The following is an 84,488-nucleotide window of genomic DNA, read 5'->3' on the forward strand; positions in this document are numbered from 1 at the left end:
AACAGCGATTAACAATGAAGTTACAGAACTTAAAGCAGAAATTGATGCAATCAGTACAAGATCTGAGTTCAATACTCAAAAACTATTGGACGGTAACTTCACTGGTAAGAGAATTCATATAGGTGCTAATATAGGTCAAGGTATAACAGTTGGAATATCTGCGATGAATACAACTGGCTTAGGAATTAATGGTACAACTGTAGCAACACAAACTAATGCTAACACTGCTATATCTACAGTTAATGCGGCATTAGAGAAGGTATCAGCTCAAAGATCTAAGCTTGGAGCTATCCAAAACAGACTAGAACATACAATTAAAAACTTAGATAACTCAGCAGAGAACTTGCAAGCAGCAGAATCAAGAATCAGAGATACTGATATGGCTAAGGAAATGAGTTCATTTACTAAGAGTAATATTCTTGCTCAAGCATCTCAAGCTATGTTAGCTCAAGCAAATCAATTACCACAACAAGTATTACAGTTATTAAGATAATTTAAAACTATAAAGAAAATCGGCAGAAATGCCGATTTTTTTATTATAGATTTAAAAAGTCTCAATAGATTAAAAGCAAATAATTCTTGCCGGGTAGTGAGATATTTTTACTATAAATAAAAAAATAATAAGCAGGTGGTATAATGTCGTATAAATTAAGCATTTGCATGATGGTTAAGAATGAAGAAATCCATATAGAAAGATGCCTTGAATCTATAAAGCCTATTGTTGATAGGACTGATGTAGAACTCATAATAGTAGATACGGGTTCGACAGATAAAACTGTAAGTATTTGCAAGAAATATACAGATGAAGTATATTTTAAAGAATGGTTTGATGATTTTTCAGGGATGAGAAATATTACCATATCATATGCTACAGGAGAATGGATATTTATACTTGACGCAGATGAAACTATGGAAAAATATGATGAATTGGAAAAGTTCTTAGATTCTGAACCTAATGAAACTTTAAAAAATAAAACGTATTCAATTACAGGCAAAAACTATACTAATTTAAACAATCATGATTCATATTCGATATTCCCTACTATGAGGTTATTTAGAAATGACGGAAACTTTAGATATGAAGGGACTGTTCATAATCAACCAAGATTTTCACCACCTGTTGGAAAACTAGATATAATTATAGGACATTACGGTTATGTTGTAAATGATAAAGAGATTATGGATAGAAAGTTTAATAGAACTGTAGCCTTGCTTGAAAAAGAATTAAAAAGTGATCCTAATAATTTATACTATCTATATCAATTAGCAGTATCTTATAATATGCATGGCGAAGTAAGAAAATCGTATGAAATTTCCAGTAAAATATATAACCAATTTAAGAAATTAGATAGAGATAGACAATTAATGGGTTTTAGTGTAATAACAAATCATCTATCAAATTGCATGACATTAAATAGATATAATGAATTAATAGAAGCTTCTAAGCTTGCCATTAATATAAGAAAAGACTATATAGACGGATTTTATTCATTAGGCCGAGGATATGAGAGATTAGGAAATTATTCATATGCAGAAAAATATTATGAAAAATACTTGGAATTATGCAAGAATTATGAAAAACTTGCTATTTCGAAGGATCATTCTATAGCTTTGTATAGGAATAATATCACGGACAATATGAATGTGAAATTATTCCTAGTTACATTATATTTAGATACTGAGAAATACGATAAAGCTTTATTATATCTAGAAACTTTAAAATATAATATTAGTACAATTAAACTATACATTAGTATTTTTATAAAATTAAAAAATTATAGTGAAATATTTAATTTATACGAAAAAATAAAAGATAGTGACACAGAAATAATATCATACTTTATAACATACTTAGAAAATGAGATTTTGGATTTAGATTTTAATGAAAAGAAAAGTATCTACAATTATTTTTTAAACAATGATGATGAATATTCTATTTACTCTAATTTTATGATTACAGATGACCTAGAAGTAGAAAAAAAATGTAATTTGGCGAAAAGAATTATAGATGTAAAAGATAGAAATAATAATGATATTTTGGTTGTTCCTCTAAGCTATTTGATGTTAATTAAAGGCTTTGATTTGAAGTTGTTTTCAAATATGAATAAGAGAGTAGTTTTTTCGTGTGTTAATTATTTTAAGGAGAATAACTACACAGAGCTTTATTTGAGATTAGATGAATGGCTAATGAATATAGATATAAGAAAGCTTAGGATTAAGGAAGTTAGTGCGCTTAAGAATTTATTTGAATCTAAGTTAATTCTTTTGCTGAATGAATATAAAGGAACTGGCATAAAAAGCTTTATTAAAGATAATATTAATATGTTTGACAGGTATTTGGAAGTAGGAATGATTTTTATAAATGAAATATATAACCTAAATGCTATAACTATGAAGTATGAGTTAATAAATGATTCTGAGTCAAAATTCTTATTTTTGATGAACATTTATAGAACTAATAAATCTAAAGGAAATACAAGTGTAGCATTTATGTACTATAAGTTAGCGGCCCAGGCATATCCAGACATGGCAGATTTTCTTAAAGAATATATTGATATTGAAGTTTAAAATGCAAACTATATAGAAAGATAGATTGTTTTATTTGTAATAAGAACGTTATTTTAGGAGGCATATTATGGTTGATGTATCTTTTAAAGTAAAGAAAAAAATAGAAGAGTTAATAGGTATAGGTGAAATTGATACTGCAAAAAAATTACTTCAAGAATATTATAAAATAGGAAAAGATGACTTTGAATATTATTCTTATAGTGGGGTTATTAAGCTTATAGAAAATGATTTTGAATCCGCAATGTATGATTTTAAAACAGGGTTATTATATAATGACTTAGACTTTGACTTAAACTATAATCTAGCCTTTGCATATGAAAATATTGGCGAATATAGCAAAGCGCACTGGCATTATAAAAGATGTACAAATCTTAGGAGCATGGGCAAAACAGAAGTAGAATTAGTAAATAAAATTAATGATTTAGAGAAAAATAATATAATTCAATACCATAACTATAATAAAAAAATTGTATTTTTTGTCAAACATGGTATGGATTCGTTCTTAGGAGAAGTGGTAGATAATATTTCTAAGGAGTATAATGTTTTAAAAATTATAGTAAACGATTATAGCCAAATTGATTTAGGTATGAGTTGGGCTGATATTTGCTGGTTCGAGTGGTGCGACGAACTTATGATTTATGGAAGTAATCTTGGTGTTGCTAAAGATAAAACTATAATATGTAGACTTCATAGTTATGAAGCATTTACAGAGTATGTATATAAAGTAAAATGGAGCGTAGTGGATAAGGTCATATTCATTTCTGAATCTATACGAGATTATGTTATTGAATCTGTGAAAGAAATAGATAAGGGAATAACGTCTGTAATACCTAATGGAATCAATTTAGATAAATGGACTTATAGTAAACGTAAACAGGGATTTAATATAGCATATGTAGGATACATTAATTACAAAAAAGGCCCTATGCTTCTTCTCCACGCATTTAAGGCCATTTATGATACTGACAATAGATTTATGTTATATATTGCTGGAAAATTTCAAGATGATAGAGATGTTTTATATTTTGAACAAATGATAAAAGAGTTTGGATTAGAGAATAATATCATTTTTGAAGGATGGCAGGATAATCTGGATGATTGGCTGGAAAATAAAAACTATATTATTTGTACAAGTATACTAGAATCACAAAATATGAGTGTAATGCAAGCCATGGCTAAAGGGATAAAACCATTAATTCATAATTTTGTAGGAGCTAAATACATATATAATAATGATATCATTTGGAACTCAATTTATGAAATTATAGAGATGTTAAATTCTGAATATGATTCAGAATCTTACAGAGAGTTCATTAATAAAGGATATTCTCTTGATAAACAAATTTTTAAAATAAAAGAACTTATTATTTCTTCTAAAAAAAGTTGTAACTTACTACAAATGCCTTTAGTAACAGTTGGCATTGCAAATTACAATTATGGGCGCTTTTTGAAAGACTGTATAGATTCTATATTAAACCAAGAATATAGTAATTATGAAATTATTATTGTTGATGATTGCTCAACAGATAATTCCCAAAAAATAATTAGAGATTACGTAATGAGCTATACTAATATTAAATCTATAATACATAAAGATAATATGGGTACAGCTGTGTTTGCTTTTCAAGAAATAATAAATAGTGCTAAAGGAGAATATTTTATTTTATTATCAAGTGACGATTATTTAGCAAATAGCACTGTAATATGTGATTTAATTAATAATTTTATTCTTAATCCAGATGTAGATTATATATATGGAAACCTCAATTTAGTTGATGAAGATAGAAATATAAATACAATTTGGAAGTATTCAGATTATGACGGATATATGGTGATAAAGCATACTTTTGAAAATTTTGGTTCGGGACTATTGCCAATGACTGTAGGGATTCACAAAACGGATTATTATAGAAAAAATAACAAGACATGGTACCATGATTCAAATAATATAGTTTCAAGTGATGTTCTTAATACATTGGTAAATATTAGAGACGGATGGAATTTTAAACATGTGGATATTACTGTTATAAACTACAGAAAACATCACAATAATACCACTTTAAATTTTAAAGAGAGGTTAAAATCGATTGTTAGTGTTACAGAATTTATTATAAATAATTTTATTCTAGGCAAAAATAGATTATTATTAGAAGACATTCAATCTCAAGATGATTTGCTTTTTTATATAATAAACCACTATTATGAAATGTTATTATACTATTATAATAATAATTGGAGTCCTTTTGGACAAACAAATAATAAAAATGCTGTTTTACATAGTGAGTATTTTATTCCTATTATTAGAATGATAGATTGGTATATTTCAAAGCTGATAAAACCAGATAGTTATAAAGATAAGATAGCTGATATGGTTCAAGAATTAGAACAAATAAAAGGAGAAATAAATGATAAATAATAAAAAAATTTTATTGACTGGTGGAGCAGGATTTATAGGAAGCAAACTTTGTAGCATTTTATGTGAGAAGAATGAAATTTTAATTTATGACAATTTAAATAGAAATTCAATAAAAAATACAGATTTATTATTTCGTGATAATGTTACGCTAGTTCAAGGAGATATACTAGACTTTGAAAAAATAAAGAATACAGTTGAAGAATTTCAGCCAAATATTGTAATTCACTTGGCAGCAATAGCGGGGATTGACACAGTTATAAAAAGCCCAGTTAGCACTATGAAAGTTAATATGATAGGAACATATAATATTTTAGAAGCGTTAAAAATTAATATGAATAATTTAGAAAAAGTCGTAGATTTTTCAACATCTGAAGTTTTTGGATCATATGCTTATAAGGTTAATGAAATGAACACTACGAATTTGGCTCCTGTTGGAGAAGCCAGATGGACATATTCGGTATCTAAGCTAGCAGCAGAGCACTTATCTCATAGCTTTTATAAAGAATATAAAATGCCTGTAATTACGGTAAGACCTTTTAATATTTATGGACCGGGACAAGTTGGAGAAGGTGCGATTCATCAGTTTGTAGCAAGAGCAATTTCAAATGAACAAATACAAATACATGGAGATGGAGATCAAATCCGTTCTTGGTGCTATATTGAAGATTTTATACAAGGTATCATGCTTTGCCTAGAAAAAAAAGAAGCAATAGGTCAGTCGTTTAATATAGGTAATCCAAGAGCAACAATTACAATCGCAATGCTAGCAGAAACTATAAAGAGAGTTGCTGCTTCTAGTTCTGAAATAATATATGTAAGTAAGAATTATGTTGATGTTGAACTAAGAATACCGAGTATAGAAAAAGCAAAAAAATTGTTAGGATTTAATCCGAAGTTTGGTTTAAATGAAGGGCTAAGAAATACAATTGATTGGTATAGAGGGAGAATATAATGATTAAATTAGCTCAACCACATTTTGATAATAATGAGTATAATGCTGTAAAAAAAGTACTGGATTCTGGGAATCTAGTTCAAGGAAAGTTTGTAAATGAATTTGAAAAAAAACTATCAGAATATATTGGAATAAATCACACAATAGTTGTTTCAAATGGAACAGCGGCATTACATTTAGCATTATTGGCTCTTGATATAAAACCAGAGGAAGAAATAATTGTTCCAGCATATACATTTCCGGCTACAGCAAATGTGGTGGAGCTTATAGGAGCAAAGCCTGTATTTGTTGATGTAGATTTGAATTCACTATGCATAGATACTAATTTAATTGAAAGTAAAATAACTAAAAAAACACGGGGAATTATTCCAGTTCATGAATTTGGGCATCCAGCAGATATGGATAAGTTAAAAAAGATATGTGACAAATTTAACATCCATTTAATTGAGGATGCGGCGTGTGCATTAGGAAGTAAATACAAAAATAAAAAAATTGGCTTGTTTGGAGATTTATCGTGTTTTAGTTTCCATCCAAGAAAATCAATAACTACAGGTGAAGGGGGAGCAATCTGTACTAATAATTCGTTTTATGCTGATAAACTTAGAATTATGAGGAATCATGGAATTAGTTATATAGATAATAGAATTGAATTTGTAGCTCCAGGGTTTAACTATAGGATGACAGATATACAAGGAGCTTTAGGCGTAGAACAATTATGTAAAATAGACAAATTAAATAATACTAGAATTAATTTGGCAAAATATTACAATAAGCTATTAAAAGGTTTAAAACAAGTGACTTTTCCACAAGAAAATTGTGATTTGTATAATACATATCAAACATATCATATTTTAATTAATGAAGAGTATAACAGAGATGATTTAATTATTTTTTTGAAAAAAAGTGGGATTGAATGCAATTATGGAGCATATGACTTGATTTCTCAGCCTTTTTATAAAAATAAATATAATAATAGTAGCAACAACTATAAAAATTCAAATTATGCATTTAAGCAAGGACTTGCGTTACCTTTGCATAGCAATTTAAATTACAGAGATATTGATTATATAGTAGGTCAATTAAAACAATATTTTACAAAATAGGGGGGGTTTATGAAAACTGTAATAATTAGATATCCAGATGATGAAATAAAATATAGACGTTTTTATCAAAATATGACTATTCCATTAGCTCAACATTCTTGGGAATGGCAGTGTGTTATAGCAAATTGGCCTACAATAGAGTGGAGCGCATTAGCTTTATTAGACTGTGTTGGAGAAATAGAAGCATGCATTCCGTTTGGATGTATAAGTAATTCAATCGGAAAAATAATCATGTCTTCACCTCTTCCGGCTAGTTATGGAGGAGTACTACTCTCTAAAAAAGCAAATCCAGAACATTGCTATAAAAGATTATTAACAGAGTTAATTGAATATGCAAAAAAAAATGGAATTGATTTAATTTCAATTTTTACTTCACCATTTAGAGAAGACTATCATATGTACAAAGAGTATTTTATGCATGATTATGAATTGTTAAAAACATATCAATATATTGATATTAATAAAAATGAAGTTGAAAATCTCATGAATCGTAATATTAAGAGAAACTTAAAAAAATCATTACAGAATAATTTGATTTTTTTTCAAACTCAAAATCCTTCTAAAGATTTAATTGATGAATGGTATAACAAAGTTGTACTACCAAGATTTTATAACAAAGGTGCTAATATTCCAGACATAAAATTATTTTATTTAATTGCTAGTTACCTAAAAGATTCTGGAATGTTTAAATTTTCTTATATTCGCAAGAATAAAGAAATGGTTTCTGGTGGGGTTAATTTATATGGTTGGAGTGAAGATATTTATTTAAGAGTTAGTAACCAGAATGGACTTGAACTCGGAGCAGGGGTTTTGTTTGATTATTTAAGTATAAAAGATGGCGAATATAGTAATATTTCTTATATAAACTTTCAATCATCACCAACTAGAGATTCGACTTCGTTTAAATATAAACAGCAATGGGGATGCCAAGAAAATCCATGTTACTATTTGGTGAAGGTTATTACGGATGTTAGGAAATTTACGAAAATCAATATTGATATGATTTTAAAGCAGTTTCCTTATTTTTTTGTTTTGCCATACGATGTATGGAATAATAGTAATTCTATTTGATAAAAAGGAGGATTTTATTTTATGAATGACTATAAAGTGAAAAACTTTCCGGATATTACACATGTTGAGACCACAAATGTTTGCAATCTAAAGTGTATACATTGTCCGCAAAGTGATTTAAGCTCGATTCCTAATTATGAGCCTATATATATGGAATTGGATATTTTTAAAAGAATAGCTATGGAAATTGGCAAGCATAATGGAATATTAAGATTAACTCCAGACGGGGAGCCCCTGATACACAGAGATTGGATTAAACAAGTGGAGTTAGCATTAAGTTCAGGTGTAGATATTTTTTGTTTTAATACAAATGGAATTTTACTTTCAGATGAAAATATGGAGATTTTATTTAAGACAACTGAAACTAAAGTCGTTATAGAAATAAGTATTGATGCATTATATCCAGATACATATAAAAAAATACGTGGTGGGGATTATTCAAAATTAATGAAAAATATTTTTACATTACTAAATGAAAAAAATAAAAGGAGTGTTAATAATATTAAAGTAATGGTTTCGTGTGTAATTCAACCAGAACTAGAAAATCAAGAATATCAACAATTTGTTAAATTTTGGGAACCATTGGTAGACAAAGTAATAACTAGACATTATGTAGATACTAAAGGATTAACACCTCAAAAACCTGAAGTACAATTCATACCTAAGAAGAGGTGGCCTTGTCCAGTGGTTTTTACAAGATTAGTTATAGGAATGGATGGTAAAATTAGATTTTGTCCAGATGATTGGCTTAAAAAAAGTGTAGTTGGAGATATTAATAAAGATACAATAGAAGAAATATGGAAATCAAAATACATGAATAATCTTAGAGCGTCTCACATGAATGAAATTTTTGATAATGCTTTATGCAATTCATGTACTGATTGGTCAGTGATAAGGTTTGGGAATGACTATGTTAAAGCTTTAAAAGATTTATTTTAGTACAATAAAACATAAGGTTAGCATATTATCTGGATCTATGGGTATTGCTTTGTATTTATAAAAGAATAGTACTATGTTTTATTTCAATAAAACTATGGAGGCATTAGTTGAAAAGTATAATTCTCTCAAAAATTAAGAGTAAAAGAATTATAGTCGGTGTTGTTGGTTTAGGATATGTTGGACTTCCTCTTGCTGTCGAAAAAGCCAAGGCTGGATTTAAGACTATAGGATTTGATATACAAAGAGAAAAAGTAGACATGGTAAATGCAGGGAAAAACTATATTGGAGACGTTGTTAATGAAGATTTACAGAGTATAGTTCAATCTAAATACCTGTCTGCAACATCAGATTTTTCTTTTATTAACGATGTAGATTTTATTGCAATATGTGTTCCAACACCGTTAGACTCTCATCAGCAGCCAGACATCAGTTATGTTGAGTCATCAACTAAAGAAATTGCAAAATATCTAAAAAAAGGTAGTATTGTGGTGCTTGAATCTACTACATATCCGGGTACGACAGAAGAAATCCTCAAACCTATATTAGAAAGTGGTTCTGGACTCAAATGTGGAGAGGACTTTTATTTGGGTTTTTCTCCTGAACGTGTTGATCCAGGGAATTTAATATACAAAACTAAAAATACACCTAAAGTAGTGGGGGCTATAGGCAAAGATGCGGCTGAGGTTATTTCAGCTATGTATAGATCAGTTTTAGAGAGTGAAGTTCATGTAGTATCCTCACCAGCAGTAGCTGAGATGGAAAAAATTCTAGAAAACACATATAGAAATGTTAATATAGGGCTTGTGAATGAGCTAGCTATGCTTTGCCATAAAATGAATATCAATTTTTGGGAAGTAATTGATGCAGCAAAATCTAAACCATATGGATTTCAAGCTTTTTATCCTGGTCCAGGGCTTGGTGGTCACTGCATACCACTTGACCCTTACTATTTATCATGGAAAGCTAGAGAATATGGATTTCATACTTCTATGATTGAAGCTTCTATGATGGTAAATGATAGGATGCCAGAATACTGCGCAGAAAGAGCAAGTAAAATTTTAAATAGATTTAAAAAGGCTATGAATGGTTCTAAGATTCTAATCTTGGGGGTAGCATACAAGCAAGATATAGATGATTACAGAGAAAGCCCAGCAATTAGAGTAATAGAAGAACTCGAAAAAGAAGGAGCTACAGTTTCTTTTTACGATCCTTTTGTTTTAGAATACAAGGAGCATGGGGTAGTGAAAAAAGGAGAGACTAGCCTCACGGCTGAATTAATAGAAAGCTCGGATTTAGTTATTGTTACAACCGCTCATACTAATGTAGACTACAGCTTTGTTCAAAATCATGCGAAAGCAATCTTTGATACTAAAAATGCTATGAAGATGATAAACAAGCGAGATAACATAGAACTTTTGTAAGGAGGGCTTAGTATGAGATATGCGATTATTGGCTGCGGGAGAATTTCTCCAAATCATATAGCAGCAGCACTTGAAAATGGTTTAGAGGTTGTAGCTTTATGTGATATTGAAGAAGCGAAAATGGATGAAACAATTGAAAAGTTTAATCTTTCTAACAAAACAAAGAAATATTTAGATTATAAACTGATGCTCGAAAAGGAAAAACCTGAGCTTGTGGCAATTTGCACAGAAAGTGGAAAGCACGGAAAGATAGCATTAGACTGCGTTGAGGCTAACGCCAACCTTATTATTGAAAAACCAATTGCACTTTCTCTTGAAGAAGCAGATTTGATAATAGAAAAAGCCAATAAGAAAAATATTAAGGTAAGTGCATGCCATCAAAATAGATTTAACAAGTCTGTTCAAAAGATTAGAGAGGCTGTTGAAGCTAATCGCTTTGGAAAGCTAATGCATGCTACTGCTCATATCAGATGGAATAGAGGAGAAGACTATTACAAACAGGCACCTTGGAGAGGAACCTGGGAACAAGACGGCGGAGCCTTGATGAATCAGTGTATCCATAACATAGACTTACTTAGATGGATGATGGGCGATGAAATTACTGAAGTTGTAGGGATGACTGACAATTTAATTCATGGATATATAGCTGCCGAGGATATTGGAATGGCTCTTGTAAAGTTTTCAAATGGAAGCTACGGAATAATTGAAGGAACCACTAATATTTATCCTAAGAACCTAGAAGAAACTTTATATATTTTTGGAGAAAAAGGAACAGTCAAAGCTGGAGGAAAGTCTGTAAATCTAATTGAAGAATGGCAGTTTGCAGATAATCTTGATAATGCAGATGAGGTTAAACAAAATTATTTTGAAAATCCTCCAAATGTTTATGGATTTGGACACAAACCTTTATACAAAGATGTCATTGAAGCTATTGAAAATGATAGGCAGCCCTATGTTACAGCAGTTGATGGTAGAAATGCACTTGAATTAGTTCTTGCAATTTACAAATCGGCAGATGAAGGAAAAAGCATAAAGCTACCGCTTGATAAATGCAGTACTATAGATTTCAAAGGAAGGTTTAATAGATGAGTTATTTCGTACATGAAAGTAGCTACATAGATGAAAATGTAACTATAGGAAATGGTACTAAAATTTGGCATTTTTGCCATGTACATAAAGGTGCAATTATTGGTGATAACTGCTCTTTAGGTCAAAATGTTAACATATCTAACAACGTAAAAGTTGGAAATGGTGTTAAAATTCAAAACAATGTATCTGTTTACGAAGGTGTTGAGCTTGAAGACTATGTGTTTTGTGGTCCATCTATGGTTTTTACAAATGATTTAACACCTAGAAGCAAATATCCAAAAGGATCCGAAGGATATAAAAGGACTTTAGTTAAATACGGAGCATCCATTGGAGCAAATGCGACTGTTGTATGTGGAAATACTATTGGAAGCTGGGCTATGATAGCATCTGGCGCTGTAGTTACAAAAGATGTACCAAGCTACGCACTTATGGCTGGAGTTCCAGCTAAACAAATTGGATGGGTATGCGAATGTGGATATCCTTTAAAAGATACTTATACATGCAAAGAATGTAGCAGAGAGTATTTATTAGAAGGTGGACTACTTAAAGAAAACAAATAAGGAAGTGCTTTATATGGAATTTAGAGATTTAAAAGCTCAATACAATAAATATAAAACTCAGATTGATTTAGCAATACTAGAGGTTATACAAGGTGCTAATTTTATTGGTGGAAAGCAAGTAACTACTTTAGAACAGCGATTAGCTGAATATGTAGGAGTTAAACACTGCGTATCTTGTGCCAATGGAACAGAGGCCATGACCCTTCTTATGATGGCATGGGATATAAAAGAGGGAGATGCAGTTTTTGTTCCAGATTTTACGTTTTTTTCAACAGGAGAAGTAGTTTCTTTTAGAGGAGCAACTCCAATTTTTGTAGATGTTGATAGGGATACTTTTAATATTGATATTATAAAGCTTGAAAAGACTATACAAAAAGTGATAGCTGAAGGGAAACTCACTCCAACGCTTATAATTCCAGTAGATTTATTTGGACTTCCGGCAAATCACATTGAGATAGAAAAAATAGCCGAAATATATGATTTAAAAGTTCTAGAAGATGCAGCTCAGGGATTTGGAGGAAGCATTCATGGAAAAAAAGCGTGTAGCTTTGGAAATGCAGCAACAACTTCATTTTTCCCTGCAAAGCCGCTAGGCTGTTATGGTGATGGGGGAGCTATTTTTACAAATGATGATGAGTTAGCAAAGCTTTTAAATTCTCTTAAAGTTCATGGTAAAGGCGAAGATAAATATGATAACGTTAGAATAGGAGTAAACTCTAGGCTAGATTCTATACAAGCAGCTGTTTTAAATGTCAAGCTTACAGCTTTTATAGATCATGAGCTTGAAGATGTTAATAGGATTTACAAGCTTTACAATGAAAAGCTTAAAAGCATAGTAGAAACTCCATTTATACCACAAGGATATGTATCAAGCTTTGCACAGTATACAATAAGGCTAAAAAATAAAGAGCAAAGAGATAATCTTCAATCTTATCTAAAAGATAAAGATATTCCTAGTATGATTTATTATGTGAAGCCAATGCATAAACAAAGAGCTTTCGCAGACTATATATATCATGAGGAGGACTTTAAAATTACAAATGAACTTTGCGACACGGTGTTATCTCTTCCTATGCATCCGTATCTGAGTGAGAATGATATTAATAAAATAATGGAGCATATACTAGATTTTATAGAAAAAAATTAATTATAGTAACAAAGTTCATAACTATCATAAGCCTTTAAATTAAGGATTATTTTTATAGGTATAATGATATTTTGTTATGTTGCCGATATATTTCGTAGAAAATTGAATATGATAGGAGGTATATTTGTGAGTATAGAGCAAATAGGCAGTGCAGGGATGCAGTACAGTGGTGAGACTGGAGTTAGAGTACAAAGTGCTCCTGAAAAAGCTCCGGTTGTAAAGAGAGACTCAGCTTCTAATCAACAGCAACAATATAACGGAGATAGGCCATCAGAAAAACAAATTCAAGAAGCAGTAGATACCACAAACAAAGAATTAATTAAACTGGAAACTAATTTAAGGTTTAGCATTCACAAGAAAACAAAGCAAATAATGGTAAAAATAATAGATACAAACACTCAAGAAGTAATAAAAGAGGTCCCACCAGAAAAGATATTAGATATGGTGGCATCAATGATGGAGAGAGCAGGGCTTATTGTAGATAGAAGAGGTTAAGGAGGTATTAAAATGGTAAGCGCAATTAGATTTGGAGGATTAGCATCTGGTATGGACACTGAAAACATAGTGAAACAATTGATGCAGTCGGAGAGACTAAAAGTAGATAAATATACTCAACAGAAAATATGGAAACAATGGCAGCAAACAGAATATAACTCAATGAATAAATTAATGGCTAATTTTATTTTAGATTCTAGAAAAAAATTAGAACTTACAAAAACTACATCTTCTGGGGCTTTAGTCTCTGGGGGTATAGATTCTGTTACTTGGGCTAAAAGCGCAGTATCTTCTAACTCATCTGCTTTTGATGTTACAGCTAGCGCGAATGCTCCAGCGGGAGTATCAACATTAGAAGTTGTACAATTAGCAACTGGAGCAAGTGTATCAAGTCAAACTTCCCTTGATACGGACAAAACTACAGCTGGACAGCTGTTAGGATTTAGTGGAACAACTAAGACAGTTAGAATAAATGAAAAAGATATAGTTTTACTAGAAACTGATACTCTAAGTGATATCGCTCAGAAAATTCGTACTGAAACTGGGCTGAATGCTAATTATGATGCTACAGCTAATAGGTTTTTTATTAGTTCAAAGGCGACGGGAAGTACAGATGCAAAAATAACATTTGACAATGCTGATGCTGAAAACCTTAGAGATGCTTTGAAATTTACAAATTTATCCAACACTATAGGAAAAGATGCGATTATTAAGTATAACGGTACCGATGAGTTAACGTACTCTTCAAATAATATATCAATTAATGGACTTAATATAACTTTAAAAACAACTTCAGGGTTAGAAACTATTAGAACGGACACAAATGTAGATGGAGCATACAACAAAATTAAAGAATTTGTAGACGAGTATAATAAACTTATAGATATATTCAATACAAAGCTCGGAGAAAAAACATATAGGGATTTTCCTCCGCTTACAGACGAGCAAAAGAAAGATATGTCAGAAACTGATATAAAGCTTTGGGAAGAAAAAGCAAAATCAGGGTTAATTAGAAATGATTCTACTATTAATAATATGCTTTCTAAGATGAGAGCAGAAATATATGAAGACGTTAATGGTGCTGGAGCCATTCATGAGTTAGGTATAACTACCGGTAATTGGAGAGATAATGGAAAGCTTCAAATTGATGAATTTAAACTAAAAGAAGCTTTGAGAAATGACTCCGAAAAAGTTTTAAATACTTTGTTTAAGACATCTACATTGCCAGAAAGTACAACAGATCCACAGGCAATTAAAGATAGAATGAAGGATACTGGAGCATTTGTAAGAATCTACGATAATATGATTAGCGGAATTAAAGATATAGTCTCAAAATCAGGACCTGGCTCTGAATCAACACTTCTTCGCTCAGTAAAAAGCAATATTCTAATTGATTATGTGACTAAAGGTTCAAAGAGTCTTCTTGACAGTGATATTGGAGAGATTGATAAAAGAATAGATAGAGAAAATCAAAGAATGATAACAATAGAGCAACGTTATTGGAAACAGTTCACGGCAATGGAGCAAGCGATGTCTCAGATGAATAGCCAAAGTTCATGGTTATCTCAGCAATTCGGAGGCTAGTAATCAATGCTGTGATAGGAGGTAATAATATTGGCAATGAATAACCCTTATGCAAAATATAAAGAACAATCAGTGACTACTGCTACACCAGAAGAGTTGACACTAATGCTATATAATGGATGCATTAAATTTATTAATCTAGCAGAAGTATATATTGAAGAAAAAGACTATGAGAAGTCAAATCTTAATATTCAAAAAGCACAAGATATAATCCAAGAATTAAATATCACATTAAATATGGATTATGAGATTTCACAAAATCTTAGGCAGCTGTATACTTTTATAAATGAAAAATTATTGGATGCAAACATTAAAAAAGATAAACAAGCACTTTTTGATGCAAAAGAAATTGTCTCAGAACTAAGAGATACTTGGAAAGAAGCGATGGCACTTTCTCGAAAGGGGAAGTAAGGTATGGAGAATGTTATTGATATTGCAAAATTAAAGATTGAAGAATTAGTTAATCTCAACAATAATAAGCGTAATTATTTAAAGAAACTTTATGAAATAACAAAGCTTCAAACCATAGATATTTCTTCCAATAGCTTAAATTCCTTACTAGATCATATAAAACAAAAGCAAGACATAATGAATGCCATTGATGATATTGATAAAAAATTCTATGCTGAATTTCAAGGTTTAAAGCTTCATTTAGGTATTAAATCTCTCGAAGACGTTGATATTAATGAGTATCCAGAAATAGCATCTTTAAAGTTTTCGGTAAAAGAAGTAATGGACTTATTAGGAGAAATAGATAAGCAGGATAAAAATAATATTAGTAATGTAAAAACAGAAATGGATAAACTAAAAGAAGATATGAAGGATTTGCAAACTCAATCTAAAGTAATTAAAAACTATGGTACCTCGTCAGTATCATCTTATGGAAAAGATTATCAAGGATTTTATATAGACGGAAAAAAATAAATAGAATTTAGGTGATTTTATTGAAGGCACAATCAATTGAAGCATTAGAAACAGCGGTAGAGTATTTAGATAATATTTCACGTGCATTGCCATCTATTATTGAGGATTATAGAGAACAAAATATCAGTACGGTATCTGAAAAAATGATTAATTTATCAGATGGACTCAGATGGCTTTATGATGTTGCAAAATTAACTAAAGATTATCATTCTTTGGATGAAGATGAAATGTTAGGATGCTATACAGAGATTGTTGATGCAATGGAGATGAAGGATTATATTCTAATTTCAGATCTTATTGAATATGAATTATTACCATTAGTTGAGGGTTGGAGAGCAAGCTTAAGTGAGTCAGTAAAAAATCTTACAACTAACTAGTATTTGGATTGTTCATATAATTTAAGAAGTTAGTATTTAAGGAGATTAATTATGGATATAGCGGGATTGTCAATGAGCCTAAGCCAAATGAAAGCAGCACAACAAGTAAGCGTTTCAGTTATGAAGCTTTCTATGGATACAGCAAAAAATCATGGGTCAGAAATGGTTCAAATGATACAAAATAATACAAGAATGTTAGAGCAATCAGTAACTCCTCATTTAGGAGCAAGCATAGATATAAAACTTTAATAAGTATAGAAAATAGCGCTGTTGTTAAGATGGCGCTATTTTCTATATATAAATTAGTTTTGAGATAGATATAGTATTAAATCTTTACACGGTCTAAGACAAAGAATTGTGTAATAATTAACTATAATATGGTAAAATTATTTTATGTATTTTTTTAGGGTAGTTAAAAGCTTTAATTAGGGGTGGGCTGTTATTATGAAGAAGATTTCCGTTATGATTGTAGATGATCATGTAATGATGAGAGAAGCGATAGTAAAAGGATTTGAAGGCAATTCATGTATTGACATAGTATATCAAGCGCAAAGTGGACGAAGTGCATTAGATTACTTAGAAAACAATCAAGAAAATATAGATATTGTATTGCTTGATGTAATTATGCCAAATGAAAATGGAACAGAGATTCTAAAACAAATTAAAGATTTATATCCACATATTAAGGTAATTATGCTTACAAGTATGGTAAACTCAAAATATGTTATTAAGGCTTTGGAAAATAATGCAGATGGTTATGCAAGCAAAGGAATGGATTTTATTCAGCTTGTATCTATGATACAATCAGTTTATGAAGGAAAATTTTGTAATGATGAAAAAATAAATGATGAAGTTTTAAAATGTAGGGAATATATAAAACAAAAGAGCAGAATACTTAAAGATTTTGCTTTACTAACTCCAAGAGAGTATGAAATCGTAGCACTTATTTCTAAAGGAAAAAGCAATATAGAAATTGCGGATGACTTATTTGTAAGTGAAAGAACTGTCAAAAACCATATTCATAATATACTTAAGAAAGTAAATTTGCAGGACAGAACTCAAATTGCTATTGCGAATTTAAGATATAAAATTGTTGAAAAACAGTTAGGATGATGATTATGAGCTCAGATGATAAATTAGAACAAGCTATAAGAAGGTTTGTAGAAAAAGATGATAGTGATACTTTTCAGAAGATTAGGGAGTATTTATATGAGCATCCTAATTCTACTGTGCTTGATGTTGCAGCTGCTACAAATATTCCTAGAGGAAAGATTTTAAGATATGTAAAAGAGGGTAAATTAATAGATAACTCTGCTCCTATAAAGGAAGTTGTCGAGCCTAGAGTTATTTATAGTGATAATCCTAGTGAATCAAGACATAAGCCAAAGACTAATTTTAGAAGAAGTGGCAGAAGAAAATAATATAAGGAGGGAAATACTATGTTACTTAGAGATTTGCTTACAAGAAGAGATAAATTAAAGACATACCTACACGCACTCAAGCGTTCTATCAATTATTTTGAAGTTGTACTTTTAGATGAAGAAATGGGCAAGGAGCTCAGAGACCTTTATAACGAAGTTATGGCTGAATTTAAAGAACTAGATAATGCAATGAAGCCTCTTGAAGAGATGGAGATGTAAAATATTTCTAGACACTTTATAAATAATCTGTTAGACTATTTATTGTATTTCTCAGAGTCTGTGGTTGCAAGTCCAAGCCAGATGCGGGCAAAAGGACCCACGTAAGCTGTACAAAAATGATATAGTGAGCATGGCGCATCTTAGAGGTAAGTCCTGCCGAGAAAATCGAGAGGGTTAGTAGTGAGGCGATCCCGAGCAAAATCCCCAGCAGGCGAGTGTGGGGGCAAAGACCAGGTCAGTCTGAGAAGCAAAAAGAAGATATATATTATATGTATCTTTTTTTTTATTCAAAATATTATGTAACACAACTTAATTTTACTATTGAAGGAAATATTGAAAAACATATTTGCTTTATAAATTTATATATATAATTAGCTATTTAAGATAAGGATAATCATACAGGTTTTATCCACAAAAAAATACAGTTATTAGAGGTTATGCACAAACTTATCCACATTGTCCACAGAAATGTATCCACATTGCTGTGGATTTTATAGTTATCAATATAAGTAAATTTATATGAATTTTAATATTTTATTGGCAAACATTTATGAAGTTTATCCGTTATTTTTCGAATTTTTAAGATAATTTGAGATAAACTGAGATTTACTCAGATAAAATGACTAAATCAGCTATAGAATCAAGTTTTATCAAGAATTAGAGGTTCTTTCAAATTTTAGGTCGCACGATAAAGGGTATATAATGAAGAAGTTCAGTCTTTTTTGCTAAATATTTGCTAGGAGGTGGGATCGTGGAGGAAATCATCAAGAATATTCTTCAGATTGATAAGGAAGCTATAGAAAAGCAAGAAAGAACAAAGCAGGTACTTGAGGAAAAAGAAAACCAAAAAAAAGCCTTGCTAAAAAAATTAAAGGATGACATAAGCATTAGCATGAAGCAAGAGATTGAAAGTGCAAAGCTGTCAGCTCAAAATGAGATTGACAAGGAATCCGAAAAGATTAAATCAGAATCATCAAAAAAGCTCGAACAACTAGAAGCTAGATACAAAGAGATTTCAGAGAGTTTGGCTGATGATGCTTTTGAGATAGTGATAAGAAGTCTGGAGGGATAGTAATGGGTAACGTTGCTAGATTTGCTGCGCTGAGCACAAAGCTAGATGCTATTTCAGGCAGGTTTCTTCAAGAAGAGGATTATGAAGTTCTGCTTCATAAAGAAAAGGTTACGGAAGTAGCTAGGTATTTAAAGGAAAATACCCACTATGCAAATCTTCTAGCTGATGTAGATCCGGATGATGTACATAGAGGGGACCTTAATCTTCTGCTCAGCAGAAAGGTAATTGAAATCACAGAAAAGCTGGCTCATTTTACGAGTCACAATTACAAAGAGCTTATGAAAGCACTACTAATTCGCTACGAGGTAGAGGATTTGAAGCTTATTCTAAGGGCTATAAGCAGGAACGAGGATGTAAGGTCGCTAGATCCACTATTTATTCACTCTAAAAAGTTTTCACATTTAGATTACGAGCAGCTGCTTAGCATAACTAGTATAGAAGATATGGTAGCTTTGCTGAGAGGAACTATTTATGAGGAGGCTTTTAGAAGCATAACTCAAGAGGATTTGGAGGTAAGGGAATTTCATGCAGAGATGAACTTAGACTTCGTGTATTTTAAGAATCTACTTAAGAAGTCTAAGAATCTGTCAAATGAAGACAGAAAGATTTTAGAAGAGCTTATAGGGATAAATATAGACCTTATAAACATCCAGTGGCTATATAGAGCTCGTAAATATTATGGGCTATCCCCTGAAGAGATTTTGAACTACACTTTGCCAGGAGGTATAAGATATAAGTTTTCTCAGCTAAAGGATTTAGTGTATCAAGAAGACCCTATAGAAGCCGTGATATCCTCTGTAAAGTATACCTATCCTAAGATAGTGGCTATGAAGGATATATATATAGAACGGAAAATCTACCAATATCTTTATGATATGTTCAAGAAATCAAACAGAGAAAACCGAATGAATATTGCAAAGCTCACTTCAGTGCTTCATTTTTTAGAGTATGAAATTAGGGATATTATAACGATAATAGAGGGCATAAGATATGATGTGCCAGTTGAAGCAATGAAAGACTTTTTGATTAGAAATTTTGATTAAACTCTTGCTTAGATAAATATGAAAAAAGAAGGTGAGTACGTGGCAGTTGAAAAGATGCAAATGATGAACCTTGTCGCTCCTTTAGATGACATGCATGATTTGCTTCAAGAAATAGTCCTGATAGAAAAAATCCATATTAAAAACGCAGTCAAGGAAATACAGGATTCTAATTTTACATTAGCTGTATTAGAAGAGCACCTTGACTCTATTGCTGATATGGGAACCATAGTCAAATACAAGGCTAATAAGAGCAGCTACAAGATCTATCAGGATAAGCTAAGCTATCTGGCAAATGCCCTCGATATGATACTAGAGCCTAAAACGGATCTAGATAGAAAGCGAGATATTGAGGATGCAGTAGCTGAGCTTGATAGTATAACTAGGAAGGTTGCTCCTATTCAGGATAAATTAACTGAAAGAGAAGAAACGCTTCACAGATATGAGGATTTTCTTGAGAGTATAGAGTATCTCAAGGACATCAATATAGATGTATGTGCTCTTTCTAGGATGAAGCATTTTAACTATCATATAGGGACGCTTACAAAAGACAAGAGACTAAAGCTAAGAAACAATTATGAGAACATCTCAGCTATTGTACTTCATATAGGAAGCTCTGTAGATGGAGAAGCATATCTGATTTTTTCTCCTGCCCAGCTAGAATATGAAGCTGAAAGGATTTTAAAATCCCTTAACTTCAAAGAAATTCCTCTACCTGCAGAGTTTGAGGGAGTTCCTAGTGAGATTTATCAAAAAATCCAAGATGTTATTATGGATGTGAAGCTAGATATCGAGGACTTAAAAAGTCAAATCATGCAGCTTAAGAAAGACTACGAGGATAGAGTTGACAGAATTTATTCGAGAGTATTATTAGAAGAACGTATAGAAAATTTGAAAGACCACGCAGCTATTTCTGAGCATTTCTTTTATTTTTCTGGATGGATTCCAGAAGTGGAAACTGAGAAAATCAAGCAAAAACTAGAAGAGGTATGTTCTAGAGTAATAGTTGTATTTTCAGAGGTGGATGAGGTTCCTAAAAGAGTGGTTCCACCTACAAAGCTAAAAAACAGCTGGATACTAAAGCCTTTTGAGCTTCTAGTCAATCTTTATGGGGTGCCCAATTACAAAGAGCTAGATCCTACTATTTTTCTAGGGCTGACTTACTTGATATTATTTGGCGCCATGTTTGGAGATGTAGGGCAGGGTGCGATATTGTTTTTAGCTGGCTGGATGATTAGGAAAAAGGAATCTCTTAAGACTCCTGGAGAAATTATGCTCAGAATAGGAATTAGCTCTGTATTCTTTGGCTTTATGTATGGGAGCGTGTTTGGGTTTGAGGAATATCTACCAGCACTTTTAGTACATCCTATAGAAAATATAGATTTTGTACTCTATTCATCTATAGTATTTGGAGTAGTGCTACTTCTTATCAGCTTTGGGATATCAATTAGCAATATGCTAAAAATCAAGGAATATGAGCAGGGAGTATTTGGCAGAAATGGTATTGTAGGATTGCTATTTTATGTAGTGCTTTTAGTTGGGGTTTTGGAGCTTGTATTATCTGACAAAATCATTCCAATTAGCATGCTTATAATAGTGGGAATAATACTTCTAGCTATGATGCTATTTAAAAAACCACTTACAGCGCTATTATTTAGGCAGCCTGCTGTATATCACGAAGGCAAGAAGGAATATTATATTGAGGGTGGATTTGATTTAGTGGAGACACTACTTAGTCTTCTTTCTAACACGATATCCTTTATCAGGGTAGGAGCCTTTGCGTTAAACCACGTTGGACTGTTTTTAGCGTTTACAACGATGGCAAATCTAAGCAATAACAGAGCGATAGGAGCTGTCATACTTATTGCTGGAAACATAATTATTATAGGACTTGAAGGCCTAATAGTTTTTATCCAAGGTCTAAGATTAGAGTATTATGAATTATTTAGCAAATACTATACAGGAGACGGGATAGCCTATTCTCCATTTAAGTTAAATTTAGAAACGGAGGAAAGAAAATGAAAATAATACTTGCACTTATGATTTTATTTGTTATGTCTACTATCGCTTTTGGAGTTAAGCTATATGTCAAAAACGAGCAAAGCTCAGGAAACTTAAAGAAACTCCTTATCGCAAATATCACAGGATTTGCTCCTCTTGCAGCTATGGCTATTTTGTTAATGGTTCCTGATTTAGTGTTTGCAGCTACTGAAGGGGCGGCGTCTAGCAGTTCAGGGCTAGGTTATATAGCAGCAGCGTTATCTACAGGGATGGCTACTATAGGAGCTGGATATGCAGTTGGAGCGGTTGGTTCGTCAGCTCTAGGTGCTGTATCTGAGGATGAAAAAATTCTTGGTAAGACACTTATTTTCGTAGGTCTAGCAGAAGGTATCGCTATTTATGGACTTATTATTTCTATTTTGATTTTAGGAAGACTTTAGGAGTGGATAGATATGATGAAATCCTTCCTCATCAGTGATAACAGGGATACCTATGTAGCTATGAGACTAGCAGGTATAAACGGAGTTATCGTGCATGAAAGAGAAGAAATTTTAGAAGCTATGAAGCAGGCACTAGATGATTCTAGTATAGGAATATTAATCCTTACTGAGCTTATTCTTGAAAAAGTAGAAAAGGAAGTTATGTCCCTTAAGCTTCATAGGAAATATCCTTTGATAGTTGAAATTCCAGATCGTCATGGTCAAAGACGAGATGCAAATTATATTACTAAGCACATCAACGAATCGGTAGGTATAAAAATATAGAGGTGATTAAATGGTAACCTTAGAACAAAAACTGAGTTTGTTTAAAAAACTAGTAGATGAGAAGGTTCAAAAAGAGATAGATGAGCAGATATTAAATAAGGATGATGAGATAAAGGATTTTTTGGAAAAGGAAAAACAGATTTTAGAGTCAAATGCAAATCGTACTAAAAAAGCTGCGATAGAAAGAATTAAAAGACAAAAATCAGAAGCGATTTCTACTATGATTCAGCAAGAAAGAAAGCTGTATCTAAAGAAGAACGAGGAAATATTAAGAGATTTGCTTGCAAAGATTGAAGACAAGATAAGAGATTTCATGCAGACAGATAAGTATAAGGAGCATATAGAAGCTACTATGCTTACTTCTCTTGAGGCTTTTTCAAGTGAGGAGCATATCTATGTTTCCATCCCACCGACTAACTTTAATAAAGCAAAGGAAGCGGCAGAGTCAGCTCTTAAAAAAGCAGGGTTTGAAAATTACACAATAATTGAAGCAGAGCTTAATTATATAGGAGGCTTTGTACTGGAAAACGAAAGACAGACTATAAGACTTAACAAGACCTTTGCAGAGGCTCTATATCTAAAAAGGGAAGACCTAGGGCAGATGCTTCACGATGCTATAAGAAGAGGTGAGACTCTATGATGGAAAAAACAGCTATTACTATTTCCGTCAATGGTCCTGTTGTAGGGGCAAAAAACATGACAGGATTTAAAGTAAGAGAGATGGTTATGGTAGGAGAAAAGAAGCTTCTAGGCGAAGTTATTTCTCTAGATGGGGATACAGGGACTATTCAGGTTTATGAAGAAACCGAGGGACTAAAATCTGGAGAAAACGTATATTCAACAGGAAACCCTCTATCTCTTACTCTTGGACCTGGTATGATAGGAAATGTATTTGATGGGATTCAGCGTCCGCTTGAGGCTATAGAAAAAATATCAGGTGGGTTTATAGCAGAAGGAATAGGACTTTTATCTTTGGACAAGGAAAAGCTCTGGGATGTAACTATTCTAGTATCAGAAGATGATTACGTGGAAAGCGGCGAAATCTATGCTACAGTTCAGGAGACTTCTCTTATAGTTCATAAATTGCTAATTCCACCAGGAGTAAGCGGAAACTTGAAAGATGTGAAGCCTTCTGGCCAGTATACTATCGATGAGGTAGTTGCTACTGTTTCATGTAGTGATAGGATGTATCCGCTTAAGCTTCATCAGGTGTGGCCAGTAAGAGAAGCTAGACCTGTAAAGGAAAGAATGGCTATAGATAGGTTGTTAATCACTGGGCAAAGGGTTCTTGATATTTTCTTTCCTATAGCAAAGGGAGGAACTGCGGCTCTTCCTGGAGGTTTTGGAACAGGAAAAACTATGACTCAGCACCAGCTAGCAAAATGGTCAGATGCAGACATAATAGTCTATATAGGCTGTGGTGAGCGTGGAAATGAAATCACTGAGGTACTAGAGGATTTTCCTAAGCTAATTGACCCTCGTTCTGGAAAGCCGCTTATGGAGAGAACTATATTAATTGCAAATACCTCTAACATGCCAGTTGCGGCTAGAGAGGCGAGCATATATACAGGAATTACTATGGCTGAGTATTTTAGAGATATGGGGTACCATGTTGCCATAATGGCAGACTCTACATCTAGATGGGCTGAGGCTCTTCGTGAGATTTCAGGACGTCTTGAAGAGATGCCAGCAGAGGAAGGCTACCCAGCTTATCTTCCTTCTAGACTAGCTCAGTTTTATGAAAGAGCAGGCTTTGTAAGAAGCTTATCAGGAGTAGAAGGCTCTGTTACTATTATCGGTGCAGTATCACCTCCTGGAGGAGATTTCTCGGAGCCAGTAACAGAAAACACAAAGCGTTTTGTAAATGCGTTTTTAGCTCTAGATAGAAAGCTAGCTTATGCTAGGCACTATCCTGCTATAGGATATCTTACTAGCTACAGTGGATACAGCAAATCTCTTCGTAACTGGTACTATGAAAATGTAAGCGAGGATGTACTGGAAATAAGAGAAAAGATGCTCTTTATCTTGCATGAGGAAGAAAAGCTTAACTCTATAGTTCAGCTAGTAGGCGAAGATGTGCTTCCTGATGACCAGAGGCTTACACTAGAAATTGCAAAGGTTATAAAAAGAGGATTTTTACAGCAAAATGCAATGCATAAGGACGATACCTTTGTGCCGATTATCAAGCAGTATGAGATGCTAAAGGTAATCTACCATCTTCATACTAGAGCACTTGCGGCTGTAAAAGCAAACCTGCCGTTATCTGAAATCAGAAATCCTGAGATTTTTGATGAGGTTGTAAAGATGAAATACACAGTGCCAAATGAGGATTTATCGCTGATAGACGATCTTCATTATCGTATTGATTCGTATTTTGATGAATTAGCTACTAGATACGCATCGATTACGGAGGTGATATAGATGAATACAAAGGAATATTTGAAGCTAGATACTGTTGTAGGCTCGCTTATATCTCTTTCGGGAGCTGAGGATGTAGCCTACGGTGAGATTATAGATATAGTAGTAGATGGAAAAAACAAAAGAAAAGGCAAGGTAGTTATGGTAGATGAAAAAGCTATCATAGCTCAGGTATTTCAAGGCACTCAAGGAATATCCACAGAAAATACCTCAGTGAGATTTACAGGACATCCCCTAGAAATTCCGCTATCTAAAGATATTCTAGGCAGAACATTTAATGGAATAGGGATGCCAGTGGATGACGGACCACAGGTATATAGCAGTAAAAAGCACAATGTAAACGGTAGACCTATGAATCCGATTTCTAGACGTTACCCTAGAAACTATCTGGAAACTGGGATATCAGCTATTGATTCACTTATGACTCTTATAAGAGGACAAAAGCTTCCTATATTTTCTGGAAATGGAATGCCGCACAATGAACTTGCGGCTCAGATAGCAAGGCAGGCTAGGGTAAGAGGAGAAGAAGAAAACTTTGCTATAGTATTTGCAGCTATGGGTGTAAAGCACGATGATGCAGATTATTTTAGAAAGAGCTTTGAATCTTCGGGAGTGCTAGAAAGAGTTGTAATGTATTTGAACCTAGCTGACGAGCCTGTAGTTGAGCGTATTACTACACCTAGATGTGCACTTACTGCGGCTGAATATTTAGCCTATGAAGAGGGCATGCATATTCTAGTTATCATGACTGATATGACAAGCTACGGAGAGGCGCTTCGTGAGATATCCTCTGCTAGAGAAGAGGTGCCTAGTAGAAAGGGCTATCCTGGATATCTATATAGTGACCTTGCTCAGCTTTATGAGCGTGCAGGAATGCTAGATGGAGCAAAGGGCTCTGTAACTCTTCTTCCAATACTCACTATGCCAAATGACGATATAACCCATCCTATTCCCGACCTTTCTGGATATATCACAGAAGGACAGATAGTACTATCAAGGGATTTATATCAGAAAAATATTTATCCGCCTATTAATATCTTACCTTCGCTTTCACGTCTTATGAAGGATGGTATAGGAGAAGGCATGACAAGAGCTGACCACGATGAGGTTTCATCTCAGCTGTTTTCTTCGTATTCTAGAGTGCAAGAAGTAAGGAGCCTTTCTCAAATTATAGGAGAAGAAGATCTTTCTGATATAGACCAGAAATTTATGGAATTTGGAAGGCAGTTTGAAACTAGATTCTTGTCTCAGGACATAGATGAAAGTAGAAGCATTGAGGAGACTCTAGATATAGCCTGGGAAGTGCTAAGAGTACTGCCAAAAGAAGAATTAGAGCGTATTTCACCTGAATTCATAGATAAATACTATGGGAGCTGATGTAAATGTCACAAGAATTTACTCCTACAAAAGCTAATTTATTGAAGTCTAAGGATGCCCTTGATTTTTCTAAAAAAGGATTTTCTTTGCTAGATAAGAAAAGAACCGTACTGATTCGAGAAGTAATGGGGCTAGTTGAAAAAGCAAATGAAATTCAAAAATTAGTTGAGGAAAAGTTTGAAGAAGGATATAGAGCTCTTCAGGTCGTAAATATGACTATAGGAATCAATAATGTGCAAGAGATTGCTCTTTCTATACCAAAGGATGAGACCTTTGAAATTTTGTACCGCAGTATCATGGGATTAGAAGTCCCTACTGTAGAGTATGAAAAAAAAGAAGACCATCCGACCTACAGCTTTTATCGTACGAACCCTGCTATGGATATTGCGGCAAAAAAATTTCTAGAAATAAAATATTTAATTTATGAATTAGCAGAGATAGAAAATGCCGTTTACAAGATAGCAATGGAGATTAAAAAAACCGGCAAAAGGGCTAATGCACTGGATAAGATACAGATTCCACGATATGAAGAAGCAGTCAAATATATCCAAGATGTACTAGAGGAAAAAGAGCGTGAAGATTTTTTTAGATTAAAAAAAGTTAAAGATAGGTTTTAAACCTTCGATTTTGTGGTAAATAATATCTAACCAGTAAAATTTCTAACGTAAACTTAACGCACTTACTGGTTAGTATATGCAATTGAAGGGAGAGGCTTTTATGAGAGTTATCCTAAGCGGCAAGCAAATCGATGTTACAGAGGCAATGAGAAATTCAATTGATACAAAACTCTCAAGACTGGATAAGTATTTTAACGAAGAGGTGACAGCAAAAGTAACTGCTAGTGTATTTAGAAACCTTCACAAAATTGAGGTAACGCTACCTGTAGGAAAAACTGTTATGAGAGCAGAGGCTGTTGATACAGATTTATATAACGCGACTGATATCGTAGTTGATAAATTAGGCAGACAGATTCGTAAGCATAAGACAAAATTAATGGATAGAGGCAACGATACCATTAGATTTGAAAATATCGAAGCTTATATTCCTAGAGAAGAGGAGAAGGAAGAAGAACTTCACGGCAAGATTGTAAAGAGAAAGAGATTTGGTTTTAGACCTATGTCAGAGGAGGAAGCTATACTTCAAATGGAGCTACTTGGACATAATTTCTTTGTATTTACAAGTGCTGAAACAGATGCCATTACTGTTATTTATAAGAGAAAAGACGGTAACTACGGTATCTTGGAACCAGAGTAAAATATTAACCAAAAGGTTTATATAAAGGGTGAGCTTACTAAAAGAGGAACGAGAGTTCCTCTTTTTTAGTGAAAAAATTTAGAAAATATTACAAAATGGTAAAGATTGTGGAGACTTTGTATGATAGATTTCACAAAATTATTTTATGTGATATACTAAAATGTAGCGAATTAGACAGTAATTTCAGATTGAGATAGTATGAATATGTAATGTAAAAAAGATTAAGAAAAGAGGTATTTTACTTGGGATTTTTCGATAATTATCTAACCAAAAAAGAAATTAAGGCCTTACAAAAATCAGTAGATATCATAAACTCATTAGAGGATAGCATTGTTAAGCTTACGGATGCAGAGCTTACAGGCAAAACTCAAGAATTTATGAAAAGATATGAAAATGGGGAGACACTAGATCAGCTTCTTCCAGAGGCTTTTGCAGTTGCTAGAGAAGCATCAAAGCGTGTACTAGGTATGAGACACTATGATGTACAGCTTATGGGTGGTATGGTTCTTCATCAAGGACGTATAGCTGAGATGAGAACTGGAGAAGGTAAAACCCTAGTTGCGACTCTTCCAGTATATCTTAATGCTCTTTCAAAAGAGGGAGTACATGTAGTAACAGTAAACGACTACCTTGCAAAAAGAGATATGGAGTGGATGAGCAAGCTTTATAACTTTCTAGGGCTTACTACTGGGGTTATACTTCATGGAATCACTCCAGACCAAAGAAGAAATGCATACAATGCAGATATAACTTACGGAACAAACAACGAGTTTGGATTTGACTATCTAAGAGATAACATGGTAATTTACAAATCTCAAATGGTTCAAAGACCTCTTAATTATGCTATCGTAGATGAGGTCGACTCTATACTAGTGGATGAGGCAAGAACTCCTCTTATCATTTCTGGTCAGGGAGATAAATCTACTGCACTTTACACTATGGCAGATAGCTTTATTCGTATGCTAAGAAATGAAACAGATTATGTTATAGATGAAAAAGGAAATTCAGTTGCACTTAATGAATCAGGCGTAGAAAAAGCAGAGAAATTCTTTGCAGTTGAAAATATAACAGATATAGCAAATATGGAAACCTATCACCATATCAATCAGGCGCTAAGAGCTCACACTATGATGAAAAGAGACGTGGATTACGTAGTAAAAGACGGAGAGATTATCATAGTAGATGAATTTACTGGACGTCTTATGTTTGGACGTAGATATTCAGAAGGACTTCATCAAGCTATTGAGGCTAAAGAAGGGCTGAAGGTTCAAAGAGAATCAAAAACTCTTGCAACTATAACTTTCCAGAACTATTTTAGAATGTACAAAAAACTTTCTGGTATGACTGGTACGGCAAAAACTGAGGAAGAGGAATTTAAGTCTATTTACAGAATGGACGTTGTTCAAATTCCTACCAATAAGCCAGTTGTCCGTGAAGATATGGACGATGTAGTATACAAAACTGAGGCTGCAAAATATAAGTTTGCAGTTGATGAAATAGAAGAAAGACATAAAAATGGACAACCTATTCTAGTGGGTACTATTTCAATAGAAGATTCAGAGATGCTATCTGATATGCTTAAAAAACGTGGTATTCGTCACGAGGTTCTTAATGCAAAGAACCACGAAAAAGAGGCAGAAATAGTAGCTCAAGCAGGGCGCTTTGGACAGGTTACTATAGCTACAAACATGGCGGGGAGAGGGACTGACATCATCCTAGGTGGTAACCCTGAGTTTATGACAGTAAAAGAAATGAAAAGACTCGGTTATGCAGATGAAATCATCACTCAAGCTAGTGGGTTTGGCTATACTGAGGATGAAGAAATAAGAGAAGCGAGAGAAAAATATCACTCAATTCTAGAAGAAAAGAAAGAAGAATTAAAGGAAGAGCAAGATAAAGTAAGAGAAGCTGGAGGACTTTGCATCATAGGTACGGAGCGTCATGAGTCAAGACGTATAGACAACCAGCTTAGAGGTCGTGCAGGAAGACAAGGAGACCCTGGTACATCTAGATTCTTTATATCTCTAGAAGATGAGCTGATGAGACTATTTGGCAGTGACAGACTTATGGCTATGGTAGAAAAAATAGGTATGGACGACGATATGCCTATCGAGCACAAGATGCTGTCTAAATCTATAGAGGGAGCTCAGAAAAAAGTAGAGGGCAAGAACTTCTCTATACGTAAGCACGTACTTCAGTATGACGATGTTATGAATAAACAAAGAGAAATCATCTACAAGGAAAGAAGAAATGTACTTGAAGGTGAAGATGTTCATTCAGAAATCCTAGATATGATAGATAAAACTATAGACAAAGTGCTAAGCTATTACATTCCTGAAGGTTCATATCCAGAATCATGGGATTTAAAAGCACTAGAAGAAAGATTTGTAAACATCTTCCATCCAGACAAAAAAGTCGAAGTAGGCAATGTTGAAGATTTAACTAAAGAGAGCTTAAAGGAAATAATCAAAAATGAAGCGCTTAGACTATATGATGAAAAAGAAAAATTAGTAGGCGAAGAGCGTATGCGTGAGCTTGAGCGTATTATTCTGCTTCAGGTAGTAGATTCTAAGTGGATGGATCATATAGATGCTATGGATCAGCTAAGACAAGGTATAGGGCTAAGAGCGATAGGACAGGAAGACCCTGTAAGAGCTTACCAAATTGAAGGCTTTGATATGTTTGATGAAATGATTCAGTCTATTCAGGAAGAGACACTAAACTATATCTACGGCTTCCAAGTGAGAATTGAGGCTCAACCTATAGAGCGTAAGCAAATGGTAGATATGGATAAGCTTGAGCAAAAAGGTGGCTCTGAGACTGAAGAAGAAGGACCAAAGCAAATTAAAACAGACAAGGTAGTGGGCAGAAATGATTTATGTCCATGTGGAAGTGGCAAAAAATACAAAAAATGCTGCGGAAAGGATAGGGTTTAATTGCTAAATATCCAGGAACATAGAGAACGTCTGGACTATATGTCCAAATCTATTGAAGAATTGAGGGTTTCTCTTTGACATACCAGGATTAGCCCTTCACAAGCAGGAAATAGATAAAGAAATGAGCGAGCCGGAGTTTTGGAACGAGGTAGAAAAAGCTCAGCAGACCATGCAAAAAAATAAAGTAATAGAAGATAAACTAGAGCAGTTTGCTTCTTTGGAGTCAGAGCTAGAGGACGCTTTTGTCCTCTTTGAGCTGGCTGATGAGGATGCAAGTTTAGAAAAGGAGCTTCATAATGCTCTTAACTCTTTAGAAGAAAAAATAGATGAGCTTAAGATAGCAACCCTGCTCAGTGGGCCATATGATATGAACAATGCAATAGTATCCATACATGCAGGTTCTGGAGGACTTGATGCTCAGGACTGGACTAAAATGCTACTTAGAATGTACGACAGATTTGCTCAGAGCATGGGATTTAGAGTAATTGAGCTAGATATGATAGCAGATCCAGAGGCAGGAATAAAAAGCGTTACTCTAAAAATCGAAGGTGCTAATGCCTATGGTTATCTGAAGAGTGAAAAGGGAGTTCATAGGATTGTGAGAATTTCTCCTTTTGACACCTCTGGCAAGCGTCACACTTCTTTTGCATCTGTGGACGTAATTCCAGAGCTAGATGACAGCATAGAAATCGATATAAATCCAACTGATTTGAAAATAGATACTTACAGAGCATCTGGAGCTGGTGGTCAGCATGTCAACAAAACAGAATCTGCTATACGTATCACCCACCTTCCAACAGGAATAGTTGTACAATGCCAGAACCAGCGTTCTCAGCATTCAAACAAAGAAACGGCAATGAAGATGCTCATGGCAAAGCTCATAGAGTTAAAAGAGCTAGAGCATAAGGATAAAATAGAGGATCTTCAAGGTGAATATTCACAGATAAGCTGGGGTTCTCAGATTAGATCCTATGTATTTCAGCCCTATACTATGGTAAAGGATCATAGAACCAATACTGAGATAGGAAACGTACAATCAGTAATGGATGGAAATATAATGCCTTTTATCAATGCTTATCTTAAAGAAAACCAAGTTAAGCCTAGCTAAAGACAGATGAATTGTAACATATGAGGAGGAAAATGCATGGGTACTAGAGTTATCGCTGACAGTACCAGCTATATGGGAAAGCAGCTCCTTGAAAAATACAACATTAATCAGGTGTCTCTAAGTGTTGATTTTGGAGATGAAAGCTATAGAGAAACAGAAATTTCAAATGAAGATTTTTACAATCTAATGGATAAAAAAGGGATACCTAAATCCTCTCAGCCACCTATAGGAGAGCTAGTAAAAGCTTTCTATGATGTGGTTTCTAGTGGAGATAGCGCAGTTGGGGTTTTTCTTTCATCCGATATGAGTGGAACCTACCAAAGTGCACTTATGGCAAAAAACATGGTATTAGAGAAGCTTCCTGATGCAGAAATAGAAGTAGTTGATTCTAAATCAAACTGTATGCAGTTGGGATTCGCAGTGCTTGCTGCGGCAAAGGCAGCTATAGAGGGGCTTTCTTTAGATAAAATAGTAGAAAAAGCTAAAGACAATATAGATAGAAGCAGATTTTTGTTCATCCCTGATAATCTAGTATATTTAGAAAAAGGTGGAAGGATAGGAAGAGCTGGAGCTATGCTTGGCAACCTTCTTAAAATCATTCCAATCTTAACCGTAGAAGATGGAATAACTAGCATATACAAAAAGGTGAGAACAAAGCAAAAAGCTGTAACTCAGATGATTGAAAAAATCCTTGAGGATGCCAAAAATTTTGGAGGGCTTGAGGAACTAGTCGTACACCATATAAACTGTATAGATGAAGCAAAGCTAGTAGCAGAAAAGTTAAAGGAAATTCTTCCTATTAAAACCATAGCTATTCACGATATTGGCCCAGTTATAGGGCTTCATGTGGGTCCAGGAGCTATAGGAATAGCCTATTATACAAAAGAAAAAATGAGATAAAATAAAAAGCCATTTATAGGTAGGAGAGTCCTCTTATAGATGGCTTAATTTATATAATTCTATAAATAGATATAAAGTTAATAATATGGTTTAAAATAATTTATTTATGCATTTTGATATTCTAAATTTATAAAAATAAGTTTATTTTTTAGAATGGTTACATCATAATATCTAATAGCATTCCTCTTATATCGTCGATTTTTTTAAGGACTCCCATATGGTCTATCTGACCATTAATAAATTCTCTAGTTAGAGTGTCGAGCTCTCTATCTACAGTTTTTACTATAGAGTAATTTCTATGACGACCTCTTCTATCTAAAAAATTCTGATTTTGGAATTGATGAGAGTTTTGGGTCGCAACATTTAGAAACTCTTTTACGAGCTTTTTATATTCCAAAATATCCTTTAAATACATCTTTTCGCCGATTTTATCAGCTTGCTCAGTAATTTTTCCAAATATATTTTCAAGCTCTTCTTTTACGTTTTCAGATTTTATCTTCTCGAATTTTTCCAAAAACTCTGACCTAGAAGCCTCTTTGATGGCTGACTTACCTTCTAGTTTTATATTAGTAGCTAGGGGAAGCTGTTGTATACCCTTAATTCCTACTCCGTTAGCTCCTTGCATGGTATCCTCCTAGTTTTAAAAATACTTTACATACATATTCGTAAATATTTATCGGCACTTTAAAGAATATTCTTTAATCAATTTATAATCAATAGTCCAATATGCCTAGCATAGGACAAAGGTTGATATCAAGAGATTTAAAAGAGTTTCCGATAAAGATAGTGTGGATTTATTCAAAACAAAAGAAGGTGATAGTTAGTGATTCAGGGATACTCGTCAACGGGCAATATCTCATCAAAAAATATAAGTGAAGCATATATGAGCTTGCCATCTAACAGGGTCATTGAGGGCCAAGTAATTTCCAAGGATGGAAAGAATTTAAGAATAGAAGATAAAAGTGGAACAGTAATGGATTTAGTTCTTAAGAAAGAAGTAGAAATTTCTAAAGGACAGGTACTGGAAATTAAAAGAAGAGATATAGAATCTCTAAAAGTAGTAAGTCAGGATAAAATTACAGAAGAAAAAGAAGAAGAAGTGACTGACGAAGCTAAGCTAAAGGATTTGGGACTAAAAACAACTGACGAAAATAAAGATGCTATAAAAAACTTAAAAAGATTTGAAATTCCTATAACCAAAGAAAATATTGAAAGATATGTGGCCGTGAAAAAAACTATGGAAAATCTTAGAGCAAATCTTACTCTAGATGCTATAGCAAAGCTACAAGGCGCAGGCTACGACCTAGATAATATGTCTGTATGGGAAATAGAATCAGCTATGAATGATATATCTAAAAATGATACTACATCATTAGAAACTGAGGTTTTCAAGGCATATATGTCGAAAGATATGTCTTATGATGAAGCTAGAAAACTAGCTAAAGAGATTTATGGTGTAGATATGGGCAAGGATGTTCTAGATTCAATTAGAGCATTGTCAAAAATGGGCATTGAGATAAATAAATCGAATATTGATAATATACACGATGTATTTTCAAAGCTCCACAATATTAAAGATATTGATAATAAGACTTTGATTGATGCGATCAAATTAAATGAAGATGTGAGTATAGATGTGCTTTACAAGCTTAAAAACTATATTCAAAACTCATCAATTGCATCAGCCACGTCAAATAGCGTGGCTTACGGGGCATCTTCAGTGAGACCTCTAAGCGAAAATGATTTAAGTAATATGGAAAATGAAATAAAGAGATTTATAAAGGATATAGGCCTTAGTGAAGCCGATATTGATATTTCTAAGGATTTGCTCAGAAAAAATCAAGGTATAACTAAAGAAGCAGTAGAGAGTATAAAAGAATTACGTGAGATTCTATCAGAACTTCAAAAACTCATGGATAAAGATACGGCTGCTTACCTTATAAAGCAGGGATTAGATTTAGGCTCCAAGGATTTAAAAAGCTTGCTTGAGATGGTGAAAGAATTTCAGCAAGAGCTGGAGCTGATAAGCTTAAACCAGTTTACTCAAGAAGAAATATTAAAAGCCAATAAGCTGATTCAAGCTGTAAATAGTATTTCAAAGGATAAAATAGTAGACGAAAACGTAAAGCTAGTGAATTTAATTTCTGATAAGAAAAACAGCGATGGATATGAATTTTTATTTAGCCAAGCTAGAGAGCTAAAAGTGTTGTCTCATGCGGATACAGTAGTGCTAAGAGCAGCGGCTATAATTCAAAGTGTAGAATCTTTAGATACTGCGCAGATTAGTTCATATACTTCGAATATAAGTCTACTTGATATAGGAAGAGGAGCGAATATAGTACCAAGAGCCTTTAACTATCAAGTAAGCTTGACTTCTATGGAGTTTGAAGTAAGTACAGATACAGCAAATATTAATTCATTATCTTCAGGAGATAGCAATAAAACTGAAGCATATAAGCATTACCAGTATCTAAGAGTCAATATAAGAGCAGTTCATATTTATTCTATGGTAGCTGAAGGGATTGACCCTCTAAGAAGCGATATAAGAAATATGAGTGCTTATGTCGAGCAATACGAGTATAGAAGTAGTCAATATAGCCTTTCTACTATGAGCAGTTTTGATAGTTCTAAGCTAAGTGCAGATATAGTAAAAAACCCTAGCATAAATAGTATGCGCTCAGTAATGAGCATGGCAGATAATTTAAAACCAAAATCAATGGTTACCCAGCTAGTAGATAAAATTATGGAAGTAGCTGAAAGAAAAGATTTAGGGGATTTGACCAAGGTTATGAAGACAGTAGTTAAAACTCTTGAAAACAATAACAATCTTACTAAGGAAACTACTAAAGAGAATATGACTATGTTTTATCAGCATATGAAAGAGGCTGAAGAGATAGTTAAAACTCTAAAAAAAGAAGATAAAGAGGTTTTTGAAAAATATTTAAGACAGATGAGTGAATATCTAAAAGAAAGCAGCAAGGCTTCAAAAGGAGAATCCATGCTACAGATTCCATTTTATATGAATCAAGAAGGTTCTCAGGCCAATGTTTTTGTAAAAACACCTAAGCAAAAAGATAAAATTGACCCAGAGGATATGAGCATACTCATGGATTTAAGCACTAAAGGACTTGGGGATCTCGGATTTTATTTGAAAGTGGAGAATAAAAGTGTATCTGTAAAGATTTCAGCAGGAGAAAATGTACTTTCATCAATAAAAAATGAAATGACTTCGCTGGAAAATCTACTGCAAAATATAGGTTATGAGCTCAAAAAAGTTGAACTTTCAGGTGATGAGGATACAGCAAAAATATCATTTGTAGAAGAAACTGCTAGGCAGCTTCCTTCAGGACTGGATTTGAAGGTGTAGCTATGAAAGCAAATAAAGAGAAACTAAAAAAAGCTGTAAGCGTAACCTATGAGGATGAGCTAAGAGCACCTATAGTATCAGCAAAAGGTCAAGGTTATGTAGCAGAGAAAATAATAGAAAAAGCTCAGGAAAGCGGAGTGGCAACGTATTTTGATGAAGAGCTCCTTGAATCCTTGATGGCAGTAGCTATAGGGGATGAAATACCTGTAGAGCTTTATGAAATAGTTGCAAAGGTTCTCGCTTTCATAGAAAAAATAGACAATTTAAACCATATGAACGTTAAGAAATAGACTATAAATGTCGATAGATAAACCAGTGATTAAAACTTAGGAGGAATATTAAAATGAGAATAAATACAAATATAGCAGCACTTAACTCACATAGAATGTTAGAGAGAAGCAGTATGGCGTCTGCTAGAAACCTTGAAAAGCTTTCTTCAGGAACGAAAATTAACAGGGCTTCTGATGATGCGGCTGGACTTGCTATATCTGAAAAAATGAATGCTCAGATTAGAGGCCTTAAAATGGCATCTAGAAACTCTTTAGATGGAATTTCTTTAATTCAAACAGCTGAAGGTGCTCTTAATGAGGTACATGCTATGCTTCAAAGAATGAGAGAATTAGCAGTACAGGCTGCAAATGATACTAATCAGAATGTAGATAGAGATGCTATTGCAGATGAAATAGATCAGCTTATTCAGGAGATTGATAGAATTGGAAATAATACTGAATTTAACGGTATTAATTTATTTAATGGAAATCTAAGCATTACATCAACGGCTGTACCATTTACAGGAATGCAAGTATTAATTCAAAATGGTGCGAATGCAGACCAGATGGTAGCTATAGATTTGTACAAAATGAATGCTGAAGAGCTAAATTTAAGAACTTCTGCAGCTACAGTGCTTGTACAAGTTGATTCAAATTCTGCAGCTAATAATGCGATTACTACGCTAGAGGCTGCAATTTCTAAAATATCTGAACAGCGCTCTAAGCTTGGAGCATACCAAAACAGATTAGAAAAAACAATTGCGAATCTTGATAACACTGCTGAGAACTTGACTGGAGCTCGTTCTAGAATTCTCGATACTGATATGGCACTTGAAATGTCCGAGTTTACTAAGTTCAATATACTTCAGCAAGCTGGAACTGCTATGCTTTCTCAAGCAAATCAGCAGCCACAGATGATGTTAAAGCTTCTTAATGCTTAATAAATTAGTTTAGATATATTTAAAATGTGATAGTAAACTGGAGGTAAGTTTTAATGTCATATAAAGATGAACTGGCGGTAAAAATAGCTACCTATTCAGGCGAACAAATGGTTGCTTTGGCATATGAAGCACTTATTGAAAATCTTCAGGATGCAAAAGAAGCTATAAATTTAAAAGAAAAAGACATATTGAATGAAAAAATAGATCATAACAGAGAGATTCTAGCTCACCTTACGGCAACGCTTGGAATAGAGGAAGATGAAGTGTCTCTTACTACAAAGCAGCTTTATCTTTATATCAACAAGTTGATGACAGACGGAGTTATGAGGTATAATATAGCTGCGATTGATGAAGCTATAAAGATAATTATTCCTCTTAGAGATGGCTGGAGAGAGCTATCTCTAAAGCTAATGGAATTAGAATCACAAAAAATGCAAAGTAACCAATCTAAATCTGAAAAAGCCTCTGTATATACGGGGATGACTTATGGAAAGAGCGATGTTTCTATCTATTCAGATTCTAAGGATTGGGAAAAGGGCTAAAAAATTTAAGAGCAAATCTAGCATCTGTCGCAAAAGGAGCCAGTTATGGATATAGTTAAAATATTGCAGCAAGAGTTTAATCTTAAGCCTTTTCAGGTAGAAAACACACTTGCTCTTATAGACGAAGGAAAGACGATTCCTTTTATAGCCAGATATAGGAAAGAACAAACGGGCGAAATGACTGATACTGTTCTTAGACAATTTGATGAGAGACTTAAATATCTAAAAAATCTCATCGAGCGCAAGGAACAGGTAGAAAGACTAATAGAAGAGCAAGGAAAGCTAACTGAAGAGCTACAAAAATCTCTAGAGCTAGCAACCACTCTTCAAGAAGTCGAAGATATCTATGCTCCATTTAAGCAGAAGAAGAGAACTAGAGCCACTGTAGCTAGGGAAAAAGGCCTTGAGCCTCTTAGTGAAATTTTGATTCTAGGACAAAAAGATGTATATAAAGAAGCAGAAAATTTCCTAGATGAAGAAAAAGGTGTAGCTAGTATAGAGGATGCAATAGCAGGAGCTATGGATATAGTGGCTGAGACTATTGCTGATGATTTTGAGCTAAAGAAGAAGCTAAGAGCTATAGTATTTAGGGAAGCTGTACTTGAAACATCTGCTAAAAAAGGCAGTGAAGAAAAAGAAGACTTCCTAGTATATAAAATGTACCATGAATACTCTGAGCTATGCAGCAAGATGCCAGCCCACAGAGTACTGGCGGTGAACCGTGGTGAAAAAGAAGATATCTTAAAAGTTAAACTAAATTATCCTCTAGAAAAGATAACTGAGGTATCAGAAAGAGCCTATGTAAAATCAGATATCCATAAAGCTGTCATGGCAGATACTATAAAGGATAGCTTAAATAGATTGATGCTTCCCTCTCTAGAAAGAGAGCTAAGAACTAGCATAACAGAGATGGCAGAAGAGAGAGCTATTGCTGTTTTTGGCGAGAATCTTAGAAATCTTCTTATGCAGTCTCCACTTTATGGAAAAACTGTACTAGGCTGGGATCCGGCTTACCGTACTGGCTGTAAGATAGCTGTAGTTGATGAGACAGGAAAGGTACTAGATACCACAACTGTATATCCTACAGTGCCACAAAATAAAGTAGCAGAAACTAAGAAAGAAATACTTAAGTTAATTGATAAACACAATATAGATATAATTGCGATAGGTAATGGAACAGCATCTAGGGAATCTGAAGCTATAGTTGCTGATATAGTAAAAGAAAGCTCAAGAAAAGTAAGCTTTATAATAGTAAGTGAAGCTGGAGCATCTGTTTACTCAGCATCTGCACTAGGAGAGGAAGAGCTTCCAGAACTTAACGTATCAATTCGTGGAGCTGTATCTATAGCAAGAAGACTCCAGGACCCTCTATCTGAACTAGTAAAAATAGACCCAGAGCATATAGGAGTAGGTCAGTATCAGCATGATGTAAATCAAAAGAGACTTTCAGAAGTGCTTACTGGAATAGTAGAGGACAGTGTAAACCGCGTAGGTGTAGATTTGAACACAGCATCATATGCTATTCTTTCATATGTGGCTGGAATTAATAAAACTATAGCTAAAAATATCATAAAATACAGGGATGAAAATGGAAAGTTTTCTACTAGAAAGCAATTGCTTAAGGTTGCAAGATTAGGACCTGCTGCATACGAGCAGTGTGCAGGCTTTTTAAGAGTAAAGGAATCTGGCGAGGTTCTAGATAGAACTGGAGTGCATCCAGAATCCTACAAGGCTGCCTATGCCTTACTTGAAAAGATGGGCATATCTAAAGAGGATGCTCAGTATCCAGAAAAAACTGAGTTTACTTCAAAAGTAGAAGAGCTAAGCCTAAGAGATATAGCTCAGGAGCTAGAAATAGGACTTCCTACACTTAGAGATATAGTAAAAGAGCTTTCTAAGCCTGGACGTGATATCAGAGATGAGGGAGCAATGGCTCCTATACTTAGATCTGATATTTTAAAGCTAGAGGATTTAGAAATAGGAATGATACTTCAAGGTACAGTTCGTAATGTAGTGGATTTTGGAGCTTTTGTGGACATAGGTATCAAAAACGATGGTCTCGTTCATATATCTCAGCTATCTGACAAATATGTGAAAAATCCTATGGAGGTTGTGTCTGTAGGAGATGTAGTTGAGGTCAGAGTAATTGATATAGATAGACAAAGAGGCAAGGTATCGCTTTCTATGAAAAAAGCTTAATAAAAATAAGTTTGACTAATGATTATCATTGACAATTATAGAGCAAATAGGTATACTATAAATATACAACTTAATATTTCTTCAGGGCAGGGTGAAATTCCCGACCGGCGGTAAAGTCCGCGAGCTGCATAGGCAGTTGACTTGGTGAAATTCCAAGACCGACAGTAAAGTCTGGATGGGAGAAGATAAGCTATTTATTATGCTATTAGTAAGCCTGGAGATAATTTTATTTCCAGGTTTTTTAATTTTAAATAGTAAAAGGGTTTCTGATATTATTGCAATATATGATTGCGTATAGGCAGAGACTTATCTTCTTAATTATATTTTACTTATATTTTTTAGGAGGAATTATAATGGAAAAAGCAGTAACAAAAAAGCAAGCTATCAGTACATCTAAAATGGTCAAGATTTCTATACTTGGAGTAATGTCTTTTATACTAATGTTTATGAATCTGCCACTACCTATATTTCCAGCTTTTTTAAAGATTGATTTTGCAGATATTCCATCCGTTATTGGTGGATTTGCACTAGGTCCAGTAGCAGGAATAATGATTCAGCTGATTAAAAACATTCTACACTTTATGTTTGATAACAGCACAGGCGGAGTAGGAGAGATATCTAACTTTATAGTTGGAGGCTCATTTGTATTAGTTTCAAGCAGTATATACCATGCCATGAGAAGTAAAAAAGGTGCAATAATCGGAAGTATAGCAGGAACTATAGTTATGGCTATGGTGGGAGCCCTTTCAAACTATTTCCTAATCATTTCTTTTTACTCAAATATCATGCCGATAGATGTTATTATCAACCTAGGAACAGTTGTAAACTCAGCAATCCACGATAAATTAACTCTAGTGCTTTACGGAGTAATTCCGTTTAATATCTTCAAAGGTATAGTAATATCAGTAGTTACTGCCTTACTTTATAAAAAAGTTACCCCGATTTTAAAGAAGAGATAGTTAGCTACTGGATTAATAGAGCTATTAATTACAGAATAAATAAATTAGTAGTTGATTAAACTACAGGCAAGGTTATTATTTTTAAAATTTATATTTGCACCAACGGCTCTTTTTATTAAGACTATTTATCTACGTATAGTCTAAATTAAGAAGAGCTTTTATTTTGTATAAAAAATTGGTTATAAAAACTAGGCTTTAAGTATTTTCTGGCTTACTAAAATTAATTATAAAGAGAGTGGATGTTATTTTTTGCCTATTTTTGTTATAATATTAAGGTTAAGGTTTAATATTTTTGATTTTTGAAAACTAGGAGAAAATATGATTTATTTAATAGATGAGCAAATGACTAAATATATAGGTGAAAAGCTAGGAAAGCTTCTAAAACCCAATGATGTTTTAGCTTTAACTGGAGATTTGGGCGCAGGAAAGACTATGATGACTCAATCTATAGCGAGGGGAATGGGGATAGAAGACTATATAACCAGTCCTACCTTTACTATAGTTCAGGAATATGAAGGAAAGCTTCCGCTATTTCATTTTGATGTGTACAGAATAGCTGATGAAGAGGAAATGTATTACATAGGCTTTGATGAATATCTAGCTAGAGGAGGAGTCTGCATTATAGAGTGGGCGAATTTAATTGAAAGCATTCTTCCAAAGGAAAGGCTAGATATAGAGCTTCTATATACGGAAAAAGAGGGCAGAAACATGAGACTTACACCTCATGGAGCAAGGTATGAGGATTTAGTAAAGGAGCTGATTGAGGAGTGAAGATATTAGGAATAGATACTTCATCATCGTCCTTATCTGTTGCGGTGATGGACGATGATTTATTAAAGGGTGAGTTTACTTTAAATCACAAGCTGACTCATTCTGAGCAGATGATGCCGCTTTTAGACAGCTTGCTTTCTCATTTAGAGCTTAAGATGTCAGACATAGACCTTATAGGGGTAAGCGTGGGTCCTGGCTCATTTACAGGAATTAGGATAGGTGTAGCTGCGGCAAATGCTATGGCTATGGCTCTAGACATTCCAGTAGTTGGGATATCTAGTCTAGAGGCTATGGCATATACAGCAGGAGAGACAGCTTACACAATAGTATCGACTTTCGATGCTCAAAGAGATAGGTTCTATTTTAATGCATATAGATTTGAAAATTCAGAGCTTAAGGCTTTAGAAACTGAAGATGTACTTGAAAAGGAAGACCTAATTAAAAAACTAGAATCCTATGATAAAGTGCTACTTCTAGGAGATGCTGTTTTTATAAATGAAGAGCTACCACTTAATGTAAAAAAAGCAAAAAGAGCGGTAAGATATGTAAGAGCATCTAGCGTATGTGAGTTAGCCCATAGAGACTATTTACTTGGAAAGACTGGTTTTGCAGTTCCAGTATACTTAAGAAAATCTCAAGCAGAGATTCAATTTGAAGAGCGTATGAGCAAAGAGGTAAACAATGGGTGATTTTAAGATTTACGATATGAATAAGGATAATGTAGATGGAGTTTATGAAGTCGAAATTTTATCGTTTACAGATACTTGGAGCAAAAAGGCTTTTGTAGATGAGCTAAAAAATAATCTGGCATATTACAAAGTAATAGTAGACGAGGAAATTTCGAAGGTAGTTGCCTTTGGAGGACTTTGGAAGGTGCTAGATGAAGCCCATATCACGAATATTGCTGTTCATCCTGAGTATAGAGGAAAAAAACTTGGAAATATGATAGTAGAGGCTTTGATTGAAAAGGCTAAGGAAATAGATATAGCTGAGATGACACTGGAAGTCAGAGCATCTAATGAAACAGCGAAGAATTTATATGCCAAATACGGATTTAAGATAGCAGGTATTCGTAAGGAATACTATCAAGATAACAAGGAAGATGCGATTATCATGTGGAAGTCTATGAAGGAGTTAGGTTAAATGAAGGATATACTGAGTCTTGCTATAGAGACTAGCTGTGATGAAACCTCAGCTGCTGTGCTTAAAAATGGCAGAGAAGTAAAATCAAATATTATAATGAGTCAAATTGATATACACAAAAAATTTGGAGGAGTAGTACCAGAGGTAGCTTCTCGTAACCATGTTCAAGATATAAATCCAGTTATTAAGCAGGCACTTGATACTGCAGGAGTTAGCTTTAAGGATTTGGATATCATAAGTGTAACCTATGGACCAGGGCTTGTAGGAGCGCTTTTAGTAGGTTTAGCAAGTGCAAAGGCTCTAGCCTATGCCTTAGATATTCCATTAGTAGGAGTACACCATATAGAGGGGCATATAGCGGCCAATTACATCGCTCATGAAAAGCTAGAGCCACCATTTATTTGCCTTGTTGTATCTGGGGGACATACTCATCTTGTAAAGGTCGCTGATTATGGCAAGTATGAAATACTTGGAAGGACAAGAGATGATGCGGCTGGAGAGGCATATGACAAGGTAGCAAGGGCAATAGGGCTAGGCTATCCTGGAGGACCACTAATAGACAAGCTTGCAAGGGAAGGAAATCCTCATGCTATTAGCTTTCCACGCACCTACCTAGAGGAAGCATCCTATGATTTTAGCTTTTCTGGATTAAAGTCAGCAGTGCTCAATTATCTAAATGGTATGAAAATGAAAGCTGAGCCTATAAATGAAGCTGATGTTGCGGCATCCTTTCAAGAAGCTGTAATAGAGGTGCTATCAGCAAAGCTCATTCGTGCTTGCGAGGAGCATGGGCTAAAGCAAGCTGCCATAGCTGGTGGAGTGTCTGCAAACAGCGCTCTAAGAGAGCGGTTAGAAACTATGTGCAAAAAAGAAGAGATAGATTTTTATTATCCACCTCTAGAACTTTGCACTGACAATGCTGCCATGATAGGCAGTGCAGGTTATTATGAATATATTAATGGTTATACTTCTTCGTTAGATTTAAACGCAAAGCCGGGACTTAGGCTAGGAGACAAATAGATAGTTAATCCTGCTGGGCTTCTAGTAGCATTTCCCAAGTGCTCATAAGCTCATGCAGGATTTTTTCTTTGTCTGATTTTTGCTCTGCAACTTCCTTGACTTTTTCGGGATTTGAATAGATTTCCTCAAGGCAAAGCAGTTCATTTAGATTTTCTATTTCTAGCTCAGTATTATGAATAGCTTCTTCAGTTTCTGTGATTTGCTTTTTTAATTTTTTCTCTTCTTTTTCTTTTTCCTTGTCCTTCTTGCGCTGGATTTTAAGCTGAGTTTTGGTAGTAGTATCCTCTCTTTGGTTAGCAAACTCTAGAGCAGCTTTTTCAGCTGCACGTTTTTCGATATAGTAATCGTAGTTGCCTAGATAGCTTTTTACGCTCTGGTCTTCTAATACTAGGATTTGATCAGGTACCTTATTTAAAAAATATCTATCGTGGGAGATTACAAACACAGTTCCTTCATAGTTCGTGATAGCATCCTCAAGAACCTCTTTAGATTCTATATCGAGATGGTTTGTAGGCTCATCTAGAAATAAAAAGTTTGAATCTGAAAGCATGAGCTTAAGTAGCGAAATCCTAGCTTTTTCGCCTCCGCTCAAGGTTCCTATTAGCTTGTATACCTCGTCGCCTGTAAATAGGAAAGCTCCTAGCATATTTCTTACTTTTGTTTCTGTAAAGTTAGGATAGGTAGACCATACTTCTTCAAGCACAGTTTTATCAGGCTGTAAATCATCTCTTTCCTGGTCAAAATAAACTGGATACACATTGGTTCCAAAATCTATATCTCCATCAAAGCTTTTGTCTACTCCAAGAAGTATATTGAACAAAGTTGATTTTCCAGCTCCATTGGCTCCGATGAGTGCAATTTTTTCTCCTCTGTATATATCCAAATCCACGTTTTGAAATAGACATCTTTCTCCGTATGACTTACTTAAGCCTCTTGCTTTTAATACATCCTTACCGCTTTTAACTGAAGGCTCAAAAGTAATCTTTGCCCGTTTTTTCATGTAGTTTGGCTTTTCTACTACATCCATTTTATCAAGAAGCTTTTCTCTACTTCTAGCACGTTTTACTTGTTTTTCTCTTCCAAAAGCCTTTAGCTGGTCTATTACTTCTTGTTGGCGTTTTCTTTCAGCTAGATTTTCTTCGTAGGCTTTTTCATCTAGCTCAGCTTGTATTTCTCTTTGCGAGATATAATAGGAATAGTTGCCATTATATACTCGAATAGACTTGTTAAAAAGCTCGAAGGTTCTATTTGTAAGCTGGTCTAGGAAATATCTGTCATGGGATATCACGAAGATAGTTCCTCTATATTGACGTAGAAAAGCCTCTAGCCACTGAACAGAATCGGTGTCTAGGTGGTTTGTTGGCTCATCAAGAAGGAGTATATCAGGCTTTTTTAGAAGTAGCTTTCCTAGCATTACTCTAGTTTTTTCTCCTCCTGAAAGCATCCTTACCTTTTTACTTAAATCCTCTTCCTTAAAGCCTAAGCCGATAAGTATGCCTTTTGCTTCTGAATTATATGCATAGCCGTTAATTTTTGTAAACTCATCGGTTTTCTTTGTGTATTGCTTCATAAGTCTATCTAGCTTGTCGTGGTCTTCTAAAGAACCAGCTTCAGCTATGTCGTGCTCTAGCACTCTGATTTCCTTTTCTAGAAGCATAACCTCTTCAAAAACCGTAAGCACTTCTTCTATTAAAGTGTTATCGTTTTCTATATCCACATGCTGAGAGAGATATCCAATGGACAAATCCTTTGCATAAAAAATATCTCCTAAGTCATAATCTACTTCCTTGGTTATGATTTTAAAGAGGGTAGTTTTTCCTGTGCCGTTTGACCCTACTAGTGCCACTCGTTCGCCTTCATTTATTGTAAACGAGATATCCTCTAGTATGACATCGACCCCAAAGCTCTTTTTTATATTATTCATTGCTATAGATATCATAAAATTTAACCTAAACCTTTCAATTTGTGATAAAATATTATCAATTGCTACTAATATTTATACACTTTATAAAATATATATTTATAAATAGTTATCAGATTATTGAAAATAATAACTTTTTATTGTAAATACAATCAGGCTCCAGAAACTCATTTAGTACCTTAATGAGTAGGATTCTTATTGTACGTTTTATCAAGTAGTATATTTATTCTGTAAAAAGTTTTCGTTTTAACGTTAACGATACTATTTTACAGGGTAATAACTCTAGTATCAAGCAATATTATATCATATGACCGGTTTATATAGTAAGAAGTCATCACTGAGAGTCATAAGTAAATGAAATTGACAAAGTTATGTTAAATCTTTATAATTGTAACAAAATAACAGAAAGTTCATATCGATATGGAGGAAAAATAAATGTCTAAAAAAGTATCAATGGCTGTTATTAGGAGACTGCCTAAATATCACAGATATTTGGCTGATCTTTTGGATAAGGAAGTGTACAGAATTTCATCTAAGGAGCTTAGTGAAATTATAGGGTTTACAGCTTCGCAAATCAGGCAAGATCTTAATAACTTTGGAGGATTTGGACAACAAGGATACGGCTACAATGTAGAAGAGCTATATAATGAGCTAAGCAAAATTTTGGGACTTGATAAATCTTACAACACAATAATTCTAGGAGCAGGAAACTTAGGACAGGCTCTTGCTAATTACAGCGGCTTTAGAAGATCTGGCTTTAAAGTAAAAGCCCTATTTGACATCAACCCTAGATTAGTAGGAATCAAAATCCAAGACCTAGAAGTAATGGATGTAGAAAAAATGGAAGAGTTTATTAAGAAGGAAGATATCACTATAGCTGTGATTTGTACTCCTAAAGAAAAAGCTCAAGAATCTGCCAACAAATTAATCGAGTACGGTATCAAAGGTATTTGGAATTTTGCACCTATGGATATCACTGTGCCAGAGAATATTAAGGTAGAGGAAGTAAATTTATCAGAAAGTTTATATGTGCTATCATATATGCTGAACGATGGTTTAATGTAACATACTATTAAAACAAAAAAAGGACTCATTTGAGTCCTTTTTTTGTGCTGTGTATTGTATACAATGATAATTATAATCACTTAAATAACTTAACTTAAATTTTAATTTTCCTATAGAAATTCTATATAGCAATCATGGTTAAATATGATATACTAAAGCTAGATATACCGTATTTAATTTATAGTAAGTGAGGTGTCGATATGGCATGCAATTGCAGCAATAAGGTAGAAGAAGTACGTGAGCTAGTGGATCTAAGCCTTATAGATCCGATTATCGAGAAATATGGTAAGGTTAAAGGCGCGACTATAACAATACTTCAAGGTGTTCAGGAAGAATATGGTTATATTCCGTCAGAGTCACTTACATATATTGCTCAAAAAACTGGTATGAAAGAAGCCAAGCTTTACGGAGTGGCAACTTTTTACACGCAGTTTAGAATGAATCCAGTCGGTAAAAATCTTATTTTGCTATGTCAAGGAACGGCTTGTCACGTTAACGGTGCAAGTACAATAGAAAAAGCTATATGCGAAGAACTTGGAATAACAGAAGGTGAAACGACCCCGGATAAAATATTTACATTTACTAACGTGGCCTGTCTAGGATGCTGTAGTTTGGCTCCTGTTATGATGATTAACGGGGAAACTTATGCTAAGCTTACTCCAGAAAAGACAGTAGAGGTTCTTAGAAATTTAAGAAAAGAAGCCCAAGGCGAAATGGAGGGTAAATAAATGAAGGTTCTTGTTGGTGCAGGGAGCTGTGGTTTTGCAGCAGGAGCTCACAAAGTAATGGATGAGCTAGAGCAAATCAAAGACATACAGTTCGAATATGAAATCACTGGATGTATAGGGATGTGTCACCTAGAGCCAATCATGGAGATTCATGACAATGGCGAGATGTACAGATTTGTAAAGGTGATGGCTGAAGATGTACGCCCTATATTAGAAGACTATAAAAATTTTGCTGATAAGATGATCAGTAAAATAGATTCTGAAGGATTAGAAAAGCAGCCGAGAGTAGTTCTTAGAAACTGCGGAGTTATCAATCCAGAATCAATCGACGATTACATAAACATCGGTGGGTATGAAGCTATAAAAAATTGCTACGAATCTAAATCGCAAGATGCAGTAATAGATGAAATAAAAAAATCAGGACTTAGAGGCCGTGGAGGAGCAGGGTTTCCTACATGGTTTAAATGGGATGCAGCAAAAAAATCAGCTGGACAAAAGAAATACGTAGTTTGTAATGCAGATGAAGGAGATCCAGGGGCATTTATGGACCGCTCTGTACTTGAGGGAGATCCACATAACCTAATAGAGGGTATGATGATTTGCGGATTTGCTATAGGAGCGGACGAAGGCGTTGTTTACGTGCGTGCAGAATATCCTTTGGCAATTCTAAGACTTCAAAAAGCCATAGAGGATGCAACTGAAAGAGGCTTTTTAGGAGAAAATATCTTTGGAATACCTGGAAGAAACTTTAGTCTAAGAATAAAAGCTGGAGCAGGAGCTTTCGTATGTGGTGAGGAAACAGCTCTTATTGCATCACTTGAGGGCGAAAGAGGAATGCCTAGACTTAAGCCGCCGTTCCCAGCTCAAAAGGGTTACTGGCAGCTACCTACAAATATAAACAACGTTGAGACTTTTGCTAACGTACCTTGGATTATTAAAAACGGTGGGGAAGCGTTTGCAAAGTATGGAATAGAAACAAGTAGAGGAACAAAAGTATTTGCTCTTACTGGTAAGGTTAAAAAAGGTGGACTTGTTGAGGTTCCTATGGGCATCACTCTAAAAGAGATTATCTATGGAGTAGGTGGAGGAATAGTAGGAGACAGACCATTTAAAGCAGTACAGCTAGGGGGACCATCTGGTGGATGTGTGCCTGCAGAGCTTATAGACACAAAAGTAGATTATGAATCAATTACTAAAACTGGAGCTATAGTAGGTTCTGGTGGAATGGTTGTAATGGATGATACTACTTGTATGGTCGATATGGCTAGATTTTTCCTAGATTTTACTTGCAAAGAATCTTGCGGTAAATGTACTTACTGCAGACTTGGAACAAAGCGTATGCTTGAGATTCTTGAGAGAATTACAGCAGGTGAAGGTAGAGAAGGCGATATAGAGCTACTTGAAGAGCTGAGCTACAAAGTTAAGGACGGTTCTTTATGCGGACTTGGACAAACAGCTCCAAATCCAGTTCTTACAACTATAAAATACTTTAGAAATGAATATGAAGACCATATATATAATAAAACATGTACAGCAAAACAGTGCAGTGCATTAATTAAATATGTGATTGATCCTGAAAAATGCGTAGGGTGTACAGTGTGTGCTAAAGCCTGTCCAGTATCTTGTATTTCTGGTGAAAGAAAAGAGCCTCATCTAATCAATCAAGATGCTTGTATTAAGTGTGGACAGTGTTACCAAAAATGTAAATTTGACGCAATCAGCGTTAACTAATGAGCGAAAGGAATGAGAATATGCCTCATATCAGAGTTAATATAGATGGGAGAGAAATAAAAACCTATCCTGGGCACACAATTCTAGAGGTTGCTAAGCAAAATCAAATAGAAATCCCTACATTGTGCCACGATGAAAAAATTAAAAACTATGGTTCCTGTGGAATCTGTGTAGTAGAAGTTGAAGGAAATCCTAGACTTGTTCGTTCATGCTCTACTGAAATAGCTGACGGCATGGTAATCAGAACAAATACTCCTAGAATAGTAGAAAGTAGAACTACTACTTTAGAGCTTTTACTTTCAGATCATACTGGAGACTGTAAAGCTCCATGTACTCATGGATGTCCTGGACATGTAGACGTACAAGGTTATGTTGGACTTATAGCAAACAAGCAGTACGAAGAAGCAATCAAGCTTATCAAAAAAGAGCTGCCACTTCCTGCAAGTATAGGAAGAGTGTGTCCTCACCCATGCCAGACTGCATGTAGAAGAGGCATAGTAGATGACTCTGTGTCTATAGCTTGGCTAAAATACTTTGCGGCTGATATAGATTTGGCTAAAGATGAGCCGTTTATGCCTGAAATCAAACCAGATACAGGTAAGTCTATCGCTATAATAGGCGGGGGACCAAGTGGTCTATCTGCTGCTTACTATCTTAGATCTCAAGGCCACAGCGTAACTATTTACGAAGCAATGCCTGAGTTTGGAGGTATGCTAAAATACGGTATCCCTCTATATCGTCTTCCAAAAGAAGTGCTATTATCAGAGATAGATATCATAAGAAACATGGGAGTAGAGCTTAAGCCTAATGTTCGTATAGGTAAAGACGTGTCTCTTTCTTACTTAAGAGAAAAATATGATGCAGTTTATGTAGGTATAGGTGCATGGACAAGTACAAAACTGGATTGTCCAGGTCAGGATTTAGATGGAGTTATAGGAGGAATTAAATTCCTTACGAACTTCGCAATAAACACACCTATCAAAACAGGAGATAGAATTGCAGTTATTGGCGGCGGAAATACAGCTATGGATGCTGCAAGAACTTCAATAAGATTAGGTGCTAAAGAAGTTTATGTAATATATAGAAGAACCAAAGAGGATATGCCGGCAGTTGACGTTGAGATAGTAGAAGCTGAAGAAGAAGGTATCACATTCAAATTCCTTCTTAACCCAATAGAGTTCATCGGAGATGAAAATGGCAGAGTGAAGCAAATCAGACTTCAAAAGATGGAAGTAGTTGGAGGAGGAGCAGACGGACGTAAGAAAGTCGTTCCTGTAGAAGGCGAAGAAGAAATCCTAGATGTAGATTCAGTAATTATGTCCATTGGTCAAAGATTAAAAGGCGACGGCTTTGAAGAGCTGGAGCTGAATAAAGGTGGAAATATAGTAAGCGACCCTGAAACCTTCATGACTAACCTAGAGGGAGTATTTGCAGGTGGAGATGCTACTAATAAAGGAGCTGCTATTGCTATTCAGGCTATAGCTGATGGAAAATACGCAGCTAGAGTAATGGATTCATATTTAAAAGGAAACCTTATTCCTCACAAAGAACCGTTCTTTGTAAAAAGAGATGATATAACAGCTGACAGCTTCCCAGAGGTAGTAAGACAAGGCAGAACTCATATGGGACATGAAGCACCTGAGCTTAGAAGAAATAACTTTGAAGAAGTGGTGCATGGCTTTACTGAGCAAGAAGCTATAACTGAGGCTACTAGATGTCTAGAGTGCGGCTGCCACGATTACTTTGAATGTGATTTAATCCGTCATTCTCAGGAATACGATGTTAAGCCTGAAAGATTTGCGGGAGAAATGCACAAGCGTCTGGATGAAGACAACCATCCATTTATCAAGCGTGACCCTAACAAATGTATCCTTTGCGGACAGTGTGTTCGTATTTGTGATGAGGTAATGGATAACACAGCTCTTGGACTAGTAAGCAGAGGCTTTGACACTATAGTTAAGCCAGCTCTTGAAAAGAACTTAAGAGAAACTGATTGTATCTCTTGTGGACAGTGTATCAGCGTTTGTCCTACTGGTGCTCTAATGGAAAGAGTTCCTGTACACAAGCCAGTTCCTGTTAGAACAACTCATACAAATTCAGCATGCTCAGCGTGCTCAGTAGGCTGTAACCTAGATTTAGAAAGTAGAGGAAGCTTACTTCTTAGATCTCTTCCTACTAGAGAAGAAAGTGTAAACAACGGACTGCTTTGTTCAAAAGGTCGTTTTGGATTTGCTTCTTATCTAGGCGAAGGAAGAATTACTAAGCCACTTATAAGACAAAATGGTGAATTAGTAGAAACTACTTTTGAAGAAGCTATACTTTATGTAGCTAGAAGAGCTCAAAGTATATCACTACTATATGGAGCTAACTCTATGGGACTTAGCATCAGTGGAAGATATACAAATGAAGAAATTTTCATGGCTAAGAAATTCGCAAAAGAAATACTTGGAACTGAGCAAATATTCTCATTTGGAGCTAAAAGAAGTGGCTTAAAAGACAGCCTGCCATATGATGCATCTCCAAATCTAATAGAAGAGCTATCTAATACTAACTTTATCATGGCTATAGGTGGAGATTTCGAAAGAGATTACACAATAGCGGCACTTAAGATTAAAGAAGCAGTAGGTAAAGGCGCTCACTTAATTCATGTAAATAATGCTAAAAATAAACTGGATGATTGGGCTCAAAAGAGTATAATTACTGACAGTAGCTTTGAAATGTTAAAGCAAATTGCTAAGTACCTAGCTGACAACAGCCAAAATGCTATAAATGCACAGGGCATGGAAGAACTAAAAGCATATCTTGACAAGGTAGTAGTATCAGATGAGGCTACTGAGATTGCTTCTATGTACCTAAAAGCTAAGAAAGCTATGATAGTATACGACAGTGTTCATGTTACAGCTGATGCAGAAAGATTGATTTCTGCAATAGTAATGCTATCTGGACACATTGGTTCTGCAAGAGAAGGCTTTATAAAGCTTAGACCATATGCAAACAGCCAAGGTCTTGTGGATATGGGTATTAGTATTGACAGCGAAGCCAAGCTTGAACTTGTTAAAGACAATTCAATAAAAGGTCTTATGGTATTTGGGGAAAACATCAGTCCTGAGGAAGTTTCAGCAGTAGAGTTCCTTATGGTTCATGATACTCATATGACTGACCTAGCTAAAATAGCTGATGTGGTAATCCCTGCGGCTGTTATGGTGGAATCTGATGGAACTATAACTTCTGCAGAAAGAAGAATCCAAAGAGTATCAGCTGCTATAAAGCCAGCAACTGGTTTATCAAACTGGGAAGTTCTAAAGAGACTTATGAATACCTATAGCACAAACTGCAAGTATGCTAGTGTAGACGAAATTACAAGAGACTTAAGTCTTGAAATTTCAGGATATCATGGATTACTAGAAAATCTTGATAAGCCTGTATTCTGGCCTATCAACGAATCACCTCAGCTATACAGTAGAGCAATGCTGGAAGCACAGGCTAAATACAGCTTGCCTCAATCAGAAATACTTTATGCTGAAAATGTAGAAACAAATTATCATAGAACTTTATTCAATGATTTTTTAGCTAATAAGAACCTATAAAATAAGAACTTCCATATAAACAACAAGATTAAGACCGAATTTCTATATAAATGAAAAAAAGGAGCCTGTTTAAAAAACAGCTCCTTTTTTTACAAAAATTTCTTATAGGATATTTATTCTAAAATTACTATGTATTTACAATAAAAAAGCACAGGCAATTCGCCTGTGCTTTAGAAATTCAATTATGAATTAATTATTAATTAATTATTAATAATCTCCTTGTTGTACCATAGCATCTGCTACTTTAACAAAACCAGCGATGTTAGCTCCAGCAACAAGATTATATCCGAATCCAAACTCTTCAGCTGCTGTAGCTGCGTTGTTATGGATGTTAATCATGATTTGATGTAATTTAGCGTCAACTTCTTCTGCAGTCCAGCTATATCTCATTGAGTTTTGAGACATTTCTAGAGCTGAAGTAGCAACTCCACCAGCGTTAGCCGCTTTAGCAGGTCCGATAAGAACTCCTTTTTCTTGTAGGAAAGTAAGAGCCTCGTTAGTAGTAGGCATGTTAGCACCTTCAACTAGGAATTTGATTCCGTTGTCAACGATTAGTTTAGCATGCTCTAAGTGAATATCATTTTGAGTTGCACAAGGCATGATGATATCAACTTTTTGTCCCCAAGGTTTTTGTCCTGGGAAGAACTCAGCGCCAAACTTGTCAGCGTAATCTTGAACTTTATCTCTACCAGAGTTTCTCATTTCTACCATGAAATTGATTTTCTCATCAGTAGTAACACCATCTTTATCGTAGATGTATCCATCTGGACCAGAAAGAGTAACAACTTTTCCGCCTAGATCTCTAACTTTGATACATGCTCCCCAAGCAACGTTTCCGAAACCTGAAACAGCAACAGTTTTTCCTTCGAAGTTCATTCCTTCGTGCTTTAACATTTCGTTAGCGAAGTAAGTAACTCCAAATCCTGTAGCTTCTGGTCTGATTAGAGAACCACCGTAAGATAAGCCTTTTCCAGTAAGAACGCCGTTTTCGAAAGCTCCACGGATTCTTCTGTATTGTCCGTACATGTATCCAACTTCTCTTCCACCAACTCCGATGTCTCCAGCTGGAACGTCTACATCTGGTCCGATGTGTCTGTATAGCTCAGTCATGAAGCTTTGGCAGAAACGCATAATTTCAGCATCTGATTTTCCTCTTGGGTCGAAGTCAGCTCCACCTTTTCCTCCACCTATTGGAAGTCCAGTAAGTGAGTTCTTGAAGATTTGCTCGAAACCAAGGAATTTAATGATTCCTATGTAAACAGTGTGATGGAAACGGATTCCACCTTTGTAAGGTCCGATAGCTCCGTTAAATTGTACTCTGTAACCTCTGTTAACTTGAATAGTTCCATTGTCATCTACCCAAGGTACTCTGAACATGATTTGTCTTTCAGGCTCAGCCATTCTCTCAAGAATATTAGCTTTAACCCACTCAGGTCTTTTTGCAAGTACTGGCTCAAGAGAAACAAAAACCTCTTCTACTGCTTGTAGGAATTCAGGTTCATGTGCGTTTCTAGCTTTAACCTTTTCGAAAACATCATTAATATACTGTTTCATTCCGATCTCTCCTCCATTTATTAAAGTATTATCATAAAGATAAATTTTTAAAGAGTGACACTTATAGCCACAAGAAGTTAATATATAACGTTTTCCCACTCTTGACTTAGATTATAACATATAGGATATGTATTTGTAACAGCTTTTTAAAAGAATTTCTTCACCATATTGGGTTTGTGAATAAAGAAATTGCAGACTATTCAGTTAGTTAAATATTCAAAATATACAGCTGAATTAGATAAACATACTTTACTTAAATGTATGACACTTTCAGATTGAATATGAGTCATATAAAAACATAGATATGTATAAAAATTATACGTTATTGCAAGTTTTATAAATTTTTCCTTCACTAATCCTATAAATTTAATATGGATTTAATTAATTTATTTCAAAACATAGTCGCACAATTGAAACTTTTTATCGATAATCGTCACTCAAATGAGAAAAATTATCGCTAGAATACAGTATTTACAGACATTATAAGGCATGATATAATCAACCTAAGTTAATTATTCTAGAGAAAATTGAAGGAGGAATTTAATATGGCATACGTAATAAATGATTCTTGTATCAGCTGTGGAGCTTGCGAGCCAGAGTGCCCAGTAAACGCAATTACTGCAGGAGATGACAAATATGTTATCGATGCAGCTACATGTATCGACTGTGGAGCATGTGCAGGTGTTTGTCCAGTTGACGCTCCTCAACCAGAGTAATATTGTTACATAACGAGGTCTTAGACCTCGTTTTTTTTTGTTTATTTTTATTCATAATGGGGTAAGTAAAGGTTAGATGAATAATAATGAGGTGATATGAAATGACTCATGTGTATGACGTGCTAACTGAACATCGCTCAATAAGGAAATACAAACAAGACCCTGTAGATGAAAAGCATCTTGAGATGATTTTAAGAGCAGCTCAAGCAGCTCCTTCATCTGTAAATGGTCAGCAGTGGAGTATTATTTTAGTAAAGGACCAAGAAAAAAAGGATAAATTAGCCTCGCTTACAGGAGACCAAAGCTGGGTAGCAGAAGCGCCTGTGTTTTTAGTTTTTGTGGCTGATTATAATAGGGCTAAATTGGCAGCGAAGAAAAATGATAATGAATTGAAAATCACAGAGTCAGTTGAATCCATTATGGTAGCCTCTGTAGACGTAGGACTAGCCGCAGGAAATGCAATAGCAGTAGCTGAATCCTTAGGATATGGAATAGTTCCTATAGGAGGAGTAAGAAGAGAGCCTGAAGAAGTCATAGAATTGCTTGAGCTTCCTCAGTATGTTTATCCTATAGTTGGACTGTGCATAGGAATTCCAGAAAGCAAAGAAGAAAAGAAGCCTAGACTTCCTCTTCAAGCAGTGGTTCATAACGAAGCCTATAATAAAGACCAGATGATAGACATTGATGTATATGACGATATAATCCATAATTATTTACTTGAACGCTCAGCAGGAAAAAAAGACACCAACTGGAGTAAACAGCTATCGGATTTATATAGTAGGGTTTATTATCCTAAGGTGTATCCTTCACTTAAAAAGCAAGGATTTGATAATGACAAATAACTAGGTTTAATTCTCCCCCATTCATAAGAACTGGGGGAGTTTTTCTTTGGATTTATATATGAATTACTTTACAAAATTGGTATAATAAAATGTTAGTGTATAAATTGAAATAGGAACTTTAAATAAATTTGTTTGAGTAGGAGTTTATGTTATGAATTTGTTATCAACGGAAAGTCTCTCTAAGGCATATGGAGAAAAGAAATTATTTGATAAAGTAGCCTTTGGCATAGATGACAGCGATAAGATAGGTCTTATCGGGATTAATGGGACAGGAAAGACAAGCTTTTTGAAAGTAATTGCAGGTATAGATGAAGCTGATGCAGGAAGCTTTATAAAATCTAGCAATTTAAAAATAGAATATCTAGCTCAAAATCCTGATTTTGATTTTGAGATTACTGTTTTAGAGCAAGTATTTGAAGGAAGCTCGCCTCTTATGGTGCTACTAAGAGAATATGAAAATGTAAGCTCGAGCCTTGAAAAAAATCCAAGTGATACGAAGCTTCAAATGAGGCTTATGGAGCTAAATGCAAAGATGGATTTGAATGAAGCTTGGCAGATAGAGCGTGAAGCAAAAACAGTACTTATGAAGCTTGGTATTATGGAATTTGATAAAAAAATAGGAGAGCTTTCTGGTGGACAAAGAAAGAGAGTTGCAATGGCTGGTGCACTTATTAGGCCTTGTGACTTACTGATACTGGACGAGCCTACTAACCATATAGACAATGAAACCATAACCTATCTAGAAGACTATCTTTCAAACAGAAAAGGTGCACTTTTAATGGTTACCCATGATAGATATTTCCTAGATAGAGTAGTAAACAAAATATGGGAGCTAGATGAAGGCAAGCTATATGCTTATCAAGGAGCCTATACTAAGTTTCTGGAGCTAAAAGCTCAAAGAGAAGCTGATGACAAGCGTATCCAAGAAAAAAAGCAAAGCCTGTATAAAAGCGAGCTTGCTTGGATGAGAAAAGGTGTAGAGGCAAGACGTACCAAGCAAAAAGCTAGAAAAGACAGATTTAAGATACTTGAAACTGAAATAGACAAATCATCTGATGAAAAGCTAGATATATCTGTGGCAGGAAAAAGACTAGGCAGAAAAATAATTGAGATAAATGATATATCAAAATCCTTTGGAGACAAGGTAGTATTAAAAAACTTTACTTACACAGTGCTAAAAGGTGACAGAATAGGAATAGTAGGAAACAATGGAGAGGGGAAATCTTCGTTACTAAACGCAATAGCTAAAAAGCTAGACCTAGATAGTGGAACTATAGAAATCGGAGAGACTATAAAGATAGGTTACTATTCTCAGGAAAATATAGATATGGACACTAGTCTTAGAGTTATAGAATATATAAAAAACAAAGCCGAATATATAGAAACCTCTGATGGAACGAAGATTACTGCGGCTATGATGCTTGAAAAATTTCTATTTACTGGAGATATGCAGTGGTCGTTTATTTCTAAGCTCTCAGGAGGAGAAAGAAGAAGGCTGTATTTATTGTCAGTGCTGATGGAAGGTCCAAATGTACTTTTATTGGATGAGCCTACAAATGACCTTGATATTCAGACACTAGCTATACTAGAGGATTATATTGACGAGTTTAATGGACCAGTAATCACTGTTTCGCATGATAGATATTTCCTAGATAAAATAGCAGATAAAATTTTTGCTTTTGAAGGTGATGGTAATATAGAGATATCTTTTGGTGACTACACTGATTACAGTGAGAAGAAAAAACAGACTATAGAGGATACAGCATCTGAGACTGTTAAATCCTCACTTAAGGATAAAGATAAAAGCAGTGAAGCTAAGCCGAAAGCAAAAACTAAGTTTAGCTATAAAGAACAGCAGGAATTTGACACTATAGATGAGAAGATAGAGCAGACTGAAACCAAACTTGCTCAGATAAAAATAGATATGGAAAAAAATGCAGCTGATTTTGTCAAGCTAGCAGAGCTTACAAAGGAAGAAGAACGATTAAATTCATCACTAGAAGAGCTGATGGAAAGATGGGCATATCTTAATGAACTAGCTGAAGAACTAGGAATTTTATAAATTCATATAATTTGAACAATTCATAAAAATAATATTGTATGTATAAATTATTTAAAGTAATATAGTTTTAAAGCTTATAAATAAGATGTTTCTAGGAGGAGATATTATGGGATTTAAAGATTATGCTTATGAAAGACCTGATATGACAAAAATTGAAGCTGATTTTAACATTCTTTTGGACAAGTTTGTAAAGGCTGACAGCTTTGAAGAGCAAGACAGCGTTATGGAGAAAATAAATGAGATAAGAAGAGATTTTGAAACGGCAGCGAGCTTAGTTCAGGTAAGACATACGCTAGACACTACAGATGAGTACTATGAAAAACAAAATGATTATATAGACGAAATTAGCCCGATATATGAAGGACTGATTAGTAAATACTATGAAGCTTTAGTGAATTCGAAATTTAAAGCTGAGCTAGAAAAAAAATGGGGTTCATATATATTTGATATAGCTCAGACGAAATTAAAAACTTTTTCACCTGAGATAATCGAGGATATGCAAAAAGAAAATAAGCTAGCAAGTCAGTATACAAAGCTTAGAGCCTCTGCTAAGATAATGTTTCAAGGTGAAGAAAGAAACCTAGCTCAGATGACACCTTTTATGGAATCTTCTGATAGAGAGGTTAGAAAATCTGCAAATGAAGCTTACTGCAAATTTTTCTTAGATAATGAAGCAGAATTTGATAGAATATATGATGGGCTTGTTAAAGTACGTCATGAGATTGCTACAAAATTAGGTTACAAAAATTTTGTGGAATTAGGCTATGCAAGGCTAACTAGAACAGACTACGATGCCGATATGGTAAAAGGCTATAGAAAACAAGTGAAAGACCATCTAGTGTCAGTAGCTCAAAAGCTAAGAGAGCGTCAAAGAGAAAGACTAGGCTTAGAAAAATTATTGTACTTTGATGAGCCTCTTGAGTTCTTGACTGGAAACGCTACGCCTAAAGGAAATCCTGAGTGGATTATAGACAAGGGAGCAAAAATGTATCAGGAATTATCAGCTGATACTGATGAATTCTTTAACTATATGAGAGACAATGATTTACTTGATTTAGTTGCTAAAAAAGGCAAAGATGGCGGTGGATACTGTACATTCTTCCCTAAATATAAATCGCCGTTTATATTTTCGAATTTCAATGGAACCTCTGGGGATGTAGATGTACTAACTCATGAAGCAGGACATGCTTTTCAGGTATTTAAAAGCAGAGATTTCAAGCTTCCGGAATACGTATGGCCTACATTAGAAGCTTGCGAGATTCACTCTATGAGTATGGAGTTTTTTGCATGGCCATGGATGGAGCTGTTCTTTGAGAAGGATGTAGATAAATACAAATTCTCTCACCTTGCTTCAGCGCTTTTATTCATTCCATATGGAGTGACAGTAGATGAATTCCAGCACTGGATATATGAAAATCCTGAGGCTACGGCTGATGAAAGAAAAGCAAAGTGGAGAGAAATAGAAAAAAATTATCTTCCATGGAGAGACTACGCAGGAAATGAGCTGTTAGAAAAGGGTGGATACTGGTTTAGACAAGGACATATATTTTCAAATCCTTTCTATTATATAGACTACACTTTGGCTCAAGTATGCGCACTTCAATTCTGGATTAAGCAAAATGAAAATAAAGAAAAAGCTTGGAGCGAATACGTAAGACTATGCGAAGCTGGTGGAAGCGAGTCTTTCCTAAAGCTAGTGGAAGTTGCAAATCTAAAGAATCCATTTGTGGATGGAACCATAGCTTCAGTAATTCCGCAAATTAATGACTACCTTGATAAGGTAGATGATAAAAAGTTATAAAAAGTAATATAGGATAATGTAAAGAAGGAGAAAATTAATGAGTATTTTAAATGTAAAAAATTTGAGTCATGGATTTGGAGACAGAGCTATATTTGACAATGTGTCATTTAGGTTATTAAAAGGAGAGCATATAGGATTAATCGGTGCCAATGGAGAGGGAAAATCCAGCTTCATGAAGATAATCACTCACCAGATTGAGCCAGATGCCGGAGTCATAGAGTGGTCAAAACGTGTGAGGGTAGGCTATCTAGACCAGCATACAGTTCTTGAAAAAGGTATGACTATAAGAGATGCATTAAAAGGCGCGTTCAAATATTTATATGACCTAGAGGAAGAGATGAACCAAATCTATGGAAAAATGGGAGATGTCGATGAAAACGAGCTAAATATAATGCTTGAAGATGTAGGAAACATACAGGACATTTTGGACCATAACGATTTTTACATTATAGACTCAAAGGTGGAAGAAATAGCAAGAGGACTAGGAATAGCTGATATAGGGCTAGATAAACAAGTAAACGACTTAAGTGGTGGTCAAAGAACAAAAATTCTGCTTGCAAAATTGCTACTAGAAAAACCTGATATTCTCCTTCTAGATGAGCCTACGAACTACTTAGATGAACAGCATATAGAATGGCTTAAGCGTTATCTTCAGGAATACGAAAATGCTTTTATTTTGATATCCCATGATATGGCGTTTTTAAATAGTGTAATCAACTTAATTTATCATATGGAAAACCAAAAGCTAGATAGATATGTGGGTAGCTATGATGACTTTATGAAAGTATACGAAGCCAAAAAATCACAGCTAGAATCTGCTTATAAAAAACAACAGCAAGAGATAGAGGACTTGAAGGATTTTGTTCAGAGGAATAAAGCTAGAGTTGCAACTAGAAATATGGCTATGTCTAGACAGAAGAAGCTAGACAAAATGGATGTAATAGAGCTAGCGAAAGATAGACCTAAGCCAGAGTTTAACTTCAAAATGTCTAGAGCATCAGGCAAGCTTATATTTGAAACAAAAGACCTTGTGATAGGATATGATGAGCCACTTTCAAAGCCACTGAACCTGCGTATGGAAAGAGGACAGAAAATAGCTCTTATGGGAGCCAATGGCCTTGGAAAGACTACTCTTCTAAGAAGTATACTAGGTGAGATTCCACCTGTTTCTGGCTCAGTTGAGATGGGGGACTATCTGTATATAGGATATTTCGAGCAAGAGATGAAGGAAGCAAACTATAATACTTGTATAGAAGAAGTATGGGGAGAATTCCCTTCTATGGACCAAAGAGACATAAGAGCAGCTCTTGCAAAATGTGGACTTACTACCAAGCATATAGAAAGTAAGATAGTGGTGCTAAGTGGTGGAGAGCAAGCGAAAGTAAGACTTTGCAAGCTAATCAACAACGAAACTAATCTACTAGTTCTAGATGAGCCGACAAACCACCTTGATGTAGATGCAAAAGATGAGCTTAAAAGAGCACTAAAAGCTTACAAAGGAAGCATACTTTTGATATGCCATGAGCCTGAGTTTTATCAAGATATAGTATCTGATGTATGGAACTGTGAGACATGGACTACAAAAATCGTATAGAATAAATCGAAGATCTGCTTTTGAAGCAGGTCTTTTTTTATACCAAAATAGTTTGATTGAAGTACACTTTTAAATGGTCTTGATAGTTTTTGATTTTGTCTTTTTCCTTTAACTTTTAAATGTAGAATTTTATGGTATAACTATAATTGATAGGGGGAGAGGGAATGAATATATTTAATAAAATGGATAGAGTGGAGTTTCTAAGAGAAAGCAATGAAGCGAGTGATTATATAGAAAAATTGAAACTATTAGAAAACAAAGCTTCTGGAGATATAAAATCCAAAATTGAAAAAGAAATAAAAATTTGCACATGGGGAATGCTCGGAGAAAAAAATATAGCATTTGAATTAAGAAATAGTGGGATACCGATGTATGTGCTTCATGATGTGAATATTGAAATTGAAGATTTGACTGCACAAATAGATTATATAGTTGTGACAAGAAAGCTTAATTTTATTATTGAGTGCAAAAACTTAATTGGGGATATAGAAATAGACAATAATGGTAATTTTCTTAGAAAATATACCTTCAAAGGGAAACAAATTAAAGAAGGTATTTATTCTCCTATAACTCAAAATCAAAGACATTTAGAAGTACTAAAGAAAGTAAAAAAAGATTCATTTAATGATAATTTTTTATTTAAAATGGGGATAGATAAAACTTTTGATTTATTTAATAAGTCAATTGTGGTTTTATCGAACCCCAAAACTATATTAAATGCTAAATATGCTAAAAAGGATGTCAAAGACCAAGTAATAAGAGCAGACCAACTAATAAAGCATATGAAATTCCATATAAATCAATCTAAGGAATTCGCATCAAGTGATAAACAAATGCTTAGTATTGCTAATGATTTTTTGAATCTTCATAATCAGAGTAAATCTTCTTTTGAAAAGCGCTATCAGGAATTTGCTAGTGCAGTTGGAGTGGATTATGCACAAGATTTTGGGATTGATAACATAACTAAAGATACTAGTATTAATAAATCAGCAAATTCAGCCTACCTTAGTAACAGTGGATACAATAACTTTTTTGATAATGCTGTTGAAGAAAATTTAAATGATATAGAGCCAAAACAAGAATTAGAAAATAAAACTATAGATATCGATAAATTACGGGCGGAACTTAAAGAGATGAGATTAAAAACTAGCAGAAAAGAAAATATAAAACCCTATTTTATTTTTAATGATAAACAAATGGATGACTTAATTGATAAATATCCTAAAAGCAAAGAGGCTTTGGTAAAGGTTTCTGGATTTGGAGAGAAAAAAGCTGAAAAATATGGAGAAGAGATTTTGAGTATCTTAGCTAAATTTGATTGTAATTAAAAATAATCTTACATATGAGGAGGACTAACTAATGAATGAGCAAAATGATAAAAATGAAATTTCATCACAAAGAAAAGGACTTTATTATACTGGATTAGTGCTTGTGGTGATAGGGATAATGATGTTTATGTCTACCTTTGTTCTATCTATGATGAATCCTTTCGGTGGAAATCCGTTTATGAATGCAGTTATAGGGATGATTATGATAATGATAGGAAATGTGCTTATGGCTGTGGGAAGAAGAGGACTAGCAGGGAGTGGTATAATTCTTGACCCGAATCAAGCTAGAGAAGATTTAAAACCTTATTCTAAACAAGCTGGTGGAATGATAAACGATGCACTAGAAGAAGTGGATGTGATTCACAATATAAAAGATGATTCGCAGACTATAAAAATAAGATGTAGAAATTGCAAAGGACTAAATGATGAAAATGCTAGATATTGTAATCACTGTGGTAAAGAGTTATGATTAATATATTTTTAGAATAGATTCAGTAAAGGCCTAAAAAAAATAGGTCTTTTTTATCATTTAATACTAGCGCTTGTTACCTAAAATATGATACAATAAATAATAAGATAAAAATAATTTACCAATTGCTGGAACTATTGACAATAGTTTATCAATTATTTCAAGGAAATATATGGAGGTAAAAATGACATTAGATATATATAATGTGCTGATAGGTATAATTTCGGCAGCAGTATTTCAATTTGTGATTTTTGCTGTTCATATAAGAGATTATAAAAAAGAAAAGTTTTTATTGATTTGGCTACTTGGTACAGGGTTTGTTATCGCAGGTTTTTTTTCGAGTTTTTTGGCGAGAAATGAAGATATACAAGCCTATGTTATTATGGTGCATAATTTACTTTTGATTTTAGGTCAAGGGCTTTACTATATATCTCTTAAAAAATATTTTAAACCAAAAGATATGATTAAAAATTATCGATTGGATTTAGGATTAGTTATATTTTTTCTAACTATTTTTTCAGTGTTTTCTCAAAATATCACAATAAGAATGATCAGCAATTCGCTAGTATTGCTACTATTTTCTTTATTTTCTTTACGTTTACTTAATCAAAATAGATCAGAGGATATAAGAAGAGGTTCTAATCTTTTTATAATTTCAAATTGGATTAATATTGTATTTTGGACTTATAGGATTTTGGCTGTATATTTTGTTTTGCCAAAATTTCCAAGACTATATGAAATGATTATAGTTATGAGCTATTTGTCTAGCTTAATGCTATGTGTTCTAGGAAGCTTGGGATTGATTTTTCTTATAAACCAAAGACTAACTTCTATGTTAGAAAAAGAAAAGTTAAAATTTATGACTATAATAGAAACTAGTCCAGATTCTGTCGTTGTTACTAATCTAAGCGACGGGAAAATTGTTATAGCGAATAATAATTTTATGAAAAAAATGCAGTATTCTATGGAAGAGCTTTTAGATGAGACTACTGTATCTATAAAAATATGGAAAGACCAATGTTCAAGAGACAATTTTCTAAATGCCATAAAAAATAGCGAAAACATAGAAAAATATGAAGACTATTTATATGCTAAGGATGGTAGTAAATTTCTTGGATGTATTTCAGCCAACAAAATGAGTATTGATGGAGAGGAATATATAATATCTATTATCCGAGATGTCACAAAGGTAAGAGAAACAGAGAAAAAGCTTTTGGAAAGCGAAAGAAAATATAAAGAATTAGCAGAGCAGTTGAAGCTCGAAAAAGAAATAGCGGAGAAGAATTCTTTGACTGATGGACTTACAGGACTAGCTAATAGAAGGTATTTAGAGGATAGGATTTTCTATGAATTTGCAAGGATGAAAAGAACTTGGATGGAGCTATCCATCATAATGATAGATGTAGATTACTTTAAACTATATAACGATACCTATGGTCATATGCAAGGTGATGAATGCTTAAAAATTGTTGCGAATGAACTTAATAACAGCGTTAAAAGAGCTACGGATTTGGTTGCGAGATATGGAGGAGAAGAATTTGTAGTGCTGCTTCCAAACACAGGCAAAGAAGAAGCGCATATGATGGCAACTAGCATGAAAAAAAATATTGAGGATCTAAAAATAACACATGAGCTTTCGGATGTTTCTAGCTATGTAACTGTAAGCGTAGGAGTAGCAACGTTTAATAGAGATACAAAGTTGCCATGCAATATGCTAATACAGCAGGCTGACGAAGCCTTATATCTTGCAAAGGATTATGGAAGAAACCAGGTTGTTGCAGCAAATTTGTAAAGAGGTGGTATTGCACCTCTTTATTTTTTTGATAAAAAACGTTATAGGGTAAATTAGGAATTTTAATTCTGAAATAGAGGATATGATTTGTGATTTATAAACATATATTAAAGTCAGTTTTATTCCGATAAATTATGGTAGAATGAATTATAAAGTTAATTAATTGAGTATTAAAGATGGTTAAAAACTATTTTAAATTATAAATAGAGGAAGAATAAGTTTAAGGGGGTAGAATATTGAATTTTGATGTATACAGTGCAACAATAGGGATAACTATTGCTATAGTATTTCAATTTATAGCACTTATTTTTCATGTTAAAATGCATAAAAAAGAGCAGTTTATAATGTGGTGGGTTCTAGGGATGGGACTTAGCGTTGTAGGTTTGTTGACTATATATTTAAGGACGTTTCCTTCTTTAAATAGAGGAGCTCTTATAGTATCAAATGCACTTACGATTTTTGGTCAGGGAGCTTTTTTTATAGCAATTGAATCGTATTTAAATAAAAATATAAAAGTAAATAAATTAAAAACAATTCTAGCCACAGGAATTATAGTATTAATATACTTTTCTGTATTCTCAGAGATTACAGTATTGCGCATGTTAACCACATCTATAGTTTTGTTAGTTTTTTCTGTTTTAATAGTCAGAAGACTTTATTTATCCAAGTCGGATGACAACAAAGATAATATGAATTTTATGATAGCAACTTTTTCTATTAATGCTTTTTACTGGATTACTAGAGCTACGATTGTGATTTTTATTTTACCAACTCATCCCGAAATTTACGACATAATATTGATATTTAGCTATATTATGGTGCTTTTAGTGTGCACTTTAGGAACTTTGGGTCTAATATTTCTTATTAATAAAAATCTTGTAGAGAGAGAAGAAAAAGAACGTCTGAAGGCAGAAAAAGAAAGACTTAAGTTTTTAACTATAATTGAAACGAGTCCTGATTTAATATTAGTATCAAAACTGTCTGACGGAGAGATAGTACTTGCAAATAAAGTTTTTTTAGATACTTTAGGATATCATACTGATGAAGTAGTTGCTAAAACTACTTTAGAACTAAATATATGGGAAAACAGTGAGGCGAGAGCAAAGTTTGCAAATGATTTAAAAATAAATAAAAGATTAAATCACTATGAAAGTAATTTTGTAAGAAAAGATGGCACAAAATTTATTGGGAGCATGTCTGTGACTACTATTACTATAGAGGATGAAGAATTTATTATAGGTATAGTAAGAGATGTGACAGAGCTTAAAGAAATAGAGGAAATACTTCAAGAAAGTAAAAATAAGTTTGAAACTATTGCTATGAGCTCTGCTTCTTGGGAAGCTTGGTTTGATGAAAAAGGAGTACTAGTTTGGACCAATGATTTGATTGAAGCCATTACAGGGTTTACAGCAGAAGAAGGCTTTGCAAAGAATGATTTAATTAGAAATCTATTAATATCAGATGATAGTCAAGAGACTTTAGACGAGAAATTTAAAACTACTCTTGAACTACAAAGAGGTGGTAGCTCAGAAGCTAGAATAAAAAGTAAGGATGGGAGCTGCAAGTGGATATTAATAAATTGGAGACCTGTAATTAGCGATAAAAAAGACTTTAAGGGATTCAGAACGAGTATAGTTGATATAACAGAAAAGAAAAAAGCTGAATTTGCAGCTGCAGAGTTAGCCCAGCAACTTAAAAAGGAAAAGGAAGTTGCTGAAAAAAATTCTCTTACAGATGGTATGACAGGGCTGGCTAACAGAAGATATTTAGATGAGCAGATTATGCTTGAATATTTTAGAATGAAGCGTACTGGTGAAAAATTATCGATTATTATGATTGATGTAGATTTTTTCAAGCTATACAACGACGCTTATGGACACCTTCAAGGCGATGAGTGTCTAAAAATGGTAGCGAAAGTTCTAAAGACAACTATAAAAAGAGCTACAGATATAGCTGCAAGATATGGAGGAGAGGAGTTTGTAGTTCTGCTTCCAGACACCGATGAGATAGGAGCTATAAAGGTGGCTGAAACTTTAAGAGCAAATGTTGAGGCTATGAAGATGGAGCACAAGGATTCGAGAATCTCTGATGTAGTTACAGTTAGTATAGGCGTGGCTACTTTTGATAAGCATAGCCTTGTTGCACCTGAAAATTTAGTTCAAAAAGCAGATGAAGCTCTTTATGAAGCAAAAAATTCAGGAAGAAATAAGGTGATGCCGCGTGCTGAGGAATTAAAAGTACTAGATTCATCAGATTTTTTAAAGGTAGTATGGTCATCGAAGTTTGAATCAGGACATGAAGGAATAGATGCTCAACATAAGGAGTTGTTTGACGACTCTAATGAAATATTTGAATCGATACTTTCCATTAAAACTAAAGAAGAGCAACTTGAATCTCTTATGAAGATTATGGATGATTTGAAGGAGCATTTTGATTATGAGGAAGAAGTTTTAAGAGAAATAGGTTATCCTGAAGTGAATTATCACGCAGTATCTCATATGAATTTAATAAATAATGCTAAGCTTTTTATTGATAAGTTTCAAAAAGATGAAGTTGAAATTATAGAGGTGCTTAATTTTATTATATTTGAAGTAATAGCAGATCATCTTTATAGACAAGATAGACTGTATTTTCCATATCTAGAAAAAGTATAACCCTAAAAATATTTTGCCCTTTCTGGCTCGAGTTGGTCAGTTAGGGTTCTTTTTTTGAAAAAAAGGTGTATTATAGAAATAAAATATGTATTGGAGGGGATGTAATGAAAAGCAAGAAAAAATTAATTTCAATTGTAGCTTCATTATTTTTAGTAGTTTCTTTAGCTGGATGCAGTCAAAGCCAGCCAGCACCTGAGGCTACACCACAGCCAGAGCCTGAACAAGTCGAGGTTCAAAAAGAAACTATGAAAATAGCAGCGCTAAAAGGGCCTACTGGTATGGGAATGGTACAGCTGATGGAAAATGATGAGCTAGGAGAATCTGCGATTGATTACGATATCAGTTTACTAGAAAGCCCTGATGATATAGTGGGAAAAGTTATAAGCAAGGAAATAGATATTGCAGCTGTTCCTACGAATTTAGCACTTACTTTATATAATAAAACTCAAGGAGAAGTACAGCTTCTTGCAGTAAACACTCTTGGTGTTGTATATGTACTTGAAAATGGACAAGAAGTAAATTCTATAGCTGACCTTAAAGGAAAGACTATGGCGGCAAGTGGAAAGGGAGCTACTCCTGATTTCGTAATGCAGTACATATTAAAACAAAATGGTATGGAGCAAGATAAAGATGTAATGGTAGATTTTACACTTCAGCATGCTGATTTAGCTGCGGCAATGGCATCTGGAGATGTGAAGCTAGGTATGCTTCCTCAGCCTCATGTTACTACAGCAATGATGAAAAATCCTGATTTGAGAATAGCCCTTGATATTACAGCTGAATATAAAGCAGCATCAGGAACAGACTTGGATCTTCCTATGGGCTGCATTATAGTTCAAAAAGGATTTGCAAATGAGCATAAAGAGTTAGTTCAGCAGTTTATGGATGAATACAAAGATTCTGTAGATTTTGTAAATAACGAGTCAGAAAAAGCGGCAACCTTGATGGAAAAGCATAAAATCCTGCCAAATGCAGCAGTTGCTCTAAAAGCTATTCCTTATTCTAATATAGTATATATTGAAGGAGTGGATGCAAAGGATTCTCTTGCTTCTTACTATCAGATACTGTTCGATTTTGAACCTAAGTCCATTGGAGGGAAATTAGCTGATGATGGATTCTATTATCAAAACTAAAAGCTATATAAAGACTGTATTAATTATAGGATTTTGGATAATGGTGTGGCAGATAGGCTATATCATAGTGGGTAGGGATTTATATCTCCCTGCCCCTTTTCAAGTGTTTTCAAGATTAACGGAGCTTGGAGCTGAAAAGGCATTTTGGACTTCTATAATATATTCAGTATATAGAGTAGGTCTAGGAGTTATCTTGTCGATAATCTTAGGGATAGCTGTTGGAATAATCTCTGGAATGAATGATTTGGTCTATGAGATACTAAATCCAGCTATGGTTGCTATTAAATCTACGCCTGTTATGTCTTTTATAATACTTGCATTGATTTGGTTTTCATCTACAAACTCACCTATATTCATTTGTTTTTTGATGTGTTTTCCTCTAGTGTGGACAAATACTGATGCAGGAATAAGGAATGTAGATAAAAAATTGCTTGAAATGGCACATATATATGATGTAAGCAAAAAACAAATCATAAAGAAAATATATCTTCCTTCATTAAAGCCTTATTTTGTATCTAGCTCTGTGCAGGCACTAGGGCTAGGGTGGAAGGTTACTGTTGCAGCAGAGGTGCTCAGCAATCCGAGACATTCCATAGGAGGGAATCTATATGCAGCAAAGGCATACCTTGATATACCAGGGTTATTTGCTTGGACTATCACTGTGATAGGTCTTAGCTATATCTTTGAGGTTTTTTTTGTGAGCCTTATGAATAAAAAAATTGGAAGTGAAAGGTTATGATAGCTCTTACTAACATCAATATAAGCTACGGGAATCTAAAAGTACTTGAGAATTTTTCTATCTCGCTCGAAAAAGGCAAGGTTCACTGCATATTTGGAGCTTCTGGCTGTGGAAAAACAACTCTTTTAAATGCTCTTACTGGTATAAATAAGATTGAATTAGGCGAGAAACTCAACCTTGATAATAAAAAATTCTCATATGTGTTTCAAGAAGACAGGTTACTTCCTTGGGCTACAGCTTTAGAAAATGTATTGTTTGTGCTAAGGGACAGGTACTGCGATGAAGAAGCAAAACAAATTGCAGAAAAATATCTAAATATAGTAGGTCTAGGAAAATTTATTAATGCTTATCCAAGTGAGCTATCTGGAGGAATGCAAAGAAGAGTGAGCTTTGCAAGAGCGCTTTCTTATAGTGGAGAGGTATTTATTTTAGATGAGCCATTTAAAGGGCTAGATTTTAAATTAAAAACTGAGCTTATAAATTACTTGCTAGAATCGGATATAAAAGAAAACTCATATATTGTCTTCGTAACTCACGATATGCAAGAAGCTCTTAGTTTTTCTGATTACATCTATATGGTGGATGGACCACCTCTTAAAATAATGGAAAAAATTGAAACCCATAAGAACAAATAGAAAATAATAAGACAAAATAATAAGAAAAATAATTAGAAAAATAATTAGAGATTTATAATTAATAATCTGACAGAATAATATAATGACTGCTAAGAAAAACGATAAAATGAATAAAAAGGATACAGAAATTGCAAGAATACGTTTTCTAAAAGTCAAAAAACGTTAATTTTTAGCTATAAAAATTATATTAAATATATAAAAACGAAATTATATTGATTCAAAACTGCATTTACCGTATAATATGTTCTAAATTGAGATTGGGAGGGTCTAATATATGGTAAAAGTTTTTGCAGATGGTGGATATATTTATAAAGGTAGAGAGATTGTTTGCATGGCAGAGGATTTCTCATCTGATAGAGTAAGTAATTTCTTAACTGCTCATGGCGAGGATATAGTAAGCAAAGATGAAATGATAAAAAATACTATGACATATTCAATTCTTGAGGCTCATAACGTTAGCGATAACGTGAAAGGTTTAAGACTTAAATTTGATGCTTTGGCTTCTCATGATATAACCTATGTGGGAATAATTCAAACGGCTAGAGCAAGTGCCTTAGAACAATTTCCCATCCCTTATGTCCTTACAAACTGTCACAATAGCTTATGTGCAGTAGGTGGAACAATAAACGAAGATGACCATATTTTTGGACTCTCAGCGGCAAAAAAATATGGAGGAATCTATGTACCTGCACACCAAGCAGTAATCCATCAGTATATGAGAGAGATGATGGCAAAATCTGGCAGTATGATTTTAGGTTCTGACAGCCATACTAGATATGGAGCTCTTGGGACACTAGCTATAGGTGAAGGTGGGCCAGAGCTTGTGAAGCAGATTCTTGGCAAAACTTATGATATAGCCTATCCAAAGGTAGTAGGTATTTATCTTGAGAACAAACCGAAAAAGGGTGTAGGACCTCAAGACGTAGCTCTTTCGCTTATTAAGGAAGTATTTTCAAAGGGTATTGTCAAAAACAAAGTGCTTGAATTTATAGGCCCTGGAATTTTCGATTTATCTGTAGACTTTAGAAGTGGTATAGATGTAATGACTACGGAGACCACTTGTCTTTCATCGATTTGGATGACTGATGATAAGGTTAAGGAGTATTATGAAATTCATAAAAGACCTGAAGCATATAAAGAAATGGAGCCTAAATCAATTGCCTATTATGACAGTATAATAAAAATAGATTTAAGCAAGATAAAGCCTATGATAGCATTGCCTTTTCACCCTAGTAATGTATACAGTATGGAGGATTTAATCGCAAATCCATATGACGTGCTTAGCATAGCTGAAAAAGAAGCAAATCTCCAGCTAGAGGACTCTGCTTTAAAGCTTAATCTAGTTGATAAAATAGTAGATGGAAAAATTAAAGTTGATCAAGGAATAATTGCAGGGTGTGCAGGCGGAAGCTACGAAAATATAGTAAATGCTGCCAATATCATAAAAGGAAGCTTCGTGGGAGATGATTACTACAATATAAGCGTCTATCCTGCTAGTCAGCCTATTTATATGAGTTTGATTAAAAATGGTGTAATACCTACCCTTATGCAAGCTGGGGCAAATATAAAAACTGCTTTTTGTGGGCCATGCTTTGGAGCTGGAGATGTTCCGGGCAACAATACATTAAGCATCAGACATACAACTAGAAATTTTCCTAGCAGAGAAGGGTCTAAACCGTCTGATGGGCAGATTTCAAGTGTGGCACTTATGGATGCCCTGTCAATTGCAGCTACATCTGCAAACAAGGGCTATCTGACTCCTGCTACTGATATTGATTTTGACGATTACATTCCAAAATATGAATTTGATGATGCGATTTATAATAATAGAGTGTACTTCGGATTTTCTAAGCCTAACAAAAATGAAGACCTTCGCTTTGGACCTAATATCAAAGATTGGCCTAAGATGAAGAGCCTAAGTGAAAATATCATGCTAAAAATAGACAGTGTAATTTTAGACAGCGTTACTACGACGGATGAGCTTATTCCATCTGGAGAAACCTCTTCATATAGATCGAATCCGTTAAAGCTTGCTGAGTTTACTTTATCTAGAAAAGACCCTGGATATGTAGATAGAGCTAAAGCTTCTAAGAGCTTTGATTTAGAGCTTGAAACTGGATATACTAATCTTCCTGAAGAGTTTAAAGCTATAGTGGATAAGGTTATGGATGCAAAGGGGATAAATGAGAATGAGAGAGCAGATTTTCTGAGCAAAACAAATTTTGGAAGCTGCATTTTTGCTTTAAAGCCTGGAGATGGTTCAGCTAGAGAGCAAGCGGCATCTTGCCAAAGAGTGCTAGGAGGACTTGCGAATATATCAGTAGAATATGCGACAAAGCGTTATAGAAGTAATCTTATAAACTGGGGGATGCTTCCGTTTACTTTAGCAAAAGGAGAAACTCCAAACTTTGAAGTTGGAGATATTGTCTTGATAGAGGGAATACAGAAGGCTCTTATATTAGGAGAAACAAAATTTGAAGCTCTTTGCATAGGAAAAGATAAAAAAGAAAAAGTGTTACTAGAGCTAAATGACCTTACTAAGCCAGAAAAAGAAATACTTTTAGCTGGCTCGCTGATAAACAGCTATCAAAAATAAAAAGGATATAAATCCTTGTAGTAATACAAATTCTAAGTAGAAAATAGAGATTATATTGTATTTACAAAAAAGAAAGCATCTGCAATTTGCAGATGCTTTATCAATATTATAGTCCTAAGATTGAGTCGATTTTTTCTTTGTCAAACCCAACAATAACCTCTGTGTCATCGATGATGATTGTAGGAACTGACATGATTCTTCTTTGGATTAATTCTTTTCTAGCTTCCATGTCTGCATTTATATCTTTCTCTTCGAAAGGTACATTTTTCTCTGTTAGATAATTCTTAACAGCAGGACAGTGTGGTCAAGTTTGGCTAGTAAATACTTTAACATTTTTCATATAACATGCCTCCTATATAAATCGTAATATTTGAATATATTAATATAATATCATTTCGAGAAATAATAGTCAATATAGAAAATGTTAATAATAGATAAATTTTAAAAATTATTTGACAGTAGTTAATATAAATCATAAAATGTAATTAGCAAATGCCAATAACGAAATGGAGGGATGGAATTTGCCAAGACCAAAGATATATAGAAGAGTGGAATTTTTTCCTGATTCTACTTATTTTGTGCCGATGGGAGTACCCTCGTGCAAGCTAGAGCAGATAGATATAATGATGGAAGAGCTAGAAGCTATGAGGCTAAAAGACATTGAAGGATTAAATCAAGAAGAATGTGCCAAACGAATGAATGTATCTAGACAAACATTTCAAAATATAATAGATAGTGCTAGAAAAAAAGTCGCTATGAGCCTAACCGAAGGAAAAGCGATTAAAATAGGAGGCGGAAATTATATTTCTGCAAGGTGTGAGTTTTACTGCGATAAATGTAAAAAGACTTATAAAATAACTAAGCTAGAGGATAAAGAAGTATGCCCAGTGTGTGGGACTGCTGAAGTGCTTTGCACTAAAAAAATAGAAGGCTGTAGAAAATGGTGCAGAGGAGATATTAAGATTCAAGAAAAATAGGCTATAAAAAAACAATATATATGAAAGGTTTAGGTGGTATAAATGTCATCATGCAATACTTGCCCATCAGCTTCCGGATGTAATCAAGATTCAGCTTCATGTATGGTAGAAAACAATATTCACAATCAAGTGAAAAATGTAATTGCTGTTATGAGTGGAAAAGGTGGAGTAGGAAAATCTACAGTAACTGCACTACTTGCAAAAAAACTTACTAAGTTAGGTTACAAAGTAGGGATACTAGACGCTGATGTAACAGGACCTAGTATTCCTAGACTATTTGGGATAAAGGATGGTCAGGCAATATCTACAGAGTATGGGGCAATGCCTGTTATGTCATCTGAAAATATAGCGACCATGTCACTTAATTATTTAGTGGACGATGAAGAAAGTCCAGTGCTCTGGAGAGGTCCTATAATTTCTGGAACTGTAAAGCAGTTTTGGACTGATGTTTACTGGGGAGAATTAGATTATTTACTTATAGATATGCCTCCAGGAACTGGAGATGTATCACTTACTGTTATGCAGTCCATACCTCTTACTGGAGCTGTGGTAGTATCTACACCTCACGATATGGTATCTATGATAGTTGCGAAATCTATAAATATGGCTAAAAAAATGAATGTGCCTATCTTAGGACTAGTTCAAAATATGAGCTATGTACTTTGCCCAGATTGCACTACAAAAATAGAATTATTTGAAAAAAATGATATTGAATCATATCTAAAAAGACTAGACATAGAGCTGCTAGGAGAACTTCCAATGTCTTCAAAGGTTGCAAATATGTCATCTCATGTGATGTACGAAACTGAAATCCATGCTTGTATGGATAGCGTTTCAGATAAAGTGATAGAATTTGTCAATTCTAAAAAAGCTACTCCGGTAAGCGAGACAAAAGAAAGTCTTAATCCTCTTTTATAATATTAAACCTAGGTACTTGATAACTTAAAATAGTTGGTAGTATGGAAAAAAATATGTGTTTACAAAAAAAGCTGGGGAATAATTTCCCAGCTTTTTTAATCAAATCTTTTATATTCAGTAAAGCAGTCTAGACATACGGGCTTATTATCTTGGATTCTTGCAAAATGCTCTGCTAATTTTTCACCGCAATCACTACAGTTTACATTATTAAATATTCTAGCTCTTTCAGGTATTTGATGTCTAACTTCAGTGTAATCAAATAATTCATTACTATCATGGTTAAGAATATAGTTCTGTTTTTCTTCTCTTGTCATATCTTTGTTCATATCTTTTAACACTAATCTAATCGAACGATTTTTAGTGCGATCAAAGAAGTTGTAGGCAGACTTTCCTCTCATTTTTATAAGGAGATTTCCTTTGCCAACTGTACATTTTAGTAAGTACTGAATAGCATCAATTCCACAGGCATCGTTTTCTGAAATGCAAACTAAATCTTCGTCATCAGTGCTACTAATTCCAAAATATTCTCTAGCTGCAAGTGCTGCTTTAAATCCAATTGCTAAACCTGGGCACTCATGGCCGTGAAATTTAGCAGTATCTTTCCATAATTGTTCCACTACAATTCCTCCTTTAAACGATGAATAAATGATGGTTATATATTCAAATTCATTATAAATTTACCGAAAAAACAAATTAATTATTTATATTATATACTAAAATTAATAAAACTAAGAAATCGATTTTACTTATGTGACGCATGACTTACAGCTAGCTAGAAAAATTTCAAATAGGATATATGAAGTGAATGCGGGACAAGTAAATGAGAAAACTATTTGCTTTTTGTAAATATCTGTGATAAAGTAGAGAAGTAAAGAAATTGGAAACTAAAACAATTTTTCGGCCTCAGTATCATCAGTATCAAATGTTATTGAAAAGGTTAGGACGTAAAGTGTTTTAAGTAAGTTCCATCTTTAAATATTTTTTTTAGGAGGCCGTAAAATGGTAGGTAAAGTAAAATGGTTTAACGCAGAAAAAGGTTTTGGATTCATCGAGAGAGAAGATGGAGACGATGTATTCGTACATTTCTCAGCTATTCAAGGAGACGGATTTAAGACATTAGAAGAAGGACAAACTGTAGAGTTCGAAATAACTCAAGGAAACAGAGGACCTCAAGCATCTAACGTTGTAAGAGGATAGTCCTATAGTTAATCTGTAGATAATCAAGGCGTATTCCGCGCAGTAAAGAGGAATATGCCTTTTTTTATGTAAGTATTTAGTTATACAAAAGGAGATAGATATTATTGGCATTATTTAATGAATTAGGATTACAAGAAGAATTATTAAAAGCAGTACTTGATATGGGTTTTGACAGTCCAACCCCAATTCAAGAGCAAATCATTCCACTTGCTATGCAAGGGATAGACTTAATAGGACAAGCACAGACTGGTACTGGTAAGACAGCAGCGTTTGGAATACCTCTACTTAGCAAAATCGAAAAAGACAATAAAGCAGTTCAGGCGCTTATACTTGCACCGACAAGAGAACTTGCTCTTCAGGTATCTCAAGAGATAAACAGACTAGCAAAATACAAAAACGTAGAAGCTATTGCAATCTATGGTGGAGAAGATATAGGCAAGCAAATCAGAGGCCTAAAAAAGAACCCTCAAATAGTAGTTGCTACTCCAGGTAGATTTATGGACCATATGAGAAGAAATACTATAAATCTAGCAAATATACAAACAGTAATTTTAGATGAAGCAGATGAAATGCTTAGCATGGGTTTTATTGAAGACATAGAAACCATACTTCAGGAAGTACCTTCAGAAAGACAAACTCTTCTATTTTCAGCTACTATGCCTAAAAGAATTCAAGCAGTTTCTCAAAAATTCATGAAAAGCCCACAAACTGTAGCAGTAAAAAATAAAACTATGACTGTTGATACAATAGAGCAGAGATATTTGGATTTAAAGGAAAAAGATAAGTTCGATGCACTTTGCAGACTTATGGATATTCACTGTCCTGAGCTATCTATTATATTTGGTCGTACAAAGCGTAGAGTAGATGAATTATCAGAAGCGCTTAGCATAAGAGGCTACGATGTAGAAGGTATTCATGGAGATATGAAGCAAGAAAGAAGAGAAAAAGTACTTCGTAAATTTAAAAGAGGAAGTATTAAGATTCTAGTTGCTACAGATGTTGCGGCAAGAGGACTAGATATAAGCGGAGTAAGTCATGTATTTAACTTTGACCTGCCTCAAGACCCTGAAAGCTATGTTCATAGAATAGGAAGAACGGGAAGAGCAGGACAAAAAGGTATATCTTTTACTTTTGTAACACCTAGAGAAAGAGAATACCTAGAGCTTATCGAAGATACTACTAAAAGCAAGATGCTAAAGCAGCATGTACCTAGTATAGGTGATGCAAAAGACGCTAGATATCGTCAAGCAGCTCAAAAACTAATAGGGATAGCAGAAAGTGCTAAAACTCATGATTTAGAAGAAGCAGCTCAGAAATTACTAGAAGAATACGATGCAGTAAAACTGGTATCGGCTGCCTTAAAAATGGTTACAAAGCAGTCAAGTGATGCGCCGGTTACACTTACTGACGAAAGTCCAGTACGTATGAAGAAAAAACCTATGAAATCATCAGGTTCAAGATATTCAAAGGATTCTAAACCAGGATCGGGATCTTCATCATACAAGGGTAAAGGAAAGAGTTATTCAAACTCTTCGAAAAAATATCCAGCATCTAAAAGCCAAGGCTCAAGTAAAACTGAAAGAGCTGAAAAAAGTGATAACTACAGAAAAAGAAAAACTTCACATAATCACAGTAACAAAACTACAATTTAAATAGTAAACTGGCTGACAAGGCGTGCTGATATCCGTAGGGTAAGAGGACGCCTTTTATATTGGAAAAAATTATCAAAATAACAAACAATAAGCGATTACGTTAAATCATTGGAGTTCTTAATGCGGACACAAGGATTATTTAGATAGATAAATAGATATTTATTTGCCTAGAATATTTGCAATATTGCTAATTTGCTCAATTTTATGCAAGTTTTGCTTGAGTTAGCAATAATTTACATATATTATTATAGATAAGATAAGTATAAATCCCTAAAACTACAATCATGAGGAGCCTATAATTCATGTATTCAAAACAGAGAATGAAATTGCTAGAGGTAGCTTTGGACTTTGTTCCTGAACCTATATTTGCAATAGATTTAGATAAAAAAGTCATCCTTTGGAATAAAGCAATGGAAGAACTTTTTGGCGTGGAAAGAAAAGATATTCTAGGTAAAGGGGATTATGAATATTCATATATATTTTATAAAGAAAGAAGACCGACTCTTATAGATTTGGTTTTAGAGCCAAATGAGGAGTGCGAAAATTTATATAAAAATTTTAAGAGGTATCCAAGTGGCGATATAGAAGGAGAATCCTATATAAAGGAAAAGGGTTATTATGACTGGGGTAAGGCATCTAAAATCTTAGATGATGAAGGAAATGTCATAGGAGCTATAACAATATCCAGAGATATGAGTAATTATCGCAGAATCCAAGCAGAGATGGATGACAATAAGAGAAGATATGAAGTTCTATTTGAGAATAGTCCTGATGCAATTGCTTATTTAGATTCTCTTCACAGAGTTGTAGATATAAATTTAAGCTTTACAAGTATATTCGGATATACTCTAGATGAATGTAAAGGCAAAGACTTAGATGAGATAGTTTCTAAAGAAGGTAGAAGTGAAGAAGCAAAAGCTATAACCAAGGTGCTTTTTGAAAAAGGAGACGTTAAACAAAAAGTAGTAAGATATACTAAGGATTCAAAACCTATAGATGTACAAGCTAGAGGAATCCTAGTAAAAAATGAGGATGCAGTAATAGGCGCTTATGGAATGTACACAGATATAAGAGAGCTTTTAAAAAAAGAAATAGAGCTTCAGGAGATAAATGAAGAGCTAGAAGCCTCAAATCAAGAACTAGAGGCAGCGCTCAATCAGCTAAAAGCAGCAGAGGCTGAGCTTAGATATCAATATGAAAAGCTAGAATACATGCTTTATCATGATCAGCTTACAGGAGTGTATGACAGAATTTCTTACGATAAATGCATTAAGCAGGTTGATGTAAAAAGCAATCTGCCACTTACTATAATAATTTCTGATTTGAATGGTCTAAAGCTTGTAAATGATGCATTTGGACTTAAAACAGGAGATAAGCTATTGAAAAGAATAGCTAGGATATTGAAGAAGAACTGTCCAGAAGACTCTAAAATTGTAAGAGTTGGGGGAGATGAGTTTTCTATTTTACTTCCTAAAACCGATGAGTTTTTAGCAAATGAAATAATAGAAAAAATAAAATCAGATATAGAAAAAGTAAAAATAGAAGCTCTTAAGCTGTCTATGTCTTTTGGGAGCTGTACCAAATATAATAAGAAGCAAAATATTTACGAGATTCATTCTAATGCGGAAGACAAGATGAATAGAATGAAGCTTTTTGAATCGCCTAGCATGAGAGGCAGAACTATATCCACAATAATCAAAACTCTACATGAAAAAAATACTAGAGAAGAACAGCACTCTCATAGAGTTTCAGAGCTATGTGTAAAGATGGGAATGGTAATGGGACTTCCATCAGCGGATATTCAAGAGCTTAAAACCGTAGGGCTACTTCATGATATAGGTAAGATTGGTATAGAGGAAAGTATACTAAATAAACCAGGAAGGCTTACAGAAGAAGAAATGACACAAATGAAAAAGCATCCTGAGATAGGATATAGAATTCTGAGCTCGGTAAATGATATGGCAGAAATGGCAAATTATGTTTTAGCTCATCATGAGAGAATAGATGGGAAAGGCTATCCTAAAGGTCTAAAAGGTATGGAAATACCTCTTCAAGCTAGAATAATTGCCATAGCAGACGCATATGATGCGATGACTAGTCATAGATCATACAGAACAGCGATGAGTGAAAAGGAAGCTATTGCTGAGCTTTTGAAGTCAGCAGGAGCTCAACTTGACTCGTATTTGGTGGATGTATTTGTGAACAGGGTGATTAGACGATAATTTCTAATCTTATTTTAATCTTTCTCTAATATTCATCTAAGACTTTGAGTGTATTCTTAATATCATAGAAGCTTTGGTAATGCATTTTGATTTAAGAATTAATTTTAAAGGAGAATATGAGATGAAAATAACTTTAGAACAAATTGATTTAGTAAGAAAAAGAACAAATGCTAGCTATAAAGAAGCGAAAGAAGCTTTAGAGCGTTTTGATGGGGATGTAGTTGAGGCTCTTGCGTATCTAGATGAGTCAGGAAAAGCTCCGAAAACTGAGTTTGGTTCAAGAAGAGCTTTTATGGATAAAGTTCGAGACCTTATTCATAAAGGAAATATAACAAAATTTTTAGTTACCAAAGATTCTAAAACTGTACTCAACATACCGCTTAATCTAGTAATTATTCTTGCATTAGTTGGAAATTATGTATTTGCAGCGGCACTTCTAATTGCCTTGGTGCTTGGATACAAGTTCAATATAGTTTCGCCAAATGAACAAAACAATATGTCAGTAGTTCCTAAAAACCCAGAAAGCCCAGTTCAAAATCAATCATCAAACAATGAGAACCAATAAGGACTGATAATAAATAGAGAGATTTTAGACTAAATAATTTTTAATCTAGAATATAGTATCAAAAAGTCTTCGATACAGTTAAATGTATTTGGAGGCTTTTTTTATAAAAATTTCCCAATTAAGCCTGTTATTAAAGTATAATTAAGTTAAAATATGGGTTTTAGGGGTGGTATCGTTGCCTGATAAGAAAATACTAATCATTGAGGACGAATACAATATAGCGAGATTTTTGCAGCTAGAGCTAGAGCATGAGGGGTATGAAGTGGGGATTTCACACGATGGAAGAGAAGGCTTGGACAAAGCATGCAGTGATTATTTTGACTTGCTGATTTTAGATGTAATGTTACCTTCTTTAAATGGAGTTGAAGTACTTCGAAGACTCAGGCAAAAATCGGATATGCCAGTTGTTATGCTAACTGCAAAGGATGAAATGAATGATAAAATTTTAGGTCTAGATATTGGCGCAGATGATTATATGACAAAGCCATTTGCAATTGAAGAGCTTTTAGCGAGAATAAGAGTTATATTTAAAAGAGTGGACAATTACAAAGCTAGCAAACCTCAAAATGATTCTATACTAAGAATTAAAGGGGTTAATCTAGACATCGACAGATACACTGTAACCTATAAAGAAAAAAATATAGATTTGACTAAAAGAGAATTTGAGCTCTTAAAATATATGATGCAAAATAAAAATCTGGTAATTACAAGAGAAATGATTTTAGCTAAAGTGTGGGGATACGAATATATGGGAGATACAAATGTAGTGGATGTATATATTCGGTATCTTCGAAGTAAAATTGACGACCAATTTGGAATCAAGTTAATCCATACTATTAGAGGAGTTGGATATCAAATAAAAGATGAATAATATAAAATCGATATTTAAGGGAATATATAAAGTTATAATTTTGACTTCAAAGGTTATACTATATATTTTTTCAACTTTGTCAAAAGTATTAATAAGTTTAAGAGATGGTTTTATAAACAGACTTAGATTTTCTATACATTTAAAGCTTATGCTGAGCTATTTATGGACATTTACCTTAGTTTTTTCAGTACAAGCTGGGGTTGTAATTCTAGGCTTATATCTTTCCTTGCCAGAAGAGCAATTTATAAGTCATATAAATCTAATTAAAGAATCTCTTATTATATCCGGGCTTATCTGTGCTGGATTAGTTCTACTGCTTGCTAGAAAGTCATCAAAAAAATTAATTGAGCCAATAGATCAAATGAATTACGCAGTTAAAAATATTACCATTGATGATTTATCAACTAGACTAGATATATCTGGAGCAAAGGATGAGCTAAAAGATCTGGCGCATACCTTTAATAATATGATGGATAAAATAGAGTATTCTGTAGAGCTTCAGAATCAATTTGTATCAGATGCATCTCATGAGCTAAGAACACCAATATCTGTAATAAAGGGATATACTGACTTACTCGACAGATGGGGAAAGAACGATCCGGAAGTGTTGGATGAATCTATAGATGCTATAAAAAACGAAACCGAGCAAATGAAGTCAATGATTGAAAAATTACTTTTTCTTGCTAGAGGAGACAAAAAATCTTCTCATATTGAAAAAAACGAGTTTGAGCTAAATGAGCTAATTGAGGAAATTTACAAAGAGACTAAGCTGATTGCCCCTAATCACAACGTTGTTTTAGGAGAAAATGAAGCTATTCATATAACAGCGGACAGAAATCTAATCAAGGAAGCTATAAGAGTTTTTGTTGAAAATAGTGTTAAGTACACAAAAGAAGGCGGACTAATAGAGCTTGGGCTTCATTATGAGGAGCCCTATGCAGTTATAACAGTAAAAGACACTGGATTAGGAATAGCCAAGAAGGACTTGTCGAGGATATTTGACAGATTTTACAGGACTGATGAATCAAGAAATAAAAGCAGTGGAGGAGCTGGGCTTGGACTTTCTATTGCAAAGTGGATAGCAGAAGAGCACAAAGGAAAGCTAACGGTAACGAGTGAGCTAGGTAAGGGTAGTCAATTTAATATCTTGCTTTTGGCAAGTAAGGAAAAATAGTTGTTTCCATTGCCTATAAAAAGAGTATATTAAGAAAAATAACCTGTTTTTTATGAGTGAGGAGGGGACGATATTGCTTCAATTCGACTATAAAAACGATTTTTCTGGAGTGCTTTATGTTACTAAAGATAAAGAGTGTATTCTTGAAAAAGCTTATGGCTACGCTGAAAAAGGTTTAAAAGTAAGGAATTTTGTACTTACTAGATTTGGCGTGGCTTCTGGAGGCAAGCTTTTTACTGCTGTTGGAATATTGAAATTAGCAGAAAAGGGGAATCTTAATTTAAGTGACGAAATTTTAAAGTATATTCCTGAACTTCCAGAGTCATTTAAAGGAGTAACCTTGCATCATTTACTTACTCATACCTCTGGAATAGGTGATTATTTTGATGAATATGCTCAGGAAAGCTACAGTAACTTATGGAATTCTATTCCTATGTATAAAATGGAAAATCCTATAGATTTTCTTCCTATGATTTTAAATAAGGATAAAATTTTTAATCCTGGTGAAAAATTTAGATACAACAATGCTGGCTATATTCTGCTTGGCTTAGCCATTGAAAGAGTATCGGGACTTTCCTATAAGGACTATATAAAGAATTCTATTTTTAATCCTTGCAAAATGTCGGACTCTGGCTATTTCAAAATGAATATGCTACCTCCAAGAACTGCTTATGGATATATAAAGCTTGAAGATGGAAACTTTAGAAATAATATTTACGATTTGCCTATAATTGGAGGGCCAGATGGCGGAGTGTATGTTACAGCTGTGGATATGGCGAAATTTTGGCAAGAGCTACTAACCTTTGAATTATTAAGTGAGGATTTTACGAAAGAGCTTTTTAAAATTCATTCAGATACAGATAATGAAGGCATAGGTTTTGGATATGGAATTTGGATAGAGCATAAAAATTATGAGGTTAAGAAATATTTTTTACAAGGTTATGACCCTGGTGTCAACTTTAGAATGGTTTATTATTTAGAAACGGATGTTTTAGTTTTAGCTCTTTCGAATGAAGATACAGGAACTAAGGAAGCTTGCGAAGCTATTGAAAAAACCCTTATAGAAGAATTTCAAGCTGTTTAAATATAATGAAAATTTAGTAAAAAAATCAAATTCAAAAATGATTATCCACAAATTTTATGTGAATAATCATTTTTATTTTTACGGAAATATTGATTTTTAAACCTGTAGATAAGTTTGTGGATAATGTGGATAACTATCATTGAGATATACTTTAAAAAAAACTTTTAAAAAAGTGTTGACGATTAATTAGGGGCATGATATATTAATACATGTCCTCAGCGAGAGGGCAAAACGAAAAGCCTCGAAAGAGGAAATACGAATTAATAGATGAACTTTGAAAACTGGATAGTAAACCATAAATAGTTTTTAATTTCGATTAAAAACCACACCATTTATGAACAACAACCAAGTCAGTAAATTTTTACTGAGACAAGGATTATATTTGAGAGTTTGATCCTGGCTCAGGATGAACGCTGGCGGCGTGCTTAACACATGCAAGTCGAGCGGGCAATTTATCTAGCACTGATTACTTCAAATGGCTATCGCCAGTGTAATCATGAATTTCTACCTTTAA

Annotated in this window: 73 protein-coding genes, 1 rRNA gene, 1 pseudogene and 1 riboswitch; of the genes and pseudogenes, 70 read left to right on the top strand and 5 right to left on the bottom strand. The window is 34.1% G+C overall.

What is annotated here, in order from left to right:
• From B5X47_RS11800 to B5X47_RS11960, 33 genes are all read left to right on the top strand, one after another.
• The coding region (locus B5X47_RS11800) for a flagellin (RefSeq protein ID WP_278278442.1) at window positions 1–493 on the top strand (493 nt) is incomplete at its 5' end.
• 143 nt (window positions 494–636) lie between these two features.
• Window positions 637–2,568: a tetratricopeptide repeat-containing glycosyltransferase family 2 protein gene (locus B5X47_RS11805; protein ID WP_079590334.1), complete on the top strand. Its 1,932-nt coding sequence runs from the start codon at window positions 637–639 to the stop codon at window positions 2,566–2,568.
• A gap of 67 nt (window positions 2,569–2,635) precedes the next feature.
• Window positions 2,636–4,984: a glycosyltransferase gene (locus B5X47_RS13825; RefSeq protein WP_159446478.1), complete on the top strand. Its 2,349-nt coding sequence runs from the start codon at window positions 2,636–2,638 to the stop codon at window positions 4,982–4,984.
• On the top strand, window positions 4,974–5,936 hold the full coding sequence (locus tag B5X47_RS11815) for an NAD-dependent epimerase/dehydratase family protein (RefSeq protein WP_079590335.1): 963 nt from the start codon (window positions 4,974–4,976) through the stop codon (window positions 5,934–5,936). Before B5X47_RS13825 ends, B5X47_RS11815 begins: the two co-directional genes overlap by 11 nt.
• Window positions 5,936–7,039 (top strand): DegT/DnrJ/EryC1/StrS family aminotransferase, encoded by a 1,104-nt coding sequence (locus B5X47_RS11820; RefSeq protein ID WP_079590336.1) that lies wholly within the window; start codon window positions 5,936–5,938, stop codon window positions 7,037–7,039. The genes B5X47_RS11815 and B5X47_RS11820 overlap by 1 nt, the downstream gene beginning before the upstream one ends.
• A 9-nt stretch (window positions 7,040–7,048) precedes the next feature.
• Window positions 7,049–8,110: a hypothetical protein gene (locus B5X47_RS11825; protein WP_079590337.1), complete on the top strand. Its 1,062-nt coding sequence runs from the start codon at window positions 7,049–7,051 to the stop codon at window positions 8,108–8,110.
• Between the two features lie 21 nt (window positions 8,111–8,131).
• On the top strand, window positions 8,132–9,049 hold the full coding sequence (locus B5X47_RS11830) for a radical SAM/SPASM domain-containing protein (protein ID WP_079590338.1): 918 nt from the start codon (window positions 8,132–8,134) through the stop codon (window positions 9,047–9,049).
• 107 nt (window positions 9,050–9,156) lie between these two features.
• On the top strand, window positions 9,157–10,470 hold the full coding sequence (locus B5X47_RS11835) for a nucleotide sugar dehydrogenase (protein ID WP_079590339.1): 1,314 nt from the start codon (window positions 9,157–9,159) through the stop codon (window positions 10,468–10,470).
• 12 nt (window positions 10,471–10,482) lie between these two features.
• On the top strand, window positions 10,483–11,559 hold the full coding sequence (locus tag B5X47_RS11840) for a Gfo/Idh/MocA family protein (RefSeq protein ID WP_079590340.1): 1,077 nt from the start codon (window positions 10,483–10,485) through the stop codon (window positions 11,557–11,559).
• Window positions 11,556–12,119 carry an acyltransferase gene (locus B5X47_RS11845; RefSeq protein WP_079590341.1) on the top strand — a complete coding sequence of 188 codons (564 nt, stop codon included), beginning with the start codon at window positions 11,556–11,558 and terminating at the stop codon, window positions 12,117–12,119. Before B5X47_RS11840 ends, B5X47_RS11845 begins: the two co-directional genes overlap by 4 nt.
• A gap of 13 nt (window positions 12,120–12,132) precedes the next feature.
• Window positions 12,133–13,266 carry a DegT/DnrJ/EryC1/StrS family aminotransferase gene (locus B5X47_RS11850; RefSeq protein WP_079590342.1) on the top strand — a complete coding sequence of 378 codons (1,134 nt, stop codon included), beginning with the start codon at window positions 12,133–12,135 and terminating at the stop codon, window positions 13,264–13,266.
• 126 nt (window positions 13,267–13,392) lie between these two features.
• Entirely contained in the window at window positions 13,393–13,761 is a 369-nt protein-coding gene (locus B5X47_RS11855) for a flagellar protein FlaG (RefSeq protein WP_242951050.1), read from the top strand.
• 12 nt (window positions 13,762–13,773) lie between these two features.
• The gene (fliD, locus tag B5X47_RS11860; protein ID WP_079590345.1) at window positions 13,774–15,345 is read left to right on the top strand and encodes a flagellar filament capping protein FliD; all 1,572 of its coding nucleotides are present in this window, start codon (window positions 13,774–13,776) and stop codon (window positions 15,343–15,345) included.
• A gap of 36 nt (window positions 15,346–15,381) precedes the next feature.
• Complete coding sequence (gene fliS / locus B5X47_RS11865; RefSeq protein ID WP_079590453.1) at window positions 15,382–15,756, top strand: flagellar export chaperone FliS; 375 nt, start codon at window positions 15,382–15,384, stop codon at window positions 15,754–15,756.
• Between the two features lie 3 nt (window positions 15,757–15,759).
• The gene (gene flgN / locus B5X47_RS11870; protein ID WP_079590347.1) at window positions 15,760–16,269 is read left to right on the top strand and encodes a flagellar export chaperone FlgN; all 510 of its coding nucleotides are present in this window, start codon (window positions 15,760–15,762) and stop codon (window positions 16,267–16,269) included.
• Window positions 16,270–16,289: 20 nt separating this feature from the next.
• Window positions 16,290–16,646 (top strand): DUF8042 domain-containing protein, encoded by a 357-nt coding sequence (locus tag B5X47_RS11875; protein WP_079590349.1) that lies wholly within the window; start codon window positions 16,290–16,292, stop codon window positions 16,644–16,646.
• A gap of 51 nt (window positions 16,647–16,697) precedes the next feature.
• Window positions 16,698–16,895 carry a YjfB family protein gene (locus B5X47_RS11880; RefSeq protein WP_079590351.1) on the top strand — a complete coding sequence of 66 codons (198 nt, stop codon included), beginning with the start codon at window positions 16,698–16,700 and terminating at the stop codon, window positions 16,893–16,895.
• Between the two features lie 195 nt (window positions 16,896–17,090).
• Window positions 17,091–17,759: a response regulator gene (locus B5X47_RS11885; protein ID WP_079590353.1), complete on the top strand. Its 669-nt coding sequence runs from the start codon at window positions 17,091–17,093 to the stop codon at window positions 17,757–17,759.
• Between the two features lie 5 nt (window positions 17,760–17,764).
• Window positions 17,765–18,067: a hypothetical protein gene (locus tag B5X47_RS11890; RefSeq protein ID WP_079590355.1), complete on the top strand. Its 303-nt coding sequence runs from the start codon at window positions 17,765–17,767 to the stop codon at window positions 18,065–18,067.
• An 18-nt stretch (window positions 18,068–18,085) separates the two neighbouring features.
• Window positions 18,086–18,286 (top strand): hypothetical protein, encoded by a 201-nt coding sequence (locus B5X47_RS11895; RefSeq protein WP_079590357.1) that lies wholly within the window; start codon window positions 18,086–18,088, stop codon window positions 18,284–18,286.
• A 751-nt stretch (window positions 18,287–19,037) separates the two neighbouring features.
• Window positions 19,038–19,358: a hypothetical protein gene (locus tag B5X47_RS11900; protein ID WP_079590359.1), complete on the top strand. Its 321-nt coding sequence runs from the start codon at window positions 19,038–19,040 to the stop codon at window positions 19,356–19,358.
• Between the two features lie 2 nt (window positions 19,359–19,360).
• Window positions 19,361–20,401 (top strand): V-type ATPase subunit, encoded by a 1,041-nt coding sequence (locus B5X47_RS11905; protein WP_079590361.1) that lies wholly within the window; start codon window positions 19,361–19,363, stop codon window positions 20,399–20,401.
• 18 nt (window positions 20,402–20,419) lie between these two features.
• Window positions 20,420–22,420, top strand: a complete 2,001-nt coding sequence (locus tag B5X47_RS11910; protein WP_242951051.1) for a V-type ATP synthase subunit I — start codon at window positions 20,420–20,422, stop codon at window positions 22,418–22,420.
• Window positions 22,417–22,839, top strand: a complete 423-nt coding sequence (locus tag B5X47_RS11915) for an ATP synthase subunit C (protein WP_079590365.1) — start codon at window positions 22,417–22,419, stop codon at window positions 22,837–22,839. The genes B5X47_RS11910 and B5X47_RS11915 overlap by 4 nt, the downstream gene beginning before the upstream one ends.
• Window positions 22,840–22,851: 12 nt before the next feature.
• Entirely contained in the window at window positions 22,852–23,163 is a 312-nt protein-coding gene (locus B5X47_RS11920) for a V-type ATP synthase subunit F (protein WP_013362526.1), read from the top strand.
• Window positions 23,164–23,173: 10 nt separating this feature from the next.
• On the top strand, window positions 23,174–23,803 hold the full coding sequence (locus B5X47_RS11925) for a V-type ATP synthase subunit E (protein ID WP_079590367.1): 630 nt from the start codon (window positions 23,174–23,176) through the stop codon (window positions 23,801–23,803).
• Window positions 23,803–25,584 (top strand): V-type ATP synthase subunit A, encoded by a 1,782-nt coding sequence (locus tag B5X47_RS11930; protein WP_143215825.1) that lies wholly within the window; start codon window positions 23,803–23,805, stop codon window positions 25,582–25,584. Before B5X47_RS11925 ends, B5X47_RS11930 begins: the two co-directional genes overlap by 1 nt.
• Entirely contained in the window at window positions 25,585–26,958 is a 1,374-nt protein-coding gene (locus B5X47_RS11935; RefSeq protein WP_079590371.1) for a V-type ATP synthase subunit B, read from the top strand.
• Between the two features lie 5 nt (window positions 26,959–26,963).
• Window positions 26,964–27,575, top strand: a complete 612-nt coding sequence (locus B5X47_RS11940; RefSeq protein ID WP_013362522.1) for a V-type ATP synthase subunit D — start codon at window positions 26,964–26,966, stop codon at window positions 27,573–27,575.
• Between the two features lie 100 nt (window positions 27,576–27,675).
• The gene (gene hpf / locus B5X47_RS11945; protein WP_013362521.1) at window positions 27,676–28,212 is read left to right on the top strand and encodes a ribosome hibernation-promoting factor, HPF/YfiA family; all 537 of its coding nucleotides are present in this window, start codon (window positions 27,676–27,678) and stop codon (window positions 28,210–28,212) included.
• 242 nt (window positions 28,213–28,454) lie between these two features.
• Window positions 28,455–31,148, top strand: coding sequence for a preprotein translocase subunit SecA (secA, locus tag B5X47_RS11950; protein WP_079590373.1), 2,694 nt, complete (start codon window positions 28,455–28,457; stop codon window positions 31,146–31,148).
• Window positions 31,149–32,256 (top strand): peptide chain release factor 2 gene (gene prfB, locus B5X47_RS11955; RefSeq protein ID WP_408605650.1). Its coding sequence is split into 2 segments (ribosomal slippage): window positions 31,149–31,223 and window positions 31,225–32,256, totalling 1,107 coding nucleotides; the frame shifts between segments, so codons are not numbered across the junction.
• A 36-nt stretch (window positions 32,257–32,292) separates the two neighbouring features.
• Entirely contained in the window at window positions 32,293–33,156 is an 864-nt protein-coding gene (locus tag B5X47_RS11960; protein ID WP_079590377.1) for a DegV family protein, read from the top strand.
• 157 nt (window positions 33,157–33,313) lie between these two features.
• Here B5X47_RS11960 and B5X47_RS11965 read toward each other — a convergent pair whose 3' ends face one another.
• Window positions 33,314–33,781 carry a YaaR family protein gene (locus tag B5X47_RS11965; protein WP_079590379.1) on the bottom strand — a complete coding sequence of 156 codons (468 nt, stop codon included), beginning with the start codon at window positions 33,779–33,781 and terminating at the stop codon, window positions 33,314–33,316.
• Between the two features lie 198 nt (window positions 33,782–33,979).
• Here B5X47_RS11965 and B5X47_RS11970 point away from each other — a divergent pair, with 198 nt between their 5' ends.
• The 10 genes from B5X47_RS11970 to tsaD all read left to right on the top strand — a co-directional run bounded on the left by B5X47_RS11970 (window position 33,980) and on the right by tsaD (window position 44,367).
• Window positions 33,980–36,523 carry a DUF6240 domain-containing protein gene (locus B5X47_RS11970; protein ID WP_079590381.1) on the top strand — a complete coding sequence of 848 codons (2,544 nt, stop codon included), beginning with the start codon at window positions 33,980–33,982 and terminating at the stop codon, window positions 36,521–36,523.
• A gap of 2 nt (window positions 36,524–36,525) precedes the next feature.
• A complete protein-coding gene (locus B5X47_RS11975) occupies window positions 36,526–36,813 on the top strand; it encodes an EscU/YscU/HrcU family type III secretion system export apparatus switch protein (RefSeq protein WP_013362515.1) in 288 nt (95 codons plus the stop codon).
• 53 nt (window positions 36,814–36,866) lie between these two features.
• Entirely contained in the window at window positions 36,867–37,733 is an 867-nt protein-coding gene (locus tag B5X47_RS11980) for a flagellin N-terminal helical domain-containing protein (protein ID WP_079590383.1), read from the top strand.
• A 53-nt stretch (window positions 37,734–37,786) separates the two neighbouring features.
• Window positions 37,787–38,275: a flagellar export chaperone FliS gene (locus B5X47_RS11985; protein ID WP_079590385.1), complete on the top strand. Its 489-nt coding sequence runs from the start codon at window positions 37,787–37,789 to the stop codon at window positions 38,273–38,275.
• Between the two features lie 45 nt (window positions 38,276–38,320).
• Complete coding sequence (locus B5X47_RS11990) at window positions 38,321–40,474, top strand: Tex family protein (RefSeq protein ID WP_079590387.1); 2,154 nt, start codon at window positions 38,321–38,323, stop codon at window positions 40,472–40,474.
• Between the two features lie 73 nt (window positions 40,475–40,547).
• A riboswitch (FMN riboswitch) is annotated at window positions 40,548–40,665 on the top strand.
• Window positions 40,666–40,827: 162 nt separating this feature from the next.
• Window positions 40,828–41,433, top strand: coding sequence for an ECF transporter S component (locus B5X47_RS11995; protein WP_079590389.1), 606 nt, complete (start codon window positions 40,828–40,830; stop codon window positions 41,431–41,433).
• Window positions 41,434–41,751: 318 nt separating this feature from the next.
• Window positions 41,752–42,204: a tRNA (adenosine(37)-N6)-threonylcarbamoyltransferase complex ATPase subunit type 1 TsaE gene (gene tsaE, locus B5X47_RS12000; protein WP_079590391.1), complete on the top strand. Its 453-nt coding sequence runs from the start codon at window positions 41,752–41,754 to the stop codon at window positions 42,202–42,204.
• Window positions 42,201–42,893: a tRNA (adenosine(37)-N6)-threonylcarbamoyltransferase complex dimerization subunit type 1 TsaB gene (tsaB, locus tag B5X47_RS12005; protein WP_079590393.1), complete on the top strand. Its 693-nt coding sequence runs from the start codon at window positions 42,201–42,203 to the stop codon at window positions 42,891–42,893. The genes tsaE and tsaB overlap by 4 nt, the downstream gene beginning before the upstream one ends.
• Window positions 42,886–43,347, top strand: a complete 462-nt coding sequence (gene rimI / locus B5X47_RS12010; protein WP_079590395.1) for a ribosomal protein S18-alanine N-acetyltransferase — start codon at window positions 42,886–42,888, stop codon at window positions 43,345–43,347. Before tsaB ends, rimI begins: the two co-directional genes overlap by 8 nt.
• Window positions 43,348–44,367 carry a tRNA (adenosine(37)-N6)-threonylcarbamoyltransferase complex transferase subunit TsaD gene (tsaD, locus tag B5X47_RS12015; RefSeq protein ID WP_079590397.1) on the top strand — a complete coding sequence of 340 codons (1,020 nt, stop codon included), beginning with the start codon at window positions 43,348–43,350 and terminating at the stop codon, window positions 44,365–44,367.
• A 4-nt stretch (window positions 44,368–44,371) separates the two neighbouring features.
• Here tsaD and abc-f read toward each other — a convergent pair whose 3' ends face one another.
• Window positions 44,372–46,306: a ribosomal protection-like ABC-F family protein gene (gene abc-f, locus B5X47_RS12020; RefSeq protein WP_079590399.1), complete on the bottom strand. Its 1,935-nt coding sequence runs from the start codon at window positions 46,304–46,306 to the stop codon at window positions 44,372–44,374.
• A 417-nt stretch (window positions 46,307–46,723) separates the two neighbouring features.
• Here abc-f and B5X47_RS12025 point away from each other — a divergent pair, with 417 nt between their 5' ends.
• From B5X47_RS12025 to B5X47_RS12040, 4 genes are all read left to right on the top strand, one after another.
• The gene (locus B5X47_RS12025; RefSeq protein WP_013362505.1) at window positions 46,724–47,353 is read left to right on the top strand and encodes a redox-sensing transcriptional repressor Rex; all 630 of its coding nucleotides are present in this window, start codon (window positions 46,724–46,726) and stop codon (window positions 47,351–47,353) included.
• 200 nt (window positions 47,354–47,553) lie between these two features.
• Window positions 47,554–48,081, top strand: coding sequence for an NADH-quinone oxidoreductase subunit NuoE (gene nuoE, locus B5X47_RS12030; RefSeq protein ID WP_079590401.1), 528 nt, complete (start codon window positions 47,554–47,556; stop codon window positions 48,079–48,081).
• Window positions 48,082–49,812: an NADH-quinone oxidoreductase subunit NuoF gene (locus B5X47_RS12035; RefSeq protein ID WP_079590403.1), complete on the top strand. Its 1,731-nt coding sequence runs from the start codon at window positions 48,082–48,084 to the stop codon at window positions 49,810–49,812. It abuts the gene before it with no gap.
• Window positions 49,812–53,399 carry an FAD-dependent oxidoreductase gene (locus tag B5X47_RS12040; protein ID WP_079590405.1) on the top strand — a complete coding sequence of 1,196 codons (3,588 nt, stop codon included), beginning with the start codon at window positions 49,812–49,814 and terminating at the stop codon, window positions 53,397–53,399. The genes B5X47_RS12035 and B5X47_RS12040 overlap by 1 nt, the downstream gene beginning before the upstream one ends.
• A 207-nt stretch (window positions 53,400–53,606) precedes the next feature.
• On the opposite strand, the gene gdhA is transcribed toward B5X47_RS12040, so the two are convergent.
• Window positions 53,607–54,953 carry an NADP-specific glutamate dehydrogenase gene (gdhA, locus tag B5X47_RS12045; RefSeq protein ID WP_079590407.1) on the bottom strand — a complete coding sequence of 449 codons (1,347 nt, stop codon included), beginning with the start codon at window positions 54,951–54,953 and terminating at the stop codon, window positions 53,607–53,609.
• A gap of 545 nt (window positions 54,954–55,498) precedes the next feature.
• Here gdhA and B5X47_RS12050 point away from each other — a divergent pair.
• The 13 genes from B5X47_RS12050 to B5X47_RS12110 all read left to right on the top strand — a co-directional run bounded on the left by B5X47_RS12050 (window position 55,499) and on the right by B5X47_RS12110 (window position 73,314).
• Window positions 55,499–55,669, top strand: coding sequence for a DUF362 domain-containing protein (locus B5X47_RS12050; protein WP_013362500.1), 171 nt, complete (start codon window positions 55,499–55,501; stop codon window positions 55,667–55,669).
• A 101-nt stretch (window positions 55,670–55,770) separates the two neighbouring features.
• Window positions 55,771–56,511: an NADPH-dependent oxidoreductase gene (locus B5X47_RS12055; protein ID WP_079590409.1), complete on the top strand. Its 741-nt coding sequence runs from the start codon at window positions 55,771–55,773 to the stop codon at window positions 56,509–56,511.
• Between the two features lie 151 nt (window positions 56,512–56,662).
• Window positions 56,663–58,573 carry an ABC-F family ATP-binding cassette domain-containing protein gene (locus tag B5X47_RS12060; protein WP_079590411.1) on the top strand — a complete coding sequence of 637 codons (1,911 nt, stop codon included), beginning with the start codon at window positions 56,663–56,665 and terminating at the stop codon, window positions 58,571–58,573.
• Between the two features lie 106 nt (window positions 58,574–58,679).
• Window positions 58,680–60,374: a M3 family oligoendopeptidase gene (locus B5X47_RS12065; RefSeq protein ID WP_079590413.1), complete on the top strand. Its 1,695-nt coding sequence runs from the start codon at window positions 58,680–58,682 to the stop codon at window positions 60,372–60,374.
• A gap of 37 nt (window positions 60,375–60,411) precedes the next feature.
• Window positions 60,412–61,968: an ABC-F family ATP-binding cassette domain-containing protein gene (locus B5X47_RS12070; RefSeq protein ID WP_013362496.1), complete on the top strand. Its 1,557-nt coding sequence runs from the start codon at window positions 60,412–60,414 to the stop codon at window positions 61,966–61,968.
• Window positions 61,969–62,132: 164 nt separating this feature from the next.
• A complete protein-coding gene (locus B5X47_RS12075; protein ID WP_079590415.1) occupies window positions 62,133–63,296 on the top strand; it encodes an HRDC domain-containing protein in 1,164 nt (387 codons plus the stop codon).
• Between the two features lie 31 nt (window positions 63,297–63,327).
• Window positions 63,328–63,765, top strand: coding sequence for a zinc ribbon domain-containing protein (locus tag B5X47_RS12080; RefSeq protein ID WP_079590417.1), 438 nt, complete (start codon window positions 63,328–63,330; stop codon window positions 63,763–63,765).
• 184 nt (window positions 63,766–63,949) lie between these two features.
• Complete coding sequence (locus B5X47_RS12085) at window positions 63,950–65,557, top strand: sensor domain-containing diguanylate cyclase (protein WP_159446479.1); 1,608 nt, start codon at window positions 63,950–63,952, stop codon at window positions 65,555–65,557.
• Window positions 65,558–65,793: 236 nt separating this feature from the next.
• A complete protein-coding gene (locus B5X47_RS12090; RefSeq protein ID WP_079590421.1) occupies window positions 65,794–68,211 on the top strand; it encodes a diguanylate cyclase in 2,418 nt (805 codons plus the stop codon).
• A gap of 104 nt (window positions 68,212–68,315) precedes the next feature.
• Window positions 68,316–69,344, top strand: coding sequence for an ABC transporter substrate-binding protein (locus B5X47_RS12095; protein ID WP_079590423.1), 1,029 nt, complete (start codon window positions 68,316–68,318; stop codon window positions 69,342–69,344).
• On the top strand, window positions 69,319–70,083 hold the full coding sequence (locus B5X47_RS12100) for an ABC transporter permease (RefSeq protein ID WP_079590425.1): 765 nt from the start codon (window positions 69,319–69,321) through the stop codon (window positions 70,081–70,083). Before B5X47_RS12095 ends, B5X47_RS12100 begins: the two co-directional genes overlap by 26 nt.
• Window positions 70,080–70,718: an ABC transporter ATP-binding protein gene (locus B5X47_RS12105; RefSeq protein WP_079590427.1), complete on the top strand. Its 639-nt coding sequence runs from the start codon at window positions 70,080–70,082 to the stop codon at window positions 70,716–70,718. Before B5X47_RS12100 ends, B5X47_RS12105 begins: the two co-directional genes overlap by 4 nt.
• A 274-nt stretch (window positions 70,719–70,992) precedes the next feature.
• Window positions 70,993–73,314 (top strand): hydratase, encoded by a 2,322-nt coding sequence (locus B5X47_RS12110; protein WP_079590429.1) that lies wholly within the window; start codon window positions 70,993–70,995, stop codon window positions 73,312–73,314.
• Window positions 73,315–73,420: 106 nt separating this feature from the next.
• On the opposite strand, the pseudogene B5X47_RS12115 reads toward B5X47_RS12110, so the two are convergent.
• Window positions 73,421–73,606 (bottom strand): annotated as a pseudogene (locus B5X47_RS12115) (glutaredoxin family protein); the annotation flags it as partial.
• A 229-nt stretch (window positions 73,607–73,835) separates the two neighbouring features.
• Here B5X47_RS12115 and B5X47_RS12120 point away from each other — a divergent pair.
• Together B5X47_RS12120 and B5X47_RS12125 are read left to right on the top strand one after the other, a co-directional pair.
• The gene (locus B5X47_RS12120; RefSeq protein WP_079590433.1) at window positions 73,836–74,291 is read left to right on the top strand and encodes a DUF134 domain-containing protein; all 456 of its coding nucleotides are present in this window, start codon (window positions 73,836–73,838) and stop codon (window positions 74,289–74,291) included.
• Between the two features lie 42 nt (window positions 74,292–74,333).
• Window positions 74,334–75,209, top strand: coding sequence for an Mrp/NBP35 family ATP-binding protein (locus B5X47_RS12125; protein WP_079590435.1), 876 nt, complete (start codon window positions 74,334–74,336; stop codon window positions 75,207–75,209).
• A gap of 95 nt (window positions 75,210–75,304) precedes the next feature.
• Here the strand turns inward: B5X47_RS12125 and B5X47_RS12130 are convergent, their stop codons facing one another.
• Window positions 75,305–75,826 carry an FmdE family protein gene (locus B5X47_RS12130; protein ID WP_079590437.1) on the bottom strand — a complete coding sequence of 174 codons (522 nt, stop codon included), beginning with the start codon at window positions 75,824–75,826 and terminating at the stop codon, window positions 75,305–75,307.
• 382 nt (window positions 75,827–76,208) lie between these two features.
• Between B5X47_RS12130 and cspD the strand changes: the two genes are divergently transcribed.
• The 8 genes from cspD to B5X47_RS13905 all read left to right on the top strand — a co-directional run.
• Window positions 76,209–76,406, top strand: a complete 198-nt coding sequence (gene cspD, locus B5X47_RS12135; protein WP_013362474.1) for a cold-shock protein CspD — start codon at window positions 76,209–76,211, stop codon at window positions 76,404–76,406.
• A 104-nt stretch (window positions 76,407–76,510) separates the two neighbouring features.
• The gene (locus B5X47_RS12140) at window positions 76,511–78,058 is read left to right on the top strand and encodes a degradosome RNA helicase CshA (protein ID WP_079590439.1); all 1,548 of its coding nucleotides are present in this window, start codon (window positions 76,511–76,513) and stop codon (window positions 78,056–78,058) included.
• Window positions 78,059–78,360: 302 nt separating this feature from the next.
• A complete protein-coding gene (locus tag B5X47_RS12145; RefSeq protein WP_079590441.1) occupies window positions 78,361–80,280 on the top strand; it encodes a sensor domain-containing diguanylate cyclase/phosphohydrolase in 1,920 nt (639 codons plus the stop codon).
• 121 nt (window positions 80,281–80,401) lie between these two features.
• Complete coding sequence (locus tag B5X47_RS12150) at window positions 80,402–80,845, top strand: DUF4342 domain-containing protein (RefSeq protein ID WP_159446480.1); 444 nt, start codon at window positions 80,402–80,404, stop codon at window positions 80,843–80,845.
• A 175-nt stretch (window positions 80,846–81,020) separates the two neighbouring features.
• Window positions 81,021–81,716, top strand: coding sequence for a response regulator transcription factor (locus B5X47_RS12155; protein ID WP_079590445.1), 696 nt, complete (start codon window positions 81,021–81,023; stop codon window positions 81,714–81,716).
• Window positions 81,709–82,890 (top strand): sensor histidine kinase, encoded by a 1,182-nt coding sequence (locus B5X47_RS12160; RefSeq protein WP_079590447.1) that lies wholly within the window; start codon window positions 81,709–81,711, stop codon window positions 82,888–82,890. The genes B5X47_RS12155 and B5X47_RS12160 overlap by 8 nt, the downstream gene beginning before the upstream one ends.
• Window positions 82,891–82,963: 73 nt before the next feature.
• Window positions 82,964–83,974 carry a serine hydrolase domain-containing protein gene (locus B5X47_RS12165; protein ID WP_200805119.1) on the top strand — a complete coding sequence of 337 codons (1,011 nt, stop codon included), beginning with the start codon at window positions 82,964–82,966 and terminating at the stop codon, window positions 83,972–83,974.
• A 378-nt stretch (window positions 83,975–84,352) separates the two neighbouring features.
• Window positions 84,353–84,488: ribosomal RNA gene (locus tag B5X47_RS13905) — 16S ribosomal RNA — on the top strand; the annotation flags it as partial.

It is taken from the genome of Acetoanaerobium noterae (genome assembly GCF_900168025.1).
GTDB classification, from domain to species: domain Bacteria; phylum Bacillota; class Clostridia; order Peptostreptococcales; family Filifactoraceae; genus Acetoanaerobium; species Acetoanaerobium noterae.

Excerpts from the sequence above, each read along its gene's own strand:
- B5X47_RS11805 (WP_079590334.1), top strand. The coding sequence starts at position 637 with ATGTCGTATAAATTAAGCATTTGCATGATGGTTAAGAATGAAGAAATC.
- B5X47_RS13825 (WP_159446478.1), top strand. The coding sequence starts at position 2,636 with ATGGTTGATGTATCTTTTAAAGTAAAGAAAAAAATAGAAGAGTTAATA.
- B5X47_RS11815 (WP_079590335.1), top strand. The coding sequence starts at position 4,974 with ATGATAAATAATAAAAAAATTTTATTGACTGGTGGAGCAGGATTTATA.
- B5X47_RS11820 (WP_079590336.1), top strand. The coding sequence starts at position 5,936 with ATGATTAAATTAGCTCAACCACATTTTGATAATAATGAGTATAATGCT.
- B5X47_RS11825 (WP_079590337.1), top strand. The coding sequence starts at position 7,049 with ATGAAAACTGTAATAATTAGATATCCAGATGATGAAATAAAATATAGA.
- B5X47_RS11830 (WP_079590338.1), top strand. The coding sequence starts at position 8,132 with ATGAATGACTATAAAGTGAAAAACTTTCCGGATATTACACATGTTGAG.
- B5X47_RS11840 (WP_079590340.1), top strand. The coding sequence starts at position 10,483 with ATGAGATATGCGATTATTGGCTGCGGGAGAATTTCTCCAAATCATATA.
- B5X47_RS11845 (WP_079590341.1), top strand. The coding sequence starts at position 11,556 with ATGAGTTATTTCGTACATGAAAGTAGCTACATAGATGAAAATGTAACT.
- B5X47_RS11850 (WP_079590342.1), top strand. The coding sequence starts at position 12,133 with ATGGAATTTAGAGATTTAAAAGCTCAATACAATAAATATAAAACTCAG.
- fliD (WP_079590345.1), top strand. The coding sequence starts at position 13,774 with ATGGTAAGCGCAATTAGATTTGGAGGATTAGCATCTGGTATGGACACT.
- fliS (WP_079590453.1), top strand. The coding sequence starts at position 15,382 with ATGAATAACCCTTATGCAAAATATAAAGAACAATCAGTGACTACTGCT.
- flgN (WP_079590347.1), top strand. The coding sequence starts at position 15,760 with ATGGAGAATGTTATTGATATTGCAAAATTAAAGATTGAAGAATTAGTT.
- B5X47_RS11880 (WP_079590351.1), top strand. The coding sequence starts at position 16,698 with ATGGATATAGCGGGATTGTCAATGAGCCTAAGCCAAATGAAAGCAGCA.
- B5X47_RS11885 (WP_079590353.1), top strand. The coding sequence starts at position 17,091 with ATGAAGAAGATTTCCGTTATGATTGTAGATGATCATGTAATGATGAGA.
- B5X47_RS11890 (WP_079590355.1), top strand. The coding sequence starts at position 17,765 with ATGAGCTCAGATGATAAATTAGAACAAGCTATAAGAAGGTTTGTAGAA.
- B5X47_RS11895 (WP_079590357.1), top strand. The coding sequence starts at position 18,086 with ATGTTACTTAGAGATTTGCTTACAAGAAGAGATAAATTAAAGACATAC.
- B5X47_RS11905 (WP_079590361.1), top strand. The coding sequence starts at position 19,361 with ATGGGTAACGTTGCTAGATTTGCTGCGCTGAGCACAAAGCTAGATGCT.
- B5X47_RS11910 (WP_242951051.1), top strand. The coding sequence starts at position 20,420 with ATGAAAAAAGAAGGTGAGTACGTGGCAGTTGAAAAGATGCAAATGATG.
- B5X47_RS11915 (WP_079590365.1), top strand. The coding sequence starts at position 22,417 with ATGAAAATAATACTTGCACTTATGATTTTATTTGTTATGTCTACTATC.
- B5X47_RS11920 (WP_013362526.1), top strand. The coding sequence starts at position 22,852 with ATGATGAAATCCTTCCTCATCAGTGATAACAGGGATACCTATGTAGCT.
- B5X47_RS11925 (WP_079590367.1), top strand. The coding sequence starts at position 23,174 with ATGGTAACCTTAGAACAAAAACTGAGTTTGTTTAAAAAACTAGTAGAT.
- B5X47_RS11930 (WP_143215825.1), top strand. The coding sequence starts at position 23,803 with ATGGAAAAAACAGCTATTACTATTTCCGTCAATGGTCCTGTTGTAGGG.
- B5X47_RS11935 (WP_079590371.1), top strand. The coding sequence starts at position 25,585 with ATGAATACAAAGGAATATTTGAAGCTAGATACTGTTGTAGGCTCGCTT.
- B5X47_RS11940 (WP_013362522.1), top strand. The coding sequence starts at position 26,964 with ATGTCACAAGAATTTACTCCTACAAAAGCTAATTTATTGAAGTCTAAG.
- hpf (WP_013362521.1), top strand. The coding sequence starts at position 27,676 with ATGAGAGTTATCCTAAGCGGCAAGCAAATCGATGTTACAGAGGCAATG.
- B5X47_RS11960 (WP_079590377.1), top strand. The coding sequence starts at position 32,293 with ATGGGTACTAGAGTTATCGCTGACAGTACCAGCTATATGGGAAAGCAG.
- B5X47_RS11965 (WP_079590379.1), bottom strand. The coding sequence starts at position 33,781 with ATGCAAGGAGCTAACGGAGTAGGAATTAAGGGTATACAACAGCTTCCC.
- B5X47_RS11975 (WP_013362515.1), top strand. The coding sequence starts at position 36,526 with ATGAAAGCAAATAAAGAGAAACTAAAAAAAGCTGTAAGCGTAACCTAT.
- B5X47_RS11980 (WP_079590383.1), top strand. The coding sequence starts at position 36,867 with ATGAGAATAAATACAAATATAGCAGCACTTAACTCACATAGAATGTTA.
- B5X47_RS11985 (WP_079590385.1), top strand. The coding sequence starts at position 37,787 with ATGTCATATAAAGATGAACTGGCGGTAAAAATAGCTACCTATTCAGGC.
- B5X47_RS11990 (WP_079590387.1), top strand. The coding sequence starts at position 38,321 with ATGGATATAGTTAAAATATTGCAGCAAGAGTTTAATCTTAAGCCTTTT.
- B5X47_RS11995 (WP_079590389.1), top strand. The coding sequence starts at position 40,828 with ATGGAAAAAGCAGTAACAAAAAAGCAAGCTATCAGTACATCTAAAATG.
- tsaE (WP_079590391.1), top strand. The coding sequence starts at position 41,752 with ATGATTTATTTAATAGATGAGCAAATGACTAAATATATAGGTGAAAAG.
- rimI (WP_079590395.1), top strand. The coding sequence starts at position 42,886 with ATGGGTGATTTTAAGATTTACGATATGAATAAGGATAATGTAGATGGA.
- tsaD (WP_079590397.1), top strand. The coding sequence starts at position 43,348 with ATGAAGGATATACTGAGTCTTGCTATAGAGACTAGCTGTGATGAAACC.
- abc-f (WP_079590399.1), bottom strand. The coding sequence starts at position 46,306 with ATGATATCTATAGCAATGAATAATATAAAAAAGAGCTTTGGGGTCGAT.
- B5X47_RS12025 (WP_013362505.1), top strand. The coding sequence starts at position 46,724 with ATGTCTAAAAAAGTATCAATGGCTGTTATTAGGAGACTGCCTAAATAT.
- nuoE (WP_079590401.1), top strand. The coding sequence starts at position 47,554 with ATGGCATGCAATTGCAGCAATAAGGTAGAAGAAGTACGTGAGCTAGTG.
- B5X47_RS12035 (WP_079590403.1), top strand. The coding sequence starts at position 48,082 with ATGAAGGTTCTTGTTGGTGCAGGGAGCTGTGGTTTTGCAGCAGGAGCT.
- B5X47_RS12040 (WP_079590405.1), top strand. The coding sequence starts at position 49,812 with ATGAGCGAAAGGAATGAGAATATGCCTCATATCAGAGTTAATATAGAT.
- gdhA (WP_079590407.1), bottom strand. The coding sequence starts at position 54,953 with ATGAAACAGTATATTAATGATGTTTTCGAAAAGGTTAAAGCTAGAAAC.
- B5X47_RS12050 (WP_013362500.1), top strand. The coding sequence starts at position 55,499 with ATGGCATACGTAATAAATGATTCTTGTATCAGCTGTGGAGCTTGCGAG.
- B5X47_RS12055 (WP_079590409.1), top strand. The coding sequence starts at position 55,771 with ATGACTCATGTGTATGACGTGCTAACTGAACATCGCTCAATAAGGAAA.
- B5X47_RS12060 (WP_079590411.1), top strand. The coding sequence starts at position 56,663 with ATGAATTTGTTATCAACGGAAAGTCTCTCTAAGGCATATGGAGAAAAG.
- B5X47_RS12065 (WP_079590413.1), top strand. The coding sequence starts at position 58,680 with ATGGGATTTAAAGATTATGCTTATGAAAGACCTGATATGACAAAAATT.
- B5X47_RS12070 (WP_013362496.1), top strand. The coding sequence starts at position 60,412 with ATGAGTATTTTAAATGTAAAAAATTTGAGTCATGGATTTGGAGACAGA.
- B5X47_RS12075 (WP_079590415.1), top strand. The coding sequence starts at position 62,133 with ATGAATATATTTAATAAAATGGATAGAGTGGAGTTTCTAAGAGAAAGC.
- B5X47_RS12080 (WP_079590417.1), top strand. The coding sequence starts at position 63,328 with ATGAATGAGCAAAATGATAAAAATGAAATTTCATCACAAAGAAAAGGA.
- B5X47_RS12085 (WP_159446479.1), top strand. The coding sequence starts at position 63,950 with ATGACATTAGATATATATAATGTGCTGATAGGTATAATTTCGGCAGCA.
- B5X47_RS12095 (WP_079590423.1), top strand. The coding sequence starts at position 68,316 with ATGAAAAGCAAGAAAAAATTAATTTCAATTGTAGCTTCATTATTTTTA.
- B5X47_RS12100 (WP_079590425.1), top strand. The coding sequence starts at position 69,319 with ATGATGGATTCTATTATCAAAACTAAAAGCTATATAAAGACTGTATTA.
- B5X47_RS12105 (WP_079590427.1), top strand. The coding sequence starts at position 70,080 with ATGATAGCTCTTACTAACATCAATATAAGCTACGGGAATCTAAAAGTA.
- B5X47_RS12110 (WP_079590429.1), top strand. The coding sequence starts at position 70,993 with ATGGTAAAAGTTTTTGCAGATGGTGGATATATTTATAAAGGTAGAGAG.
- B5X47_RS12125 (WP_079590435.1), top strand. The coding sequence starts at position 74,334 with ATGTCATCATGCAATACTTGCCCATCAGCTTCCGGATGTAATCAAGAT.
- cspD (WP_013362474.1), top strand. The coding sequence starts at position 76,209 with ATGGTAGGTAAAGTAAAATGGTTTAACGCAGAAAAAGGTTTTGGATTC.
- B5X47_RS12145 (WP_079590441.1), top strand. The coding sequence starts at position 78,361 with ATGTATTCAAAACAGAGAATGAAATTGCTAGAGGTAGCTTTGGACTTT.
- B5X47_RS12150 (WP_159446480.1), top strand. The coding sequence starts at position 80,402 with ATGAAAATAACTTTAGAACAAATTGATTTAGTAAGAAAAAGAACAAAT.
- B5X47_RS12160 (WP_079590447.1), top strand. The coding sequence starts at position 81,709 with ATGAATAATATAAAATCGATATTTAAGGGAATATATAAAGTTATAATT.